Source organism: Acidobacteriota bacterium, from assembly GCA_018268895.1.
In the GTDB taxonomy this organism is placed as follows: domain Bacteria; phylum Acidobacteriota; class Terriglobia; order Terriglobales; family Acidobacteriaceae; genus Edaphobacter.
The window spans coordinates 57,672-173,014 of the sequence record JAFDVP010000012.1; the positions used below are offsets into that span (position 1 = coordinate 57,672).

The following is a 115,343-nucleotide window of genomic DNA, read 5'->3' on the forward strand; positions in this document are numbered from 1 at the left end:
ATCTCCTCGGCGGTCACCTTCGCGCTTCCTACCGAGTTCATCTTCTGGCCAACGTAAAAGTCTTCGAAGTAAAGCTCCTGCGGCATGATCTCTCCTGATCAGCTAGTGTACCTGCGGTTCGATGATGCTGGCGCTATGAGTAGGTGTAGAAGCCGCGGCCCGACTTGCGCCCCAGCCATCCGGCGTCGACCATGCGGACGAGCAGCGGGCAGGGCCGGTACTTCGGGTCGCCGGTTCCCTCCTCGAGCACGCGCAGGATGTCGAGGCACACATCGAGGCCGATGAAGTCGGCCAGCGTCAGCGGGCCCATGGGATGCGCCATGCCGAGCTGAAACACCTTGTCGACGGCCTCGGCTGTGGCGACCCCCTCCATCACGGCGAAGATGGCCTCGTTGATCATGGGCAGCAGCACGCGGTTGGAGACGAAGCCCGCCGCGTCGTTGACCTCGACCGGCGTCTTGCCCAGCGCGATCGCGAGCGCGTGCACGGCATCGAAGGCCGGCTGCGAGGTCTGGAGCCCGCGGATCACCTCCACAAGCTGCATCACCGGGACAGGGTTGAAGAAGTGCATCCCGATCACCTGCGCCGGACGCTTCGTCTGTGCAGCGAGTTTCGTGATCGAGATCGAGCTGGTGTTCGAGGCGATGAGCGCCTCAGGGCGAAGGATGCAATCCAGCTCGCGGAAGAGCGTCGATTTGATCTCGAACCTCTCGGTCGCCGCCTCAACGACAATATCGGCGTCCCGGAGCGTCTCAAGGCTGAGCGTCGGCGCTATGCGCGCACGCGCCTCCTCCGCCTGCGCGACGGTGAGCTTCTGCTTGGCGACCTCGCGCGAGAGGTTCTTCTCGATCGTCGCCAGGCCGCGGTCGAGAGATGCCTGCTGGTGATCGCAGAGCATCACACGGAAACCCGAGCGCGCGGCCACGTGGGCGATTCCGTTGCCCATGGTTCCGGCGCCGAGCACTGCAATGGTTTGGATGGTCTGTGTCGTCATCTTTTCAAGACCCCGAGATAGCGGTTGCGATGCGTTGGAGGCCCAGGGGAGATACGCCTGTTCTTCAGACGGCATGGACTGAGATCAGCAGGACCGTGATGTTATCTCCGCCGCCATTCTCGTTGGCGGCGTCGACCAACGCCTTGCAGGCGGTGTGCAGGTCGGATTTCTTTGGGCTTTGCGGAATGTCGCTCAGTATCCCGGCAATCGCCTCGTCGGTCAGCTCACGGTTGAGTCCATCGGAGGCCAGCAGGTAGAGATCGCCGGCGTGAGGGCGATGGCCGTGGATCTCAGGCTCGACCGTGGTCTGCGAACCGACGGCGCGGGTGATCAGGTTGCGCATGGGGGACTCTGCCGCCTGCTGCGCCGTGATCTGTCCGGCGCGAAGCTGCTCCTCCACCAGCGAGTGGTCGCGCGTGAGCAGCTTGAGGTTGCCGCGCCGTTTCAAATAGCAACGGCTGTCTCCCACATGCACCAGCCACAACGTTGGCGGGTCGGTGGCACGCGCATTGGTATGGTTGCGCGCGCTGCGCTTCGGGCCTGTCTCTTCGCCCCGGGCGACGATGGGCGCATGAAGCAGGCCGACAAGCGTCGTTCCCATGCCGGTAAGCTGCGGGGTCTGACGCGCCTGTTGATAGATGGCCTGGTTGGCTGCCTGTACGGCGGCGTCGATGCGCGACTGCACGCGCGTATGCGGCGTTCCGTTGGGGGCCAGATGAGCAAGAAAGGTCTCGACCGCGAGATGGCTTGCCACCTCGCCTCCGGCTGCGCCTCCCATGCCGTCGCAGACGACATACGCATCGGACGAGGGCGATGCCGCGCACGCATCCTCATTGGCGCGGCGGACCCGGCCTTTGTCGGAGAGCATGGCGTAGATGAGCTTGTTGGCTGCCAATCGAAAAAATCTGTCCGCAGAAAACAATACACGGATAGTCTGCGGCGTCAAAGGCTGCGTTAGTGTTATTGAGAAGACGAAAGGAATGGGATGGACCAGGGTGGGAACCGGATCCTTCCAGGCGACAACCTGAAGGCTCTGAAGAAGATGGAGAGCGGATCGGTGAATCTGATCTATGTCGACCCTCCGTTCAATACGGGAAGACAGCAGAAGCGCCCGCAGATCAAGACCGTGCGCGATGAAAACGGCGACCGCGTGGGCTTTGGAGGCCACCGCTACCGTACCGAGCTGGTCACCGGAAGCCGGGCCGGGGCGGGCTATCGCGACTGCTTCGACGACTTTACCGGTTTCCTGCGGCCGCGCATGGAGGAGGCTCACCGCATCCTGTCCGCAACCGGCTCGCTGTTTTTCCACATCGACTACCGCGAGGTGCACTACTGCAAGGTGATGCTCGACGAGATCTTCGGCCGCGAGTGCTTTCAGAACGAGATCATCTGGGCCTACGACTACGGCGCTCGCGCAAAGAAGAAATGGCCCGCCAAGCACGACAACATTCTTTGGTACACGAAAGATCCGGAGCGCTACACCTTCAACCTCGACGAGTGTGACCGCATCCCCTACATGGCCCCCGGCCTGGTGGGGGAGGAGAAGGCCGCCCGCGGCAAGACGCCGACCGACGTCTGGTGGCACACCATCGTCTCGCCGACCGGCAAGGAGAAGACCGGCTACGCCACGCAGAAGCCGCTGGGAATACTTGAGCGGATCGTGAAGGTGCACACCAATCCCGGCGAGACGGTGCTCGACTTCTTCGCCGGCAGCGGGACGACAGGCGAGGCGGCGGCAAAGTGCGATCGCCAGTTCGTGCTGGTCGACGAGAGCAAGGAAGCGATCAAAGTGATGCGCCGCAGGCTGAAGAAATATCTGTGATGCTGATTACGTTCCGACTGCCTTGAACCCATAGGTCTCGTAGTGCGTCGTCATCCTGCCGTTGGCGACGTTCACCACAGTGAAGCCCTCGGGCGTGCCCATGCGGGCGCCCTTCCACCAGTTGCCGCAGATCGCTCCGCTGGTGACGTAGTTGATCCCCTTGTACTCCACGTTCTCGTTGATATGCGTGTGTCCCTGGAGGACGCCAATGACGTTGCGACCTGCGAAGAGATCAACCGCCTCGTTGGCGTTGGCCACCGTCAGCGTATGGCGGGACGAAGGTTTGAGCGGCTCGGGAATGTACGAAGCGAAGGCCGACACCAGCGGCATGTGCACCGAGACGATGATCGGCGTCCCCTGCGGTAACGCGGCGAGATCGGCCTTCAGCCATGCGAGCTGTTCCGCATCGATACGTCCCTCGTAGGCGTGGTCGTCGGTGATGCCGATCGAGTCGAGCACGATGATGTGGTGCCCCTTGTGGTCGAAACTGTAATACCGCTTGCCGAAGCGGTCCTCAAAGAGCTTCTTGCCGTAGAGCGGATCGGTCGGAGCGATCCCACTCGCCGGATAGATACCGAGCACATCGTGATTGCCCACCGTGTGATAGACCTTGAGCCCCAGGTCCTGCTCCGTCTTCGCATACAGGTCGAACAACTGCAACGCGCGCTGCTTCGGCACGCCGAGCGCGTCGAAGACGTGGTCGCCGCCGTTGATGGCGAAGTCCGCCTTGAAGGTTCGCGCCTTCTTCATCGCCATGTCGGTGCCGACGACGCCGTTCAGCTCCGGCTGAAGGTGCGCGTCGGTGATGAAGACAAACGAAAATGGTTCGACCTTCGCCGGTGCTGCGAAGAGATGCGTCGGAGCCGCAGCTGCTGCGCCGGCGGCTCCCAGGAGTGCGAGGAACTCTCTGCGGGTCGTATTCACGCGCCTATTTTAGCTCTCCCATGTGACGGGATGAAAAACCTGCCGCCTGAAAACCCGCCCGCGCATCGTAGAATCGAGCGATGAAGTATCTCGTGGCTCTTCTGGCCTTTGCAGGTATTGTCGTCGCCTCGATGGCGCTGCATGTGCACTACATGGATCCTTCCCAGGCTCCGCCCTGCGCCGTCACCGAGAAGTTCGATTGCGGCGCGGTCAATCACAGCCGGTTTGCCGTCTTCCCTCCGCGCACCTTCGACGAAGCTCCCACCGGCGGCCATCACATTCCGGTCGCGACGCTGGGCATCGTAGGCTATGCGCTGATCGCGATCCTCGCGCTTGCCGGATACTGGCGGCTCACCTTTCTTGCGTCGCTCGCCGGGTTCATGTGCGCGGGATTTCTCAGCTATCTTGAGGCCTACGTTCTTGAGAAGTGGTGCATCTACTGCCTGTGGTCGCAGGGCATCGTCACCGCAATCTTTCTTGTGACCTCGGCCGTGCTCGCCATGCAGTGGATACAGTCGCGCCGCTTGAACACAACGGAAAGGTAGACGAAGAGACGCATGTGGCCCAAGGTCCTGATGCAATTGTTTGAGCTTTTACCGCACGTCACCCGCCTTGTGCCGGTCGCGGACCGCTACTTCTCGGCCAAGGCCGCCAGCGAGAGCGCCAACGAGGCCGCCTTCGCGGCGATGGCCGATGGCGTCCGCGGCGATCTCGGCCAGGTCGCGGCCGCCCATGCGGGCCTCTACCGCAAGCTGCAGGAGCAGGGCAGCCAGATCGCCGTCCTCTCCGAAGATGTGCGTATCGCCCGGGCTTCGGCGGAGCAGAGCGAGCGGCGTGTGCAATCGCTGACGGCAAAGGTCGACTCGCTCGGTCTCTGGCTGAAGCTCAGCACCGGCCTCGTCGTCGTCCTTCTGGCGCTGGTCGTCGTTCTGTTGGTGCGCAGCCACTAAGCGTAGCCGCTTCCGGCGTAAAATAGGTTCATGGGTATCAGCCGCGAACAGGCGCTCGACTGCTTCAGAAGCGATGACTTGATTGGGATCGGCATGGAGGCCGACGCGGTGCGCCGCCGCCTGCATCCCGAGGGCGTGGTCAGCTACATCATCGACCGCAATATCAACTACACGAACTTCTGCACCGAGTACTGCACGTTTTGTGCTTTTTATCGTCCGCTGAACGGAAAGATGGCCGCCGAAGGCTACATCCTCGATTTCGAGACGATCTACGACAAGATCCGCGAGACCGAGGAGATGGGCGGCACCGGCGTGCTGATGCAGGGTGGCCTGCATCCCGACCTGAAGATCGACTGGTTCGAGCGCCTCTTTCGCGGAATCCGCGAGCGTTTCCCCAGCATCTGGCTGCACTGCCTCTCGGCGAGCGAGATCCTTGCCATCGCCGAGTACTCCGAGCTGAGCCTGCGCGACACCATCATGCGCCTGCGCGATGCCGGATTGCAGTCGATCCCCGGCGGCGGAGCGGAGATCCTCGACGACGAGGTGCGTCACCGCATCGCACGGCTGAAATGCAAGACGCAGGATTGGGTGGACGTCCACCGCACCGCCCACGAGCTTGGTATGCGCACCACCGCGACGATGATGTTTGGCGTCGGCGAGACCTTCGAGCAGCGCATGAACCACTTCGAGGTCGTGCGCCGCCTGCAGGAAGAGACCGGCGGCTTCACCGCCTTCATCCCCTGGAGCTTCCAGCCGCACAACACCGCGCTCGGCGGCCGCGGATGGGACGAGGCCACCTCGGTCGAGTACCTCAAGACGCTGGCCATCTCGCGCATGGTCCTCGACAACATCGAGAACGTGCAGGCAAGTTGGGTGACGCAGGGCCTCAAGGTGCTCCAGATGGGACTGCGCTTCGGCGGCAACGACGTCGGCTCGGTGATGCTCGAGGAAAACGTAGTCAAGGCCGCCGGAACCTCCAACTGCACCACCGAGGAGGAGCTGCGGCGGATTATCCGCGATGCGGGATTCAAACCCGTGCAGCGCGACACGCTGTACCGGACGATGTTCCTGAACTAGCTTCTAATCATTCATTTAGATAAGAGTCTCTAACCCCCTCCCGCAATCTATCTGATATTCTGATATTCAGAGGTTCTGCCATGGAGACGGTCAAAATGGGCAAGCGGGGGACGCTGGTTCTCCCGGCAAAGCTTCGCAAGCAGTTCGGGCTTGAAGATGGTTCTCTGCTGGTTACGGAAGTAAAAGAGGGCGAGATCCGGCTCCGTCCAGCCGTTGCGTATGAGGTGGAGATTTACACGCCAGAGCGCAAGGCCGAGCTTCTGCTGAACAGCGCCATGACGAAGGAAGAGTGGGACGAGATTGCCCTTGATATACGGTCGTGGGGCCTTGATCCGATGAATATTCCCGGAGTGGATCGAGACCAGCGAGAGAAGCTGCGTACAGACAAGGAATGGTCTGAACGGGTGCGTCAGGCAAAAGCCGACTCTGCAAAGGCCAGACGTAGTGTCTGAGTTCGCTCACCTTAACGCATATCTCGACGCGAATGTCTTATTTTCAGCCTCGCACTCGCCCGCGAGCCGTCTTTTGCAGCTATGGCAGTTGATGAATCTGTCACTGACTACCTCAGCGTACGCAATCGACGAGGTGAGAAAGAACATTCTCAACGGTCATCACCAACGCTTCACCGCTCTCTTGACGAAGACACAACTCGTCAGCGATGCCAATCTGCAATTTATCCCGGCTGACGTTGTGTTGGCAGAGAAAGACCGACCTATATTGGCAGCAGCAATCGCAGCGAGCGTCGATTTCCTTGTGACCGGCGACAAGAACCACTTCGGGCATCTGTACAACTCCCGAATTGCGGGCGTCGCTATTGTCGCGCCGGCAGATTTTCTGAACCAGAACGCCCACCGCCTGATTCTGTAAGCGTCACGTACAATTCGTTGAAGGGTTAGTGTTGCACTCTGGAGCTCCGTTCCTGTCCTACATCTTCCAATCGGTTTCCAATCATGCTATGGCGATGTCGCTCATGGCCCCGCACGGGCTCAGCCATTACTGGAAGACGCACTATCTCGACCAGACCTTCAAGGGGCTCTATCGCTGGAACGGCTTCGACATCTGCCTGCTGATTCCGTATTTCATCGTGATGGTGATCCTCGCCTTCTACGGAATCCACCGCTATCAGCTTGTATGGCTGTACTACAAGAACCGCAAGAACGCCGCGAAGTGGGACCAGCCTCCTGCGCGCTTCGCTGAGGGCGAGCTTCCCTTCGTCACCATCCAGCTCCCGATCTTTAACGAACAGTTCGTTATCGACCGGCTGATCGACGCCTGCTGCCGGCTTGACTATCCCCGCGACCGGTTCGAGATCCAGGTGCTCGACGACTCCACCGATGAGACGACGATGGTCGCGCAGCAGATCGTCGAACGCTACGCGCGCGGCTTCGCCGGCATGGAGCCGCAGCCGATCGTCTACATCCATCGCACCAACCGCCACGGCTTCAAGGCTGGTGCGCTCGACGCGGGGCTAAAGGTTGCCAGGGGCGAGTTCGTCGCCATCTTCGACGCCGACTTCGTCCCTCCGAGCCAGTGGGTGATGCAGGTGATACACCACTTCGCCGAGCCCGGCATCGGCATGGTGCAGACACGCTGGACGCACCTGAATCGCGACTACAGCTTCCTGACGCAGGTCGAGGCCATCCTGCTCGACGGGCACTTTGTGCTCGAGCACGGCGGACGCTCGCGCGCGGGGGTCTTTTTCAACTTCAACGGCACCGCCGGAATGTGGCGTCGCGAGACCATCGGCGACGCCGGTGGCTGGCAGCACGACACGCTCACCGAGGACACCGACCTCAGCTATCGCGCGCAGATGAACGGCTGGCACTTCAAGTATCTGCAGGATGTCGAGTGCCCCGCCGAGCTTCCCATCGAGATGACCGCCTTCAAGACGCAGCAGGCACGCTGGGCCAAGGGACTCATCCAGACGGGCAAGAAGATTCTGCCGCGCGTGATGAAGAGCGACCAGCCGTGGCACACCAAGCTCGAGGCCTGGTACCACCTGACGGCGAATATCAGCTACCCATTGATGATTATCCTCTCCGTGCTGCTGATGCCCGCGATGATTATCCGTAGCTGGCAGGGCTTGCTCCAGATGCTGCTGATCGACCTGCCTCTCTTCATGGCGAGCACCATGTCTATCTCGAGCTTTTATCTCGTAAGCCAGAAAGAACTTTTCCCAAAGAAGTGGGGCAGGACCTTCCTCTATCTCCCCTTCCTCATGGCGTTAGGCGTCGGCCTTACGATCACCAACACCAAGGCCGTGATGGAAGCGCTCTTCGGCGTGCAGTCTGCCTTCGCGCGCACGCCGAAGTATCGCGTCGCCAAGAAGGGCGAGAAGAGCCAGGCGAAGAAGTATCGCAAGCGCCTCGGCATCATTCCATGGATCGAGCTGGCCATCGGCTGTTACTTCGCAGCTACCGTCTGGTACGCGATCACGACAGAGAACTTCTTCACCGTCCCCTTCCTCGTGCTCTTCGTCTTCGGCTACTGGTACACGGGGCTGCTGAGCCTGTTGCAGGGCCGCTTTGAGCGCTTCGGCACTGCGGGGCAGGAGTTGCACGAGAAGCCGTACCCTATGGGAATCTAGTCTTCGTGGAGGGCGCGTGAAAACGGTCTTACACACGGTAGCAATCATTCTTGTCGTCGCGAGCAGCACATGCTTCGCTCTCGACTCCGTTCCCAAACCTGAGTACCGGCAACGCCGCGTGGCGCTCGCCGAAAAACTCCACGGCGGCGTCGCCATCCTCTTCGCCGCCGAAGAGCCTGTACTCGACTTCATGCCCTACCGCCAGGACGAGGATTTCTACTACCTCTCCGGCTGGAACGAACCAGGGGCTGCCATCGTTCTGATCCCTGCCGTTGAAGCAGTCGCGGAGACTCCCGGTACTGCTCTCGGCGGCCGCGCAGCGCAAGCCTATCGCGAGATTCTCTTCCTGCCCTCGCGTAATCTTCGCACTGAGAAGTACACAGGCCCAAAGATGGATGCTGCCACTCCGGGCGCACCAGCAGCAACCGGCTTTGACGAAGTGCTTCCCATGACAGAGATGCCGGAGGTTCTCAACAAATTGATCTCCGGCGACCGTGCGCGGCTACGGAATGTCTGGACGGAGAAAGGTTCTGCACAAGCAGCAGCAACACTTGGATTTCTCGGGGCTACGCTAGGCACAAGCGCAATCGAGTCCTCTGGCGACGTTGCACAGCTCCTCATCCCCATGCGAGCAATCAAATCTCCTGCCGAAATTGAGTTGCTCCGCAAAGCCTCTGACGCTTCGATTGCAGCGCAACTCGCCGGGATGCGCGCCATCAGGCCTGGCGTCCGTGAGCGCACCATTGCAGGCATCGAGGTCGCGAAGATGATGGAGGATGGTTGCGAGCGTGTAAGCTACGCGCCGATCGTCGGCTCTGGTCCCAACTCCACCATGCTGCACTACAGCGACAACTCGCGCGTCATGCAGTCCGGCGACACCGTCGTGATCGACGCCGCCGGCGAGTACAGCATGTACGCAAGCGACATCACCCGCACTATGCCGGTCAACGGGCACTTTACCCCGCGTCAGCGGGAGATTTACAACATCGTACTTGGAGCGCAGCGTGCAGCTGCGGCCGCGTTTGTCGCAGGCAAATCGAAGATCAACGACCCGCAGCGCAAGCAGGCAGACTCGCTCGACCAGGTTGCCTTCGCCTACGTCAACGCGCACGGCAAGGACCTCCACGGCCAGCCGCTCGGCCAGTACATGGTCCACGGCCTGGGCCACCTCGTCGGCATCAATGTGCATGACCCCTGGGACTACACCAAGCCGCTCGATAAAGGCATGGTCTTCACCATCGAACCGGGTATCTACATCCCCGAGGAAAATATCGGCATCCGCATCGAGGACGTCTTCTACGTCGACGGGGACGGCAAGCTCGTGGACCTGATTGCGAAGCTCCCACACGAGGCATCCGAGGTCGAAGCGGTAATGCGGCAGTAGATTTTTCTCTACGCCTGCATCTCCATCCGCTATCCTGAATCCTTATTATTCCTCGCTCACCATGCTCACAGCGGCGCTGATCGTCGTCTCGCTTGTCCTCGGATATGTCGTTACCGTGGCGCTTTCGATGGTTTCGACGTTCGCGATCGTCCACTTCAGGCGCGGCCTCGTCGTGCAGGACCGCCGTCTGCGCACGCGTTACAAGTTGCTTCAGGACCTTCTCTGGATCGTGTATTCGGCTGTTGGAGGATATCTTGCATTGTTGGCGGCAAACCATGCGCCTCTCCCGCTGACAGCCATGCTGCTCGCCGCGATCCTCATCCTCGTGCTCTGGAAGAACTCCCAGGAAACCAGGCAGGTCGGGCTGCTGTATATGCTGCTTACGAGTGCGTGCATCATCGCCGGCATCGCGGCTGCCTACATGCTAAGAATCTGGCAAACTCATTGAACGAGCTTTTGCAGGACATACCGCCATGGTTGCACCGCGTCATTAAAACCGCGCGAATGGGGCACCGTCCGGGTGAATAAAGCGCCCGGCACGCAGCCGGGCGCTTTATTGGTTCAAGAATCCAGAACCTACCAGCGGATACCAACCGTGACCGGCATGTATCCCGTACGCTTGTTGCTTTCTGGGTAAAGCCCACCCACCGAATTTTGACTTGGCTGATTGTTCACCCATACGTAGCGCGCCTCCGCATAGAGGTTCTCCGATGCGAACCGCGACAGCCGGTAGGTAAAACCGATGCCGCCGTTGAGGCCACCCGCGTTGTTCGAGTAGTGGTCGAAGACCTGGTTCTGGGTGAAGCTGTAGCAGAAGCCGTAGAAATCGCAGTAGACGCCCTGCTGGGGCAGCGTCCAGTTTGCCACCTTGCGATAGAAGCCGCCGCCGCCGATCACGTATGCGCCCATCGCATCGCCCTGATAGAAGGTGTATCGCGGATTCAACGTGAGGGACCAGACGTGCGTGCTTCCGTCGAGTCCCGTGAAGTCGACGGGCGTGCCATCCTGATTCACGAGTCCCAGAGCGTTATAACGAGCAAACTGGCGATTGATGTTGCTCAGCGAGTCGTTGAACTTGTCGTAGTTGTACTCGACCTGAACGCCAAATTTTTTGTTCAGATTGTATGAACCTGCGACCTGAAAGTGCCAGTTGACCGTAAGGTCCTTCGCCGTGGAACCAGTGGGAGCGTCGAAGCCGCCGCCGACGGCAAAGGAGTACTTCTTCGAACCGTCGGGATTGTGCATGCGGTCGCTGTAGTTTGTCCGTCCGTAGCGACGGCGGGGCGGAGGCTGCATCTCGCCGGCGCGAAAGTCGAAGTTCGTCGCGGATGCCATCTCTTCCGTTCCGGCGCTCGAACTGTAGTTGAGATCGGCGGGGCGGGAGAGGTCCAGCGGAGCCATCAGGCTCGCCTTTAGATCAACAGGCTTCACCTGAGGAGCGGCAGCAGTCTGCGCAGAGAGACCGGCAGCAGCGCTAAAAAAAGCGATCGCGGCAGTACGAACGATCAGCGTCGAGAAAGTTTGAGTTTTCAAGTGCATCCTTTTCACTCCCATTTGCTCTGATGCGGCAGCGACAACTTCTGGATGTAGTAACCCCAATTTATTGTGCTTGTTGTGTAGGACGCCGCAGATTCCGTTTTGGATGACAGACCTGGGTCGATTTGTGATGACAAACAGATGGGGCACCATGCACTCCGCAAGGTGCCCATCCTTATTCTGCGACGTCAAAGTTAGTGGATATCGAACTGCTCCGGGTGAAGGCTTGGATCGGATTTGACGAGGATCGTCTTGCCTACGATCTCCTCCATCTCCTGCAGCCATTTGGTCGACGACTTCAACTGCTTGACGACATCCGGATGCACGCGCAGCATCACATCGCCGCGATCAAGATGCTTCGCCATCTTGCGCATCTCGATGTAGATGTCGTTGCACACCGTCACCGGCGACTTCACCATGCCCGTTCCCGCGCACACGCCGCAGGTGGTCGAGAGCGTTCTCTCAAGCGACTGCTTCACGCGCTTGCGCGTAATGGCCACTAGACCAAAATCGTTAAACTGGAGGATCTTCGACGGCGCGCGGTCGCTCTTCAACTCTTCTTCGAGCGCGGCCATCACGCGGTTGCGGTTCTTGCGCTCATCCATGTCTATGAAGTCGATGATGATGATGCCGCCAAGGTCGCGCAGGCGAATCTGGCGAACGATCTCAGGGATCGCATCGAGGTTCGTCTTCACGATGGTGTCTTCGAGGCGCGCCGTCTTGCCGACGTACTTGCCGGTGTTGATGTCGATCGCGACGAGCGCTTCAGTCTGGTTGATGACGATCGAGCCACCGGACTTCAGCCACACCTTCGAGCGCAGCGCCTTGTTGATCTCGTCCGTGATGCCGAACTGCTCGAACAGCGGCGTCTCCTTGGTGTAGAGCTTCACGCGGCGGATCAGCGACGGCTGGAAGCGCTGCAGGAAGCGCAGAATGCGCTCGTAGTTTTCTTCGCTGTCGACCCAGATCGCCGAAAAGTTGTCCGTCACCTGGTCGCGCAGAATGCGCTCGACGAGGTTCAGATCGTGATAGATCAGCGCGGGCGACTTCGACGACTCCGAACGCTGCTTGATGTCGGCCCACAGATTCAACAGGAAGCGCAGGTCGGAGCGAAGCTCTTCTTCACTTGCGCCTGAAGCCGCTGTGCGAACGATGAAGCCGCCTGCGGCGTCACCCTTCTCGCTCAGCAGAATCTCCTTGAGGCGGCGTCGCTCGCCGTCGGACTCGATCTTGCGAGAGACACCCGTGTGGTTCACCGTTGGCATGAATACGAGGAACCGTCCCGGCAGGGCGATGTGCGATGTGATGCGCGCGCCCTTCTTGGCAATAGGCTCCTTGGCGATCTGCACCAGGATCTCCTGCCCCGGCTTCAGCAGCTCGCTGATCGCTGGAAGGTTCGTGGCCTGCATCGAGGTGCGGCCGCGTCCTCCACTGCGCTCGCGATCGCCGCCGCCGCCTGCATGACGCGCACGATCGCGCCCGCCACGGCGCCCATCGCGACGGCCGCGACGACGCTCCGAGTCACGCGTACGCTCCCGGGCCGGGGCTGCGCCATCGGCTACGGCAGGCTCGCCTTCCTCAGCGTATTCCGCCTCATCGTCCAAAGCCGCTTCTTCTGTATCCAGAGCGTCCTCTTCCATGACTTCGGCATTGCCGTCGTATACGGCGTGCTCTTCCTCAAAGTCTTCCTCTTCGCCTTCGTCTTCGCCGGGACGAGTGATCTCATCGATCGACATCTCACGGAGCATGGCTCCCAGATCGGCGGCGCCCTCAAGCGTCTCCTCTTCGTCGAGGTCGTCAAGCTCCTCCACGGAAGATGCCTGTAGCGTGGTCGTATCGTAGTCCTCGTCGTCGATCGCATCCTCTTCGGCTTCTTCAATCGACGCCGCGCCCTCTTCGAGCGCCTGGTGCTGTGCCTCCTGTTCCACGGGAGCAAATACCGGGGCGGTGGACTCCATCCAGCCGCTGGCGTGGATCGCTGTCACATCGTGGGCGGCTTCTGCTTCCTGCGCCTTGACGGTCTGCTCGTGAATTGCGGCAGCTTCCTCGATGGGAGCCGGAGAGACTTCAAGCTGCTCAATCTCCGCGTGAGGAAGCTCGGTGTGCTGCTCTACAACCTCCTCAATCTCTTCCACCGGAGCGCTCTGGCGAAACTCGCTCGGCGCAACTGGATCGACACGATAGGATGCCGAAGCTTCCACCGGCTCATATTCAGTCGGCTCAGCCTGTGCTTTGCTTGCAGCAGGGACAGTAGTTGTCTCGCTCTGCACCGCGGCCTCTTCGAGAGGAGCTACGTGCTCAACGGGAGCAGGCACAGCCTCCTGCTTCTCCGGTGCGCGGCGTCGCGAGAGCGATTCGCCCGGCAGCACAAAACCTCCGTCCCATCCGGATGGAATCTCGTAGCCGGGGGCGGAAGGTGCCGCAACTGTGGGCTGCGGGGCTTTGACCTCGACGGACGCAGGCTCTTCACCGCCTGCACGATACTTCGACAGCGATTCGCCCGGAAGAATAATTGGCTCGAGCTGCGACGGATCCTGGGCTGCGGCCGCATCGTCGGCTCCATAAGAAGACGTCTTCGGTTCAAACCCTCGCGGCGATCTGCGGCCGCCACGGTCGCGGTCGCGTCCGCCGCGACCACGATCATTGCGCCCACTGCGCTGCTCATTACGCTGGTCGTTACGTTGTTCGTTCTGGAAATCGGGGCGCCGTGAGCCGCGCACGAAATCCTGCTCCGAGTCGCCGTTCTCCTGCGCCGCGCCCTCCAACTCAATGCTCTCGGCAGCGATGCCGGGCTGCTCCTCCGCCCCATCAATCTCAAAGGAAGACTCGTAAGGATCCGCAGCTGCTGCATCGGACGCATCTGCCTGCGGTTCGGTGCCCTGGGCCTGCTCACGAGCCTCACCACGCTGCCCGCGCCCGCGACGACGGCCCCTGCGGCCGCGCCAGCGACGGCTTCCATCCGCACCCGGAGCGCCTTCGCCGATCGGCTGGTTCTCCTCGGAGGCCTCTCCTGCGCTGAGGCTCTCGTCCGTGGCCGCCTCGGAGGCCTCAGGCGCGGCATACTCACCGTCACCCTGCCCGCGCCTGCCGTCGCGATCGCGGCGATTGCGATTGCGGTCCCTGCCACGGTCGCGATCCCGGTCTCCACGCTCGCCCGAACGCGACGAACTCTCGCCCGCCTGGCCTTCCAGTGTCTGCGGCTCGCGGCCTCCACGGCGCTGACCGCCGCCGCGCTGCGACCCCTCGCCCTCGAAGTCGGCCGTGTCTCCGGCCTCCTCCATGAAGTCGGTGATGTAGAGGAAGGCGTCGCGCTCCAGGCCAATATCCACAAAGCTGGACTGCATGCCCGGAAGCACGCGCGTCACGCGGCCGTTGTAGATCGACCCCGCGAGGGTGTACTCGTTCTCGCGCTCGTAATAAATCTCAGCGAGCGCGTCGTTTTCAACGATGGCAAGCCGCGTCTCGTGCGGCGTGCTCGATATATAAATTTCCTTCGCCATGTTGCTCTGCTCTTTCTGCCCGCTCTTTACGGGCGGCAGACGAGGCAGAGAGCGATCACGTGTCCAGACCTTAGCGCGATGGCTAGGTGTGGCTCACCGAAGTGCGGACAGGAGTGTAGAGAGGACGAAACTCGAATTGGCGGCAGCCGGATGTCCGTTCAGATGAGATATACGCAGACCTGTCCACCCGGGCTCGCTCAACATCGGAGTGCGTGGGAGGGTAGAGATCGGATATACCAAAGGAACCTTCGAGCAACTGCCGGCATGCGGAATCGGTGACCATAACTGCCTCAATATCACTTATTTGAGGTGTGGCCGTTTGCCATCCGGATGCAATCATCTTCTCTGAATCCTGTCCGGCCAACGGATGGATATCTCTCGCCTGGCCGGCCTTTTTCTTCAAATCTTGTTGCCGCTCTCCGGGAATATTCGCCTGGGGGGAGCGGGATGCGCCGTGACGCGGGCATCTACAGCCTGTCACACGCTCTTCATAGTATTGCACTAAAGCCGCAACAGCCGCCAGTCCAAAGCAAGCGCCATCTGCTTCTGGAATCAGTTTACAAACCGTCTCATGCGGATATTCATCACAATGCCCAGCGACAGAAAGGTAAACAGGATCGACGACCCCCCGTAACTCATAAGAGGCAAAGGGATTCCCGTCACCGGCATCAGACCCACCACCATCCCGATATTGACCGCGATCTGAAAGACGATCACCGCCACAATGCCCATGATGATGTAGGCTCCCGGCAGATCGGCGGCCGTCTGGGCGTTCTGAATCAACCGCATCAGGATCAGGAAGTAGATCAGCAGCACGCCCAGCGCACCCACAAAGCCGTGCTCCTCGCAGAAGGCTGCGAAGATAAAGTCCGTGTACGGAATGGGGAGGAAGTCGCCCTGCGTCTGTGTTCCCTTGTTCGCCCCCTTGCCCCATATGCCGCCCGAGCCTACGGCGATCAGCGACTGACGAATCTGGTAGCCCTTGCCCTTGGGATCCTCGTCGGGGTCGATAAACGCCGTTAGCCGGGCTTTCTGATAAGGCTTCAGCAGCTTGCCACTCTTCCACGCACCGCCGATCAACACCGTGAAGATCAGCACCAGGATCGCCGCCTGCTTCAGCCGGATGCCTCCCAGGAACAGGCCGCACAGCAGCACCGGGAAGTAGGTGAGCGAAGTCCCCATGTCCGGCTGCATCAGCACCAGCATCATCGGAATGCAGACCAGCGCAAACGCTTTGCCAATATCGCGCCAGCTCAACTCGCGGCCGCCCAGGTTCCAGAAGTACCGCGCCACAGCGACGATCAGCACCAGCTTCACCCACTCCGACGGCTGGAAGTGAATGCCACCGCCCAGGTTGATCCAGCGGCGGGCACCCAGCACCTTCTGCCCCACCAGCTTCACCGCCAGCAGCGAAAGAATGCTGATTCCGTAGGCCCACGGCACAATGTCGAGCAGCCGATGATAGTCGATCATGGAGATGACGAACATCAGGAACAGACCCGCGGCCAGAAAGCCGATCTGCTTCTGGTCGAAGCCATGGAACTTCGTATGCAGCGTGGCCGACTTGATCTCGAGCACACTGATGACCGACAGCAGCATCACAAAGCCGAGCAGAACCCAGTCGAAGTCGCGGTAGGAGGAGAGGCGGAACATAGCCTTAGTTCGTGACCTCCGCCGTCTTTGGCTTGAGCGCGGCAGGAGCGACCTGTGCCGACGGCTGCTGCGCAGGCGCCGGGGTCGCGGGCATCGGGGCCGCTGCGATCCTGATGTTGTTGTCGCGCTTCCGCTGCTTGGTCACAAACGCATCGATGATCTGCGCGCCCAGCTTGGCCGAGTTGTTGCCCCAGTTGCCGTTCTCCCACAGGACCGCGACCACGATATCGGGGTTGCGGCGCGGAGCCATGCCCACAAACCACGCATTCGGAACGGTCTTATGCCCGCCTCCGCTGCGCGCCAGGGCATCGTGGCTCATGACCTGCGCCGTTCCCGTCTTGCCCGCGAAGTCGATGCCCTCGAGGTGAGACGAGGCCGCGGTACCCGAGATCGTCGTCTCGGCCATGGCGTCGGTGATGATCTGCCAGTTGTCGGTGGAGAGCGGAACCGTCTTCTCGCCCGATCCCGGGAAGGTCTCGTGGACCGCCTCAAGCTGGTCCGGCGGAACCTCGTCGGGGAAGACCAGGTGCGGCCGGTGCAGCACGCCGCCCGACGCTATGCCGCCGATCGCCCGTGCCAACTGAACCGGCGTTGCGGTCACAGCGCCTTGCCCGATGCCCACCGAGATCACTTCGCCGGCAAACCACTTCTCATGGAAGGTCTTCAGCTTCCACTGCGTCGAGGGCATCGTGCCCATCATCTCGTCGGGCAGGTCGATGCCGGTACGCTGCGAAAAGCCAAGTTCCGTGGCATATTTCGCGATCATGTCGATCCCCAGGTCGTTAGCCAGCGTGTAATAGAAGGTGTCGCACGACTGCGGGATCGCGCGATGGATGTCCACCGCACCGTGCCGGGCGTCGCAGGCGTAGAAGTGACCGTAGAACGTCGCCCCGCCGTTGCACATCACGTGCAGCGACTGCGCCCTCCCCTCCTGCAACCCCGCGTACGACATGATGATCTTGAAGGTCGACCCCGGAGCGAGCTGCGCCTGGATCGCCTTGTTCATCAGCGGATGGTCCGGGTTGTTGAGAATCTCGTTCCAGTAGCTCCTGGTCAACCGCACGGCGAACTGGTTGGGGTCGAAGGTCGGCCGCGAGACCAGCGCCAGGATCTCGCCCGTGTGCGGGTCCATCGCAATCACCGCGCCGGTCTTGCCCTCCATCGCCCGCTCGGCGGCCATTTGAATATCGAGGTCGATGGTCAGCTTCAGGTCTTTGCCCGGCTGCGCGAGCGTCTGGCCGAGGTGGCCGATCTCCTTGCCGTGCGAGTTCACGATCACGTCGCGGCTGCCGTCGACGCCGCGCAGCAGCGCGTCGTAGGTCGCCTCGATGCCGGACTTCCCCACTACGTCGCCCGGCTGGTAGAAGGCGTACTTCTCCTTGTTCAGGTCGTCTTCGGAGATCTCGCCAACGTAGCCGATCAGATGCGCCGCGAAGCCGTCCCTGGGATAGAGCCGCCGCTGCTCCTCGAGCGTCTCGAGCTCTGGCAGCTCGTTGCGATGGGCCTCGATGAACGCCTGCTCATCCGGCGTGATGTCCTGCTTCAGCGGGATCGGCTGGTACTTCGGGGCCGACTCATAGCGCTTGAGCGTCGCGCGTATCTGGTCGGGCGTCATGTGCAACCCCGCCGAGATCAGCGCCATGTCCGCCTCCAGGTCCTTCACCTGCTCGCGCAGAATGAAGCAGGAGACCGACGGGTAGTTGTCCACCAGCAGCCGTCCCTCGCGGTCGAACAGACGGCCGCGCGGGGCGAGCACCGGAACCTTGCGGATGCGGTTGGCCTCGGCCAGCGCGCGGAAGTTGTCCGCGCCGACCACCTCGAGCCTCCACAGACCCACTGCCAGCACCACGAGGATCGCCGCAATCACATACTGCACGGCGGTCAGCTTGGCTACCGGCAGTTTTTCCGCCTTGCCAAGCGTCAGTTCGGATTGCGGGGTCAGTTCCATGGCTGTCTCAGGGTCTATTCGTTAGACGTTCATCACTCAGGACGTTTGGTCAGGTCGAGCAGGTAGAAGATCGGGATCGCCATCACAGTATTCGCCAGCGCCCGCATCAGCTCCTGCGCCCATTGCAGGTGGACCTCCGCCTGCCCCAGCAGCCTCCGGTTGATCAGGAACAGGATGGCGCTGTTGAGGATCGAGAAAGCGAAGTTCATCAACACGCGCGTCGTCAGTGTGTCCACGTCGACCTGTACACCGATGCTGGCCGCGATGTATCCGATCACCGACTTGGCCATGCCGTTGACGCCGATGGGCCGCCCGGTGAGCGCATCCTGTACCAGGCCGATCAGCGCGCCCGTCACCGTGCCCGCCGCCGGGCTGCGGCGGGAGACCGAGAAGAAGATCGCCACAATCAGCGGAAGATCGAGATACGAAAACCTCCAGTACAGCTTCGACAGCAGCACCTGGACGATGATCGCCGCAACCGGCACAAGCAGAGTGACAGCCGGCGAAAAGCTGTGCTGTTCGATCTCCTGTCGCGATGTATAGCTGAGACTTGGCATGATTAGTTCGGGCTCGCGGCCTCGGGCCTGGGCTGATCTTCCGTGGCGGAGGGCTTGGCTGTCGAGCGCGATGCCGGCGCGGGAGCGGCTACAGCCCCCTCGGGATGCTCGGCCCCCGGGGTCAGTGACGACGCAGGCGGCGTCGTCCCGGGCGTGTAACGATCGGGATGCACCGTCGGCAATGGCCTGGGGACAACGCCCGCCGGGTTTGCCACCGTCGGTTTGCTCACGGCGGCGGCCGGAGAGTTCGGGTCCGTCACGCTCTCCGCCTCGCGGATGCTGGGCAGCCGGTCGGCGACGACCTGCGCCGCCGATTGCGCGGCGGCCTCGGCGGCGGCTTCATCCGCCGCAGCCTTGGCGGCAGCCTTCGCAGCAGCAAGTTGCTGTGCCGTCGTTGCTCCCTGGGCAAGGTCCTTCTGCGCCAGATCGGTCAGGTTTGTCTGCGTGCCGGTGATGACCAGCACCTCCTCCAGTTGAAAGAGGTTCGCCGCGGGCTTGACCTGGATCAGGGTGTAGGGCTGGTGGTCGGGGTCGGGAGCGATGGATTCAATGGTTCCCACCGGGAGACCGCGCGGGTAGATCTGATCGCCGCCCGAGGTCAGCACCTGTTCGCCCGGCTTGATGCGCTCGTCCGGCGTGAGGTTGTTGATGACGATGTGTCCCGTCGCGCTGCCATGCAGGATCGCCCGCGTCCGCGTCGACGCCAGCAGCACGCCCGCCCCGGAGGTCTGGTCGTTGATGACCAGAACCTGTGAGGTGCTGGAGAGAACCTCGCGCAGCTTTCCGACGATGCCGTCCGGGGTAATCACCGCCTGGTCGACCTTCAGGCCGTCGTTCGCGCCCTTGTCGATATACAGCACATGCGACTGGTCGGTACCGCTGGTGCCGATCACCTGCGCCGCTACGGTCGAGGCGACGTAGTGCTGCTGGAACTTCAGCATCTCCTGTAGCCGGCGACCCTGCATGGCGTCTTCGGCGAACTCGGCCTGCTCCAGACGAAGCCGCGCAACCTCATTCTGCAGATCGCGGTTCTGCTGGCGGGTATTTCTAAGGTCGATGTAGTTCGACCATCCATAGCGGACATTGTGTCCGATCGCATGGAAGAATCGCTCGAATGGCGTCACCGCCCCGACAACCCATGAGCGCAGGAGGGTGACCTGCGGGCTGTCGGGAGCCCCCGATTCCACAGGTCGACGCACCTGGATGGCAAGGCCGATCGTCTGCGCCAGCAGTACGACCACCAGCACCAGCACGTTCTTAAATCGGATGAAGAAGGATTCCATGCGCTTCTATCACTATTATCCCGCGATTCGGTGCGCCGCGCCGATTGGCGGTATTGGTGCATCTTCCGCAAAGTCGCTTCGTGACGGGTATACCCCCTTCGGGTCAGCATCCCGCTGGCCGCGAACGAATTGTCAGGGTCATGCGCTATTTGAAAATGAGGGAGGCGAAGCGAACCAATCCCTCTCGCCAGACGATATAACTGTGTGTTCCGTCGGGGATTTCGAGCGACACGCCGGCGCCTTTGTCCTGCAACCACTTTGCCATCTGCCGGTTGCTGTCGAGCAATTCATCGTCTTTGCCGCAGACCATCCAGATCGTCCGGCGATGCGGATCGTCTGCTCGAAAGCTGCTCAGCAGGGTGGTGAAGTCGAGGTTCTGGAGCGCGGAGCTTTCGCCGCCAACCCACGCGAAAAGATCGCCGCGATTCAGGCCGACGGCCAGGCTTTCAAGGCCTCCCATCGATGCACCGAGGATTGCCCGGCCCGCAGCATCGCGGCGGACGTTGTAACTGCGCTCGACCTGCGGCATCACCTCTCCGACCAACGCCCGCTCAAACAGCTTCAAATTACGCTCGACCGCCGCCGGGTCGTTCCATACGCCATAGTCTTTCGAGAAGCTCATCTCGCCATAGCCGAGAGGCATCACGACGACCATTGGAGCGGCCTTATGGCTCGCAATCAGGTTGTCGAGGATGATGTTGGCCTGCCCGTAGCCATTCCAGCTATCGGGCTGGTCGCCCCAGCAATGCAGAAGATAGAGCACAGGATAAGGCTTCGCTTTGGAGTTGTAACCGGGTGGAGTGTAGACGACGAAGCTGCTCCGATTGCCGGGAAGGCCCGTGACGATCCTGGTCGTGTAGGCATGGCTGATCGCTCTGCCCTTCGGCACGCCCTGCTCCTCCCATGGCCCGGGAGGCGTTCCGGGGACAAGCAGCAGATCGTTGGCGTAGCGGCGCTGCATGTTCTGCGGGTCGTGGGCTGTCCGTCCGCCTCCGCCGATAGCGAACCGGTAGCCGTAGATCTCGGGCGTCAATGGCGGAGTCGTCACGCTCCAGATACCGTCGCCGCCGTTGCGCATCGGCAGCTTCGCGACACGGTTCTCAAGCACAAGGTCGACCCGCGACGCGGTGCGGTCAAAGAAGCGAAAGGTTACGCTGCGATCGGGATGGACCTCCGTCGAACGAAACCCAAAGGGCTGCTGCGCCGACGCAAGCGCACAGCAGAACAGCGTCGCACACCACGCGATGCTGCGCAGCGCCTGCAAGCTACTTGTCCGTAAAGAGCAGCGGCGTGAAGTTGATCAGGTTGTCGCGCCACACCGACCACGTATGCCGCCCCGGCGTCTCGATTGGCGTTACAGGCATGTTCCGGCTCTTCAGCCATGCGATGAACTCGCGGTTCGGGGCCATCAACTGGTCATCGACGCCGCATGCGATCCACAGCAGCTTGAGGTCCGCCGTCTTTGGATTCAGCGAAGGAAACTGCTTGTCGCCATCGACGGCATGAAGCGCGGAACTGAAGCCGCCGACGTAGGCGAACATGTCGGTGTGCGAGAGCCCGGTCGTCAGCGACTCCAGACCTCCCATGGAAAGGCCGGCGATTGCGCGCCCCTCCCGTTTACGCGAGACGTTGTACGCCGCCTCCACCTGGGGCAGCACCTCGGTCAGCAGGGCCTTCTGAAACAGCAGGACGTTGTGCTCGACCGTCGATGGGTGACCCCACACGCCACGGTCGCGCACAAACGACATGTCGCCATAGCCGAGCGGCATCACCACAACCATCGGCTTGATCTTGCCCTGGGCCAGCAGGTTGTCGAGGATCATGTGCGTCTGTCCCACAGCAGTCCAGCCTGAGGCGTCGTCGCTCCAGCCGTGCAGAAGATACAGCACCGGATAGGGCTTCTTCGCCTTGGCATCGTAGTTCGGCGGCGTGTAAACGTAGTAGTCGCTCTGGTTGTTCTCGAGTCCAAGCACCGTAGCCGTGTTGTAGGTGTGATGATGCACCACGCCGTGCGGGACGTTCATCGCGTCCCACGGCTGCGGTTGATCGCCGGGCACTTCAATAAGGTTGGAGATGCCGCGCAGATTCGGCGTAAAGCGTGGATTCGCCGTGTCGAGGAGCGAGACTCCATCGACGGTGAAGTGGTAGGCGTAGATCTCGGGAGCCATTGGCTCGGTCGTCACAGACCACACGCCTGCGTCGTCTTTCGTCATCGGCGTTGGCTTGCCGACGACATCGATTCCCACGGTCACACTCGTCGCCAGCGGATCGCGATAGCGGAACGTGATCGTGCGGTCGGAGTTCACCTCCACAGAGCGAACCGGAGCAGGAGGAGGAGTTTGTGCCGCAACCCACTGGGTTGTGCCAAGTAAAGACAGGGCAATCGATAGCTGCGCGAGCGCGTTTTTCATACGCGAGCAGTTTAGCGTAGAACCTCTGCCGCCGATGGGCTGTCATCCACAAAACTGCGCTGATCGCTTTGGCAGCGCATAATAAAGACAATGGCTCTTCGCTCCGGTTTCGTCTCTATCATTGGCCGCCCCAACGCGGGTAAGTCCACGCTGCTTAACGCCCTGCTCGGCCAAAAACTTGCCATCGTCACCCACAAACCGCAGACGACGCGCACGCGCATCCACGGTGTGCTCGAGGTTCCGCCGCGCAAGAAGACGAAGACCGACCCCGGCCGCTCCGCCGCACAGGTCGTGCTGGTGGACACGCCCGGCGTGCACAAACCCACGTCGCAGCTCGACCGCCGCATGATGCAGGAGGTGCATGACGCCCTTGAATCGCGCGACCTCGTGCTCTTCATCGTCGACGCCACGCATCGGCTGGCGCGCGAGGGGGACGCCGAAAATAAATCTCCCGCCGCGGCAAAGCGCAAGCTCTCCGCTGGCGAAGACGACTTCGCGCTGTCGCTGGTGAAGAAGCTCAACTGCCCGGTCATCCTCGTGCTCAACAAAATTGACGCCGTCCCAAAGGCCGACCTTTTGCCGCTGATCGCGCACTGGAGCAGCCTGCACAGCTTCGCCGAGGTCATTCCCATCTCTGCTCGTAAAAAGCAAGGGCTTGAGCTGCTGCTCGATAAGGTTGTCGGACAGTTGAAGGAGGGCCAGCGCTACTTTCCCAAACATCAGCTCACCGATCAACCGGAGCGCTTTCTCGTCGCAGAGATTATCCGCGAGAAGATCCTTCTGCTCACCGGCGAAGAGGTACCCTACGCCACCGCCGTCGTCATCGAAAAATATGAAGAGCCTGCATCGTTGAAGAAGACTCGCGACGGCAAGCTGCCCGTGACGAAGATCGCCGCCGCGATCTACTGCGAACGCGCCGGACAGAAGGCCATCCTGATCGGCAAGAGCGGCGAGATGCTCAAGCGCATCGGCACGGCCGCGCGCAAGGAGATCGAATCTCTGCTCGGCACGCGCGTCTTTCTCGAGCTCTTCGTCAAGGTGCACGAAGACTGGCGAAGCTCACACAGCTTTGTCGAAGATCTGGACTGGCGGCGACAGCTTGAAGAGATCGCGTCCAGACAGTCGGACGAATAACCGGTTATTGGCACCCGTTTTCTTCGTCATGCTTTAATGGCTTGCAATTGCAAATCGCCATTTTTTCGAAACAAATCATGGGAGCGACCGCATTGAATACCAACCATCTGACACAGACCAGCCGCCGTACCTTTCTCCGCACCTCGGCGATGGCTGCCGGGGCCCTTGCATTGGATTCATCCAGTTATGCCGAGCCCACCGCGACCGCGGCAAAGCACAAGCCAATGGCGATGGGTCTGCTGATCAAGCCATCACCTTCGCCTGAAGCGGCGATTGCCGTCGTCAAGAAGCTCGGCATTCCGACCTGCTTCCTCTCGCTCGATGCCTACATCGGCAAGTACACCCCGGCGCTCGCGAAACAGATGCGCGATGCACTCGACAAGTACCAGATCGTCGCGACGACGGCAGAAGTCGTTCGTCCCGAGCCGCTCAAATGGAACTTCGTCGAAGGTCCGTCGACGATCGGCATTGTTCCACGCGCCTATCGTGCCGCCCGCATGGATGCGCTGAAGCAGACCTCGGACTTCGCCAAGCTGCTCGGCATCGGCCAGATACAGACGCACTGTGGCTTCATTCCCGAAGACCCCAAAGACGCGCTCTACGAAGAGACGGTACTTGCCATACGCCAGCTCGCCGAGCACTGCGCCGGCAACGGCCAGAGCTTCCTGATGGAGACGGGTCAGGAGACGCCGACGACCATGCTGCGCGTTATCAAGGACGTCGACCAGCCGTCGCTGGGCGTGGGCCTCGACACCGCCAACCTGATTCTTTACGGCAAGGCAAACCCCGTCGACGCCATCAAAATTCTTGGCCCTTATGTTCGCGCCATGCACGCGAAGGACGGCATGTGGCCGACGAATCCCTATGAGCTTGGCAAAGAGGTTCTGATCGGCAAGGGCGAGGTCGATTTCGCAAAGGTGCTTAGCGGCCTGCACGCCGTGGGATATAAGGGAGCCGTCACCATCGAGCGCGAGACCTCAGGTCCGCAACAGATCGAAGATGTCCGCCAGGAGAAGGTCTATCTCGAAAACATTCTGGCGAAGATCGTCACCGCCTAACGCCTTATGCAACCTATTTAGCAAGGGAGAAGCATCATGGATCGTCGCAGTTTTGTGCAGGGAGCCGCCGGGGCGGTTGGGCTCATGTTCGTCAAGCCAGAGACAGCCTTTGGGTATGCCGCGAACTCTCGCGTGCGCTGGGGGCTGCTGGGCTGCGGCCGTCGCGGCAGCGCTGTCGCTACATCGTTTGCAAAGAACGCCGGGGTGGAGATCACCGCGCTCGCCGACATCTTCCCCGACCAGCTTGCCAAGGGCAAGAAACGCTTCGATGCGATCAACGCTTCGCTCGGGCTCTCTCCCATCGACGCGACGCGCATGTTCCACGGGCCCGATGCTTATAAAGCGATCGCCGCATGTGCCGAGGTCGACGCGGTGCAGATCTCGACGCCTCCCTTCTTCCACGTGGAGCATCTCGACGGTATTGTCTCCGCCAGGAAACACGCTTATTGCGAAAAACCTGTTGGCGTCGATATTCCGCAGACGCGACGCGCGCTTGAGATTGGAAAGAAACATGACGGCAAGGTGAGCATGGCCGTTGGCTTCCAGATCCGTTCCGCGCCGCCGTTCGTCGAGCTTGTGCGCCGTATTCACGAAGGGCAGATCGGCCAGATGGCGCAAATCGCCGCCTACTACAACGCTCCTCCCGCAGCATCGTACAACGGGCCAGTCAAATCGCAGGACGAGTTCCGCCTGCGCAACTGGCTGCATTACCGCAACCTCTCCGGCGACATCCTGCTCGAACAGAACATCCACGTCATCGATGTCTGCAACTGGGTGATGCAGACGCACCCGGTAAGCGCATACGCGAAGGCCAGCCGCAAGGTGATGAAGGTCGACGGCGACATCAACGACAACTATGAGGTCATCTTCACCTATCCCGGCGATGTCCAGATGAGCTTCACCTCGACGCAGTTCAACAAGAACAACTTCTTCGATGTCTCCGAGCACTTCTTCGGCAGCGAGGGTCTGGCCGAAGCTCCTTACAGTGGCGCGCTGCGCATCGTCGGCGACAAGCCCTGGACATGGGCAGGCAGCGACACCGCCACCAAGGGTCAGTTCGCGGCCAACGGCGACTTCAACGACAATCTCGCGCAGGCCGATCCGATGAAGGACAAGGGCTTTATCGAGAGCATCACCAGTGGAAGGTTCCACAACCAGATCGAGGCCGGCGTCCAGACCGCGCGGAGCTGCATCATGGGACGCAAGTCTGCCGAACTCGGCCGCACCGTAACCTGGCAGGAGATCGAAGCCGACAACGAAGAGTACAAACTGGGCATGAACCTCGCGCAGTTTGCCTGATCTTGCGCGAACAAAGAAAACAGCCGGCAGATTACTCTGCCGGCTGTTCCTGTTAACGAAGCGATTTAGTAGCCGAGGTGGTGCAGGTAGAACACAACCGCCGAGGCGAGCAGACAATAGACGCCGAACAGGTACCAGCGGCCCTGCTCAAGCCACGCGCTGAGCCACCGCAGCGCAATCAGACCTGCCAGGAAGGCGAACACTGCGCCCAGCACACTGACCGCTACACTGCCGACCAGATCGATCGGAGCGCCCGCAGCCGCGGCTTCGTGCGAAGCCTTGAGCAGCCGCAGCGCCTCGCGCGCGACGACAGGCGGCGTCAGGATCACCGCCAGCGCAAAGCTGAATCGCTCCGCCCTGTCCTTGCTCGCGCCCGTCAGAATACCGGTGGAGATGGTCGCGCCTGAACGCGAGAATCCGCGGAACGGCAGGCACAGGCCCTGGATCGCGCCGATCCAGCCGGCCTGCCGCATAGTGACGCTGTTGCCGTAAGCCTGTGGCTGTTCCGAGCTGCTCTTTTCACGCAGCCCGGCAATGACAATCAGGATGCCTGCCGCGAGCAGCGCCGGGGCAATCAGGTCGAGGCGCCCGAAGAGGTCTTCAATCTCGGCCTTGGGCAGGCCGTGAAACATCGTCTTCTCGATGATCTCTTTGATGATGACGCCGATCACGCCCGTCAGCAGCGTTGCCCAGATCGCGCGAACGGCGAAGCGCTTGAAGGCGTCGGCGCTCGAAAAGAATGTCCTCTTCCACTGCTTCCAGAAGTAGGCGATTACGGCGAACATCGTGCCGGTGTGCAGCATTACCAGCAAAAGCGTCATGCGCGGATCGGAGGGGTCGAGGCCGCCATAGTGTTTTTGCAGAATTTTTTCCGCGACGATAACGTGGGCCGAGCTCGAAACTGGCAGCAGCTCCGCGAGACCCTGCACGATGGCAAGCAAAATGACCTGAAAGATCGGCATAGTTTCCATGCTACATGCTGATTCCTGAAGGTAACGTGAAGATCAGTAGAGTGTCTTTTCAAATACCGCCGAGGTCTTGATCTGCGTATATCCCTCGCGCAAGTAGAAGCGGTGCGCACGCTCGCGTGTCATGCGCGAGGTGACTCGAATCACATCGGCTCCCTGACGCCTGCTCCACGCCTCCACCTCCGCGCACAGACGGGCACCGACCCCAAGCGACCGCACCCCGTCCTTCACGACAAACCCGGTAATCAGCGCATGAGGAGGCGTTTGCAGATGGTATGCCACCTCTGCTTCGATCCATCCCACCACTTCGCCATTGAGACATGCCACCAGCGCCGCATGTCCCGTGCGCAGCGGAAGTACCTGCCGCAGCCTCTGCTCCATCTCGACGGCAGATGTCTCGTACCCCAGTTGCCCGCTGAGCCCGGCTACAACCGCAGCATCGGCAACAGTTATCTCGCGCACAGTAAGCGCGCCCTTCTCAGTCGCGGTCGTTGCCATAGATTGCAATCCCCTGCTGAACTTTATACGCAATGCTTGCCGCACGCGCCGTGTAGTCCGACTGTGGATACTTCGCCTTCATCTGCTCGGCCAGCGCCTGCGTTTTGGCAGCTGCTGCCTCTGCCTTCTTGCGGCTGTCTTCCACCGTGTACATCGTCACCGTCACACCGGTTCGGTACGTCGCGTTGTAGAGCGCCTGCGGTGCGCGCGGGCTGTCGGGATACTGCGCCGCATATTTCTCGTAGTAGCCGGCCTCCTGCTCCGGGCACTTGGGAAGCCCCTGCCAGTCGCCGCAGAGTTTGACGTCGATCAGGTCGTAAGCAGCCATGGCCGCGTACTTTGTGCCTGGGAAGTTCTTGATCACCTTCTTCATCTCACCATCGAAGATGCGCGGCCGCAGCACAGGGTCCTGCTCCTTCGCCGAAGGCAGCGAGCTGATATCGGCCTTCGCGAGTTGCCAGCGAATGTCAGCCGAGCGCCATGCAGCCTCGGGCGCAAGCGAAGACTGCGGGAAGTACTCTGCCACGCGCCGGTAGAGCAGGTGCGCCGCCATGGCAGCGCCCTTCGGCGCGTTGGGACGCGAGGCCGCATCCTCAAGGTTCGCCGCTGCGCCGTACAGTATTTGATCGCCGCCGGGAGTCGCCGCCGTGACCACACCCTTGTCGCGTATCCACCCCGACGCCGGTTGCGGGGCCGACTCGTCGCCAAACTCCGGCTTATCTTCCTGGTCGTCTTCAACGTCGGTGTTAGCGAAGACCTTCAGCCACGGCGCGCTACGCTCCACAATTACAACCTCGTGCCCCGGCGTCACCAGCGATACCTTCTGCGACTCCGGGTCCGCGCCGACGTAGACAACCGCTTCGTGCAGCACCGTCGCCCGTGCTGCGCGGTCGTAGCCTGCATTGTTCTTTGCCTTCTGCGCCCAGGCGACCGTACACGACATCACCAGGACCGCACAACCAAACCTTCGCAACCGATCGATTCGCATAGACGAGATATTAGACGTGCCGGGCCGATACAGCGAGAGCAGCGGGTTCAGGCAGGCTGTTCCGCTGCCAGTTCCGCCTCAAGACGCTCACGCAGAGCAGGCTCCAGATTGCCGCCGCTCAGAATAACCGCGACTTTGCTGGCCCTGGGTAGCTCATAAGCATGGAACAGCGCCGCCGCCAGCGTCACCGCGCCGCTAGGCTCGGCCACCAGCTTCGTCGCCGCCAGAACCATGCGCAACGCGGCCAGTATCTCGTCCTCCGCCACCGTCACAATGCCGTCGACGTACTTCAGCACATGCGCGAAGTTCAGCCCTCCCATGCTCTGCGTACGCAGGCCGTCGCCGATGGTGCGCGTCGTCTTCTCCGCCGGCCATTCCACCAGCGCCTTCGCATAGAAACTCTCCTTCGCGTCTGCCGCCAGCTCCGGCTCGACGCCCCACACCTGAACGCTGGGCTTCGCCAGGCCATGGTCAACCGCCAGCTTTACCCCCGTGGCAACTCCGCTCAACAGGCCTCCGCCGCTCACTGGCGACAGGATGAGATCGACGTCGGGAAGCTGCTCGACAATCTCCAGCCCGCAGGTGGCCTGCCCAGCGACAATCTCTCGCGCATCGTAGGGCGGAATCATGGCATAGCCATGCTTTGCTACAAGCTCTTCAGCCTTGAGCCTGCGCTCTGACGATGCAGGGCCCACCTCGACGATCTCCGCACCCAGTGCGCGCGTCGCGGCCTTCTTCACCTCGGGCGCATTCGACGGCATCACGATCACCGCCTTCGCTCCGAGAGCGCGAGCCGCATAGGCCACGCCTTGCGCATGGTTGCCGCTGGAGTACGTAATCACTCCGCGCTTCAACGCATCCGGAGAAAGCTGCGAGACCATGTTGTAGGCCCCGCGCAGCTTGAAGCTGCCGATCGGCTGCTCGTTCTCGGCCTTGATGTACAGGTCGAACGCAGGCTCGGCAATCTTCGCGATGCGAAGCCTTGCGCGCTCCACGCGATAGAGCGGTGTGCGCACAGCCACGTCTGCAATGCGTTGTTGTGCGGCCTTGATTTCGTCAAAGTTTACGAATTCGCTCATGGGCTCCCCGCAACTCCATCATAAATGCGGCGCGGAAGACATCTCAGAAGACCCTTCCCAACCCGAAGAACCACTTGCGGTGGTCGCTGTCGCCGATGCTGATGCCGCCATAAACTGGCCCGATCCACGTCTTGATAACGCCGAATGCGGCCACGTCGTTTGGCCGCTTTGGCGTTTGCGCATTGCCGCCGTACATCTTTCCAGTCTCGTACATGCCGCCAACATAGATCGCATCGGCGAACACGGGATTCAACTGCGCCAGCCTCTGCAAGTAGCCGGCCTGGCCGAGATAGTAGTCCGTGCCCAGGAGTTCGTTGCGTCCGTAGGCCGCCAGCCGTAACGGCCCACCCAGCGCCAGACCCGCCAGGCCGAGGTTGGTTGCTCCAAAGCTGGTGCCGCCCTGCGCCGTGCCGAATAGAATCCCTCGCTCGCCGATCGGGAAGAAGTGCTCCAGACGACCGCTCATCTGCGAATAGCCGCCAACACCCGCAGGCTGCGATGTGTAGTAGTTGTAAGTCGCCGATGCGAGGCTTCCGCTCGATGGGACCAGCATGTCATTCTGGCCCAAGTATTGAAATCTCACCTTCGTGACGAAGGGCACGATGCTGAACTCGTTCCCAAGGGCAGTGCCGATCGTCCGGTGCTCGCTGAACCACTGAACGTCTTCGCCCAATCGGAGCTCGGTCTTCGCGTTGAACATATAACCCAGGTCGACGCCGAGCCCGTTACGGCGCTCCTTGTACTGGTCCAACTGCTCGCTGCCCTGATAGTACGGGTTGATCTGGTGCGTGATGTAGGCGTGCGGCGCGACAAAGGCCTTCGACCCCGGCTTGACCGGCTTGAACAATTCTCCGCTCAGCCCGGCCGGCTGTCCCAGGGCGCCATCCACGCGCAGCTCCGAGCCGGGCCCCAGAACATTGAAGAATGTTGCGCGTACCCCGGCGCCAAGTTGAACGTCGTTGGAATCGTTCGCGAGGATCGTCAACCCGGCGTTCATGAACGGCGGACCGTAGTCCTTCGTGAGCGCCCGCACCAGCAGCCCCTTCTTTCCGTTTCGCTCGACGATGTTGTAGTTGATCGTTGAGTAGAGACCCGTCCCCTGAAGATCGGCGATGCTCTGTTCGATCTTCTCCGGATCTACCGGATGGCCGACATACTTCTCGAAACGCGCATCGACCTCCTTCTGCTGCACCCCGGTAAGGCCGAGGATCTCGATGAACTGCGGTTGCGGCACCATGGTTCGCCGCCGCGCCTGCCGCTCGGCAACGTAAGCCGCCCAATCGGCGTCGTTCAACGCATACTTTTCGAGAGCGGCGGCCTCAAGCTCCGCAGCCTGCTCTCCCTTCGGGATGATCTCATTGCTCTTGGCAAATTCAAGCGCGCCGAACTTGCTCACATCCGACGAGATCACGATGTCCGAGTTCTTCAGGCTGTTGATCTCGTTCGCCGCCACCATGATCGAAACGTTGCGGCCGGCAACGCCGACGAGCGAATTGAGAGAGCCCGGAGCAGGCGGCCCCACGTTCAGATACGACGAGATAATCACCTCGCCGCCCATCGACCGTGCAACATCGACCGGAAGGTTGTCCACGGCCGCGCCATCGGAGTACAGATCGTTGCCCACGCGAACCGGCGCAAACACTCCCGGGATCGACATCGTCGAGCGCAGCGCGCGCGGCAGTGAGCCGTCCTCGAAGACGTGCGCCTGCCCCGTGTTCAATTCTGTGGCAACGCAGCGAAACGGGATCGGAAGGTCGTCGAAACTCTTCAGGTCCCAGTACGGCAGCATCGTGCGGTCGAACAGAAGATTCACCGCGGCGCCGGAGTTGAGGCCACTTGGCAGGCTGAACCCTTTCTTCAGCCCAAACTCGATGCGGTTGGGAAACACCAGCTTGTCTTCCTTGCGGCGATAGCTCAGCGCCTGAAAAGGCACCTGGCCGCTCAGCACAGTGGCCCAGTCAATGTTCCGCACAAATTCATCGATCTCGTCCGGACTCAGGCCCGAAGCATACAAACCGCCAACCAGCCCTCCCATGCTTGTTCCCGAGATGTAATCGACAGGAATATGGTGCTGCTCCATCCACCGGATCACGCCGATATGCGCCAGCCCCAGCGCGCCGCCGCCCTCAAACACCAGCCCAATCTTCTTCCGGTCCCCGGCAACCCGGGGCGGAGGAACCGCATGCGGGGATACAGCAGTCGCTATCGACTGAGTCTGCTGCACGGATCGAGACGGCTGCGCGACGGCGTTGGCACCCAGCATAGGGAATGCGATTGCCAAACCCAAAACCACCTTTTGCCGAAGAAGGAAACCTGACATACGCTCAATACTCATCCGTCTGGGAATAGGGGTTTCTTTCGGGGTTTACCCCATACTTATCGGGTTTTCTCTGGTTTCAATCTTACCTCTCCACGAATCATTTAAGTGATCCGTACCCACAACGACACCCGTTTCACTTTCTCCCGTTTGTTCCGGCACCAACGCATATCAGCCTGCTCCTAAAAATCGACATTCGTTTGACGTCGCACTGACAACCGCAAGGGATGAGAAGGCCTAGTGTGTCGTCACCGGACCAACATGCCCGGTTCAAAGCTGTGACAAAAAGGAGAAGTGGAATGATGCGATTCGAATCATTGATCAGGAAATCCGCGAATCGGCGCTCGTTTTTGAAGACCGGAATCGCGGCAGGAGCAGCGTCAGTAGGAGCCGGCTTGTTGAGCGGTGGAACATCCGCATTTGGCCAGGACGAAGATGGAAGACGCGACGATCTCACACGAGGAGACATCGCGATTCTCCGGTTCCTGAACGCTCTGGAGCAGATCGAGGCCGATCTGTGGATCCAATACTCGGAACTCGGAGGAACCCAGGACAACGAAGTCTCCGGAGTGGGCGGAGGAAACCCGCTCTACCAGGGCGCACTTCAAATCCTCGATGGCGACATGTCCCAGTACATCCACGACAATACCGATGACGAAATCAGTCATGCCGCATTCCTCAAGGCCTATCTCGAATCGAAGGGTTCCGAGGCAGTCGATCTCACCCCCTTTGCCAACATCCCAGGCAGTACGGCAACAGGATCAACCGGCAAGACACGCCTCACTAATCTCATGAAGCTCACCGTCGACACCAGTTTCTGGTCTCGCTATCGCAGCATTACCAACCCCGACTTCGACCCGGGCTCTCCATTCGCCCAGGCCGTCCCCAGCTTGAACGTAGGCCAGCACACCGCAATTCCAAGAACCGACGCCGACACCGCCGGCAGCTCCCTCAGCAGCGACAACACAAAGAGCATCACCACCCATCTCCAGGCAATCGCCTTCACAGCCGGATTCCACTTTGCTTTCATCGAGCAGGGCGGCACCAGCCTCTATCCAACGCTGGCCCAGAAGGTCACCAATCCCGAAGTTCTCCGCATCCTGCTCAGCATCGGTCCAAGCGAAACCATGCACTTCCAGACCTGGCAGGACAAGGCAGGCAATGCCCTCCCCCTCACCGACGTCGACAACGGCCCCGGCGGAACCGGCGCCACCGTTACATTCACAACTCTCGCAAACGCCCAGGGAGAGACGAACCCCGAATCTCTCAACGGTGACACGTTGCAAGCCAACCTGATCATGCCCGAGCCAACCCACTTCCTCAACAAGAAGTTCCCACCCGTTGCGATCATTCGTCCAACCACGGTAAAAAACTCAGGAGCTATGGCTGCGGTTCAGGCGTTTGTCGATGACGGGCTCTTCATTGGTCAGAAGAATCCACAGTTTCTGCGGTTGATGCGCCAATTGGCCGAAGAAGCGGATGAGGCACGACGCCGCTGATAAGCGGCTCCCCCCATTTAACTCACCAAAACAAAAGCGCCTCATCCGCTGAGGCGCTTTGCTCGTAGTGAACCCGTCGTCCGATCAGATCTCAAGCACCACCGGCATAATCAGCGGACGCCGGCTCGTACTCTTCTGGATGAACCGCTTCAGGTCGGTGCGAATCTTCTCCTTGATGACGCCGTAATCCGCACGCTCTTCCGCGGACGAGCCATCGAGCGTGCGCTGAACGATCTGCCGCGCCTCTGCGATCATCCCCTCCTCAGCGATGGCCATGCCTCGCATCACGATCTCCGGCGCATTCTCCAGCCTTCCCGTCATCTTGTTGATCGCGATGATGGGAAGCACGATGCCGTCTTCGCTCAGGTGTCTGCGATCGCGGATCACAAGGTCTTCCACGACGTCGGCCGCCGATCCGCCCGAGTCGATGCAGACGCGGCCCACCGTTACCTGGCCGGTCTTCGTCGCCGAGTCGCGATCCAGCTCCAGCACATCGCCGTCCTCCAGCAACACTGCCTTCTCGATAGCCCCCAGTGACGAAGCCAGCTCCGCGTGGCGCTTCAGGTGGCGATAGTCGCCGTGCACCGGGATGAAAAACTTCGGCCGGACCAGGTTAATCATCAACCGCAGCTCCTCCTGGCTGCCGTGACCGCTCACATGGATCAGCCCCGAGGCACCATCGTCGTAGATCACCTTCGCGTCGCGGCGCTCCAGGTGGTCGATCACCCGATAGATGGACTTCTCGTTGCCCGGAATCACGCGCGAGCTCATCAACACCGTGTCGCCCGCATCGATCTTCGCGTGCTTGTGGTTGTTCACCGCGGCGCGACTCAACGCACTCATCGGCTCGCCCTGCGTGCCCGTAATCATGATGCACAGCTTGTCCGAGGCGAAGTCGCGTATCTGGCCCGGATTGATGATCAACCCCGGCGCAGGCTCGATATACCCAAGGTCCTGCGCAATCTCCGTCGAATTGTCCAGCGACCGCCCGATGATCGCCACCTTACGCCCATGCTCCGCCGCAAGCTCCATCGCCAGCCGTATGCGATGGATCGACGACGAGAAGCAGCTGAAGAACAGCTTCTTCTGCGTCTGCTGGAAGATCTCGTCGAGCCGCGGCCTTACCGCCTTCTCGCTCGGCGTGTAGCCGCGACGGTCCACGTTGGTCGAGTCCTGAAGCAGGCAGAGAACACCCTGCTTGCCCAACTCAGCAAAGGCGTGCAGGTCGAACGGCTTGCCGTCCGGCGGCGAAAGATCCACCTTGAAATCGCCTGTATGCAGCACTACGCCCACCGGCGTGTGGATTGCCAGTGCTACGCAGTCAACCAGCGAGTGCGTGACGCGAATGGGCATGATCGAGAACGGCCCAAGCGTGACGCGATGCCCGGGGATGATCTCCTGCAGATCGGCATCGTCCAACAGGTTGTGCTCTTCGAGCTTGCCCTCGACGTAGGCCAGCGTGAACTCCGTGCCATACACCGGAACATTCAGTTCCGACAGGATCCACGGCAGCCCGCCGATGTGGTCCTCATGGCCGTGCGTCAGCACGATGCCGCGCACTTTGTCGCGGTTCTCGGTCAGGTAACTGATGTCGGGAACAACGATGTCGACGCCCAGCAGCTCTTCTTCAGGAAACATCAGCCCGGCGTCGATGACGATGATGTCATCCTGCCAGCGGAGAACCATGCAGTTCATTCCGAACTCGCCCAGTCCACCCAGAGGAATCAGCTTCAACTTATCTTGTGCCATGAAACTTTAATCTTAGCAGGCCGACGTGTTTCTCCAGGCCTGCCGAGCACAACGACTCGTCATTCTGAGCCAAAGGCGAAGAATCCCAGTAGTTCCTCTTTCAGCCACGAAACCGGGTGCCCCATCCTTCGCGGTCTCATCGCGAAGGGTGGGAACGTAACTGCTCGCACCGCCACGTCGTCGCTTGAGCAGTTTCCTACCGCAGCACATCCTCCAGCACCAGCGACAGCTCCGTCTTCTCGTCGCGATACTTCACGATCACCGGGGCCGCCACGCTCAGCCCCCACTCCGCGCCCTTGCCCTTCGTCACCGCGCGCGAACCTGGCACCACCACCGCGCCCTCGGGAATCACCAGCGGAGATTCAGCGCTCGCCTTGTACACCTCGCCCTTGACGAGATCGTAGACTGGCGTGCCGCGGGTCAACACTGTCCCCGCCGCGATCACGGCGCGCCTGCGCACGATCGTCCCTTCGTAGACGCCGGTATTGCCGCCCACCAGCGCATCGTCCTCAATGATCACCGGGCTCGCGTTCACCGGCTCCAGCACGCCGCCAATCTGCGCCGCCGCGCTCAGGTGCACGCGCCTGCCGATCTGCGCACAGCTTCCCACCAGCGCGTGCGAGTCCACCATCGTGCCCTCGTCCACATACGCGCCGACGTTCACATACGCCGGCGGCATCACGACGACGCCCTTCGCAAGGTACGCCCCGCTGCGCACGCTCGAGCCGCCCGGCACCACGCGCACGCCGTCGGCGGCCTTGAACCGCCGCGCCGGATACGTCGCCTTGTCCACAAAGCGGAAGCCGTCTGCACACCCCATCTCCACCATCTGCCCCAGCCGGAAGCCAAGCAGAATGCCGCGCTTCACCCACGCATTCACGCGCCAGCTCAGCGCCTCAGACGCATCGGGCTCCGCCGAACGCAGCGTCCCCGCCTCCAGCGCATCGCGCAGCGCAAAGAAGGCCGCCTCCGCGTCCTTGTTTCCAACCGCCTCGGCACCCTGGGCAAACCAGTGCTCAATCTTCTCCTGCAACGAACCGTTCAAATTCACAAAACCACCTTGTCTTCTCTGATCAAACCCTTGTTTTGAAGGGGGCCGCTTCACCAAATAAAGTCGTCCTTTATGGAGTCGTCATTCTGAGCCGAAGGCGAAGAATCCCCGTATTTGTCTTGCTGTTGCTTGTTCTTTCCCTGTTAGCCTCAGGACGCCTTCAACTCTTCGCGCGCCGCTGGCATCAACCCCAACTCGCTGACCAGCGCCTCAAGCCTCTTCCGCGTCGCATCGGTCACCGGAACCATCGGTAGGCGTAACAGCTCCTCGCCGCGCCCAATCATCTTCATCACAGCCTTCACCGGCGCCGGACTCGGCTCCCAGAAGTGCGCCTGCATCAGCCGGAAGTAGCGCTTGTTGACGCTGCGCGCTGTCGCCCAATCGCCGTCTGCCGCGGCACGAATCATTACCGACATCTCCGCAGGAATAACGTTCGAGGCCACCGACACCACGCCAGCCCCGCCCAGCGCCAGTACCGGCAGCGCCATCGAGTCGTCGCCGGCCAGCACCTTGAACCCAGCCGGGACCGTCGTCACGAGCTCCGTGATCTGCGCAATGTTTCCGCTCGACTCCTTCACACCCACGATGTTCGCAATCTCCGCCAGCCGCAGCACCGTCGCCGGCTCAAGGTTCACCGCCGTGCGGCCGGGGATGTTGTAGAGCAGCACCGGCAGGTCCATCGACTCCGCGATCGCGCGGAAGTGCTGATACTGGCCCTCCTGCCCCGGCTTGTTGTAGTAGGGGTTCGCCGTCAGGATGCCCGTCAGCCCCTTCACCCGCGCCAGCTTCTTCGCCTTCGCGACCGCGTCGTGCGTCGCATTGCTCGTGCATCCGCCAAAGACCGGAACGCGGCCCGCAGCCACCTCCGCCGTGACCTCAACCACGCGCAGCCACTCCTGCTCGCTCAGCGTCGCGGCCTCGCCCGTCGTCCCGCACGGAATCAGAAACCCAATGCCGCTCGCGATCTGCCACTCCACCAGCGATCGCAGCGCGCTCTCGTCGACGCTCAGATCGCTCCGGAAAGGAGTCACCAGCGCCGTTCCACAGCCCATCAATTCCATAGTGATTGAAGTTTACCGCGTCCAGCCGCGTCTTTTGATGCGATCCACACATCGAGACAAACAAAAGAACGGCCCAGGCAATGAACCTGGGCCTTTTTACCTATCTCTGTGCCGCCAACGCAGCGCGACCGTTCGCTAAACCCACGCACCCTTGCGCATCAACGGCTCCGCGGTTCCATCCGCTGCAATGCCGTCCACGTCCATCTCCGCCGAACCGATCATCCAGTCCACGTGGATCAGGCTCTCGTTCGCGCCCAGCTTCGCCAACTCCTCCGAGGTCATCTTCTCGCCTCCGATCAGGCACGTCGAATACGCCTGCCCCAGCGCAATGTGGCTCGCCGCGTTCTCGTCGAACAGCGTGTTCCAGAACAATATCCCGCTCTCGGCGATCGGTGAGTTGTGCGGCACCAGTGCCACCTCGCCCAGCCGCCGCGCGCCGTCGTCGGTCGAGATCAGCCGATTCAGCACGTCCTCGCCCGCCGTCGCCCTCGCTTCGACGATCCTGCCGCCCTCAAACCGCACGGCGATGTTCTCAATCAAGGTGCCCTGGTGCGAGAGCGGCTTCGACGCCTTCACCACGCCGTCCACGCGGTCCTTGTGCGGAGTCGTAAAGCACTCCTCCGTCGGAATGTTCGGCTGGCAGTACACACCGTTGCCCGCAGTCGTTCCGCCGCCCGCCCACAGATGATTGTCCGCAAGCCCCACCTTCAGGTCCGTGCCGCCATCGGCCGACTTGAAGTGCAGCGCCGCATACCGCTTCGCATTCAAAAACTCGACGCGTTTCTTCAACCGTTCGCCATGCTGCTTCCACTCCGCGACCGGGTCGTCGACGTTCACACGCGAGGCCGCGAAGATCGCCTCCCACAGCTTCACCACCGCAATGTCTTCACGATCGTCCGGAAACACCAGCGTCGCCCACTCCGGCGTCGCCGCCGCGACGATCGTCCAGTTGATCTCGTGGCGCGTAATCAGTTCCATCGCCGGCTTGCCCGCCTTCGATGCCGCGACGTTCGCGCGCGAGACCTTCTTCGGGTCCTGCTTCGACAGCAGCGCCGGGTTCGCGCCCGCGATCGCCAGCCGCGCCGCGCCGCTACGGAAGCCATTCGCAACGCCCTCCTGCAACCACGCAGGAGCATAATCGAAGCTCGCATCCTGCGCATGCTCATAGCGTGCCAGCGTGCTCGGATCGTCGGCATAGAGCGTCGTCACCAGCAGCGCGCCTGCCTTGTAAGCCTGCTCTGTGATCTTGCGCGCCAGCGGCAGGGCCTCCATCGGGGCCGACATAATCAGCTCCTGCCCCGGCTTCAGTCCAAGACCGACCTTCACAGCGACCTCAGCCAGACGGTCCAGCTTCTCATCCAGCGAAAGGGCGGCAAACTTCTTCGCGACAACTACCTCAGCTACGCTCATCGTTTTCTTTACCTCTACTTCTTGGACGCACAAGGCTTTCCAGTCGTCATTCTGAGCCGTAGGCAAAGAACCTCAGTAGTGCGCCTTTGCTGTGCCTTTGGCTTATACGCTTTAGAGCGGTTCAGACCTGCGTGTAGATGTCCTGAAAGTCATAGCAGCCCCGCCGCGTCGACAGCCACTCCGCTGCCCGCACCGCACCCTCGGCAAAGCCGCGCCTTGAGCTTGCGTCATGCGTCAAAATCAGCTTGTCGACGGCGCTTTTCGCTTCAAGCACATGCAGACCCGCGGCGTCGCCCACGCGATGCGCCCGGATCGGAACATCGGCCACGCCCGTCGCCGACCTCACCACCTGCGCCAGCGAGAGTGCCGTACCCGAAGGCGAATCGAGCTTCGTCACATGGTGCGTCTCTTCGATCTCGAAGGTGTAGCCCGAGGTCTTCAGCAGCTCGCCCATCTTCCTCGCCATCTGAAACATCACCTGCACGCCGATGGAGAAGTTCGTGCCGTAGACCAGGCCCGCCTGCTTGCGCTCGACCAGATCGCGCGCCTTGTCCAGCGCGTCGTACCAGCCCGTCGTTCCCACCACCATCCTCGCGCCCGTCGCCAGCACCGCGCGCATGTTTTGCACCACGGCCTCAGGGGTCGTGAAGTCGATCACCACGTCGAAGCCCGCGACAAACGGAGGCGTCAGCGCAGCGGCGTTCGCGTTCTCCTTCGCGTCCAGCACATGCACGCCGTGGCCGCGCTCGGCGGCCACCTCGGCGACAAGCCTGCCCGTCTTCCCCTGCCCCAGCACGAGTACCCGCATCGCAAGTTCCCTTCTTAAGCCTTACTCTCTGCCGGAACGCGAGCCGTTACATCGAAGATCGCCGCATCCGGATCGGCGAAGAAGTGCCTGTGCAGGCTGCGCACCGCCTCCTCCACGTCCTCTTCATCGATCATGAAGCTCATGTTGATCTCGCTCGCGCCCTGCGAGATCATCCGCAGGTTCACATGGCTCACCGCGGTAAACACCTGGCCGGCGATGCCGTTGTGGCCGCGAATGTCCTCGCCCACCATGCAGATCAGGGCCTTCGAGCCCTCCATCTTCACATCGGCGATCTTCGACAGCTCCTCGCAGATCTCCGGCAGCCGCTCGTTCGAGTCCACGCTCAGCGAGATGCTCACCTCGCTCGTCGAAACCATATCGATCGCGCACTTGAAGCGGTCGAAGACATCGAAGACAGCCTTCAGATAGCCGTGCGTCATCAGCATACGACTGGCGACGATGTCGATGATCGTCAGCTTCTTCTTCGCCGCGATGCTCTTGAACGGACTCTTGCACGGCGGAGCGACGGCCGTGATCTTCGTACCCTCGTTCTCCGCGTTGCGCGAGTTCAGCACCCACACCGGGATGCTCTTCTGCACCGCGGGCAGAATCGTAGCCGGATGCAGCACCTTCGCGCCAAAGTACGCAAGCTCCGCCGCCTCTTCAAAGCTGATCGTCTTCACGCGCAGCGCATCAGGCACAATACGCGGGTCGGTCGTCATGATGCCGTTGACGTCCGTCCATATCTCGATCGCGCCCGCGTGCAACCCGCCGCCAACCAGCGCGGCCGTGTAGTCGCTGCCGCCGCGTCCCAGCGTCGTCGTGATGCCCTCGGCGTTCGATCCGATAAAGCCGCCCATCACCGGCGTCTTGCCCGCCTTGATCAGCGGCAGCACCAGCTCCATCAGCTTCGCCTCAATCGGCGCCTCGAGCGGCGCGGCCTTGCCGTAGTTCGAATCCGTAATGATGCAGGTCCGCGCGTCCACATGCGTGCCGTCGAGCCCGCGCTGATCGAACGCAGCGGCCACCATGCGACTCGAAAGCCGCTCGCCGAAGCTCACCACCAGATCGCCCGTCCGCGGAGTCAGCTCACCTACGGCGGCAATGCCGCGCAGCAGATCGTCCAGCGCGTCGAACTCCTGATGCACCGCCACCTGCAACGCCTGAAACCGCTGCTCGTCGAGCAGATCGCCCGCCGTGTCGATGTGCCGGTGACGCAGCCGCGAGCTGATCGCCAGCGCGCCCGCCTTGTCTCCACGCCCCGCCGCGGCCGCTGCCGCCAGAAGCTGGTCCGTCACCTTCGCCATCGCCGAGACCACGACGACCGCCTCGAGGCCCTTCTTCCTGCGTCCCGCAACGATCGCCGCCGTGCGGTTCATCGCCGTGGCATCTTCCACCGATGTGCCGCCAAACTTCATCACCACCAACTGCTCACGCGCTACGCTCAAGCCAGCACCGCCTGACTCTCTCCCGTCGGCACACCCAGCTTGGCCAGCCGTCCCGTCCGCGCCAGGATCTCGGCGTTCAGCACCGCCGCGCCCGCCGCGCCGCGAATGGTGTTATGCGACAGCACAACAAACTTCCAGTCCAGCAGCGAGCACTCGCGCAGACGGCCCACCGTCGCCGCCATGCCGTTGCCGCGCATGCGGTCCAGCCTCGGCTGCGGACGGTCCACCGCCGCGTCGAACTCCACCGGCTGCTCCGGCGCCGTCGGCAGGTTTTGCCCGCGCAGCGGATTGAACTCCGCCCACGCCGCCAGGATCTCCTCGCGCGTCGCCTTCTTCTTGAACTTGATGCTCACGCACTCCGTGTGGCCGTCTTCAACAGGAACGCGGTTGCAGTGCGCGCTCACCTTCGCGTCCAGCATCTCCACATGGTCGCCGCGGCTCTTGCCCAGCAGCTTGCCGACCTCCTCCTGCATCTTCTCCTCTTCGTTCTTAATGAAGGGGACGACGTTGCCAAGGATGTCGAGCGAAGGCACACCCGGATAGCCCGCGCCCGAGATCGCCTGCATCGTCGAGACAAACAGGCTCTCGATGCCGAAGCGCTCCTCCAGCGGCTTCAGCGCCAGCACCAGGCCGATTGCCGAACAGTTCGGGTTTGTCACAATGAAGCCGCCGCTCTCGCGACGCCACGACTGCGTCTCCAGCAGCTCCAGATGCCCGGCATTCACCTCGGGCACCACCAGCGGAACATCCTTCACCATGCGGAAGGCGCTCGAGTTCGAGATCACCGCGCAGCCCGCCGCCGCAAACTTCGGCTCCAGCTCGCGAGCAATGTCCGCGTCCAGCGCAGCAAAGATGATCTTCGGCAGCTCGCCTTCGCACAGCTCCGGCACATTCGGCTGCACCTTCATCGCCGCAATCTTCGCCGGCAGCGGCGTATCGAGCTTCCATTTGCACGCCTCGCCATACGTCTTGCCCGCACTGCGGTCGCTGGCAGCAAGCCACGCAATCTCAAACCAGGGGTGATTGTGCAGAAGTTGAATGAATCGCTGACCGACCATGCCGGTCGCGCCAAGAATGCCTACCCGTCGCCGTTCCATAGTTTTTTAAGAATAACGCGGACGCCGCGCGCCGCGCCATTCCCGTCCGAAAACCGGCACGACGAAGATGGCATCGTGTCGGGCCCGTTCTGGCCGCCGAACCCGCGACTACCTGCCGCCCCCTTGCTTCCACACCCGCCTGCGCCGGTAGGTGTTCCCTCCGCCTGCCCACACCAGCAGCGCAACCGCCAGGTGAAACACGAACCAAAGCCCCACCCCCCGATCCAGATAGATCAGGTACAACACCAGCGCGCGAGGCACGACAACGGCAAACAGCAAGGGAACCGGCCCCGTCAGATGAAACGGCGCCAGGATCCCATCAAGCCACGCCACCGCGAGCGACACCCTCGGCAAAAACAGCGCGAAGACCATGAACCAGGACGGCAGCCGGTGTGGAACAAACGCCAGGCCTGAACTGTCCTCTATCTGCTGCCACAGCATCGCCGCCAATTCCATTCAGCCCGGCCCCCCGTTCACTTCATCGAGTACGTCAACTCCGCAGCTGCCTGTCCACGGGGAACGAGCGTCACCTTCACCGTCTGCTCGCCCAGCTTTTCATGGACGGCAGCCAGTGTATACGTACCCGGCGGCAGACCGGAGATATCAAATCGCCCATCCGCATCCGTCACCGCAAAAAACGGCGTCGCCGACACATGGATGAACGCATGCATCCAGGGATGGCGCTTGCAATGCACCGGCATCATGATCTCCGGCGTATCGAACTTCCGCTGCTCGGGCGCGCCCTTGGCCCCCTGCGATACATCCACCGCCGGGTTGCCGTGCGGCATGGTATGGATGTTGTGCATTGTCCCGTCGGAGTTGCGAAACTCCACCGTGCCGCCCTTCATCACCGCCACCACATGCGGAACATACCTGCAGCCCACCTCGTCCAGCACAATCGGGGCCTGCGCAGCGGGCGCGGCAGCATTCATCACCTCCGGAGGCCCGTCTTTCACGTAGACATAGACGTTCGCCAGACCGCCGTTATGAATCACATACTGCTCGTCCAGGTTAATGCCGCCCACAATCGAGCACACCTGATCGTGGCTCATGTCGATCTTCGACCGCACCGGGGCCTTGCCCTTGAAATGAACGACGCCCAGCACCGAACCCGTCGCCGGCCCGGCAACTTTCGGTTGCGCGGGCTCCTGCGCCTTCGTCCCTTTGCCAATCAGCGCGCCGCTGCGCACCGCACTATCGGGTTTGCACCCCGCAAGCCCAACGGCCACGGCAGACACAAGCGCCAACGCCATCCCAGCGGCGAACCCCGCGCGCGCCGATCGTTCGTTCCGTTTCGCCAAAGCTACTTCGCCGCCGCCGGAGACTCCATCGCCGCCAGCACCGCATCCGCGAACGCCTTCGTTCCACCCGTCCCGCCCACATCGCGCGTCAGCACCTTGCCCTCGCGATACACCTGCTCGATCGCCCCCTGCACGAGCTCGGCGGCCTCCGCCTCGTTCAGGTGATGCAGCATCAACACCGCCGATTGCAGCAGCGCCGTCGGATTCGCCTTGTCCTGACCGGCAATGTCGGGGGCCGACCCATGCACCGCCTCGAAGATCGCGCACTCCGCGCCAAGGTTCGCGCCCGGCACAAGCCCCAGGCCACCGACAAACGCGCTGCAAAGATCGCTCAGAATGTCGCCGTACAGGTTCTCCGTCAGCAGAATGTCGTACTGGTACGGGTTCAGCACAAGCTGCATGCACGTGTTGTCGACGATGTGCTCCTTGTACTCCACCGCCGGGAACCCCGCCGCCACCTTGCGGCAGCAGTTCAGGAACAGGCCGTCCGACAGCTTCATGATGTTCGCTTTGTGGATCGCGTGGACCTTCTTCCGCGAATGTTTCTTCGCGTAATCGAAGGCGAACTGCGCAATGCGCGTCGAACCCTTGTCGGTGATGATCTTCAAGGACTGCACCACGCCCGGCACAATTACATGCTCGAGCCCCGCGTACAGGTCCTCCGTGTTCTCGCGCACAATGATCAGGTCGATGTCCGGGTACTTCGTCTTCAAACCCGGCAGGCTCTTCACCGGACGGAAGTTCGCATACAGCTCGAACTTCTGCCGCAGCGTCACGTTGATCGAAGCAAACCCGCCGCCCACCGGTGTCGTCACCGGCCCCTTCAGGGCCACGCGGTTCTGTTCGATCGACTCATACAGCGCCTTCGGGATGTACTCGCCCGTCTGCGCGAAGGCGTCGGCGCCCGCCGCGAACTCGTGCCACTCGAACCCCACGCCCGTGGCCGCTCCCGCCGCCTCCAGAATCTTCACCGCCGCGCCAGAAACCTCCGGGCCAATACCATCGCCCGGAATCAATGTAATTTTGTGTGTCTTCTTGCTCGCCATACTCTCCTGTTTCAACAAAACTAAATGATTGAAGTGTCATCCTGAGCGAAGCGACCAGCGGGAGCGCAGCCGAAGGATCTGCATTTTATTGAGCGATAAAGATGCGTCCCTTAGCGCCTCTTCTTCTCTTTGCCGTTCAACAACTCCTCAAGCTCCTGCTTGAACTCACTCACGTCCTTGAAGTCCCGATAGACGCTGGCGAACCGGATATACGCCACCGTGTCAATTTCCTTGAGCCGCGTCATGATCAGCTCACCGACCTCCGAGGTCGACCGCTCGCGCTCCGGCGAATCGACGACATACGCCTCCGTCTCGTCCACAATCTGACCCAGCTTGCCCGCCGGCACCGGACGCTTCTCGCACGCATGCAGAAGCCCGCTCAGCACCTTCTGGCGGTCGAACTTCTCTCTCCGGCCGTCCTTCTTGACGACCATGTAAGGGATCTCATCGATGCGTTCGTACGTCGTAAACCGTTTGTTGCAGCCTTCGCACTCGCGACGCCGGCGGATGGAGTCCGCCTCCTTGCTCTCGCGCGAATCCACCACACGGTCCTGAATAAAGCCACAATAGGGACACTTCATCGCAATGCCTTGATTCTAGCAGCGATTGCCGGCAGCCCACGAAACCGGCGCCCCATCTTCGCGACGGTTTTATCGTCGCTAAGGTGGACATTCGCCCGGGTGCCCCATCCTTCGCGAAGCGAAGGGTGGGATGAACCAATCGCGCGCCCCATCGACACAACCGGATGCCCCATCGCGCCAAAGGTGCGACCCCTACTCTCCCACCGCCTCGATCTCTTTACCCGCCTCTTCGCTCTCTTCGGCGATCTTCTTCAAACTCACATGATCCATCCGCGCACAAAGCAGTCCAGCCGGAATGATGCAAAGGAACGTCACGGCCAACAGCATCGCTCCGCACGCCGTCGCCGCCTCAATCGGCGCTCCATAGAACGCGTGCATCGCCGCGGCGGTTACCGCAATCTGCGTGAACCACCCCACGATCGGCAACTGTAGCAGGCTGCCGCCAATCGACGCCGCCATCAATAACATCGCGCGCGAGAACGTCAGGTTCGCCAGCTCCGGCGTGTTCACAAATGCGTGCGCCGTCTGCACATAAGCCGAAGCAATCATCCCCCACATCAGCAGCGAGATCGCCGAAACCACCGCAAGCTCGCGACCGCTTTTCAATCCCTTCAGACCATCGCGAAAACCCACAATCTTGTCTGCGATGCTGTCGCCAATCGACTTCGACACTGGCCTCAGTATCCCCCGCGCAAACCCGGCCACCGCGCCGCCCGCCACGCGAATGACGCCCGCAAAGATGGCTATAGCAACCGTCACCAGCAAGCTCATGCGCCCTACCTTCATAAACAGCGCATAGTCCGGCGTGTCCTTCGGAGCGAACGCCAGCGCGGAAGAAAAGATCAGCGCCGCCGCCCCAAGGTCGAACATCCGCTCCAGCGTGTAGACCGCCATCTGCGAGCTCAGCGTCAACCCCAGCTTGCGCGCCACCAGGTAAGGCCGCGAAAGATCGGCCAGCCGCCCAAACAGCGCCACCGCCGTAAACCCCGTGAACTGCGGCCCCACCAGCGGCCCCACACCGACATCCTTCATCGGCTTGACGAAGACGCTCCACCGTATCGCGCGCAGCCAGTACGTCGAGTAAATCAGCAGGATTCCCGCCATCGCATGGCCTCGATGCACATGGTGCAACTGCTGCCAGAACATCGCCCAGTCGAAGTGGATGCGGTCGCGGTACAAAAACGTCACCACCGCGGTCCCCGCCACGAGGACCGCCCACACTACCGTGCCGCGGCTCTTCATCACGCTCACCTGGACTCGGCCACCTGCGCCCCGGCCCGCGCCATCTTCTTCCGCCGATTGAACTCCCGGATCACCCGCGCCACATACACCTGCGTCTCGCGATAAGGAGGCACGCCGCGATACCTGTCCACCGCCGCCGGCCCCGCGTTGTAGGCCGCCAGCGCCAGCGCGACGTTGTCGTGATACCGCGTCAGCAACTGGTCCAGATACGCCGAACCGCCGGCGACATTCTCCTCCGGCTTGAACGAGTCCGTCACGCCAAGCTCGGTCGCCGTCTTCGGCATCAGCTGCATCAACCCCTGCGCTCCCACGCGCGAAACCGCCCGCACCTGCCCGCCGCTCTCCGCCCGCACCACGCTCGCCAGAAGGTCTTCGTCAATGTTGTGCGCATCGCCCGCATGAGACAGCATCGTATGCATCTCTGCCTTCGACAAAGAGCTATCGCTTATCGAAAACTTGCCCTTTGGAAGGAGCGTGGCTTTAGCCGCGCCATCAACGGCGTTGAACGAAAGGGGCTTTAGCCCCTGAGGTACAGGAGGATCGGGGATTCCCTCAACCCTGGCCACAGCATCCGAAGCCACTTCCAGATAATTCCCCTCACCGGTGGCAGACGTCTGCGCAAGATACAGCCTTACCTTGTCGCCCACAATCTCGCGGCGAGAGCAATCCATCTCGAACCCGTTCTTCAGAACGACATGCTCCATCGCTCGCGCAAGAGGGCAAACCGTAGCCACAACCGCCAGCACGGCCCATCCGCGACATATCCATCTCTTTGAAGAACGCAGCATTGACACACTAAAAAGCCTACCACCGCAGGACCGGCGGAAGCCTTCACCTGCCACTAACGTGCCATAGGCACCGCCAACTCGCCATCCAACGCCGCCTCCAACGCCACAGCGACGCCATCCTCGTCGTGCCGTTTGCCCAAGGCCCACCCACGCGCAGCCGCAACCTCTTTCAAATCATCGGGAGCGTTCCCCATCAGCACCGCGCCGTTCGCCGCCTCCAGCATCGAGACGTCGTTCCAGTTGTCCCCGATCGCCAGTATCTCCTCGCGCTCCACGCCGCGCATCCGGGCCAGGTTCATTACCGCATTGCCCTTGCTGCAACCGCCGGGCAGTATGTCCACGATGCACAGGTCGCGCTCCGGATACTCCGTCCGGTGCAGCGCCGCCTCCGCATATGACACAGCACCTTCGCTCAGCTTCGGTTGCTCTCTACCAATCTCACTTCGTCTCAGCCCCGAGCCCATGCCACACACCTTCGGATCGGACAGCAGCCTCTCTGCGGCCTCGCGCATCCGCTCGATCGTTCCGCACAGCATCATCTGGATCAGCCCTTCGCGCCCAAAAGCGTCTTCCATCGGCACCACACGCTCGATGAACGGCTCATTGGCAGCCATCCACTTGCCGATGCTGCCGTTCAGCTCCTCCATCTCTTCCACCACCAGCGTGCCGCGAGTGTCCTCGCCATTTGCCAGCACGCGATCGAAGGTTGCCAGCAGCGAACTCCGGAACTCTCCCATATGCCCGCATAGCCACTCCGCTGTGCTGCGCCCGAGCAGCGTCCGCTCCAGCAGCCGCGCCCCAACCGTCCTCACCACCGCGCCGTTCGAGCTGATCAGACCGTTCTCGTCCTTCAGCCCCAGTCCGCGCAACACCTTCATCGCATAGTTGTGACGCCGCCCGGTGGCAATGACGACCTCCACCCCTGCCCGCTCAGCGGCCTTCAGCGCCGCCAGGTTCCGCACACTCACCTGGCCGTCGCCACCCAGCAGCGTGCCATCCATATCCACCGCCACCATACGAATCCGTCGGCTGCTCATCGTCCTATTCTCTCATCGCACAACAAGTCGGGAACGAGCTTCGCCTCTATAAGAAGCAACGAATCCGGGTGCCCCATCTTCGCCGCGGCTTTTATCGCGGCTAAGGTGGGACAATCGCGCGCTAGCGCGATCCGCCTCGAGTACCATCAATCCATGCCGCGCATCACATCGCTCGAGTGCTCCCGCTGCCATCACCACGTCTCCGCCGACACCCCGCAGACCGTCTGCCCTAAATGCGCAGGCTCCCTCTACGTCCGCTACGACATGGACGATCTCAAGCGCACCGCGCGCCGCGAAGACATCACGGCAAAGGCCGACGCCAGCACAACCTCATTAGGCATGTGGCGCTACTCCTCCGTCCTGCCTGACGTCACTCCCGTCACTCTCGGCGAAGGCTGGACACCGATGCTGCACTCAAAGCGCTACCCCGGCCTCTACATCAAAGAAGAGGGAGCCAACCCTACCGGCGCCTTCAAGGCCCGCGGCCTCTCGCTCGCCGTCACCATGGCGAGACACTACGGCCTGCAACACCTCGCCGTGCCCTCCGCTGGCAACGCCGCAGGAGCGCTTGCCGCCTACGCCGCAGCCGCAGGAATAGCCGCACACATCTTCATGCCGCAGGACGTCCCCTTCGCCAACTACGTCGAAGGCATGGTCTACGGAGCCGACGTCAACCTCATCGACGGCCTCATCTCCGACTGCGCCCGCATCGTTGGCGAGCGCATCAAGCAGCAGAAGGAATCCAACACCCCCGCCAGCGAAACCTGGTTCGACGTCTCCACCCTTAAAGAGCCCTTCCGCGTCGAAGGCAAAAAAACCATGGGCTACGAGCTCGTCGAGCAGCTAGGCTGGACCTACCCCGACGCCGTCTTCTATCCCACCGGCGGGGGCGTCGGCCTCATCGGCATGTGGAAGGCCTTCGAAGAGATGGAGCAACTCGGCTGGGTCGATCTATCGAAAACCGGGGGAAAACGCCCAAAGATGTACGCCCTCCAGGCCGCAGGCTGCGCCCCCATCGTTACCGCCTTCGACCAGCACAAACCCGCCAGCGAGTTCTTCCCCAACGCCGACACCTTCGCCGCCGGCCTCCGCGTCCCCAAGCCCTACGGCGACACCATCATCCTCGACATCCTCCAGCAGTCCGGCGGCAAGGCCATCGCCTCCGACGACAAGGCCATCCTCAAGAGCATCCTCGACTACGGCCGCAACGAAGGCATCTTCCTCTCGCCCGAAGGCGCAGCCGCCACCGCCGCCTACGACCAGCTACTTAGGACTGGAGAACTAAAACCCACCGACAAGGTCGTCCTCTTCAACACCGGAGCCGGCCTCAAGTACACCGACATGACCGCCGAGGCCATGCACCTTCGCCGCCCCGGCACCCTGCCCACCAGCCTTCCCGTAGGGGGCATCATCACCCCGCAGTAAGGAAGAATGAATGCCAATATCGCCTCATTTCGCTTGTGCCGAACCCGAGCCAGAAACGGTGATCTGCCGGTTCTTAAGCTTTTCTAAATTTTGGGATCTTTTTGCGAATGAAGAACTTTACTTTTGCCGAACGGACCTACTAAAAGAGGCAGACCCTCAAGAAGGTCTACCTCCTGAAGAATATGCAAGGTCGATGCTCGGTTTAACTCGGTATGACCTTAACGATGAATTGTCGCTAAACCACCATTTGGCGTCTGATCGGCAATTCAGCGAGTCATATTACATCAATTGCTGGCAGTTATATGAGGCAGAAACCCTCCATATGTGGAAGACCTATGGAGCAGGTGTTTTGGTCTTTTCGCGCTTCGGTCTGTTACGAAAATCAATTGACTCATTCCTCGACGTTGTCCATGTCGGTAAAGTCAGGTACGGCGAAAAGGACCTGCGGGGTTACAACCTATTGGACCTCTTATTTACAAAACGTCAGCACTTTGAAAATGAGCAAGAGCTTCGCATTGTGATCGAGTGTTTTGATCCAGTCGCAGGAATTAATCGACATTTCGATTTGGACAATTTTCCTCATCGAGAACCGCTTGATGCAATCAACCCCATCCATGAATGGGTGCATACATACAAAAGGCGTCGAATCGACCTTCGATCTATCGTTACCGAACTCCGGGTATCTCCTTGGGCGACTGACGAGCAATTTGACGAGGTTCGCTTATGGTCACGAGCAAAGAATCTCTCCAGTCCCGTCAAACGCTCCGAGCTTTGGAGTTCTTTTACTCCCACCTCTAATGAATTGCAGCTATAAACCTTCTCGCGCCGGCTGCCCTATATCTGTCGGCCGTATCGCCAGATGTGGACTCATTCGAGCGAAGCTCGAACTGCGATACATTGAGTGCGAATGAACATTCCCCGTCATCTCTTCGCATTCCTTCTGCTCATCGGCCCAACGCTATCCGCCCAGGACAATCCCCCGCAGTCACCCCCAAAGGCCGCCGCGCAAAACCCTTCGCCGATGGCAGAGTCCTCTCGCGCCCACACCCGTCTGACGAAGATTGAAGTACCAGGCAAACGTACCGACCTCTCCAGCGGCACGCTCCTAATCCCAAATACGGCGCACCCCCGTCCCACCATGCCGCTCTACATCCACTTCCACGGCGCTCCCTGGGTCGCCGAGCAGAGCATCCACGCCGTCAATCCCCACGCCGCCATCATCACCTTCAACATCGGTGCAGGCTCCGGAGTCTACTCCCGCGCCTTCCACGACCCGGCCCGCTTCGAGCAACTCCTCCAAGAAGCCGCCAAAGCCATCGACCCCACCCATCCACCCGAGTTCAAACCCATCACCCTCTCCTCCTTCAGCGCAGGCTACGGCGCCATCCGCGAGATCCTCCGCAACCACGAAAACTGGAAGTCCGTCGACCGCGTCGTCCTCGTCGACAGCCTCCACACCGGCTACATCCCCGACGGCGCCCCCGGCCCGCTAGACCCCGCACCGCTCCAACCCTTCCTCGACTTCGCCCGCGAAGCCGTTGCCGGACACAAAACACTCGTGTACACGCATTCCGAAATCTTTCCCGGCACCTTCGCCAGCACTACCGAGACCGCCGACTACCTCATCACCACGCTCGCGCTCCACCAGCATCCCATCCTCAAGTGGGGGCCCGGCGGCATGCAGCAGCTAAGCGATATCCACGTCAAAGGCCTTCACATCCTCGGCTTCGCCGGAAACACTGCCCCCGACCACGTCGACCAGTTTCACGCCCTCGAGCATTGGTTACGCATGGCAAAGTAATCCCCGCAGTCCAGTAACTCTCGATACAACGTCGTCATTCCGAGCGAAAGACTTCGGTAGAACCTCGTCATTCTGAGCGAAGCAAAGAATCCCCGTATCTTGCTCGTGGCCGCATGGTTCTTGTTTCGGGAAATATCGCATCTGGACGAAAAATGGCCAAAGAACCGGATACAGCGAAAACCCGCATAAACACTGCACAATTTTGCATGTTCAATGTATCCACCTCAACACTTTGCATGCCCACAGACACGTAATCAGATGAAGGAGACCAGCACATAAAAACAGAAACGTAAAGGCACTACAAACGATGAAAATCGCTCTTCTCCTGGTAGCCGCGTGTCTCACCCCGGCAGTCTGTGTCGCAGACACACTTCCCTTCGGTCAGGCCAGCGCCTACAACGTCGTCGCGCTCGGCACCGTCGATAGCAACGGAAATACCGTCATCGCCGGAACCATCGCCACCAACGCCGACATCGGCGGACGCATCGCCGCCGCCGACCAGGTCTTGATCGGCACCACCATCGGCAGCGGCCTCAACGCCGATCCCTGGGGAGCGGCGGCAACCTACGGCATGGTCTCGACCAACGGCCTCGCCGCCGGACAGATCTTCAACATCAACGGCGGCGGCAACGTCTACGCTCCGGGAAGCAACGCCACCATCAACTTCAACGACGGCGGCATCCGCGTCACCAGTGGCTCCTCCGGCCTCGATTTCTCCACGCTTCGTTCGACGCTCCAGCTTCAGAGCGCAACGCTTGCCCTGCTCGCGCCCAACGGCGTCGTCGGCGCACCAACACCTCCCGGCGCAAATCCGTCGTGGCTCATCCTCGAAGGCACCAGCGCCACCCTCAACGTCTTCAACATCACGGCCGCCCAGTTCGCCGACGCCAACCACAACATCGACATCGTCGCCCCCGCGGGCTCGACGATCATCGTCAACGTCTCCGGCACAAATATCACGCTCGGAGCCGGCATCTACTACAACGGGGTCCAGGTCGCGGGCGACAACGCCGCCAACCAGAACATCCTCTTCAACTTCTCCGAGGCCCAGACCCTCGCCATCGACGCTCAGTTCAGCGCCTCCGCGCTGGCCCCCTACGCCCTCCTCACCGGGAACGGCCAGATGAGCGGCAACTTCATCGCCGCGCAGATCGGCCAGACCGGCGAGGTTCACAACGTCGAGTTCCGAGGCACCCTCCCCGACCCGCCCAGCGATCCACCCACCGTCCCAGAACCCGGAACCCTAGCCCTCGTAGGAACAGGAGCCCTCACACTCGCAATGCGCCTGCGCACCCGAACGAAAAAGTAAGCTGTGACAAGCCGAGGCGCCTCGACACACCCTCACACGAAGCGTTATTCCGAGCGCAGCGAGTCGAGGAATCCCTGCATTTCGCTCGTACCGCCACAACTGCTGGCACACCCACCGGCGCAATCCGGCAGAGACGACCAGCGCCGAAGGCGCGATCAATACCAGCCCAGGGCGAAGCCCTGGGTATTCGACCAAAAGATCCCTCAAGGGCCGAAGGCCCGGCCTATCTAACCGCCCAAAACGTTATCCACAACAAAACCTGTCAAGCCCCATCGCAACCTATCCATCACAAATCAATAGACTTACAAAGTGCCGATCCACCCCGCCCCGCGCGCTATAATAAAAACAGGCAAACAGATAAAGCCCCGGGACCTCTCGGGGCTTTTGTCGTTACCGGACGTCCTGTTCCGCATCCGTACCGCCAGCTAGGGCTATTTCACGATTGCTGTGATTCGCAAAATGTCGTCGTTCTGAGCCGTAGGCGAAGAATCCCCAATACGCAAGCTACCACTAAGTATTTTCTTTTGAATATTTTACAAATAAACCTTTTGTTTTGAAGATTTTGCGCAAATAAATACGGGGGGAGGGGGTACCGGCATGTCAATCCGTCAGCAGATCAGGCCCGTCCTCACCCTCGCTCTCCCACTCATCGCCGCCGAGCTTGGCTGGATGTCGATGGGCATCGTCGACACCGTCATGATCGGCCACATGGACCACGCGGCCATCAACATCGCCTCCGCCGCTCTCGGACAGGTGCTCTACAACACACTCGCCTTCGGCATCGCCGGTGTTCTGCTCTCGCTCGATACCTTCCTCTCGCAGTCGCACGGTGCGGGCCGTTACGACGAGGCCAACCGCTGGCTCTACCACGGCCTCCTGCTCGCCGCCGTTCTCGCCGCCGCGCTCTTCGGACTCATCGAGCTTGCGCCCGTCGTCATGCGAAAGATGCCCATCGACCCGCACGTCATGGACGGCGCCACCCGCTTCCTCCACGCCCTCAACTGGGGAACGCCGGCGCTCTTTCTCTACTTCACCCTGCGCCGCTACCTTCAGGCCTTCAACCACGTCCGCCCCATCGCCTTCGCGCTGGTCACGGCCAACCTCTGCAACGTCTTGTTCAACTGGATCCTTATCTACGGCCACTCCTGGGGACCGATTCATATCCCGGCCCTCGGCATCGTCGGCTCGGGACTTGCCACCTCCATCTCACGCGCCTACCTCGCCGTCTTCATCGCGACCGCGATCTGGCAGGTCGAGCGCAGACACAACTACGGCCTGCGCAGCACGCTGCGCCACATCGAAAGCTCGCGCCTCAGGCGCCTCACCATTCTCGGCGCGCCCGCAGGAGGACAGATCTTCGTCGAGATCTCCATCTTCGGTACCGTCACCTTTCTGATCGGGACCATGGGCGCGCTCCCACTCTCCGGCCACGAGATCGCGCTCAACTGCGCGAGCTTCACCTTCATGGTTCCCTTCGCCATCTCGGCCGCCGCCGCCGTGCGCGTCGGTCAGGCCATCGGACGCAACGCCCCGCGCGAAGCCGCCGCCGCCGGTTGGGCCGCAATCCTGTTCGGAGCGGGCTGCATGGCCGCGTTCTCCATTGTTCTCTCGGTCTTCGCGCATCCCATCGCGCGGGCCTTTACGCCCGACCGCAGCGTGATCGCCGCTGCCATTCCGCTGCTCTTCGTGGCCGCCGCCTTCCAGTTCTTCGACGGTCTACAGATCACTGCCACCGGAGCGCTGCGCGGAGCCGGAAACACGCACGCCGGAATGATCGTCCAGATCGTCGGCTACTGGATCATCGGTCTGCCCGTCGGCTACTGGCTCGGCTTCCGCAAGCACTACGGCGCCGTCGGACTATGGCTCGGCCTCTGCGCCGGTCTCATCGTCGCGGGCCTCTCGCTGACCGCAGTCTGGCGCCGGACAACAAGAAGGCTGAAATCCGTCACTCCTTCGACAGCCGGTACATGAACAACGCCATCCGTTTCGCCTGTCTCGGAATCGAATCGAGCTGCACCGTCTCGCCCTCTGCATGAGCACCGCCGCCAATCGCACCCGTGCCAACAAGCCCTGGAATGTACGGGGCAACGAACGCGATGTCGCCTGCCCCACGCAGCACCGGATCCATCTCCTCCATCGCGGGAAGCCCCAGCGACGCATTGACCTCGTTCAACTGCCGGACCAGCGCATGACCGGCCTCCGTCGGAGCCATGGCTGGATACCCTTCGCCAAACGTGATGACCGCGCCGGTGCGGGGAAGATGGTCCGCAACGATCGCGCGCATCTTCGCCTGCACGCGAGATGTCTGCTCGTTGTCCAGCGTCCGCATGTCGCCGGTCGCGATAGCAATTGGCGGGACCACGTTATTCTTCCCGGACGCCTCGCCGCCTGTGCCGTCGGCATTCGTCTTCGCCGTCGATCCGCCGAGAACCAGGCCCACGTTGTACGTCAGCCCCGGCTCCTTCAGTTCTTTGCGGAACGCATCAAGAATCCTCGCCATCTCATAGATCGCGCCGTCGCCGAGACGGTCTCCAAAAACCGCCGATGAGTGACCGCTCTTCCCTGCCGTCTCGATCCTCCAACTCCCGACGCTCCTTCGGCTGATGCTCTGCACGTCCTTGCCATCGATCCTTCCGCCCGACTCAAACTCAAGCGCGACGTCGCTCTTCTTCGCCGCCTCAATCATGTCCCTGCGCGAGACACTCAACGGAGAGCCGTGATGCTCCTCGTCGCCGCTCAGTACAATCCTGATCTCGGCGTTGTCCAGCGCGCCCGCGGCCTTCATCGCCCTGAGCGCGGTCAGCATCACGACCAGCCCGCCCTTCATGTCGTTTACGCCCGGCCCCATGGCCACGTTGCCATCTGTGCCCGGAACGATCGTGTACTTCTGAAAGCTGCTCGAGGGCTCGAAGACCGTGTCGAGATGTCCGATCAGCAGAATTCGCTTTCCGCACTTCGCTGCACCCGCTGGACAAGGGTGTTCAGCGACGAGATCGCCCGCGCGGCCAATCTGCGTCATCGACTCCCAGCGCGTCTTGAAGCCGAGTTCCTCGATCTGCGGCATCACAACGTCCCTCACGGCGACGACACCGGCGAGGTTCATCGTCCCACTGTTGATGTCGACCAGCTTCTCGAGCAGCGCAACCGCCGCCGGAGTCTCGGCGTCCACTGCCTTCACCATCGCGCTCTCCACCGCATTCGGCGCGGTCGTCTGCGCCGAAGCCGCCACGGACAACAACGCCGCTGCCAATAATGCACCGCGAAACATGTTCTTCATGATGGCGGGAGCATACCACGATCAGTTCGCAAGCTGATGCTCAGGGACATGGGCCTTCGAGCGCGTCGTCAGCGTGATCGCCGCCGCGAGAATCAGGCAGCCGCCGGCCCACGCCGTGGGGCCGAGATGTTCGCCCAGCACAAAGACGCCGAGCAGGCTGCCCATCAGCGGCTCCATGTTCAACAGCACTCCGGCCTGCGAGGCCGGGACCTGCGTCATCCCCCAGTTCCACAGCAGCGTCGTGGTCGCCGTGCACAGAACGCCGCTCGCGGCCAGCGCAAGCCACGCCTTCACGGAGACGTGCGCCACCGGCGGCAATCCATAGCGCGCAGGCACCCACACCAGCAGCATCGCCGTCCCAAGCAGAAGACCATAGGCGGTAACGACAATCGGCGAGTGGCGGTCCATCAGCTTCTTGTTCAGCAGGATCCAGAACAGGGCAATCGCAAGCGACAGCACGACCAGCAGGTCGCCCGCCAGCGACGGATCGCCCGCACCCGTCCCATGCCTGCCGAGAGCGATCAGCGCCGCACCCGTCGTCGATGCCGCCAGCGCCAGCCAGCCCGTCACGTCGAGCCGCTCGTGCGCAAAGAACGTCGCTCCCACAGCGAGGATTACCGGCATGGTGCCGACCATCAGCGCGGCATGAGACACGGTTGTCAGCGAAAGCCCGTAGAACTGGATCAGGAACTGCACCGGCACACCGAGGAACGCGGCGATCGCCAGCGTGCGCCACTCCTTCGCACTGAACCCCGGACGATGTGTTGCAATCAGTGGCACGAGCGCGGCCATCGCAAACAGGAAGCGGTAGAGGACCATGTGCGCGAAGCCCATCTCCGCCAGCGCAATCTTGCCGAAGAAGAAACCGCAGCCCCAGAAGGCGCTGGCAAGCGCACAGGCGAAGAAGCCCGCGGCGCGATGTTTGGAGGGAATCGGCATATCTTCACTGTCGCACATAAGAGAGCGGGCGCAGCCGAGTCCAAGGCTGCGCCCGCATACTACCTGTCCCGCGTGTCGACTACCAGACGCGGCAACTGTTGACCGGAACCATCGGCGCGCCCTTCTTGCAACTGAAGGCCGCGGCGAACCCGGGCTGATTGACGATCGCTCCGTTGGCACGGAAGTGATCGGGTGAGTGCGGATCGGTGAGCACCTGCTGGCGAATCACCTCGGGACGCGAATTCTCGCACCAGTTCTGCGCATAGGCGATATAGAAGCGCTGGTGCGCGTCGTAGCCGTCCACCTTGGCGCTGAGGTCGACCTTGTTGATCTTCGCGCGCTCAAGATAAGCAAGATACGCAAGCACCAGACCGCCGTTGTCGGCCGTATTTTCGCCGAGCGTCAGCTTGCCGTTCACCTTGACATCATCAACCGCGGTGAACGAACCGTACTCATTCACCAGGCAATCGGTACGCTGCTCAAACTTCTTCGCGTCCTCAGGCGTCCACCAGTCGCTCATGTTGCCCTTGGCGTCGAACTTGCGGCCTTCGTCGTCGAAGCCGTGGGTCAGTTCGTGACCAATGACGGCGCCGATGTGGCCGTAGTTCACAGCATCATCCTGCTTCGGATCGTAGAACGCAGGCTGAAGAATGCCCGCAGGGAAGTTGATGTCGTTCATGCTGGGATCGTAGTAGGCGTTCACAGTGGGCGGCGTCATACCCCACTCGCTGTGATCCACCGGCTGCCCAATCTTCGCAAGCTGGCGGTCGTTCTCAAATGCCGTTCCACGAAATTTGTTGCCGAGAGCGTCGTCGGCCTTCACTTCGAGCTTCGTATAGTCGCGCCACTTATCGGGATAGCCGATCTTGTTGGCGACGCCGTGCAGCTTCTCCTTCGCGCGCGCCTTGGTCGTAGCGGACATCCACTCGAGCTGATCGATGTCACGCCCCATAGCGCTCTCAATATCGTGGACCATCTCCAGCATCTTGGTCTTGCTGTCTCCGGCGAAGTATTGCGAGACGTAAACCTGGCCGAGCGCTTCTCCAAGCGCGCCGTTGACCGCATTCGAGCAGCGCTTCCAGCGCGCGCTCTGGTCCGGCTGTCCCGTAAGCTTACGGCCGTAGAAGTCGAAGTTCTCATCGTCGAAACGCTTCGGCAGACGGTTGGCCGAACCGGTCAACAGGTGATAACGCATGTACGCCTTCAGCGTCTCGATGTCAGTGTCATTGATCGCCCTCATCATCGCAGTGATGAACTCGGGGTTCGCATTGTTGATCTCCGAGATCTCGGGCGAGCTGATGGCCTTGCGAAACTGATTGAACGCGGGTGCAGGGATGCTCTGGTGGAAGGTCGCGATGGTTTGCAGGTGATACACCTTCTCAGGGTCGCGGCGGTCGGTCACCGGCATGGATGCCTTTGCCAGCGTCGTCTCAAAGGCCATAATGGCTGCCGCATCCTTCTGCGCCTGCTCTGCTGGAGTGCCCGCGAGCGTCAGCATCTTTGCGACATGGTCGACATACTGCTTGCGGATCGTCTCATCCTTCGCTCCCGTCCGCAGGTAGTAGTCGCGCTCGGGCAAACCGAGTCCAGCCTGGTCGACAAACGCGATCTGCTTGCTGGCGTCCTTGAAGTCCTGCTGCTCGCCGTAACCGAAGAAGACGTCGATGCCGTTGCGTTGCAGCTTGCCGACGAGCGTGGGCAGGTCGCGCGTCGAGCGGACGGCGTCGATCTCGTCGAACCAGGGCTTGAGGGGCGCAAGCCCCTTGGCCTCGATGGCGTCTGTATCCATGCAGCTCTTGTAGTAGTCGCCGATCTTCTGCTCGTTTGCGGTGCGGTCCGCGCCGCCCGCAGCCGCTTTGGCGAGGATCCCGTTCAATGACTGCGTATTGACGTTGTAGAGCGCGTAAAACTGATCGACCTCGGGCTGGTCGCCGGGGATAGGGTGGTTCGCGGCGAACTTGCCGCAGGCAAACTTGTAGAAGTCGTTGCAAGGATCGACCGAGGTGTCGATCGACGAGAGGTCGAAGCCGGGAATCGGCTTGTAGGTTTCAACCGGCTTCGCCGTACCCTGCGCGAAGGCCGCCCCACTCGCAAAAACCAAGGCCGTTCCAAGGCTGATGGCAGCCATGCGTCTCTGCGTCCGGCCATCCAATAACATTCGATTCTTCATTGAGTTCCTCGTCTTTTTCTTCGTGGATTGCGTCTACAGCGTACCGGGTTTCGTCCCGCACGGCTCTCCATTGGCGAGTGTTGAACGTCTGTGAAACAGTAGAACTCAACGCCAAGAGGGGAGTACGAACGGCCAATCATGCCGGTTCCAAGCATCATCCACGCTTATGCCCCGGTTCGCAAGCTGACCGGCGCGACGGCGCTTGGGCTTTCGCTGCTTTTTGTGACGAACTCCGCAGTGGCGAAGGGACCTGGCTCAACAACGAGCATTCCCCTGGAGCCGCTCGGCTTTCAGTTGCCGCAGACGCAGTTTCTGCTCGCCGGAAGCACCATGATGACGCTGGACTTCGTCGACGACCAGCACCTCCTGCTGACCTACAGCGCGAAGCGGCTTCTGAAGCGTCTGCCCGACTGTCCGCCCTCCGACCAGGACCGCGTGATCGACGCCGTGCTGATCGCGCTGCCTGAGGGAAAGGCCGTCGCTCACACATCGTGGCGCGTTCACGATCGCGGTCAATACCTGTGGAACCTGGGCCGCGGGAGGTTCATGCTGCGCAATCGCGACACGCTCACCACCATCGCCCCTGCAATGAACAATGCGAAGGGCAATGCCTTCCGGGAGAGCCCGTTCATCGAGACGAAGCGGCGGATTGACGGTGTTGTTCTCTCTCCCGACGCCGACCTGTTGGTCCTGGAGACGCTTGAACCGCTACCCCCCACCTCGGGACTGGAAGAAGCCGCCTCAGCTTCTCCCGCAACATCCTCCGGCTCCGATCCATCCCACGCCGACAAGCCTGTCCAGATCAACTTCTTCAAACTGCGACCCGCCAATAGCGACGAGGTCCAGATCACTCCCGGAGCAGCGGCGCGAGCGCGCACGCCCGGGCGAATTCCTGCGAATGCTGCCGGATATCTCTCTATCCTCGATCAGGGGCAGCAGCACTGGGCCTTTGACTTCAACGGCTACGACGGCACAAAAAAGGAGCTGGCCCCCTTCGACTCGACGTGCCGCCCCGTGCCGATGCTTGTCAGCCGCGGCGAGTTCATCGCCTTTGGCTGCCACCTCAGCCATACACCGCAGGTCATCGCCGGCTTCAACATGCGCGGCGAAGAGATGTGGGAGCAGAATATGACTGAGACCTATATCTCCCCCACCTTTGCCTTTGCGCCGGAGGCAGGCCGCTTCGCCTTCAGCCGCGTGATCACACACACATCGCTGGTGACCGATGAGACGATCATGCCGGAGCTTGTCGACTCGCAAAGCATCATCGTCTACCAGACCGAGAGCGGGCGGCAGATCCTTCAGGTCAAGGCGACCCCAGTAGCCCGTGCCGGTCAAAACTTCGCTCTCGCTCCAGATGGAATGAGCCTCGCCGTCATTCGGACCGATGCCATCGAGGTCTACACGTTGCCACCGCCTACCGGCAAGGAACGCGAGGCCATGAAGCTGGCCGAGGCTGCGACGCCAAAGGCTAAGGATGACGCTCCTATATCGTCGGCGATGTTTGTCGCCTCCCCAGCAGCGGCAACTGAATCCACGAACAGTATCGCCCCGGCAGAACCGAAGCCGCCTGCTGCGGTCGACTCTGCTGCGGGGTCATCGGCATCTCCTGCACCGACCTCTCCAGCAGAACCGGCGTCTACACCGGCCGTGAACTCTCAGGCGACTGCTACGCGCCCATCAGGAGAAACCGCGAAGTCCGACGACGACACATCCGATAAAGAGCAGAAGCCGCGCAAGCCACCAACCCTCTACAACGAGCCTGGTGAGCACGGCGCTACAGGCTCCTCCAAGCCAGCATCGCCACAGTAAAGCCACCAAAAACAGAAAAGCCAGCCTCGCGAAGGAAGCTGGCTTTCGGATGGTTCGCGCGCAATCGCGCTGGATTCTTAGGCGGCCTTCTTGGTGACAGCGGCCTTCACACGGGCGTTCAGGCGGCTCTTGTAGCGGCTGGCGGTGTTCTTGTGGAGGACGCCCTTCTGGACGCTCTTGTCGAGCACCGAGACGGTAGCGCTGTAGGCAGCGCCGAGGGTCTTGGCATCGCCCTTGGCGATCGCCTCGCGCAGGGAGCGCAGGGTTCCACGGAGCTTGCTCTTGTTGGCGCGATTGACCGCGGTCTTGGCCTCGGTCTGACGGGCGCGCTTCAGGGACGAAACATGATTTGCCATCTCAAAATCTCTCTTGTAACCCGGTTGTAGTCGGGGAATTTTCGGATGCAGACCTCAGGCTGGCCGGAAACACAGCCTGAACCATCCTCTGCAATCTCTAAGTCTACGGAAAACCGGGACTAAGGTCAATCAATGGGTAGAAATGGGGCTCTGCTGCCGCCACTCCAACCCATTACCCCTTTAGATTCATCTCGGGTGACAGAAGCCCTTGACTCGTTTCTTGTGCAGGTCTACTCTGTGCCCATCTTCGGCAAACGATTGGCAACTCTCGCCATCCCGGTCGGAACTCCCACAAACCTGAACCCTTCCCTGTGCCATGCCTTCACATGGCCGCAACCCAATCCCAGTACGGTGTGTCCAATACAACAGGAACCAACCCTGCTTTGCCTGACGGAGGTCAGACCCCAACTTGATTAGACAAGCCATCGAAATCACCCCCGGCATCGAACCTCTCTACGGAACCCACGACGAAAATCTACGCCTGCTTGAAAACGGGCTGCACGTCACGATCGATCTCCGGTCGGACGCGATCCACGTGACCGGAAACGCCGACAGCGTTGCCCGGGTGGAGCGCATCTTCGCGGACTTCGAGGCACTGCGTAAGGCGGGAGTGAACCTGCACAATGGGGAGCTCCACGGGATGCTGAAGATGGTGGTCGCCGATCCCTCGATGACCCTGCGGTCGCTTGTCGACTCAGGCAAGCAGCGATCGGCCGGTACAAAACGGATGGTGAACCCGCGCTCGCCCAACCAGCGCAAATATGTCGAGGCCATCGAGCAGAACGACATGACCTTCGGTATCGGCCCTGCCGGTACCGGCAAGACGTATCTCGCCGTAGCCATGGCAGTATCGGCTCTTCTGGCCAAAAAGGTCAGCAGGATTATTCTCGTTCGACCCGCCGTTGAAGCGGGCGAAAAACTTGGCTTCCTTCCCGGCTCGCTGCAGGAGAAGGTCGACCCCTACCTGCGCCCGTTGTACGACGCTCTGTACGATCTCGTCGACCCAATCAAGATCGACAAGATGCTGGAGACCAACGTCATCGAGGTCGCGCCGCTGGCCTTCATGCGCGGCCGCACCCTCAACGACGCCTTCATCATCATGGACGAGGCGCAGAACACGACGACCGAGCAGATGAAGATGTTCGTCACCCGTCTCGGCAACAATTCGAAGGCCGTGATCACCGGCGACCTGACGCAGACCGACCTTCCCAACCCGAAGAAGTCGGGCCTGCTGGAGGCCTTGCAGGTGCTCGACGGCGTCGAGGGCATTCGCTTCTGTCAATTTGAGGACGTCGATGTGGTGCGCCATCACCTGGTCCAGCGCATCGTTCGCGCCTACGACAGCTACGGACGCGCGCAGCAGGAGCTACCGCTCTCGATGGGCGATGCCATGCCCGAGCCGGTGATGACAAACGGCAAGAGCAATCCTGTCGGTAAACCTCAGTAACGACTGCGATACTATCGTCAGCAGGGGGCGTGAAACAGATGCGCTCCCGGCTGACGCCGGTACGATGATCACCATCGATCCTCCATCTGCTCTACCGAGCGAATCGTCGCTCACCAAATCGGGGCTGACGCGATTCTTCAACCGCGCCCGTGCCTCCGTTGGCCTTGCGGGCGAGATCGACGTGCTGCTCACAACAGATGCAGAGATCAAAAGGCTGAATCGCACCTTCCGTCACAAGGACAAGCCGACAGACGTTCTGAGCTTTCCCGCACCTGACGAAATCCTTAAGGAACACGCTGGCGATCTCGCCATCTCGCTCGAAACTGCGGCGAAACAGGCTGCCAGCTTCGGCCATTCGCTCGGCGAAGAGGTCCGCGTGCTGATGCTTCACGGCCTGTTGCATCTCTCGGGCATGGACCACGAGACAGACCGCGGCGAGATGGCCGCGCGTGAAGCCGAGCTGCGCATGGAGCTCAAGCTCCCGGCAACGCTGATCGAACGCGTCTCGCGCCCTGACGCGAAGACAGCGAGAGGACGCCGCGCTTGAGCCTCGCCTACTTCATCACGCTTACAGCACTGCTGATCATTCTGGCGCTGGCAGCTTACGTCGACCGCGTGTACTCGGAGATGGGCAAGTTCCTGGCGCGCGAGTACCAGGACAATATCGACTCCTGGGAGAAGTTCGTTGAGCCGCGGCTGAGACTGGGCCGCGAGTCCATCGTCCTCTCGGCCTCCGTTCTGCGCCAGCTGACCCTTGCAGCGATGGCGCTGCTCTGGGGGCTGCATCTTTACAAACCCACCAGCGCGCTCGTTGAGACCCCCAGCGCTCCCGCCATTGCACGCGCGGCCGCCGAGCTGATCCTGCTCATCCTCATCTTCGACCGGCTGATTCCGCAGATTCTCTTCGCGCGGACAGGCGGACTGTGGCTGCGAAAGATGGTTTTTGTGCTTCAGGTGCTCTTCTACCTGATCCTCCCGGTCACCATCGTCCTTCAATTACTGCTCTCGATCGCCGCTCTCGCCGAACCCGAAGACACAACCGAAGAGGAGCGCCCGTCCGTGGCAATGGAGGCATTGCTTGAGGCTGGCGAAGAAGAGGGCATCCTCGAAGAGTCCGACCGCGAGCTGGTGCGCTCTGTCGTCGAGTTTGGTGACAAGGTGGTGCGCGAGGTGATGACGCCGCGGCCGGAGGTCTTCGCCGTTCCCGGAACACTGACGTTGCGCGAGTTCACCGCCGAGATCAACGAGCACGCCTTCTCGCGCGTTCCTGTCTACGCCGGATCGCTCGATCACGTCACTGGAATCGCCTTCTCGCACGATCTGCTGAAGATTCTGGATATTGAAGCCGGAATACGCACCGTGGCCCAGATTCAGCGCCCCGCCGCCTTTGTGCCGGAGACCAAAAAGGTCGCCGAGCTGCTGCGCGAGATGCAGCGCGAGAAGCAGCACATGCGTATCGTGATCGACGAATACGGCGGGATCGCGGGTCTGGTGACGATCGAAGACCTGCTGGAAGCCATCGTTGGCGACATCGCCGACGAGCACGACGAGCCGAAGCCGGAGGAATCTGCCGTGCCCGGCCCCGACGGCTCTTTTACCGTTCCAGGCAGCTTTGAGGTCTCGCGGCTCAGGGAGCTCTTTGCCGATCAGCTCGATCATGCCGAGGGCCGGCCTGCTGAAGACGGCGAGACGGCGGAAGAGACCGATGCCCACGAAGAGGAGTCCGATCCGCTGCGGTTGCCGCAGGGGTATGAGTCGACGACTCTGGGCGGCCTGGTGTCTGAGATTGCCGGACACATTCCTGCCCCCGGCGAAGTCGTTGAACAGAACGGCCTGCGGATGGAGGTGCTTGCCTCGACGGACCGCAGAATCGACCGCGTGCGCGTCAGCCTGGCTGGGCACTCGGCTTAAGCCACAAAAACGAAAAGCCCTGGGGACGCCAGGGCTTTTCGCTCTTCAAGCCTACAAATCGTCAATTTGTGGTGAGGTTGACCGATACGCTATGCGAGAGCGTGCCGGAGGTCGCAGTAATGGTGACCTGCGAAGTGGCAGGCGTGGGTGTTGGAGAGGGTTGTGTCGCCTTCGTGGTTCCGCTGCTGCAACCGGACAGCGTGCCAAAGGCCAGCACGCAGGCAATAGCCAGCACCGATCCGCGAAGCAGGGCCGACCGTCTGCACAGACCGGCGAAGCCGAGCAGGCCAAGCGGAAGGAATCCAGCCAGCACGACACCACGATGTTTCGCCAGCGAAGCCGTGTAACCCGTTGGAGGCGGAGGAGCGGGGGTTCCGACCGCTGTAGTGATTGCCAGACCAACCATTACCGGAGTGGTTCCGCCGACGCGGACCGATGCAGGATTGAAGCCGCAACTGTCTCCCGAAGGAAGCCCGGAGCAGGACAGAGTGACAGTCCCGCTAAAGCCGTTGACCGCCGAAAGATTGAGAGAGAGATTGCCAACCTGCCCTCCTGTAACAGTGACTGTAGGCGCAGATGATGCGATGGTGAAGTCAGCGGTCCCCGCAGGCGCTGCCGGTACGATGGAGCCGAATAGACCGCCCTGCTCATTGTTGATTCCAGCGGCGAAGTAGAGGGTATTGGGATCGCCCGCGCTGGCGTTTGTCCCTCCGGTGGTGGTTCCGGCACCGAAGACGATCTCCCACAGACCGGAGTTGGCCAGCGGCGTTCCGTTGGAGCCGGTCACTTGTCCCACCAGCGAGAAGTTCGTCGGGTCGTACGCGTTGATGACGCCGTCGCCGAAGTTGCCGACGAGCAGCGTTCCTCCAAGCGATCCGAACCCCTGCGGCGCAAGCGCCATGCCCCACGGAGCGTTGAGGTTGCCCTGGCTGATCGCGCGCTTCACGAAGTTGCCGTTGAGGTCGAACTGATCTACATAGCCGAGTCCGGCTCCCACGGCCTCGCGGCCCTGGTCGTTCTGCTGGGCGTAGGTGACATAGATGTTGTTGCCGATGGTATGAATGCCGAAGGGGTGGAATCCGGCGGGAAGGGCGGAGCCCGTGAGGCTGCCGGCAAGGTGCGAGGCAGCGAACGTGCTGTCGAAGACATCAACGCCGCCGTTGAAGTTGGCGGCAAGCAGGAAGGTGCCGGCATTGTTCTTCACCACGGCAATGTCGGTGTAGACAGCATGGCTGGAAGAGTTATTCGCAACAGTGACAGCGTTGGGAGTGCCGGTATTCCACGCGGCGATGGTTCCGTCGAGCGTACCGAAGAGAAACGTAGCCGAGCCGTGGTTAGGGATATTGAAGACGCTGGAGTCCGGGTTGTACACAGTGCCCGCAGGGGAGCCGTGGCCCGACGTGGAGGATGCAGGTGGAATGGTGACCGAGAAGAATTCATTGCCGGCTGCACCTTCGACAAGCGAAATGCCCGTGCCCGCTGTGTCGATCCAGAACTGCGGTCCGATGGAGACACCCCATGGATTGATGAGCGTAGGGTCCTTCATCTGCGCGGGAACGGAACCATCGGAGATGATGTTGGTCTGCGTGTAGTTGGTGGATTGAGCCAATCCCGCGACTGGAAGAAGCACGGCTGCTGCGAGCAATAGTGACGCACAACGGTGTGTTGATCTCGCAACTTTTCGTAACGGGACAAACTGTGACAAACGACGAAAGCTTCCCGGGGAGAAGCGATGACTCTCGAGAATCGGCATGAAAGCTCCAAGTGTCGCGGCCACATTTGAGGTCATGCACTGCTGCGATGCCCTCGACCGCGATCTGAGACGAGCCTATGGAACCGGGACTCGAGAGTTGTCAGCCTGCATTCACAAGTACGTCATTCGTTCCTGTCTCGTTTGTCCGGCGTTTGTCTGCGTGTTATCACGAACGGAAAAAACCCGGCGGTGCCGGGTCTTTCCCATTGCTTGAAGATGTCAGGAAGATCAGTCGATCGAGATCTTGCGCAGCAGCTTGAAGTCCGAGAGCATCTTGCCGGTTCCGAGAACGACCGAAGCCAGCGGATCATCTGCGATGGAGACAGGCAGGCCAGTCTCTTCGCGAATGCGCTTGTCGAGGTTCTTGATGAGCGCGCCTCCACCGGTAAGCACGATGCCGCGGTCGGAGATGTCGGCCGAGAGCTCGGGCGGTGTGCGCTCGAGGGCCACGCGAATGGCGTTGATGATCGTCGAGATGCACTCCGAGAGCGCCTCGCGGATCTCGGAGTCGTCGATGGTGATGGTCTTCGGCACGCCTTCGATCAGGTTGCGTCCCTTCACCTCCATCGACAGCGGCTTGTCCAGCGGATAAGCGGAGCCAAGCTGCATCTTGATCTGCTCGCCCGTGCGCTCGCCGATCAGCAGGTTGTACTTGCGTTTGAGGTAGGTGATGACCGCCTCGTCCATCTGGTTTCCGGCCATGCGCACCGAACGCGAGTAGACGATGCCCGCCAGCGAGATCACGGCGATGTCCGTGGTTCCACCACCGATGTCGACAACCATGTTGCCGCCGGCCTCGGTGATGGGAAGTCCCGCTCCAATAGCTGCCACCATGGCCTGCTCGACGAGGTGCACCTCAGACGCCTTCGCGCGGTACGCCGAGTCCATGACCGCGCGCTTCTCCACCTGCGTGATCTCGGAAGGCACGCCGATGACGATGCGCGGATGCACCATCATCTTGCGGTTGTGCGCCTTCTGGATGAAGTAGTTCAGCATCTTTTCGGTGTGGCGGAAGTCGGCGATGACTCCGTCCTTCATCGGCTTGATGGCGACGATGTTGCCAGGGGTGCGGCCCAGCATCTCCTTGGCCTCTTTGCCGACCGCCTCGACCTCGTTGGTCACCTTGTTGACGGCGATGATGGAGGGCTCGTTGACGATGATTCCCTTGCCATGCGCGTAGACCAGCGTGTTTGCGGTCCCGAGATCGATGGCGAGGTCGCTCGAAAACAGGCTGAAAAGCGACCGCATGTTGTGGATGCGCGAGTAGCGGGTCTGAAAGGCGTTCGAGGACATTCGGCGGCTGTGTTCCTGATAGGAAGTTGTAAGGCTATTGTACGGCCAATTGAACGGCGCTGCGTCCCCTGTGCCCGCGTCCACCAAGGCGCGCGGCGTAGCACACAGGATTCTCGTGCTGGTCCTTCAAGCACGATCATCCTCACGAAAGCCGGAAAGCGCCAGCCAAATCTTCGACTTTGAAGCGGCAGGAACCTTCCGCGTCAGTAGCCCCGCAGCAGAATGGATACAATCGAATACGGAGCAGAAGACACCATGATTATTGGCGTACCCAGGGAAGTAAAAGACCACGAGAGCCGCGTTGGCGTAACCCCGGCGGGCGTAAAAGCTCTGGTAGAGGCGGGCCACAAGGTGCTGGTCGAACAGAAGGCCGGCGCACTTTCAGCCATGCCCGACGACGAGTATCAGCACGCCGGGGCCGAGATCGTAGGCTCCGCCCACGACGTCTGGCGGCTGGCCGACATGGTCGTCAAGGTCAAGGAGCCCGTCGAGAGCGAGTACAGGCACTTCCGCGAGGGACTGGTGCTGTTTACCTACCTGCACCTGGCTCCTCTTGAGGCACTTACCAACGCCCTGCTGGAGAAGAAGGTCACGGGCATCGCCTACGAGACGGTCCGCGACCGCGCCGGAGCGCTGCCGCTGCTGACGCCGATGAGCGAGGTCGCAGGCCGCCTCAGCGTCCAGGTGGGCGCCGAGTACCTGACCAAGGAGCACGGCGGGCGCGGCCTGCTGCTGGGCGGCGTCCCGGGAGTTCCTCCCGGCAACGTCTGCATCATCGGCGGCGGAGTCGTCGGCACCAACGCCGCGAAGATCGCCCTCGGCATGGGGGCCAAGGTCACGCTTGTTGACCTGAACCTGAACCGCCTGCGCGAGCTGGACGATATCTTCAACGGCCGCGTCTTCACCATGGCCTCCAACAGCTACAACATCGAGCGCGCCGTGACCGAAGCAGACCTGTTGATCGGCGGCGTGCTGATTCCCGGAGCCGCCGCACCCAAGATCGTCACCACGGCGATGGTCCACAAGATGAAGAAGGGCGCCGTCGTCGTCGACGTGGCGATCGACCAGGGCGGATGCATCGAGACCGCTCACCCAACGACGCACAGCAATCCCTCCTACGACATCAACGGCGTGGTGCACTACTGCGTCACCAATATGCCCGCAGCCGTTCCCAATACCTCCACCCTTGCGCTGACCAATGCCACCTTCCCCTACGTGTTGAAGCTGGCAAAGGTTGGAGCAAAGGCGGCGATCAAGGAAGACAAGGGGATCGCCGAGGGCGTAAACACCTACGACGGCATACTCACCTATGCTGCCGTCGCTTCGGCGCAAAACCGCGATTGGAAGAGCGTGTTCGAACTGGTATAGAGGGCTGGCTTCGGGAGAACGGCGCGAGGAGACAGCGATGGCAACCGAGAAAAATCGGCGGAAGGTCGTAATCATCGTGCTGGGCGCCTGCCTGCTTGTGTTGTTGACGACGCTCATCGGCCTGAACGCCTTCAAGGTCAGCTTTCTGAACCCGTCGACGACGGAGCAGACCTTCGTCTTTACGGGACTCTCAGCTCTCGCGTTTCTCCTGTTTGTCGCCATCCTGGTCCTGCTGGTTCGCAATGTGCTCAAGCTCTATGCCGACCAGCGCAGCCGCGTACTAGGGTCGCGCCTTCGCACCCGCATGCTTACCGGCGCAGTCTTGGTCTCCCTGGTGCCGATCGCGTTCATGTTTTTTTTCAGCTACGGCCTGATGAACCGGTCCGTCGACCGCTGGTTCTCCCAGCCAGTGACCGAGATGCGCGACGACAGCAACCGTATTGCGCTGGAGCTGTCGCATTACACCGCTGCAAACGCGCGGGCCGAAGCCACGGCAATCGCCGCCACCCTACCCGAGATGCGCGACATGCTCGAAGGTGACACCGGAGCGGTCACCGATCGCGAACGCGAAGAGATCGCCCGGGTCCTCCGCCAGCACGAGATCACACTGCAAAACGGCTTTGTGATTGTTTACCGTAACCGGCAGGTTGTGGCGTCGTTCCAAATGCCGCAGCGCGAGGGCGCAACGGCCGAGGTGAAGCCCTGGCTTCCTGAAAAGAGTGTGGATGAGGAGACCGGCAGCCGCAACGATCCGCCCGAAAAACCGGCACTCAGTGACCCAACGGACGCCGCAATTCTGGCCGCGGCACAACGCAACGATGAGCCGATCTTTTCGCTGAACAAAAACGACTATGCCCTGGGGACGGCCACACTGAAACAGGGCACCGTCGTCGTCGGCCTGCCCATGCCCTATGGAATGTCCTCCACGATGGCCGACCTTCGCCTACGCGCTGAAAACTACTGGAAACTGTTCCGTCAGCGCAGGCAGATTCGAAATCTTTACATGATGCTCTTGCTGATGATGACTGGCCTTGCGCTATTCGCATCGACGTGGCTTGCGCTTCATCTTTCCAAGCAGGTCACCAAGCCGGTCGAGGCGCTGGCAGATGCCATGGAGGCCATCGCGGCAGGCGACTATGGACACCGCGTAAAAGAGAGCGCCACCGAAGAGCTGGGCGAGCTGGTGCGCAGCTTCAATCACATGGCCGCCGATCTTGAAGGCAGCCGCCGCGCAGTGGAAGAGTCGACCGGGCAATTAAGCGTAGCCAACGCCGCGCTGGAAGCGCGCCGCGGCGAGCTCGAGACCATGCTCGAGACGATCCCCAACGGCGTCGCCACGCTCGACGCGCAGGGCAGGATCGTCCTCGCCAATCGCGCGTTGATCGAGATGATGGATCCCGGCGGGCAAAGCCCCTTCCTCGGACGCGCAATTCACACAGTCTTCCCACCGGAGGTTGTCGAGGTGCTGGACCGGCTCATCAAACGCAGCCATCGCATGGGTTCGGCGTCGAGTGAGTTGGAGATCGATGCTCCTGGCGGCCACTTTGGTGGAACGCTCAACCTGCTGGCAACGGTCGCGCTTCTGGAGACCCCAGTAGGCAACGACCGCGCGCGTCGCGAGCATCGCGGCTATGTGATCGTTCTCGAAAACGCGACGGAACTGCTCCGCGCGCAGAAGCAATCGGCGTGGAAAGAAGTTGCGCGTCGCGTGGCGCATGAGATCAAGAACCCGCTGACGCCGATCGGCCTCAGCGCGGAGCAGATCCGACGGCACATCGACCGCCTCGCGGGAACGCTGGAGGCTGCGGGCGTGGAGTCGACCTCGCCCGGCGTCATTCGCCGCTCCAGCGAAGTCATCTCAAGCTCCGTCGAGAGTATGCGCTCGCTGGTGGATCAGTTCTCCGCGCTTGCCGAGTTCCCCACGGCGCAGCCGCGCCCGGCGGACCTGAACACCATCATCGAAAACTCGCTGGCGATGTTTGCCGGCCGGATGCAGTCGATCAAGGTCGTCCGGCGCATGGGTGAAAAGCTGCCGCTGGTGATGGCGGACCCCGAGGCCCTGAAGCGCGCGCTTGGCAACCTGGTCGACAACGCCGCCGAAGCGATGCAGTCGAGCCTGCTCCGTGAGCTACGCATCTCAACCTGTCTGCTCGAAAACGGCATGGTGGAGCTGACGATCGCCGACACTGGCTCGGGCCTCACAGACGAGATGCGCGAGCGGCTCTTCCTGCCCTACTTCTCCACCAAACAGCGCGGCACGGGCCTCGGGCTTGCGATCGCAGGCAAGATCATCCAGGAGCACCAGGGCACAATTCGCGCTGAAAAGAATGTTCCTGCGGGAGCAAAATTCATCATCGAGCTGCGCCCAGCCGTCGAAGGCGAATCCGACACCATCGCAGCCGATACAAGTACCGGGAGAGTGACCGCGTGAACCACATTTTGATCGTCGACGACGAAGCCGAGATACGCGAGACGCTCGAAGGCATCCTGCGCGAAGAGGGCTACCTCGTCACCACCAGCGCCACCGCCACCGAAGCCTTGGAACTGGTGCGCGACGCCGACTACGACGTCGTGCTGCTCGACATCTGGCTGCCGGACAGGGACGGCCTCGAGACGCTCGGCGAAATGCGCCGCCTTGAAAGCGCCAACGTTCCCGAGGTCGTCATCATCAGCGGCCACGGAACGATAGAATCGGCCGTGCGTGCGACCAAGCTCGGCGCCTACGACTTTCTCGAAAAGCCCCTCTCGCTCGACCGCACGTTGATCGTCGTGAAGAACGCCATGCAAGCCCGGCGCATGCGCGAGGACAACGCCGAGTTCGCGCGCCAGCTGGCGGCAAGGAACAACGTCACCGGCCAGAGCGTCGCGATGAAGGCCCTGCGCCAGCAGATCAAGCTGATGGCGCCAACCAACGGCCGCGTGCTGATCTTTGGCGAGAGCGGCACGGGCAAGGAGCTGATCGGCCGCGCCATGCACGCCGCCAGTCTCCGCAAGGACCGCCCCTTCGTCGAGCTGAACTGCGCCGCCATCCCCGAGGACTACATCGAGAGCGAGCTCTTCGGTTACCGGCACGGCGCCGTGGCCGGAGGCCCGCCCGAGAAACGCGGGACCTTCGAGCGCGCCGACGGCGGAACACTCTTCCTCGACGAGGTCGGTGACATGAGCCTGAAGACGCAGGCCAAGGTGCTGCGCACGCTCGACGAGCAGCGCTTTCTGCCCGTGGGAGCTTCGCATCCGGTGCACGTCGACGTGCGCGTCATCGCGGCCACAAACAAGGATCTCGAGGACGAGATCGCGCGCGGCAACTTCCGCGAAGACCTCTTCTACCGGCTCAACGTCATTCCGTTCTTCGTGCCGCCGCTGAGGGACCGCAAGGAAGATATTCCGCTCCTCGTAAAAGAGTTTCTCGAAGAGTTCGGCCAGCAGTACGGCCGCCCCCACGTCGAGATGACGGAGGATGCCTTGAACTCGCTGCGCCAGTATCATTGGCCAGGCAACGTCCGCGAATTGCGCAACCTCGTCGAGCGCCTGCTCATCCTGAACCCGAAGGTGCACCGCATCGAGAAGAAGCATCTTCCGATGCTCGTCTATCGCGGCCCCAAGCTCACCGAGTCGGGAAGGATCAGCACGAAGACCGAAGAGTTCTCGAGCCTCGTCGAGGCGCGCGAGGCCTACGAGCGCGACTTCATCCTGAAGAAACTGGACGAGTTCCACGGCAACGTCAGCCGCGCCGCCGAAGGGCTTGGCCTCGAGCGCAGCCATCTCTACCGCAAGATGAAGGCGCTCGGCGTCACGATCAAAGAGTAGCGGCCCGGTTACGGCAGGGTCCGCCGGCTGTCAGCGATTCTCCTTTGCCGGCGGCAAGCAGAAGAAATCGCGAAAATCCCGCGCCCCTGCCAACCGGATACTAAGGGCCGCTGGAGTTTGCGCTCCAGCGGGAAGTTACAGGAATAGATGCCGGATTCCGCCATGGGTTTGTATCCAGATACCCGCCGCCGAGATTTTCGTTTTTACTTCGCGGGCCTGCGTGTGGGACTGGGATAATCGTAGGTGCTCTGGTGGTTCACAGCCTCGGTGGCGATCGCTCCAGCCGGCCGGCACAAAGGCTCGGCTCCGCTGCGAGAGAGAGGCTGCGCGCACCCCCGATGAAGACACTACGACTCGTCTCTACGCCAACCCGCAATCGAAGACTGAACGAGATTATCGGGCTCACCGTGCTGGTCAGCGCGGGACTTCTGCTGCTCGCGCTGGTCAGCTACACGCCCACCGATCGCTCCTTCAACACCGTGGGCGGCTACGTTGCGGGGCGGCCTGCGCATAACTGGACGGGAATCGCCGGCGCCTATCTCTCCGACGCCATGCTGCAGATCATCGGCATCGCAGCGTTCTTCCTTCCTCTCGTCGTCGGGCGGCTCGGCGTCTGCTGGATGATGTCGCGCCCCGCTGGCTCCCCGCTGGCGAAGACTGTTGGCCTGTCGATGTGGGTCGTCTTCGGCCCCGCAGCGATCGCGCTGCTGCCCGGTCACCTGCTGTGGCGTGGCGCGCTGCCAGTCGAGGGCGTCAGCGGACGCCTGCTCGCCGACCTGCTCGTCTCCTTCCTCAACCTTCCCGGCGCCTCCATTGTGCTCGCCCTGATGGTCGCGCTCTCGCTCTACCTTGCGACGACGTTCACCTTCAACACCGCGCGCGAATGGGCGACCATGCGCTTCGGCTTCGCCCAAACGATGTGGGAGCGCTGGACCGCATGGCGCGAACGTCGCCGCGGCGCAGACCTACCCGCCGAAGAGTACGGCACCAAACGCGAGCGTGCGGAGATGCGCGCGCAGCGCGAACACGAGATCGCCGACCGCAAAATGCGCGAGGCCGAGGCTAAACTCCGCGAGCCGAACACAACCCTGCTGGGCAGCCTCTTCGGCTGGCTGAGCCGCAGGAAGCGCGCAGAGGCACAGGCGCAGCCGGAAGAGTCGATGCGTCCTGCCGCGGAGTCTTCCATCTTCCAGGCCATGCCGCGCACCATGGTCGACGCTCCTCCCGTCACTCCGCTGAGCACTGCAACCGCTGCGGCTGCGCCCTTCGCCGAAGCATTGGCAAAGGCGGCAGCGCCCACGCGGGCCATCGACGATGCAGCAAACTTCAGCGACAGCTTCCGCGAGCCGGCGCCTGCACGCGAAACCGCCCCGCCGCCCGCGAGGCGCAACGTGCAGGAGATCCGCCCCGCCGCCGCTCCCGTCACAGCGCAGGCTGAGGATGGCATCTCCTTCGGCAAGCGCGCCGACGCCGACCTCAAGGCCGTCGTCATCACGCCGAAGAGCGTGCGCGGCTACAAGCTGCCTCCGTCTTCCCTGCTCTATCGCAGCGAAGAACACACGACCGTCCGCGAGGATGCCCTGCGCGAAGAGGCGCGCATCCTGGTCGAGAAGTGCGCCGAGTTCGACGTCGACGGACAGGTCACGCACATCAACCCCGGCCCCGTCGTCACCACCTTTGAGTTCAAGCCCGACGCCGGTGTGAAGTATGCCCGCGTCACCGGCCTCGCCGACGACCTCTGCCTCGCCATGGCCGCCGAGAGCATTCTGATCGAGCGCATGGCAGGCAAATCGACCGTTGGCATCCAGGTTCCGAACGCCGAGCGCGAGACCATCTGGCTGCGCGATGTCGTCGAGTGCGAGAACTTCGCGCAGTCGAAGTCGCGCCTGGCCATCGCCCTCGGCAAGGACATCAACGGCCGCATCGTCACCGCCGACCTCGCCTCCATGCCGCACGTCTTGATCGCAGGCTCAACCGGCTCGGGTAAATCGGTTGCGATCAACGCGATGATCATGAGCGTGCTCTTCAAGTCCACGCCGGAGCAGGTGCGCATGATCCTCGTAGACCCCAAGCGCGTCGAGCTCGGCATGTACGAGGGCATCCCGCACCTCTTCACGCCGATCATCACCGAGGCCAAGCTCGCGGCCAACGCATTGCGCAACGCAGTGCGCGAGATGGAACGCCGCCTCAAACTGCTCGCCGCAAACCACGTCCGCAACATCGACCAGTTCAACAAGCTCTTCGACAATGGCAGCGGACATCTCTTCGAGGACGTCAACCAGGAGCCGCTGCCCTACATCATGATCATCATCGACGAGCTGGCCGACCTGATGATGCTCGACCGCGCCAACGTCGAAGAGGCGATCACGCGCCTCGCGCAGATGGCGCGCGCCGTCGGCATCCATCTCGTGCTCGCCACGCAGCGGCCGTCAGTCGACGTCATCACCGGACTCATCAAGGCCAACGTTCCCACGCGCATGAGCTTCCGCCTCGCCACCAAAGTCGACTCGCGCACCATCATCGACTCCAACGGCGCCGAAAGCCTGCTGGGCCGCGGCGATATGCTCTACCTGCCGCCGGGAACAAGCCGCGTCCAGCGCGTGCACGCTCCATTCGTCACCGAGAAGGAGATCGCCGCAGTCACCGACTTCTGGAAGGCACAGGGCGAGGCCGAATACGTTCACGGCTTCCTCGAAGGCCCCAAGGACGAGGCCGGACGCGACACCGAAGGCGGCTCAGGTGGCGACGACAACGATCCGATGTACGACGACGCCGTTCGCCTCGTCTTCGAGTTCGGCAAGGCGTCCACCTCGCTGCTGCAGCGTCGCCTGCGCATTGGCTACGGCCGCGCCGCCCACCTGATCGACCTGATGTATAACGACGGTCTGGTCGGCCCCGCCGACGGCTCAAAGCCGCGCGAACTGCTGAAGCCTGCCAGCTGGCTGAAAGAGGTCGACACCGTCTCGCAATAAGTTCAGCGCGGAATGTGTCGCGTCGAACGAAGCGCAATAATCGCGAGCACGCAGATTACGGCAAGAAAGACGATCCAGACCAGCTCCGGGTGTCTCTCTGTAGCCGCTCTTGTATCGGGCCGCGATGTGTAAACAGGGTTCTGCTGTTCTGCTCCAACTCTCGCAACTTGAATCTTCCCATTGAGCGAGAGCGTGCGAGCGAAATCATACTGTGGTGCTGTGAGAGCTGGATCGCCATAGAAGAGCGTCAGCGGAGCTGTAGAAGCCGCGTCGAAGCAAAGCCTGCGCTCGCGCATCTCCAGGCGGACAGACTTGATAGGAAGCGGCCGGTCGTCGCCATTGTCGACCGTTACCTCCACCTCGGCTGCGCTTTGCAGGTTCGACCCAAGCGTTGCCGGCACGCTGAGCCTCTGCTGCCGGATTGCGCGACCGGCCTGCGTCATCTGCACGCGCATAATGTTTCCATCCATCGTCTCGCCGCTTGACGGAGCAGTGCCCACCGCATGGTCGTTCACCGTGACATTGCGGCTGAAGTTGGAGCTGAAGCCAGCCGGAAGAACAAACGTGACTCGTTCAACGGGTACGCGCTGCGGCAATGAAAATGTTGCGACACTCTGTCGTCCTCGTTGAGTAATCGTGCTGGTCTCTACCGCCAGCGTGTAGATCGACTGCGCCTCGCGGCTTGGTGGAACGCGGGCGCCAAGTACCATCTGCGGCATATATCGCACCGGCACAGATCGCGGAGCAGACGAGACCTTCAGCTCAATATGCAGATACGGAAAGCTGGACTCCTCCAGCGCCAGCGATGTGCTGCGCGAGAGATGCTGCGACGCCAGATCGAACAGCGTAAACTGCCCCAGCCGCGTCCCCGTCTCTCCCGGCGAGTTCACACCCGTTACCGTTGCCGTCGCAATAAAGTCTCTTCCCGCCAGATCCAGAGCAACATTGGTATAAGGCCGGTCGGGCATCGCCAGATCGAAGACGATCGCGCCGTTCCGCATTCCAAGATTCAGAACGCCTGCCGGCTGCGTGTCCGGCTGCTCCGGCTCACTGAGCGTAATTGCATACGGTACATCCCGCGCTCCAGCCGTCTGCGGATACAGCCTCAGGTCCTTCAGCGACGCAGCCGCGTGCGCGAACGTCACCGCATCGATCACAGCACAGTTCAATCCAGGCCCTGCGGCAACGATCGACCGCTGATAGCGGAAATACTGCGGCACAGGCTCGACCACCGAAGCTGGACGAGCGCCTGTCTGCCATAGAAGAAACGCTGCAAAGAACAAAAGTCTCACTGACCGCGCTCTCCTTTGGAAGGATTGGCTGAAGCGGCAGAGGTCTCATCCTTCAGCGTGTCTCGCAGCGAGAGCCAGTCCTTCTGGTAGGCAAAACTGATCGTCATCAACAACGCTCCCAGCGCAAGAAAACTCGCAAAGCGATAGCCCTGGCTGAGGTTGCGCATGTCGTACAAAAAAGTCTTGCCAATGCTGAAGACCAGCAGCGCCAGCGCCTGCCAGCGGACAAACGCCGAGCGCCGCCAGAACCCTACGGCCAGCAACGCCGCTCCATACAACATCAGAAATCCCGATACCGCAAGCGCACGGCGAAGCTCCATATCGGGATCAGTCGTTGAAACCTGCCATAGCGTCGCAACCTCTCGCACACCGGCCAGCACTGCAATCAGGTTAATCGCAATCACCGACCCGCCAGAGAGCTGTGCCCACACCAGCGCCGCCACATCCACCACAGCGATACGAAGCGCTGCCCATGCGACACCGCCAAGAACTGCAAGGCCAACCAGGGCCATGCCAAAGTCGGCATTGGCAAAGGACACATGCTGCGCAGAACCGTAGCGAGAAGTAGAGATCTCGCGCAGCGCCAAAAGCACCGCAAGAGCATCCACCGCCAACAATGCAGCAAAGGAGAACCGCGACCAGACTGCCTTCAACTCTCCTCCGCCAGCGCGCGCATGCAGGGCCATCCACGCCGCTCCGGCAAATGCGGCGACGCCGATGAGCGCTGTCGCCAGGTTGCGGTTCAGCAAAGGCGCAGTCAATCCACCGTCGAACCAGAACGGTACCGCAATCACTCCGCCCAACCCCAGAACAAGCGACCCGGCGGAGAGCCATCGCAATACGTCGCTGGCATTCGAGTGTGGCGCGTCCCTGCCCACCCGGCCTGCGCCAACCCGTAGCGCCACCCACAAGAGCGCCACGCCCTCCACCAGCCACGCAACCGTTATCCAGTGCCCGCTGGCCTTCAGAGGAACGGCAATCGTCAAAAAAACCACTGCCAGCGAAAGATGCACCGCTGCGGCAACTGCTCCCTGGGGCAGCCGCGTAATCAACAGATACGTCGCTGCCAAAATGAGCATGAGCCATGGCAGGAACCAGTGACGATCGGAGTCCTGCATCACGGAGTAAAGAGCCAGCGAGATAAACGCCGCATTCGCAAGCGGCAGCAGAATGTCTCGAACATGCAAACCGCCGCGCCGCGCTGGCTTCTCCGCTTCCTTCTCCCGCGGGACTGCCCCTCCAAGCGAAGCGCTTGCAAAGACCACAAAGAAAAGCCCGACAAACGCCGTCGTTACCGCAAAGGCAGGCTCATGGTAAAACTCCCAATACCATCCGATGAAGTAAGCGGCCGTTGCCGGAAACGCGCCGAACAACAGTCTCGCCCAGGGCTTTACCCGAACCAGCAGCACCGTCGCAACATCGATTGCCAGCAAGTAGGTGAAGAGAAATACCTCGTGATCGCCCCCGGTCGAAAGCAGCAACGGCGTCGCCAGTCCACCGATCAGAGCATAGGCCGCCAGCAGTTCGGCATCCTGCGACCATGCCATGTAGGCATTCCACGCTGTCACCAGGATCATCCCCACAAGCGCAGCCGATGACGGCAACAGATGATAGAGCTGGAACGCCGCCCAAAGCGATAGATACAGCACGCCCGTTCCAACTGCCTTCAACGAGTACGAAAATGCCGAGAAGCCTTTGCGGCGAAAACGCTCCGACCACACCACAACGCCGGTCCCTGCAATCAGACCGATCAGGATACGGCCCACTGGCCCGATCCATTGGTTGTCGATCGCCAGCTTCAGGCCAAGCGTTGCTGCAAACAGCAGGGCGACTATACCGATCCGGTTAAAAACCTGCGCCCCCAGCCGGCTCTCAAGCGAACCCTTGCCGCTGGCAGAAACAACGCTGTCGGCAATCGCTGCCTCCTCCACTTCGCTGTGTTGAATAACAGGCAGCGCAGCGGGTGGAGGCGGTGGAGGAGGTAAAGGCGCAGGAAACCGCCCGCCTGCCCGCATAGCAGCCAGCTCGCGCTCAAGCTGACTGACGCGCGCGGCAAGCTGCTTCAACTCTGCTGCCACTCCGGCTTCGTCGGTATGGCTTTGCGGCTGGCTGAAACTCTCCTCCGACCCCATGGCAACTAATGTACCGCCTGCGCTACGCCTGTGGCAGCGAAAACGATTCGCCACTTCCTCTGGTACTCTTTGCGCACATGCTGCCGTTGAATATCCTTGTTGTCGACGACGACGCGCTCAGCCGCGAACTGATCGTTTTGCTGCTCACTCACGCAGCCCATACCGTCGAAGCTGTTGACTCCGGCGAAGCTGCCATCGCGCATCTCGTCACCACATCAAGCCCGCTCGACCTTATCCTCGCCGACTTGCAGATGCCCGGAATCTCCGGCGTCGCCCTCGCCCACAAACTGCGCCAGACCGGATACGGCCGCACTCTACTCGCTATGAGCGGGAGCCAGCCTGACGACCATGCGCTGGATGGCTTCGATGGGTTTCTACTCAAGCCCTTCGACATGGATACGCTCGACGCCGCGTTCGAGGGCACCTCACGAAGACAGAAGCATGAACCTCCCCCGGACACGAACGTACTCGACCCGGAAACTCATCGCAAACTCGCTGCAACCATGAAGCCCGAAAAACTGGCGCAGCTCTATCAGCTCTGCCTCGGGGACGTAAGAAAACGCGTCGCAACCATGCGTCGGGCCGCAGCCATGGGAGACGACGCAACCTGCCGGCGCGAGGCCCACGCCATCAAGGGAGGTTGCGGCCTGATAGGCGCTATCGAGTTGCAAACTATTGCAGCGTCAGTAGAAAGCCATGGTATCGCTACTAATCATGTAGCTACGCTCGACGAAATCCTGGTGGCCTGCGAACGTCTGGAGCGTATGCTGGTCGCAAATCAACAAATCAATGCAGTTTAAGCAAGACCTTGTAAGGAGTCGCGCATGAAGGAAGCCGTGAAGAAGTCTGCAGACACCGCTAACACTCTCTCCCCGATTCGTGTCGTTGTCGCAGACGATCACCCCGTGGTTCGCTTTGGCGTCAAGAACATGCTCGAAAGCGAGCCCGGCTTCGAGGTTGTCGGCGAGGCCGAAGATGGCGATGTCGCTATTACCGAAACGCTGGAGCGCGAGCCCGACATCCTTCTGCTCGACGTCATGATGCCCCGCCTGCCGGGGCTGGAAGCTCTCCGCGCCATCATGGAAAAATCGCCGCGGGTAAAGATCATTCTGCTCACCAGCACCATCACCACGCAGCAGATCATCGAAGCGCTTCAGATCGGCGCGCGCGGCATCGTCCTCAAAGACGCCGCGGCATCCGACCTCTCCAAGTCCATGCGAGCCGTGCTCTCTGGCGACTACTGGATCGGCGGCGAGCGCGTCGTCAACCTGGTCACCGCGCTCAACGAGCTGATGAAGCAGGCCGCTGCTACCCCCGAGAAGAAGACCTACGGCCTTACCCCGCGCGAGCTTGAGGTCGTCACCTGCATCGTCGAGGGATGCAGCAACAAGGACGTCGCCAAGCAGTTCGCCATCAGCGAAGAGACCGTGAAGCGTCATCTCTCGAACATCTTCGACAAAACCGGCGTCTCGACGCGGCTTGAGCTTGCTCTCTTCGCCATCGCGCACAAGCTGGTCACGCTCGACAACTAACCTTTCTCTCTCGCTCATTCAGTAAGATGAAAAGATGAGCGAGAGAGAAACTGCCGAACAAGCAACAGCGGACCTGCTGGTCATCGGCGCCGGGCCAACCGGGATGGCCTGCGCCATCGAAGCGCAGCGCGCGGGCTTCAGCGCTCGCCTGGTCGACAAGGGCTGTCTCTGCAACTCGCTCTTTCACTACCCGTCGAACATGACCTTCTTCACCACTCCGGAGCTTCTGGAGATCGGCGACATCCCTTTCTCCAGCCCAAACCAGAAGCCGAATCGCGACGAAGCGCTCGAATACTATCGCAAGGTCGCCGAGCACTACCGTCTCGATGTGCGCCAGTACGAAACTGTGGAGCGCGTCGCCGGTTCCGATGGCAACTTCACCGTCCATACAAAGGACCGCTTCGGCCGCCCGCTTGAGCATCGCGCCCGCAAACTCGTCATCGCAACTGGCTACTACGACCTGCCCAACTACCTCAACATCCCCGGCGAAGGCCTGAACAAGGTCTTCCACTACTACGAAGACCCGCACCCTTACTACGATCTGGATATCCTGGTCATCGGAGGAAAGAACTCAGCGGCCATCGCCGCGCTCGACCTGTGGCGTCATGGCGCGCGCGTTACGCTGGTGCACCGCGGCGCCGAAATGCATCGTCATGTGAAGTACTGGATTCTTCCCGACATCAACAACCGCATCAAGAACAGCGAGATTGCTGCGTTCTTTTCGAGCAACGTCACCGGAATCACAGAGGATCAAGCGATCCTCTCAACGCCACAGGGCGAAGTGACTCTCGCCAACCAGTTCGTCTTTGCTCTCACCGGCTATCGCCCCGACTTCGAGTTTCTCGAAGCCCTCGGTGTGCGGCTGGATGAAAAGAACGATCGCTGCCCCGTATGCAATCCCACAACGCTTGAGAGCAACGTGGCCGGCATCTACCTCGCAGGCGTCGTCATCGCCGGTGAACGCACCAACGAGATCTTCATCGAGAACGGACGCTTCCATGGGAAGCAGATCGCCGATGATCTTCAGACGAAGCTCGCGCACGCCTGCGGCTCATACCCGTTTCGTAAAAGTTATTGATCAAAAAGCCCGGCCAATGCCTGCATAACTACCTCCCAAGGCATGGCTCAACCTTCAGGGCCAACGGCCCGCTATATTTCAGCCTGGGACGAAGCCCCAGGTAAACGCTCCCAATGTATCGAGCGCTGAAGGCGCGACACAAAATGTCGCACAACACCTGAACCGGACCGGCTCACCCGATCACACGTCGCTTGAATCCACGAATACCGAACGCCGTAAGCAATGCGAGAAACACCACCAGCATGCCAAGGATCAGCGCCGGATTCATATGCGGCAGCGCCGGGGTCAGGGCCGACCGCAAACCTTCGCTCATATAAACGATCGGGTTGACCAGCACGCCAATCTGCAGCCATTTGATCTTGTCGAGCGCCGCCCACGGATAGTACACGCATCCCAGGAAGGTGATCGGCATCACCACAACGCCAAAGATCAGGCCTATCTGCTGCGGCTTCACACTCGTGCCGATCGTCAGCCCCAGCGCCCCCGACGTAAGGCTCGCCAGCACCATCACGACGATCAGGTAGGGCCAACTCCACACATGCGCCACAACCGGCGTCGACGGAATGTAATACGCCAGCGGAAAGACGACGACCGCGGCAATCATGCTCTGCACCGCCGAAAAGCACATCTTTTCAAGCGCAATGGCCGCCACAGGCAGAGGACACATCACGCGATCGTCGATCTCGCGCGTGATGCCGAACTCCTGCGCCAGCGGCAGCGCAACCGCGGCAATGCCGCTGAACATGATCGCCACCGCCATAAGCCCCGAGAGCAGGACCGTGCTGAAGTTGCCGCCCGCCATCGCCGCCGTGGGGTTCATCGCCGCGCCGCCGCTCATGTGCGGCATGATGAACGTAAACACAAACAGGAACAGCAGAGGATTCATACACACGCGAATCGCAAACGGGAAAAGTTCGCGGCGAAGCACATGCAGGTCGCGCAGGAAGAGCCCCGCAAACGCACGAACATACTGCATCGTCTTTGAGCTGCCCGCGGAGACGGGCGCCGGGACCTCAACCTCAACTGTCGCAAGTTCCGTCATTCTCTACTCTCGAAGATCGCGTCCCGTGAGACGAATGAACACCGTCTCCAGGCTAGTTTCAGTGACCGTCAGATCGCGCAGACCATATGGGTTCGCCGCGTGGACGACCTCAGGCAGCAAGCCCTCTGTGCCCTCCGCGAAGATGCGCACTCCTTTAGATGTTGCTTCCACGCTCGCGACACCGGGTTTTCGCTCCAGCTCATCCACCAATAGCGGGATCCCCTGATGGCTCCGCAAATCGAGCTCGTAAACGCGCGCCGCTCCCACCGAACCCTTGAGCGCCGCAGGCGTATCCTCCACCAGAATCTTTCCGTGGTCGATGATCGCAACCCGATCGCACAACTCGTCGGCCTCTTCCATGTAGTGCGTCGTCAGCACCACGGTGATGCCTTCCTCGCGGAGATTCCGCACAGCCTCCCACATCGCGATGCGGCTTTGCGGGTCCAGCCCGGCGCTCGGCTCATCCAGAAACAACACCTTCGGACGATGCGCGATCGCGCGGCCAATCTGCACGCGTTGCGCAAGGCCGCCTGAGAGTTGCGCAGGATACGCCGACGCGCGCTCCGTCAAGTGAAACTGCTCCAGCAGCCTGTTCGTTCTCTCCCTCGCCTCGGCACGCGAAAAACCAAAGTACAGGCAGTGGAAGAAGATGTTTTCGTACACCGTGCACGCACGGTCGAGCGTGTTGTACTGCGGCACAACCCCGATCTGCCTTCGTGCCTGTGCCGGAGTTTTCACGACATCGATTCCCGCGATCCGTACCCTACCCTCGGTCGGCAACGCCCGCGTCGTGCAGATGCTGATTGTCGTCGTCTTTCCCGCGCCATTCGGGCCCAGCAGGCCGTACAGCTCACCAAGACGCACACTGAGATCGATCCCATCGACGGCAACCACACGCTGCTTGCCGTCGTATATCTTCTTCAGGCCTTCGATCTCAACGATCATCCCTGGTCCTCTCCGTGCGTAACGTCTCAGGTTACACGAAAACAGACCCGTTACTGAAACTGCGGTTCGACCTTTGCGCCCTCAACCACGGCGTCACCGGGACTCAACACAATAGCATCGCCCACCTTCAGGCCCCCAACCACCTCCGTCACTGTTCCCAGGTCGCGCCCCAGCACAATCGAACGGAAGTGCACCACATTGTTTGCGTCGATCACCACCGCCTGCGGCCCCGCCGTGCGGATCACCAGACCATTGGCCGGCAACAGCACCGGAGCAGCCCCCCCCGCAGGAACATCGAAGACCGTCGTGGCATACATGCCCGGCAGAATCCGGCCGTCGTTCTTCAGATCGACCTCCACCAGCAGCGTCCGCGTGCTCGGATCAATGCTCTGGCTCGTGCGGGCGATCGTTCCTGAATAGACCTTGCCGGGGAGCTCGCGGAGCGTAACCCGCGCCGCATGTCCGTTCGCCAGCCCAACAGCGCTGGCCTGCGGAACATTCGTGAAGACGCGCACCTTGTCCGACTGCCCGATGGAAAACATCTCCGTCACGCTGTTCTGGCTTCCCGAGCTGATCAGCGATCCACGATCAATGCTTCGCGCCAGGATCACCCCATCGAACGGCGCCGTCACCCGCGCAAACGTAGCCTGCTCCGCCAGCGAACGAACGTTGGCCTCTCCAGCCGCTATATTCGCCTTCGCCGCATTCACGTTCGCAATATCGACATTGGCCTGCGCCAGTCTCTGGTCCGCGTCCTGCTGCGAGACAACACCCTGTTTCACCAGCCCCTGCCAGCGCTCGTTGGTCACCTTTGAGAGCGCCGCATTCGCCTCCATCTGCTGCAACTGCGCCTTCTGCTGCAACACCGTCGCCTTTGCCTGCATCAACGCCTGCGCCGTCTGTGGGTCGTCGATCTCCGCCAGCAGTTGCCCGCGACGTACGCGGTCGCCGATATCGACGTACCGCGCCTTCACGTACCCTGAAGTACGCGCGTAGACCGGCGTCTGATCGAAGGCCTGCACCGTGGCTGGCAGCTCGATGTGTCCGGTGGGATCTCCCTGTACCACCCGCGTGACAAGCACCGTCGGCGGTCCCGCGGCAACCTTCGCCTCTGCCTCCAGCGCGTCGCGATGACGCAGCTTCGGCAGCAGAAACAGAACGCCAACCACGATCAGCAGGAGAAAGAACGCCGTCATCCCCACATAGGGAGCGCGGCTGTTGCGGTTCGTATCGGCCTCAGTATGTTGCGTCATCGTCCTCTCACCATCGTGCCGGTTACTCCGGCACCTCTTCCATGTGCATCTTCACCGGCTGACGGCTGCGCAGGCGGCTGTAGATCAACGGCACAATCAACAATGTCGTCACGGTCGCCACAATCAGGCCGCCAATCACGGCGCGGCCCAGCGGGGCATTCTGCTCTCCGCCCTCGCCCAGCCCCAGCGACATCGGCAGCATCCCGATGATCATCGCGAACGCCGTCATCAACACCGGCCGCAGTCGCGTCGCACCTGCCGAGGACGCCGCCTCAAGCGCCGTCATGCCAGCCGCCCGTTGATCGTTGGCAAACGTTACCATCAGGATCGAGTTCGCCGTCGCCACGCCCACCGTCATAATCGCTCCCATCAGCGAAGGCACGCTGAAGGTCGTTCCCGTAACAAACAGCATCCACAGAATGCCGCACGCCGCTCCCGGCAGCGCCGTCAGAATGATGAACGGATCGAGCCAGCTCTGAAAATTGATCACCATCAGCAGGTAAACCAGAAGCACCGCAAAGATCATTCCCAGCCCCAGCCCGGTAAACGACTGGCGCATGCTCAGCACCTGTCCCCGCACCGTGATCTGCGTGCCCGGAGGCACCAGCTTCCTGTACTTGTCGACGATCCCGTCGATATCGCTGCCCACGCCTCCCAGGTCGCGCCCATGTACGCCCGCAAAGATGTCGAAGACCGGCTGCACGTTGTAGTGGTTCGTCACCGCGGGGCTGAACCCGCGATCAATCCGCGCAAGGTTGTTCAATAACTGCGGCCCAGGCGCAGCGGAGGAGGAAGAATCAGTCGTACTGCTGCGCGAAGTCCCTCCCGCCGTAATGGGAATGCTCGTCAGCGCCGCAACGGAGTCCATCTTGTACTGCGGCGTCTGTACCACTACTTGGTAGTTCACCCCATTCTGCGGGTTGAGCCAGAAGTTTGGCGACGCCTGGCCGCTGCCGGCAAGCGCAAACAACATACTGTTGGCAACATTGCCTTCCGTCAGCCCAATCGACTGCGCGCGGCTGCGGTCGACATTCACGCGAAGCTCAGGAGCATAGACCACCTGATTGATGTGCACATCCGTCGCTCCCGGAATCGCGGCAACCTCCTGACGTATCTTCTTCGCCCACTCATAGTTCGGATAAAACGCCCTGCCGCTCACCTGAATGTCCACCGGCGCCGGCAGTCCAAAGTTCAGAATCTGGTTCACGATATCCGACGCCTGAAAGTAGAAGGTGACGCTGGGAAACCGCTTGTGCAGCACCTCGCGCAGCTTCCGTCTGTACTCCGCCGTCGGCCGATGGCCCTCGTGCAGCGAGACCAGCACCTCGCCATCCTGCACATCCATCAGGCTGCCGTCGCCAAATGCCAGGTTGAAGCTGCCATTCGGGATGCCGATGTGGTCCAGGATCAATCCCAGCTCGCCCTCCGGAATCACCTCCCGGATCGTCGCATCCACCTGCTTGAAGATCCCCTCCACCTCTTCAATGCGTGTGCCGGGAGGAGTGCGTACATGCAGGCGAAACGTCCCGGCATCGACGTCGGGAAAGAAGTCCTGCCCGATAAACGGGAGCAGGCAGGCCGAGAGCGCGATCAACAGGGCAAAGCATCCAAAAGAGAACGCCGCATGGCCCAGCACCCAGTCCAGCGCCCCGCGATAGCGGGCGCGGAACCGCTCAAACAGCGCATTGAAGCGGAAGTGAATGCGCCATATCCAGCTCGCATTCGCAGGCGCCGAGCCATGGCCTTCTTCCGACTCATGGTCCTGGTACATATCTACTTCACTGGCCAGAAGAAACTTCACCATCGTGGGGACCAGCGTTCGCGAAAGCAGGTACGACGCCATCATCGCAAAGACCACCGCCATACCCAGCGGCGTAAACAGACTCTTCGCCGCGCCCGACAAAAACACCACCGGCACGAAGACGATGCAGATGGCCAGCGTCGATACAAACGCCGGCACCGCAATCTGCGCCGCTCCATCCAGAATGGCTGGCTCAATCTCCTTGCCCTGCCCCAGATTGCGATGGATGTTCTCGATCTCGACGGTCGCATCGTCCACCAGGATGCCCACCGCCAGCCCCAATCCTCCCAGCGTCATCGTATTCAGCGTCTGGCCCAGGAACTTCATCACAATGATCGAAGTGAGAATCGAAAGCGGGATCGAGATCGCAACAATCACCGTGCTACGCCAGCTTCCCAGAAACAGCAGGATCATCAGCGCTGTCAGGCCCGCTGCAATCGCCGCCTCGCGCACCACCCCCTGAAGGGCCGCGCGCACAAACAGCGACTGGTCGAACTGGAGGTCGATCTTCAGGTCCTTCGACAGCCCCGCCTGAATCACCGGCAGCCGCTCCTTCACCCGCTTGACGATGTCCAGCGTCGAAGCCGAGGACGCCTTCAGGATTGTCAGCAGCACCGCGCGTTTGCCATTGACGCGGACGATGTTCTGCTGGATCGCCGACCCCTCATGCACGTGGCCGATATCGCGCATGTACACCATCGCGCCGTTCAAACTGCGGATCGGAATATCGTTGAGCTGTTCCAGCACCTGCGGACTCGCATTCGTCCGCACAATATAGTCCGTCGTCCCCACCTTGGCCGTGCCCGCCGGAAGAATCAGATTCTGCGCCGTCAGCGCACCCACCACATCGGTCGGCGACAGACCCTTGGCATAAAGCTGCCCCATGTCGAGGTCGACCATGATCTGCCGAGCCTTGCCGCCATAAGGCGCCGGCACTTGCGCCCCCTGCACCGTCGCCAGTTGCGTTCGCACAAACTGAAGCCCAAGATCGTACAGGTCCGACTCCGACAGCTTGTCGCTCGACATCAGGGCCTGAAGAATCGGAACATTCGACGCGCTGAACTGAAGGATGAACGGCGGAGTCGTCCCCGGCGGCAGAATGCGCAGGATCGTCTGGTTGACCGCCGTCACCTCGGCAACCGCCGCCTCAATCTTCGTTCCCGGCTGGAAGAATATCTTGATGACTGAGATGCCGCTCACCGACTGCGACTCGATATGCTCGATGTCGTTCACCGTCGTCGTCGCGGCGCGCTCGCTCACCGTCGTGAAGCGCTTCTCCATCTCGTCCGGGCTGGTTCCCGGATACGTCCAGACCACGGTCACTACGGGAATGTCGATTACAGGGAAGATGTCCGTGCTCATCGTCTCGATGCTCACGATCCCCAGAACCAGTATCAGCACCGCCATGACGACGAAGGTGTACGGTCGCCGGAGTGCCAGTCGAACAATCCACATAGCAAAAAAGTCCTTCTCTTCTATTGGCGGGCTGAGTTGTTATCTGTTTGAGACGATGGCGGCTAATCCATTGTTTCACGTAAGCTCATGACGCTGCACGAATAGCAGATCACCCACAGGCTCTTGTCTATCGACGCAAGCGGGGGCAACGGCATTTATCAGCATTTTTGATAGACGCGCCACAACCCCTTTCAGCGCAAACCAGTGAAGGCCTCGCTGGCTGTAGTAGGCCGAAGGCCCGGGTCCACGAGAGCGCAATAAGCGGCGTCGCTCTGTAGTCGCCCGCCGTCCAGGGGCCGAAGCCCCGTTCCATATCAGCCCAGGCCGAAGGCCTGGGTTCCGGCAAGGCGCGATCCGAGGGCTGAAAGCCCGCCACAATGGCGGTATCCAAACCCAGAAGAAAGCCTACATCTCGCCGATTTGTCACACTCACGGCGTAAAATGGATACATGTCGCGTGGATGGGAGAGTAAATCCGTGGAAGAACAACAGGCACAGGCATCGGCTCCAAAACCCGACGTCAAGGAAAACTCCGCCGAGACCGCCGAGCGCAAACGCAAACTCCAGGCGCTTGAACTGCAACGCGAGCGCATCCTCTCGGAGAGAACCTCAAGCCCCCACCGCCGTTCCGCCCTCGCCTACGCGCTGGCCGACATCGAGGAAAAGCTCGCCGAGCTGGGCTGGACTGTCCACATGTAGCCATCCCAAAAACGAAGAAGGCCGCCGGAGCGGCCTCCTCCTCTATGACGAAATGCTTCTATTGCGGCGGATTCGACGTCCCCGTCGCATTCGGTTGCGCCGGAGCCGCTGGCGGCGCCGCGGCATCCGGCCCCTGCTGCTGGACCCCGATGGCATCGCCCGACACCACCAGTTGCACACGACGGTTCAGCGCCCGCCCCTTCGCGGTGCTGTTATCGGCCACCGGCTTGGCCATGCCATACCCCGTCGCGACGATGTTGTCCGGCTTCACGCCCTGCGTCACCAGAAAATCCCTCACCGCCCCCGCGCGATTCTCCGACAGCTTCTGGTTGAACTGTTCGCTGCCCACGTTGTCGGTATACCCCTCCACCTGAAGCTTCAGCCCCGGATACGCCTGTAGAATCCCTGAAACCTTGGCCAGGCTGATCTGCGTTGCGGGCTTCAGATTGTACTTGCCCGTCTCGAAGAGCACGTCCGACATATTCACAATCAGGCCCCGGGCCGATTCGCTCGTAGCCAGTACGCTGTTCAGTTGTGACAGCAGACGCTCCCTGGCTTCCTTTGCACTGTCCGCGCTCTTGGCTGCCGCAGCCGCCTGGGCCTGCGCCTGTGCGGCCTGTGCCTGCGCAAGAGCAGCAGCTGCCTCCGCGCGCGCGCGCTGCGCATCCGCCTGCGCCTGTGCCGCCTTCGCTCGCTCGGCATCAAGAGCAGACTGCTGCGCCTGCGTCTCAGCCTGCTGCTGGGCCAGTTCCGCATTCCGCTGACGTTCCGCCGCCTGCTTCCGCAGCGTCACCAGCCGGGCATCCTCGGCCCTCTGCACCGCCTGACGAGCGTAAGTGATCCCCATCTTCTGATCGGGCTTCTTTCCGGTAAGAATATCGGTGGCGTTCTTCAGATCGCGCATCGACTCGCGATAGATGTCCTGCGCATACTTCTCCGCCCCTGCATCCTGCGCGATGCGGATCGCATTGTTGGCCTCATACAGCTCAAGAGGATACTTCTCATTCCGCGTAATCGGGTCCAGTACCGACTTCGACCCAGCCGTCTCCGCATACGTCCCGCGCGGCAGCAGCATATAGTGCGCGTTCACCTTCTCCAGCACGCCCGTCGTCTTGTCCTGAATAATCTGGTTTTCCAGAACCACCACATCGCTCGGCTGCGTCACCGAAAAGTACGGCTCGGCCGTCACTACCAGCCCGAACGACTGCAACGCCGTGGTCACCGTAATGTTGTTCTTCGTCCCTGAAGGCAAGACCTCGCCCAGGTTGTTTGGCCTGCCATCGGGGGTAATCGCCCAAAGCACATAGGTCAGATACTCGCGGCCAAAGCCGTTGGCCGGCGTCAGTCCCTGAAACCTGGCGTCGATCACGATACCGCCGCGTTCGCTCGTCACCTTGGCCTCGCCCTTGGCCATCGGCAGCAGAGCCGTCCCCTTGAACGCGATCTTCGTCGACCCGCTGCGGTGCAGATAGTTCACCGCATCCAGGTCGCGCTGCACGACCTTCACCTTATAGAGGTAAACCCCCTCCGACTCCTTCGTAATCTTGTTGTCGTCACCGGGCGCCTGCTGCGCCATCGGGTTCGGCTCCTGCGCCGCAAGCAAAACAGAAGAACCCGCCGCCATTCCAACAACGATCAAAACCGCAAAGACCAGTCGGCCTGCAACGTTCATCATGCACTTTCTCCTTGAGCAATCGGCGAACCTCGCCGGCCACGCCGCCATTCTGAGCTACGCCCCTTCGCGTCGTCATTCTGACCCTCGAGCGAAGCGAAGGGGAAGATCCCGTATTTCTCTTCTGCTTCCACTCCAACACAGCCCGGCGAAATCTCCAAAGACTGCCATTAACTGCTAAAACTGCTAAGGCGAGGCTTTTCATCTCTTTTGAGAGAAAAGCCTCGCCTTAGCAAGTCTCACGCAGACTACGCGTGCTGATGCGTATTCGACCGATGCACAAAGTGATACGGCGGCCAGGGACCAGAGAGCTGCATCTGGCACTCTTTCATCTGTTGCAGCGCCGACGTGTACTTGTTCTGATACCGCTCGATCGTCTTGTTATCGATCAGGTGGGCGATATCGAGAAGCATCTTGCCCGACTCCATCCGCTTGCAGGTAATCTCCTCTGCCAGCGGCAGGAACATCCGGTGCATCTGCACCGAGAGGGCACGCGCCTTCGACTGGCGCTCCCTCTGACGGCTCGCGCTCTCGCGCAGACTCGTCAGGTACTGCTGACCCACCGTCATATCCCGGAAGGCCGTTCCCGGGCAGATGTCGTCGACCAGCACCTTCAGGTGCATCTCCGCCTTGCCCCGCAGCCGCTCGACATTCGCTAAAAAATGCCGCTGGTTCGACCGGACAGAGCGGCGAAGCGAGTCGTCATCCTGAAATGTCGTTCCAAACCGGAATGGCAGAACCGTAGAGTGTTTGAAGCAGTCCGCAATGACCCGGGCGTGGTCTTTTTGCGATTGTTGATCCATACGGGCGCTGTCTTCTGCGCTGTGCTCGGAGACAATGACCGCCAGGTCACTGGCGGGAAAAAGAAATGTTTGATTGCCAAACAGGCCCGTGACTCCGGTAAGTGGCATCGGCCGGCGATGACGGCTCAGCTCCGGAAAGGCCAGTCTCTCTGCGATGCAATAGGCATACCAAGCCATTTGTCCTACCTTTCTTTGAGACGCTCCAAGGGCGCAACCGCCCATGCGAGCAGCTTGTTTGTAACTCACACTGATACGAAAGGTGTCAGCAAGCGATTCATCTGCAATATGTTCTGCATTCTGGCGCGTGCGCGATAAGCGAACTGAACCGAATCCGAAAGGATAGTATTCCTATCGAAAGACGGTTGGCAACACTCCAGCATGGAAAATGCACCGAAAACCCTCCTGCTGCATCGCTGATCTGCGGATAGATCGCCCCTTACAGGTAAAATCGTTGAGTCCTGCCCCTATGGACGCAACCCTGATCCCCGAAAACCCTATCTAAAATCCGTGAGTTACAACAATCTTTAGAACTGGCCTGGAACGACTGATGACACCTTCCAAGAAAAAACTTTTGCCTCTCTGCGTTCGCGGGCTGGCCTCCCTTACCCTGGGCCTGATCTCCTTTCTCTCCGCAAGTCCCACCCCCGTTCTCGCCCAGAGCCCGTCCACCAAGCCCGCTCCCCCGCCCCCCGACGTCGTCGTCTTCAAGAACGGCGACCAGTTGACCGGCAAGCTCGAGCGCAGCGTCGGCACCAGTCTCGTCTTCAAGAGCGATGCCGTCGGCGAAGTGACCATCCCCCTCGACAAGGTCAAAGAGATGCGCTCGGCCAGCAACTTCGTGGTCCTGAAGAAAGACGAGAAGATCACCCGGCAGCCCAGGCAGGCCACCGCCATCACCATGGTCGACGACTCCGTCAGGGAAACCGCCTCGGGCGAGACCATTCCCTCGAAAAACATCGCCTATATCGTCGACGGTGCAACCTATAACAAGGAGCTCAACGGCAACCCAGGCCCCTTCAAGGGATGGAACGGATCCATCACCGGAGGAGCAACCGTCCTACAATCAACTTCTTACGGGCAGACGTTTACCCTGGGAACTTCGCTCGTCCGCACTATCCCCGAGGCCGCTTACCTTCCCCTGCGCACCCGCAGCACCTTCAACCTGCTGGAGACCTACGGCAAACTGACGCAGCCCGTCATTCCCAACCCAACCAACCTGCCCGACTCCGTCGCAAAGACCAACATCTTCCACACCGACTTCGAGCACGATAAGTACTTCACCTCGCGCTTCTACATGCTCGGCGGCGTCTCCTACGACCACAACTTCTCCCAGGGCCTCGCCCTCCAGCAGATCTACGGGGCTGGCGCCGGCTACACCATCCTTCTGGACTCCGTGCAGCAGCTCGACGCCAAGGCCGACGTTCACTACGAGCGCCAGCACTTCACCCAGTACCCACTACCCGCCGTCTCAAGCCCCGACCAGAATCTGATCGGCTCCACCTTCGGCGAAGCCTACAAACGCACACTCCCGGGCAAGATTCTCTTTACGCAGAGCGGGACCTACATCCAGTCGTGGAACAACACCAACGCCTGGTCCACGATCGGCGCCTTTGGCCTCGCGCTGCCTGTCTACCACCGCTTCAGCCTGAGCGTGAACTTCCTCGACAACTACCTCAACAATCCGGCCATCGGATTCAAGAAGAACTCCATGCAGTTCATCACCGGAGTCACGTATACCCTCCGCTAGAAACGGCACGGCTACAAACATCGATGGCCCCGAATTTATCCGGGGCCATCGACTTTTAATTAATAGGGTCTTCCGTTATCCCTGAACATCCGGGGAACTCTACTGTCCTTCCAGAATCTGCTTCACCGGGTCAGGCATCTCCTTGTCCGCATTCTTCAGCAGCAGACTCACCTGCCACATCTCGGTCTCTGAGAGTGTGCCCTTATACGACGGCATACCGGTAAGCCGGATACCATTAGCAACCCGCCAATAGGTCTCGCCGGGCTCGTCATCACTTACGCCCACCACTTCGGACTTCTCATGCTTCTTCCAAAGCTGGGGTGCCGATGGATACATCTTCGCCGCAAAAACTACGTCGTGGCCGGGAGTTCCGTGGCAGCTCGCACACTGTGCTTTATAGATATGCGCACCCGCCTCAAAGACATCTTCGCTTACCCCAAACGGAGGGTCTTTCTTCTCGCGATCGATGCGGCTGTGCAGCGGCAGGCGAACCAGCTCCTTTTCAAACGGAAATGCCTTATCTGCTACCGCAACCGGCAATGCTGAAAAACGCAGATAGAGAAATCCGCCAACTGCTACAGCCGTCACTCCCAGCAGAAAACCCCAAAACAGCTTCGCCATCGGTTTCGCTCCTAATCGTGCCTATTTGCCTTCCAGAATGTTTATCACCGGATCGGGCAGTTCTGTACCGGCATTTTTCAGCAGAAGCGTAACCTGCCATATCTGCGTGTCGGGAAGCGTTGTGGCGAACGGAGCCATCCCGGCCTTATGCCGTCCGTGAGCGATCTGCGTGTATATGTCGCCGGGATCTTTTGCGCTCACACCGATAGCCCCTCCCTTCCCTTTCTTCCACAACTGGGGTGACGCAGGCAGTGAGTGACCGCCCAGCGTCGCATCGTGTCCGGGCGTCCCATGGCAGCTCGCACACCGGGCGCGATAGACGTGCGCCCCACCCTCGAAGACATCCTCGCTGGTCCCAAACGGCGGGGTCTTCTTCGCCGACTCAACCGCAGTCTTCGACGGATCGCCCGAATGATCGGGGCCAGAAGACTCCCCGGTCAGCCCCGCGGGCATCGACGGCAGCTTGCCTCGCAGAGCAGACGGGTTCTCTCCATAGTGCAGCCAGGCATACCCCGCCCCTGCCGCCCCTGCCACACCAAGCAGGAACCCCATGAAGACCTTCCCCGCGCCGCTGCCCTTGCCGCTCTTTCTTGCCATGAAAAATATCTACCCCTTTGCGGCGCGATTCCGGCCCGCGCGCACTCACAGGACCGCCGTCAATGTTCTAATAAGAACTGGCCCGCGGTTTGAGTCTCTCCGGCGGCGCGGCCCCCGGTTCCACCATAGCAAGAGCCCAGCCAGTGCAGGAGTATTCGTTGATGTTCGGTTTCAGGTTCAGTGTGAGGTCTGTCGCAACCCTCTTGATCGCCACCGCCGTTGCAAGCACAGCCACTTCGCTTGAGGCGCAGTCGGCCCATCGCACCCGTCGCGAGTCCAACGCCAACCGCAAGGCGCGTATCGAACGCACCATCCAGGAGACCTACTCCCACCAGTGGGAGGTCGGCGGCGGCGGCGGCTATCTCCGTTTCCGCTCCGGCGAGTTCCTGCAGAAGAACAACGAGGTCACCTTCTGGGTCTCCGGAACCCGCTACTTCAATCCGAAGTTCGGCATCCTGGGTGAAGTGCAGGGCTCCTACGGCAACGCCAAAGTCGGCAACACGATCTATAACATCGAAAACCCGCAGATCTCGCAGTACACCTTCAAGTTTGGCCCCGCCTATCGCGTCTACGTGAAAGAGAAGTACGCGGCCACGGTCTTCGGCGCCGCCGGTGCAGGCATCGGCAAGTTCGACTCAGGTTCGAAGGGCATTCCCGCCACCGCCCTCGGCCTGTGGCCCTCGGAGACGCGCGCCGTCTTCTCGGCTGGCGTCAACCTCGACTACAACTTCTACCCCAACCTCGCCTTTCGCGTGACCCCCCAGTACCTGGGCTCCACCTGGGGCGGGAAGCTGCAGAACAACGTCGGGGTGAACGTCGGCATCGTCTATCGCTTCGGGCACATCAAGTAGCTTGATATCAAGATAACGGCCGAACTCCGACGCTAAGTAATTTTGGCATGGGGTTCGGTCATATTCTTTGGGTCGAGAATCTCGGCGATCTGCTCCTCGCTCAACAGCTTCTTCTCGCGCGCGATTTCCACAATCGACCGCCCCGACGCGACCGACTCCTTCACCAGCTCCGCCGCCTTGCGGTAACCGATGTATGGGTTGAGCGCAGTCGCCAGCGCAATGGTGCTGGAGGCGTAGAAGGCGTTGCGCTCCTTGTTGGCCGTAATCCCCTGAATACAATGCACATCCAGCTCACGCAGCGTGTTGGTAAGAATAGTGATCGACTGAAGCGTGTTGTGAGCCATCGCGGGCATCATCACGTTCAGCTCAAGCTGCCCCGCCTGCACCGCCATCGCGGTCGCCGTGTCATTGCCGACGACCTGAAAGCAGACCATCGCGGTCAGCTCCGGAAGAACGGGGTTGACCTTGCCCGGCATGATGCTCGAGCCGGGTTGCAGGCTGGGCAGATGAATCTCGTTGAGGCCGGTGTTCGGCCCCGAAGACAGCAGCCGTAAGTCATTGGAGATGCGGATCATCTCCAGCGCCAGCGTGCGCAGCGCTCCCGAGACCTCGGCCATCGGCGCGCAGGACTGCATGGCATACCGCAGGTCGTAGGCGGAGTGCAGCTCCAGCTTCGCGATCTTCGCCAGCTTCGCCACGGCCCGGGCGCGGTAGTCGGGATGGGTGTTGATCCCCGTCCCAACCGCCGAGCCTCCGAGGCCGAGCGAGTGCAGCGTAACGGCGTTGCGTCGGATCGCAACAGACGCCTCTTTGACTGCGACAGCGTAGGCTTTGAACTCCTGCCCGAGGGTGATAGGCACGGCGTCCTGCATGTGGGTGCGGCCAGCCTTGAGGATGTCTTTGAACTCGTCGGCCTTTTTGGAAAAGCTTGACGTCAAGCTATCCAGAACCAGATACAGATCTTCGAGCGCCAGCAGCGCCGAGAGCCGCATAGCCGTGGCGAAGACGTCGTTGGTCGACTGGCCATAGTTGACGTGGTCGTTGGGGTGGACCTTCTTGTAGGTGCCCAACGGCTCGCCCAGAATCTGCCCGGCGCGGTTGGCGAGCACCTCGTTGGTGTTCATGTGCAGGCTCACGCCCGCCCCCGCCTGGAAGACGTCGACGACGAAGTGCTCATGGTGCTTGCCGTCGAGCACCTCCTGCGCCGCCTGCGCGATGGCCCTTCCCTGCTCCGGCGTGATGAGGCCAAGCTCGGCGTTGGCCTCCGCTGCCGCGAGCTTGATCATCGCCAGCGCGCGGATGAGGAACGGGCTCGGCCTCAGGCCGCTGATGGGAAAGTTGGCTACAGCTCGTGTGGTCTGCGCTCCGTAGAGGGCAGAGGCGGGGACTTCAACTACACCTAACGAGTCGGTCTCACTACGCTTTTTCGACATCGCTTTTATCTCCTGCAGATTGGATGTCGTAGAACATCGCAAACTTAGGTATTAAACCTAAGAAATGCGGTAGGGCCTACCTCGTCATCGATTTTCTTAAGTTCCGCGACAAAATTGTCCACCGCCGCAGCCTCAATAGGTGCATGTAGAGTTACCGTTTGGTTTGCTCCATTTCGAGTACCAGTTAGTACGGTGAGCGTAACTGCCATATGACCTGCAAGATCGATTTTGTGCAAACGAACTGAGGCTCCGCCACACCCGGCACCATCAAGATCGCCTAGTATGAACTCCCGTACATCGCTTGGCCTTTGCGGAAACCCGTCAAAGACATGAGCCATCTCGGGGAGGACTCCATAGGAGAGATAGATATCGGCTGTCCCACCAAATTCTCCGTTCCACGATGACAGTCGTGCCTCAACCATATCGTTGTCTTTCCAGATCAACTTTAGTAATAAACCTCGGTCCATTAGACCCTTTCGATAACCGCGCATCTGAAATGACAACCACGACAACGATACTTCAGAAACCCTAGAATGATGGTGCCATGGCCACCATCAAGCAAGCCGATTTCGTCCAGTCCGTCGCCGACGCGTTGCAGTACATCAGCTACTACCATCCTGAGGACTTCATCACCAACCTGACGCGCGCCTATGAGCTGGAGCAGTCGCCTGCGGCGAAGGACGCGATGGCGCAGATCCTCATCAACTCGCGCATGTGCGCCGAGGGGCATCGGCCCGTCTGCCAGGACACCGGCATTGTGACCGCCTTTGTGAAGGTAGGCATGGAGGCTCGCTGGGACAACGACGGGAAGCCGCTGATGACCGTGCAGCAGATGGTCGACGAGGGCGTTCGCCGCGCCTACCTGCTGCCGGACAACAAGCTGCGGGCTAGCATCCTGGCCGACCCGGCGTTTTCGCGTAAGAACACGGGCGACAACACGCCTTCTGTCGTCTCGGTGGAGATGGTCACGGGCGGCGACGTGGATGTGACGGTCGCGGCCAAGGGCGGCGGGTCCGAGGCGAAGTCGAAGTTCGCCATGCTGAATCCCTCGGACTCGATTGTGGACTGGGTGCTCAAGACGGTGCCGACGATGGGCGCGGGGTGGTGCCCGCCGGGGATGCTGGGCATCGGCATCGGCGGCACGGCGGAGAAGGCGATGGTGATGGCGAAGGAGTCGCTGATGGACCCGATCGACATGCAGGAGCTGATCGCGCGCGAAGCAGCCGGCGAGCCTGTCAGCAAAATAGAAGCCCTTCGCATCGAGCTTTACCGCAAGATCAACCAGCTCGGCATCGGAGCGCAGGGGTTGGGCGGGCTCACAACGGTTCTGGACATCAAGATTCTGGACTACCCGACGCATGCGGCGAACCTGCCGATTGCGATGATCCCCAACTGTGCGGCGACGCGGCACGCACACTTCCACCTCGACGGCTCGGGGCCGGTGGCGCTGGAGCCGCCGTCGCTCGAGAGCTGGCCGGAGCTGACCTACGACACATCCAAGGCTCGGCGCGTGAACCTCGACACCGTCACCCGCGAAGAGGTGAAGACGTGGAAGCCGGGCGAGGTGCTGCTGCTGAACGGCAAGCTGCTAACCGGCCGCGACGCCGCGCACAAGCGCATGACCGACATGCTGAACAAGGGCGAGAAGCTGCCGGTGGACTTCACGAACCGATTCATCTACTACGTCGGCCCGGTGGACGCCGTGCGCGAAGAGGCCGTCGGCCCCGCAGGCCCCACGACCGCCACGCGCATGGACAAGTTCACGCGGCAGATGCTCGAGCAGACGGGTCTGCTGGGTATGGTGGGCAAGGCCGAGCGCGGTCAGGCTGCAATCGACGCCATCGAGGAGTTTGGCGCGGTGTACCTGATGGCCGTGGGTGGCGCGGCGTACCTCGTCTCGAAGGCGATTCGAAGCAGCAAGCTGCTGGGCTTCGGCGACCTGGGCATGGAGGCGATCTACGAGTTCGACGTGGTCGACATGCCGGTGACGGTGGCAGTGGACTCGAAGGGCACGAGCGTGCACCAGACAGGGCCGGCAGAGTGGCAGGCGAGGATCGCAGGTGCGCTGGGCGGGGTGCCGATTCTGCAGTAACCCCCTCCCCCTGTTTTGGGGCAAAGTATTCATAAATCATGCTTTAGCCTTGGACTTCGGTCTTTGCTTCGCCGGTAAAGTGTTGAAAACCCTGAGATGCGAGATGCGTAAAGCGGTAAAGTCTTGAATCGATTGGGTTAAAGAGAAAGCCCCTTGAGAGATGATCTCAAGGGGCTTTTGTTTCTTCTTCAATTGTATCTGTTCGGGGCAACTGATCGGTAGATTTATGTTGTTTATATTCAGTAATTTATACCCGATAGGGTTTGACAGGTTTTTGGCATGAACCCTGGCGACGTAACGAGTCACCGCGAGATAGTGAATGGCCTGAGACCATTCGAGCGGTTTTCAACTCCGTCCTGCAGTGTGTTATCGCAGCCCACTGGAAATTGTCTTTCAACTGAAGCTGACTAGATGATAGGGTGGCCAAGACCCTATGAATCTTGTATCACTTGTATCAATCGCCCCGACACGGGCCTGCCGGTCGCTTTGCCCTGCCCACGCAACACTGGACGGCGTCAGATCTCTGCTGCTCGTTGCCATGTCCGTCGCGATTCTTCTTTTGACGGGAACGCGGGCTCTCCGTGCGCAGAGTACGATACATGTTCCAGCAGACCAACCCACCATACAGGCTGCCATCGATGCGGCTCAGAATGGCGACACTGTCCTGGTTGCGCCTGGCACGTACTACGAAAATCTCCTGGTTCAGAACAAATCGATTACTGTCCGAAGCGACAAAGGAGCAGCGCTGACGATCCTGGACGGCGGCAAAAAGAATGTGGTCGCTAGTATTTACGCCAGTGTTGGGTTCAACATTACCCTCGACGGCTTCACCATCCAGAACGGAGCCACTTCGCTTTCACCCTCTAATGGCGGAATCGTTGCATACGGCTTTGCCACCATTCAGAACAACATCATCCGCTCAAACTGGGGTTATGGCATCACTGTTCAAGGCGGAAGCGTAAACATCCTCAATAACCATGTCATCACAACCGCTCCAAGTGCCAGCCAAGGTTACTGCTATGTGTACGCGCTGAACGGCATCAATCTGGTCAGCAACATGCTCGCTGGTCAGATTACGCAGGTGCAGACTCGCATCAGCGGCAACCTCATCGAAGGCGATGGCACCTTCTGTTCTGGCCCGGGCATAGGCGTGACCGCTACCAGTCCCGTTCTCATCGAGAACAACATAGTACGCGGAACTACCAGAGGAATTGGTGTAAGCGATGGCCAGCGCGCCGATGACGATGTGCACGTCATTGTTCGTCAGAACCTGATCTATAACAACCGCTACGGCGGTTTGTATTTTGATTATTTTCCCTTCTTTGGTTCTACCCCTTATGGCGTAGCGCCGGTTACCATGGTCGCCACCAACAACACCCTCTACAACAACGTCACTTCCGGTACGTATTACGACAACACAGGTGGCGGCCCACTCGCCGAGGTTGTTCTCGGCGATTTTTACTCGCGGATGGCCTTGTTCAACAACCTAATCATTGGCAATTCCTCCGTCTCCCCTGTCATCAATTGCTCTTCCACAGGAGGAGTATCCAGCGTCAATCGAACTCCGCCCATCTTCGACCACAATGACATTTACAACGCGCAACCTTCCTCTGCTGCGCTCTTTCTGAACGATTGCGGATACGCCGCATCCTTTATCGGACTCAACGGCAACATCTCCGCAAATCCGCTCTTTGCCTCTTCCACGGACCTGCATTTGAGCCGTTCATCGCCGTCAGTCGACGCTGCGAATAATTCGGCCTTCGGCATTGCCGACACTGATCCCGATGGAAACCCACGCGTGCAGGATGCAAAAGGCATCGGCTATCCCGTAATCGACATGGGTGCTTACGAAGCCTCAGGCTCCCAGGCTCCGGCCATTTCCACCCTTACACTTACCCCCTCTACCTACTATCAGCTCAGGCCGGAGCCAATTACCCTGACCGCGATTCTGCGCTCGCCCAGCGGCCCCGTCTCTGCTCCCATCACCTTTCTTCAGGATGATGTTCCTCTCCCTCCCGTCAATGCTGACGCAACCGGCACCGCGACGATCAGTCTCCCCAAACTCCCGGCAGGCATCTACCGGTTCACCGCAAGCTACGCCGGCTCTACGTCTCTTTCTCCTGCAACAAGCACCGTCGTTTATGTGCGTGTTCCGGCGCCGCAGTCAACCCTTGTTCTCACCCCGTCCCCCAATCCCGCGGCTTACAAGCAATCGGTTACTTTTACGGCCACCGTCACCAGCACCGCGTCTCCTACCTCGCCACCCTCCGGCATCGTGGCATTCACTGAAAGTGCTTCTATCCTCTCCAACCAAGCCCTGGTGCCGGGCACGGGCAACACAGCCGTAGCTACGTATTCCACCAGTACCCTTACTCCAGGCGTTCACAACATCACCGCCACCTTTTCTCCCACACCGAGATTCGATGGGGACAGCCAGACTGTGCAGGTAAGCATCACCGGCAACTCGACATGTGGCACTCTGGTCTCCTCCGCCAATCCAGGGACCCTTGGCCAGTCCATCACCTTTACCTCCTCGGTCGTCAACACTTGCGGCGGCCTAGCTCCTCCTACCGGATTGGTGTACTTGAGCGACGGTACAAAACTAATTGGAGCAGTGTCATTGACCGCAATAAGCGGTACAGCATCAGCCGCGTCTTTTTCTACCAGCAGCCTGACCTTTGGTACGCATACGCTTACTGCCGCATTTCGGCTTGACCAAGGGCCACAAACCATCACAGCGGCCCTGTTACAGGTCGTCAACCTCCCAACCAGTACAGGCATCACGGCCTCGCCCAACCCGGCAGCTCCCGGCAGCAGCGTCGCCATCACCGCCACGGTGAAAAGTCCCTCAAGTATCCCTACTGGAACTGTCACCATCCTCGACGGTGCTGCACCGATTGCCTCACTCCCTCTCGATGCCCAAGGGAATGCAACACTGAACACATCCGCTCTCGCCATCGGCGTGCACTCGCTCAGTGCCACCTACTCTGGCGATGCGACGCACACCGGAAGCACATCAGCCCCATTGCTCGAGACCATACAGCTTCCCCCAGACTTTACGCTCGCTCTCTCGAACCCACAGTTGACGATCCAGACCCAGCACCACGCAACCACTTCAGTGACGCTCTCCAGCCTCAATGGCTTCGCTGACAGTGTCTCGCTCGCCTGCGGCACGCTCCCCCAGTACGTCAGCTGCAGCTTTACCCCGTCCACATCCGCACTCGCCTCGGGAGGATCAGCTTCTGTTGTCTTGTCCGTGGACACCGATTCTGTTCCTGGCTACGCCATGCGTTTAGATCCCACTCGCCGTTCAGTGGCAACCCTGGCGGTTCTGCTCTGCCCGGTCGGATTGCTCTCTTTCGTAGGACTTCGCTCCCGCGTGCGATCAAGAGTACGCCTCTGCGGCCTCTTCCTAGCGTTCGCCTGTATCGCCGGGATACTTAACGGCTGCGGAGGCAAAGGCGCTTCAGGCAGCGTTCCACCCGTCAGGATTCCGCCATCGGCGACGCCGGGCACATATACGATACCGGTTACAGCGACCGGCACGACCGCCGGAATTACTCGAACCGTGCAGCTGACCTTAACCGTAACACCGTAGCCTTCCCTCTCTTCCGACTCCTGCGCGTTCTATGACTGTTTTTCGGCTGCGTAGGACCCAGGAGGTTCGCGGAACGGCTCTACAGCGATGCGCTCGTAGCGCACTTCCAGTACCGTCAGGTTTTCTTTGCCGCCTGGAGCATCGAGGACGACGCTGTCTCCCTCAGCCGACCTCATGAGCGCGCGCCCCAGAGGGGACATCCAACTGACATGGTTGCGGTCGAGATCGACCTCGTCTGTGCCTACGATGCTCACCGATCGCTCCGCCCCCGCTGCATTGGCATAGAGCACCGTCGCGCCGAAGAATGCTTTCGTCTGGCGCAGGCCCGATCTCGGAGCTTCCGGATCCACCACCTCTGCGGCTTCAATTCGCTTTGAGAGAAAGCGAATGCGTCCATCGATCTGCCGCAGCCGCCGCTTGGCGTACTGATAGTCGGCGTTTTCACTGCGGTCGCCGTTGCCGGCAGCCCACCCCACCACCGCCGCCACGGCGGGGCGGTCTTTGTAGAGAAGAAACTGGTGCTCCTCTTTGAGGCGCTGCAGGCCGCCAGGTGTTATGTAGTTTCTGACTTGCGTTGCCGGCTGGTCCGGTTGTGGGTGCCGGGTAAATCCTTTTCTCATATTGTTAGTTCTACCAGTACGAGGTCAGTGGGTACTTATTTGTTGAACATCCGATAACGGCGTTTACTATTACTCATCATTGAGAGGAGTTGGATGAGGAACGTCGGTCCAAAACTTGCCGCATTCCTGGTTCTGCTATGTGCTGGAGCTTATGCACAACATTCGAACTGGACTCCTGATATGGCTCAGAAAACCCATCAGCAAGGTTACTGGATCGATGCTTCGACCGGCCTCATGTGGGTAGCCCAAGACAGCGATAAGCGCATGGGCTGGCACAAAGCAGCCAAGTATTGCGAAAAGCTGAGGACTCAAGGCTACTCAAACTGGAGACTACCGAGCATTGAGGAACTGGTGAGCCTTGTGAACCTACAGGCATACGCCACCGAACACGTGGGCAGTAGCGACATCATGCGCTGGAACGGCGACCTGCATGTGAATGGAGGTCTTCTACTCAATGGCGATCGACATTGGAGCAGCACGAAGCTCTCACCGAACAAATACTCGGCATTCGACTATCGCGTGGGGAAGACGATGGCCGGATTTGAGGATTGGGCCGAAGGCGACACTATGTATGCACTTTGCGTAAGAACAGTTCAAAAAAATCAACCACCTAATAACCCTTGATCGAAAACTGCTTGATGAACGGATTTGATCACTCCTCATAAGTCGTCTAAAGTCGCTCACTTGAAAGATTGTTGCGGCTTAGGACGAAGCTGCGGCGTTTGCGCTTGCTCTCGGAGGCGTGGTCGATCTTCTTCCAGAAGCCTACGAAGTAATCGACCGCCGAGATGATGGAGACGATGGTCATCCAGTAGATCGCCGTCAGCGCGATGCTGGGCGTGGTGGCGATTTTGCAATAGGGTATCCTTCTTGGAAGGAGCGGCGTTATGAGCAAGTTGGAACGGATTACGCAACAGCCTGAGGTGATGGGCGGTAAGGCGTGTGTTCGTGGAACGCGTGTGACGGTTGGCATGATTGTTGGCCAGATCGGCGGCGGACTTTCCATTGACCAGCTTCTCGAGGACTATCCCTATCTAACCCGCGAAGACATTCTGGAAGCCTTGCAGTATGCGGCCTGGCGTTCTGAAGAACGCGAGGTTCTCTTGGCCACGGCATGAAGTTGCTGGTTGATATGAATCTGTCCCCTCGATGGGTTGAGTTTCTTGCGAGTCAAGAGTTTGAGGCAGTGCACTGGTCAGCGGTTGGACGGGCAGACGCTGCGGATACAGAACTGATGTCATACGCCGCGGCGAACGATCTGATTGTGCTGACACATGATCTCGACTTCAGCACAATTCTCGCTGCAACTCATGGTGAGAAGCCTAGCGTCGTTCAGATTCGAGCCAATGATCTGCGACCCGAAACTATTGGAGCATCCGTTGCCGGAGCGCTACATCAAATGGCGGCTGAGCTCGCGGATGGAGCTCTTCTAACAATTGATCCACAGCGTACAAGGGTGAGGCTACTCCCCTTGAAGTGAACCTGGATCGCCGTTTCCTAGCCGATGCGGGAGGGGTGTTCCGGTGAGGGCTGGGTGGGCTTGGCCTTGCGGCTTAGGACAAAGCTGCGGCGTTTGCGCTTGCTCTCGGAGGCGTGGTCGATCTTCTTCCAGAAGCCTACGAAGTAGTCGACAGCCGAGATGATGGAGACGATGGTCATCCAGTAGATCGCCGTCAGCGCGATAAAGCGCACGGCGATGACGAATCCGCCGTGGAAGTTCGGGAACCAGAGCCAGTAGTCCCAGCGGTGGGCCAGGATGGCGGCGACGACGGAGACGATCTGGATGACGGTCTTCAGCTTGCCGATCTCCGAGGCCTCGATGGTGAAGCCCTCGGTGGCGGCAATGGAGCGCAGGCCGGAGACGAGGAACTCGCGGCCGATGACGAGGACGGCGATCCACGGGGGCACGATGCGCGGGTTGTAGGCCACCAACACAATGTAGGCGGCGGACACCATGAGCTTGTCGGCCAGCGGGTCGAGGAGCATGCCCATGGTGGTGATCTGGCCGCGTTTGCGGGCGAGGTAACCGTCGACTCCATCGGTGATGGCGGCGAGGATGAAGACGAGCGAGGCGATGATCTCCTGCTCGCCGCCGCGCAGGCCGACCTGGCCGTGCCCCTGGAGCGGGAAGGCGGGCGAGAGTATCCAGATGAGCAGCGGGATCGCTGCGATCCGGCTCATCGTGATGGAGTTGGGCAGATTCATCCGTAGTGGTTTGACGCTCCGGGAACCGGAGAGGTGCACCGGAGCGGATACCTGTCATTCTGCCACATTGCAGCAATGGCTCGCCCGCAGATTAACCCTGTGTTACTAAGGCTTTGTCTGGGCTGCCTTTTCGGCTGCGGCGACGGCCTTTCGGAACTCATCGACGGCGGGAACGGAGTGGGGGCGAAGCGCTCCGGGGGCCATGTATCGCCATGCCGGTGGAGCTTCGAGGGGGTGGGCGAGAGTTCCGTTGTAGACGGCGAAGCTGTCTTCCTGCGGGCCGATCTCGGTCTGCATGGAGGGCGTGGCTCCCTGCTGTGTTGCGCCTACAGGATCGGTGTTCACGGGCTGGCCGTGCTTGCCGCCGAGTTGGACACCGTCGTCAGAAGGATTGATGACTCCGGCGCGGTCGTTCTGACGGGGGTCGGGCATGGTTTCGTTGACGAGATGCTTTTGCCCGCGGCGCACGACGATGATGAGGTCGGCGGGCTGACCGGTGAGCATGGGCTCGAACCGCCCCCAGTTCGCCAATGCCTTTTCGACGTCTTTGCGGGCGGTCTGGTTGGCGAGGGGGTCTTCGGGCGAGATGCCGGAGGCAGGGTCGATGACTACGGAGACGGTTTTTGCCGTAAGGACGTAGGGCGGCAGGACTTCCTTCTTGCCTCGCGCGAGGACAGATGGACCTGCCAATAAAGCCGCAACAAGAACTGCCGTGGTTTGAATACGCATCTCCGTCTCCTGCCTGCTGCGAGGGATTTTACTCCGGCGGCTGTTCTTCGGTTGCGATATGCCGATAAAGAGATCGTCTGCCGAATGAGCCTATGCCGATCTTTCGATTCACGATGACGATGCTTGTCCTGCTGACGGCGGTGCGCGTGGGGGGCGGACAGGTTGTGTCGGCGCCTGTGCTTGAGCCGCCGCCTTCGGCCCCGGTTGTGGGGGGGCAGAGCGTCGCGCAGGTGCCGAGCACGGTGTCGCTGCAGATTACGACGCCGCTGACGGTGTTTTACGGCGAGGCTGTGGATGGGCTGGCACAGGTGACGGCGAATGATGGCTCCGCGGTGACGGGAACAGTCACCTTCTACGATGGCCCGACAAGTTTTTGTACGCTGACGCTGGCGGACGGCGCAAGTTGTCCGCCAAGCGTCGCCACGGGGTTTGGCGCGGGGACGCATGTCTTTACGGCGGCGTATTCCGGCGACGCAACGCATGCGCCGGCTACCTCAAACGCCGTGACGGTTGTGGTGAAGCAGGACGCGACGGCGACCACGATGGCAAGCTCTGTGAATCCGATAGCTGCCGGCGGCAACGTGCTCTACACCGCGCAGGTGCAGGGAGAACATGGGCCGGTTGCAGGCAAGGTAGGGTTCTTCGATGGCGCAGTGTCCATGGGATCTGTGGCGGTGGATGGCAGTGGGCGGGCTGCGTTGCCGGTGCTGATGGTCGCTCCAGGAACACATGCGATTACGGCTGTCTATGCGGGAGATGCGAATTCGGTAAGCTCGACAAGCGCGGAGTTGGATGAAGACGTAACGGCAGCCCTGTCGGCGTCGATGACGATGCTGAACGCGAGTACAGACCCGGTGGCTGCGAATGAGAGTATTACCTTCACCGCACATGTGACCGGGGGAACAAACGCTCCTACGGGAATGGTCGCGTTCGTTGAGGGAGGAACGGTGCTTGGCTCCTCGATGCTGAACGCGTCGGGCGTGGCGGCGTGGAGCACATCGTCGCTCAGCGTGGGCGGACACAGTATTGTGGCTCGATACGCGGGCGATGCGTCGACGGCTCCAAGCGTCTCTGGTGTGCTGGCCATGACTGTTACCGCCGTGGCCCAGCCCTCCGACGGCTTCACGCTCAGCGAGAGCGTGGTGACGGTAACCGCAGGGGGTACTGCGGTCGTTCCGGTAAAGGTCGCGGCGGGGTCAATCTTTGCCAAAGCGATGAGCGTGAGTTGCAGCGGGCTGCCGGACGAGGCATCGTGCCTTCTGACAGCGGGCGCTTTGAAGATCAGGACTGTGGCTCCGCGCGACTGTGCGACTCCAGCGCCTTACGGTGCGGCAGGAGTTCCGCTTATCGGGCCGATACTGGCGGGACTGTTTGCGTTTCTTGTGCCGCAGCGGAGGCGCGCTTTGCAGAGTTTGCTGATTGCGCTTTGTGCCGTGCTGGCGATGGGCGCGATGACGGGATGTGGGACGGGGAACTGCACCGATCTTGGCTCGCGGCCGGGAACGTATACCGTAACCGTGACGGGGAGCGCGGGCGGGTTTTCGGTTTCGCAGAAAGTGACGCTGGTGGTGAAACCTTAGAGCACTCGGGTATCGAGGTAGGACGGTCAGAATGCAGGTTCCTCGACTGCGTGCTTCGCACTTTTTGGGGGATCAAGAAACCCCACATCTCAGAATCGAGATGTGGGGTGCCCGATTTCCGTGACAGCGTCAGGCGTAGATGCCGCGCTGGCGCGTGGTGTAGGCCACGCGATCGATAGCGAGCATGTAGGCTGCGATGCGATTGTTGACGTTGTGGTTCTGCGTATAGGCGATCACGTCGTGGAAGCTCTCGGCCATGATGTGGTCGAGCCGCTGGTTGACCTCGACCTCGGTCCAGAAGTAGCCCATGCGGTCCTGCACCCACTCGAAGTAGCTGGTCGTTACGCCGCCAGCGTTGGCGAGGATGTCGGGGATGATGAAGACCTTCTTGTCGGCGAGAATCTCATCGGCGATAGGTGTTGTGGGACCGTTGGCTCCCTCGCAGAGAATCTTGCAGCGAATTTTATCTGCGTTCTTGCTGGTGATGACGTTCTCTGTCGCAGCAGGAACGAGGATGTCGCACTTGTAGGTGAGCAGCTCGTGCGGATCCACGGCCTCGGCGCCGGAGAAGCCGGTGACGGTGCCCGCGTTCCTGCGATGTTCGAGCAGCGCGTGGATATCGATGCCGTTGGAGTTGTAGAGCCCACCGTCGTACTCGGCGATCCCGATGACCGTGTAGCCCTTTTCAGCGAGGAGCCGGGCGGCGTTGGAGCCGACATTGCCGAAGCCCTGCACGATGACGCGGCAGCCTTCGACCGGCATGTTGAGCACCTTCAATGCCTCGTCGCAGACGACCGCCAGGCCGCGGCCGGTAGCCTCGCGGCGGCCGCGCGAGCCGCCGAGGTTGACCGGCTTGCCGGTGACGACGGCGTTGACCGTCTGCCGCATGTGCATGGAGTAGGTGTCCATGATCCATGCCATCGTTTGCTCGTTGGTGTTCATGTCGGGGGCGGGAACGTCCTTTTCCGGGCCGATGAACTCGATCAGTTCAGCGGTGTAGCGGCGCGTCATGCGCTCGAGCTCACCCTGCGACATCTTTTTGGGATCGCAGATGACTCCGCCCTTGGCCCCGCCGAAGGGGATGTTGACGACGGCACACTTCCACGTCATCCAGCTTGCGAGGGCGCGGACCTCGTCGAGCGAGACGTCGGGGCCGTAGCGGATGCCTCCCTTGGCCGGGCCGCGTGCGACGGAGTGCTGCACACGATAGCCGGTGAAGACCTCGATCGAGCCGTCGTCCATGCCGACGGGGATGTGAACGATGATCTCGCGCGAGGGCTGGCGAAGGACCTTCCAGAGTCCGTTGTCGAGGTTGAGTTTTTTAGCGGCGAAGTCGAATCGAGCAGCCTGGGCCTCCCAGGGATTGGTCTCCTGCTCGAGGGTGAGCGTTTGCATCGTTATTTCCCTTTGCTCCGTTGCTGGTATCAGCGATTCTCCGGCCATCGTTTTGCTCCCTGATAAATAGACGAAGCAAGCATACGCTTTTGACCAGACCGGTCTGTGGCCAAAACCTCCCGGAGTATAGGACGTTGAAAGCGGGCTTCGCAAACGAATCAAAGGGGGTTACGTACCACTTCCGAGCAATGGATGGCAAGCCGCCTGGTGACGCGCATATCGGCTTCGTCGCGCCTCCCGCCAGATGGCGCAAATCATCTTTGCTTACGGCGCCATACGGCGATGCAGGCAGGCCCGGTTATGATGAAGAAAGCCATGCCTGCGACGACCAATTCCCTGCCCCAGGAACCAGATTTCCAGAAGCTGAGCCGCAATCACACGCTGGTTCCCGTCTACCGCACGGTTGCCGCCGACCTGGAGACGCCGGTCTCGGCCTTTCTGCGGATCGCGGCTGAGGAACCGGAGGCGTTCCTGCTGGAGTCGGTCGAGGGCGGCGAACATGTGGGGCGCTACACTTTTATCGGCATCGAGCCCTACAAGAAGATGATCGCCCGTGGCAATGCGATCACGGTTCGTGAAGGGCGAAAGGAAATAAAGTTTACTGGCGACATCTTCAAGGAGTTGAAGCAGTCGCTGAGTGGACACAAACCTGCAAAACTGGCGGGACTTCCTCCCTTCACTGCCGGCGCAGTGGGGTTCTTTGCGTATGACGTGGTGCGGCAGATCGAGAAACTGCCCGCGACCGCCAAGGACGAACTTGGAGTGCCCGATGCCTGCCTGATGTTCTTCGACCAGGTGCTGGCCTTCGATCATGTAAAGAAAGAGATTCACCTGATTGTGACGGTCGACCTTGCGCGCGAGAAGCGCGAAGGCGCTTATGCTCGCGCTGTAAAGCGGCTTAATCGTTTGGAGAAAAGACTCTCAAGCGCGTTGCCCGCGATGAAGAAGCGCAAGCCGCAGGGCAAGCTGAAGCTGGTTCCGCGCACGGCGAAGGCGAAGTTCCTGCAAGGCGTCGAGAAGACGAAGGAGTACATCGCTGCGGGCGACGTGTTCCAGTGCGTGCTGTCGCAGCGGTTTGACTGCGAGCCCGGCGTCGATGCCTTCGAGGTCTACCGCGCGCTGCGTATCGTGAACCCTTCGCCGTACATGTACTTTCTCCGCTTCGGACTGGATGAAACCCACGTCTCAAAAGCAAGACGTGGTGCGCCCACTTCTTCGAAGAAGAAGCCTGTGGCGCACCACATTGTTGGGTCGTCGCCGGAGCTGCTGGTGCGCGTGCACGGCCGCGACGTGGAGTACAGGCCGATCGCCGGAACGCGGCACCGCTCCGCCGACGAGGTGGAAGACCGCCGCATCGAGGCAGAGCTTCGCTCCGACGAGAAGGAACGCGCCGAGCACATCATGCTGGTCGACCTGGGCCGCAACGACGTGGGCCGCGTCAGCGAGTTCGGTAGCGTGAAGGTGAAGGACCTGATGTTCGTGGAGCGCTACAGCCATGTGATGCACCTGGTGAGCGCGCTTGAAGGAAAGCTGAAGGCCGGGCTGGCCCCGATCGATGCCTTCCGCGCCTGCTTCCCCGCGGGGACGCTGAGCGGCGCGCCGAAGGTTCGCGCGATGGAGATCATTGAGGAACTCGAGCCTGCGCGGCGCGGTGTGTATGGCGGAAGCGTGTTGTATGCAGACTTCAGCGGCAACCTCGACTCCTGCATCGCCATCCGCACGCTCTACATGAACGGCCCACACGGACACATTCAGGCGGGTGCGGGAATTGTGGCCGACTCGGTGCCGGAGAAGGAGTTCGAGGAGTGCCGGAACAAGGCGCAGGCCGTGGTGCGGGCCATCGAGCGGGCGCGCGGCTAGCGGATCGTGCATCCGCTCGATGTCCCACTCGTGCCTGCGCCTTGAATGGGGCAGCCGGCGTGATGGGATGAAGTTCCGCCATCGCTACCGGCGTCAGGCTAGCCGGCGTGGCGAGTCGCTGAGCTTCGAGGGAGTCTTTGCGGCGGCACCTTCCCTGCTCGAGTGAAGCACCCAGAGAATGCCGCCAACGACCTGCACCGCCGAGATCGCCCGCGTGAGGTTGGGGTGGTCTTCGAGGGACTGCATCAGGTTCTTCCACGGCTCGGGGCCGTAGTGCCACGCCTTGGCGTCACGACGCGGATTGATCATCCCCATGACACCGTCTCCGATGAGGGCCATGGCGGTGAAGTGCTTCCAGCGGCTTAGATCGAGCTGCATGTGTTTCTCCCCAATCACATAAGACGCCCGAGAGCCCAGTTCGTTGCCTACAGCGTAGAATCGAAGACAGCCATGGTCTTCGTTCTGGACAATTACGACTCGTTTACCTACAACCTGGTGCAGTACATGGGCGAGCTTGGCGCCGAGATGGTGGTCAAGCGCAACGACGAACTGACGCCGGAGGAGGTCGCCGCTCTGAACCCGGAGCGCATCCTGATCTCGCCGGGACCTTGCACGCCACAGGACGCAGGCATCAGCATGGGGCTGATCCGGCAGTTTGCGAAGAGCGAGCGCAGGGTGCCGATTCTCGGTGTGTGCCTCGGGCACCAGGCCATCGGCGCGGCGTTCGGCGGCGATGTCATCCGCGCCCCCAAGCTGATGCACGGCAAGACGAGCGAGGTAGAGCACGACGGCCGCACGATCTTCGCGGGAATCTCGACGCCGATGACGTGCACACGATATCACTCGCTGATCGTGAGCCCGAAGGGTTTGCCGGCAGAGCTTGAGGTTTCGGCGCGGACGATCGATCCCGTCACCGGCGAAGAGACGATCATGGGCCTCAGGCATCGCGAGCTTCCGATTGAGGGCGTGCAGTTTCACCCCGAGAGCGTACTGACCTCGCACGGCAAAGAGATTATTGCGAACTTCCTGAAGATGTAAGTTCTACAGGGGTCATGGGTGCTTGCAATCGACACCCAGACAACCGGTCCAGCGCCCCTCCGACTCAACTTCGCGAAACCGTGGATCGGGCGAGTCCCCAAGCTGGGCCCGGCGGATGGAGACAAACCCGGCATCGGCCAGTTCTACTTCAATGCTCTTGTAGTCCCACATCCACAGGTGTTTGGAGCGGCCGAAGAGCGCAGTGGGAATTGCGCGGAGACCTCGCGGGCTGCTCTTCTCGCCCAGATAGCTTTCCTGCATAAATCGATTTGCCGCATCTTGACTGTCGCTTTTCACGTAGGCCTGAATAAGCTGCTCCAGGTCAGGCAGAACCATGCGGAAGGTACCGCCGGGACGCAGGTAGCTATAGACATTGCGCAGCGTGGTGCGAAATTCCTCCAGCGACAGATGCTCCAGGACGTGGGAGCTGTAGACAGCCTCCAGGGACTGCGGCCGAACGGGCAGTCCTTTGATGACATCCCCATACGAAATGTTACTGGGGTAGATAGGAAATCCCCTCTTCGCCAAAAGCGCCTTGAGGAATGGAAATCTGCTTTGTATCCAGAAAGCAGGGCCGGCATCAAAATTCAGCCAGCCGTCTGGGGCCGTCGTCCCACAGCCGAATTGCATGTAACCCTTTTCCATCAATGCGCTCCTGCTTCGCCAAATCTATGCACATCTTAGCATTCAGATTTTTGACAGGAAGGGCCATTGCAAGAGTGAACAGATGCAGGAATTGCGTGCGGAGCAGTAAGCTGGTTCTATTCGCTACTGAGCATGATGATGAATCGAGACTGCTTCAACTTCCGGCTGCTGCGCCTGTTTCTGCTTGGGACGCTGCTGTCTTCGACGAGCGGAGCCCAGCAGACGATCGGCACAGTCCAACTGCAGGATGCGACGGTGCAGGGAGCGCTTCGCGTTGCAAACGGCCACGCCATTCTTGAAGGTGCTTCAACGGTCATTGCAAAAGGTCTCCCGGTTACGGTGAGCCTGCGGCAAGGCGGCACGGTGCGCATATGCTCGACGAGCGGTCTGCATTTAAATGCCGGAAGGACAACGGCCGGCGAGACGCCATTGTTGCTGGCCCTCGACCGCGGCGCGGTGGAGATTGCGACTCGCGCCACGACGAACGACGTGGTGATGACGCCGGACCTGCGCTTCACGCTGAAGACGTCTGGAGTGCTCGACCTGCGGATGCGCGTCGCCCGCAACGGCGACACCTGCGTCGACAATCGCGGAGCGGCCGCGCCAACGCTGAATGTCGCCGACCAGTTTGGCGAGTCGAGCTACGAGCTGCACGCCGGACAACATGTTCTCTTCGAGCACGGCAGCCTGAAAGAAGTTGTCGACAACGAGAGCGAGCCGTGCGGATGCCCGCCTGAACCGGTCGTCTCGGTCGCAGATGCGGGTGTCAGTGGTGGGACTCCTGCAACTCCAGGAGCAGCGGTTGCCGAGAAGACTGCGGCGGAGCGGCATCCGTTTCCCGCAGCGGTGAGCGCGGGCCTCTCCCCCGCAAGCGCCCTGCCGCCATCGCCGCAGGGCCAGGTGCACGCACAGGTTTCGACGACGATGAGCTACGGCGCGACGGCGAACGGCGCCGCGACAGGTAACGATGGCGCGCCACCGGCCGTAGCTTCAAACACGGACGCTGCAACGGCCGCGACGGCGCAAGCCGCTCCTGCGGTGGCTGGCCGCAGCGAAGCTGACGCGAGTGGCGGGCGTGCGCAGGCACCTCCTCCGCCACCTGCACCTCCTCCGGGCAATGTTCTTCATTCCATCGGCCGGTTCTTCAAGAGGCTGTTCAGCGGCCACTGACGCGGCCCCTCACGGCCTCGCTGCGTTACAATGGAGAGAGGTTCGGATGATCGGCAGCCATGCTGGCGTGCCGCCGGACACACTCTCAAAACAGGCTGAAATTCAGCACAGTTCAATAAGATCAGGGGTTTTTTATGTCGATTCCCGCCACACAGATGCGCCCGGGCATGGTTATCAAGTTCAAGGACGATCTCCACCTCGTCTTTTCGGTGGAGCACCGCACGCCGGGCAATCTCCGCGCCTTCATCCAGGCCAAGCTGCGCAACATCCGCACCGGCGCCATGTTCGTCGAGCGCTTCCGCTCGCCCGACCCGATCGACCGCGTGGTGGTCGATGAAGTAAAGATGGAGTACCTGTACAACGACGGCGACGACTACTACTTCATGGACATGGAGACCTTCGAGCAGACGCACCTGAAGCGCGAGACGCTGGGCGACGCGGTCGACTACCTGCTGCCAAACCTGACCATCGCCGTCAGCTTCCACGACGGCAAGGCCGTCGGTATCGAGCTGCCGAACGTGGTCGAGATGACCGTCGTTGAGACGGAGCCTGGCATCAAGTCGGCCACTGCCTCTTCGGTCACCAAGCCTGCCAAGCTCGAGACGGGCCTCGTGGTGCAGGTCCCCCCGTTCATCAACGAGGGCGAGAAGATTCGCGTGGATACGGCTGAAGGCGCTTATATGAGCCGTGCGTAAGATTGTGACCACAACTAATATTCAGATTGATACTTCAGACGGCTTCGTCAATCTCAGAATACCTGTCCTCAATGCACAGCTATTCGGGAAAGGCGAAGCCTCTCTTCTCGCCTCAGGTTCGCTTCTCGGTCAAAGTGCAGCGATCGAGATTCATATCGAGCCGGGACTTAAGCCTAATAATGATCTCTTCAATGAGAAGATCCCTATTAACGCAGGGTTTGACGGTATTCAATTCCTCTTTCAAGGGAACCAGGGCCATCACTTCGCAGAAGGTTTCTTCGACCTTTATCAAATTTCAAGACGAGAACTTTCACTGCCTATCAAAATGTCTTTTACAGCCGTCGCGCTGTATGGTGAACCTGCCAATATCGCCACTGAATTCGTAAAGTTCAAACTCTTTCACGACGAAGGAAGCACCGATGAAGAAGAGGGGCCTGACTACTTCGAGATGTTTCTAAACATTGACCTTCCCAGTGGCTACATTGAACTTAATGAAAAAGACACCGAGTTTCGATCTGGTGTGCTGTTCTCATTAGCCTCTCAATTCATGTAATTTGGCGTACCCTTGCACGCTGGCTCTTTGCTCTGCGAAACTGAAGCTCAATGGTTCGTTATTTCCTCGTCAAAGGCCGTGTACAGGGCGTCGGGTTTCGCTGGTTCGTTCATCGCGAGGCCGCGGAGCTTGGTCTGCGTGGCTGGGTGCGCAACACCGATGCGGGGCACGTTGAGGTTGTGGCTTCGGGCAAGCCGGAGCTGCTGGCCGAGTTGAAGGATGCCTTGAAGAAGGGCTCGCGCGGAAGCCGCGTCGACGCCGTCGTTGAAGAAGAGTTGGCCGAATGCGAAGATGTGAAGCTCGGACCGTTTGTGATTGAAGGAGCCTGGTAAGAGAAGATGCCGAATGCGAATCTGATTAATTGCGAGCCTTTGAAGGAACTGGTACGGACCGTTCCCGACTTCCCCAAGCCGGGGATTCTCTTCTACGACATTACGACCCTGCTGAAGGACAAGACCGGCTTCGCGCAGTTGATCGACGCCTTCG

The 115,343-nt window shown here is 61.0% G+C and carries 99 protein-coding genes and 2 pseudogenes (2 of these 101 cut by a window edge); 45 read left to right on the top strand and 56 right to left on the bottom strand.

Going from position 1 to position 115,343, the window contains the following annotated elements; genetic code table 11:
• The 3 genes from JSS95_13820 to JSS95_13830 form a co-directional block, all read right to left on the bottom strand.
• Positions 1–86, bottom strand: partial view of a MaoC family dehydratase gene (locus JSS95_13820; GenBank protein ID MBS1800888.1) — the beginning only. It extends 376 nt beyond the left edge of the window; only the first 86 of its 462 coding nucleotides appear in the window; the start codon lies at positions 84–86; the stop codon falls past the left edge of the window.
• Positions 87–133: 47 nt separating this feature from the next.
• Positions 134–994: a 3-hydroxybutyryl-CoA dehydrogenase gene (locus JSS95_13825; protein ID MBS1800889.1), complete on the bottom strand. Its 861-nt coding sequence runs from the start codon at positions 992–994 to the stop codon at positions 134–136.
• 64 nt (positions 995–1,058) lie between these two features.
• On the bottom strand, positions 1,059–1,889 hold the full coding sequence (locus JSS95_13830; protein MBS1800890.1) for a serine/threonine-protein phosphatase: 831 nt from the start codon (positions 1,887–1,889) through the stop codon (positions 1,059–1,061).
• A gap of 90 nt (positions 1,890–1,979) precedes the next feature.
• Here JSS95_13830 and JSS95_13835 point away from each other — a divergent pair, with 90 nt between their 5' ends.
• Complete coding sequence (locus tag JSS95_13835) at positions 1,980–2,816, top strand: site-specific DNA-methyltransferase (GenBank protein MBS1800891.1); 837 nt, start codon at positions 1,980–1,982, stop codon at positions 2,814–2,816.
• Between the two features lie 6 nt (positions 2,817–2,822).
• Here the strand turns inward: JSS95_13835 and JSS95_13840 are convergent, their stop codons facing one another.
• Positions 2,823–3,740 (bottom strand): metallophosphoesterase, encoded by a 918-nt coding sequence (locus tag JSS95_13840; protein ID MBS1800892.1) that lies wholly within the window; start codon positions 3,738–3,740, stop codon positions 2,823–2,825.
• Between the two features lie 80 nt (positions 3,741–3,820).
• Here JSS95_13840 and JSS95_13845 point away from each other — a divergent pair, with 80 nt between their 5' ends.
• The 8 genes from JSS95_13845 (at position 3,821) to JSS95_13880 (ending at position 10,186) form a co-directional block, all read left to right on the top strand.
• Positions 3,821–4,285, top strand: coding sequence for a vitamin K epoxide reductase family protein (locus JSS95_13845; protein MBS1800893.1), 465 nt, complete (start codon positions 3,821–3,823; stop codon positions 4,283–4,285).
• Between the two features lie 12 nt (positions 4,286–4,297).
• A complete protein-coding gene (locus tag JSS95_13850) occupies positions 4,298–4,690 on the top strand; it encodes a hypothetical protein (GenBank protein MBS1800894.1) in 393 nt (130 codons plus the stop codon).
• 30 nt (positions 4,691–4,720) lie between these two features.
• On the top strand, positions 4,721–5,767 hold the full coding sequence (gene mqnC, locus JSS95_13855; GenBank protein MBS1800895.1) for a dehypoxanthine futalosine cyclase: 1,047 nt from the start codon (positions 4,721–4,723) through the stop codon (positions 5,765–5,767).
• Positions 5,768–5,847: 80 nt separating this feature from the next.
• Positions 5,848–6,219 carry an AbrB/MazE/SpoVT family DNA-binding domain-containing protein gene (locus JSS95_13860; GenBank protein ID MBS1800896.1) on the top strand — a complete coding sequence of 124 codons (372 nt, stop codon included), beginning with the start codon at positions 5,848–5,850 and terminating at the stop codon, positions 6,217–6,219.
• Positions 6,212–6,634 carry a PIN domain-containing protein gene (locus tag JSS95_13865; GenBank protein ID MBS1800897.1) on the top strand — a complete coding sequence of 141 codons (423 nt, stop codon included), beginning with the start codon at positions 6,212–6,214 and terminating at the stop codon, positions 6,632–6,634. Before JSS95_13860 ends, JSS95_13865 begins: the two co-directional genes overlap by 8 nt.
• Positions 6,635–6,722: 88 nt before the next feature.
• On the top strand, positions 6,723–8,354 hold the full coding sequence (locus JSS95_13870) for a glycosyltransferase family 2 protein (GenBank protein ID MBS1800898.1): 1,632 nt from the start codon (positions 6,723–6,725) through the stop codon (positions 8,352–8,354).
• 43 nt (positions 8,355–8,397) lie between these two features.
• Positions 8,398–9,738, top strand: a complete 1,341-nt coding sequence (locus JSS95_13875) for an aminopeptidase P N-terminal domain-containing protein (protein MBS1800899.1) — start codon at positions 8,398–8,400, stop codon at positions 9,736–9,738.
• A 61-nt stretch (positions 9,739–9,799) separates the two neighbouring features.
• Positions 9,800–10,186, top strand: a complete 387-nt coding sequence (locus JSS95_13880; GenBank protein MBS1800900.1) for a hypothetical protein — start codon at positions 9,800–9,802, stop codon at positions 10,184–10,186.
• 128 nt (positions 10,187–10,314) lie between these two features.
• Here the strand turns inward: JSS95_13880 and JSS95_13885 are convergent, their stop codons facing one another.
• From JSS95_13885 to JSS95_13920, 8 genes are all read right to left on the bottom strand, one after another.
• The gene (locus JSS95_13885; protein MBS1800901.1) at positions 10,315–11,271 is read right to left on the bottom strand and encodes an outer membrane beta-barrel protein; all 957 of its coding nucleotides are present in this window, start codon (positions 11,269–11,271) and stop codon (positions 10,315–10,317) included.
• Positions 11,272–11,468: 197 nt separating this feature from the next.
• Complete coding sequence (locus JSS95_13890) at positions 11,469–14,774, bottom strand: Rne/Rng family ribonuclease (GenBank protein MBS1800902.1); 3,306 nt, start codon at positions 14,772–14,774, stop codon at positions 11,469–11,471.
• Positions 14,775–15,326: 552 nt separating this feature from the next.
• The gene (gene rodA / locus JSS95_13895) at positions 15,327–16,427 is read right to left on the bottom strand and encodes a rod shape-determining protein RodA (GenBank protein ID MBS1800903.1); all 1,101 of its coding nucleotides are present in this window, start codon (positions 16,425–16,427) and stop codon (positions 15,327–15,329) included.
• Positions 16,428–16,431: 4 nt separating this feature from the next.
• Complete coding sequence (gene mrdA / locus JSS95_13900) at positions 16,432–18,375, bottom strand: penicillin-binding protein 2 (GenBank protein ID MBS1800904.1); 1,944 nt, start codon at positions 18,373–18,375, stop codon at positions 16,432–16,434.
• Positions 18,376–18,407: 32 nt separating this feature from the next.
• A complete protein-coding gene (mreD, locus tag JSS95_13905; GenBank protein ID MBS1800905.1) occupies positions 18,408–18,932 on the bottom strand; it encodes a rod shape-determining protein MreD in 525 nt (174 codons plus the stop codon).
• A 2-nt stretch (positions 18,933–18,934) separates the two neighbouring features.
• Positions 18,935–20,215, bottom strand: coding sequence for a rod shape-determining protein MreC (gene mreC / locus JSS95_13910; protein ID MBS1800906.1), 1,281 nt, complete (start codon positions 20,213–20,215; stop codon positions 18,935–18,937).
• A gap of 145 nt (positions 20,216–20,360) precedes the next feature.
• The gene (locus JSS95_13915) at positions 20,361–21,479 is read right to left on the bottom strand and encodes an esterase (GenBank protein MBS1800907.1); all 1,119 of its coding nucleotides are present in this window, start codon (positions 21,477–21,479) and stop codon (positions 20,361–20,363) included.
• Position 21,480: 1 nt separating this feature from the next.
• A complete protein-coding gene (locus tag JSS95_13920; GenBank protein MBS1800908.1) occupies positions 21,481–22,626 on the bottom strand; it encodes an esterase in 1,146 nt (381 codons plus the stop codon).
• Between the two features lie 90 nt (positions 22,627–22,716).
• On the opposite strand from JSS95_13920, the gene era reads away from it, so the two are divergent.
• The 3 genes from era to JSS95_13935 all read left to right on the top strand — a co-directional run bounded on the left by era (position 22,717) and on the right by JSS95_13935 (position 26,117).
• The gene (gene era, locus JSS95_13925; protein ID MBS1800909.1) at positions 22,717–23,760 is read left to right on the top strand and encodes a GTPase Era; all 1,044 of its coding nucleotides are present in this window, start codon (positions 22,717–22,719) and stop codon (positions 23,758–23,760) included.
• A gap of 77 nt (positions 23,761–23,837) precedes the next feature.
• A complete protein-coding gene (locus JSS95_13930; GenBank protein MBS1800910.1) occupies positions 23,838–24,818 on the top strand; it encodes a sugar phosphate isomerase/epimerase in 981 nt (326 codons plus the stop codon).
• A 36-nt stretch (positions 24,819–24,854) separates the two neighbouring features.
• A complete protein-coding gene (locus JSS95_13935; protein ID MBS1800911.1) occupies positions 24,855–26,117 on the top strand; it encodes a Gfo/Idh/MocA family oxidoreductase in 1,263 nt (420 codons plus the stop codon).
• A gap of 65 nt (positions 26,118–26,182) precedes the next feature.
• On the opposite strand, the gene JSS95_13940 is transcribed toward JSS95_13935, so the two are convergent.
• From JSS95_13940 to JSS95_13960, 5 genes are read right to left on the bottom strand one after another with little or no spacing between them, the layout of a single operon-like run.
• Positions 26,183–27,079, bottom strand: coding sequence for an undecaprenyl-diphosphate phosphatase (locus JSS95_13940; protein MBS1800912.1), 897 nt, complete (start codon positions 27,077–27,079; stop codon positions 26,183–26,185).
• 42 nt (positions 27,080–27,121) lie between these two features.
• Positions 27,122–27,583, bottom strand: coding sequence for a GNAT family N-acetyltransferase (locus tag JSS95_13945; protein ID MBS1800913.1), 462 nt, complete (start codon positions 27,581–27,583; stop codon positions 27,122–27,124).
• Positions 27,564–28,571: a hypothetical protein gene (locus tag JSS95_13950; GenBank protein ID MBS1800914.1), complete on the bottom strand. Its 1,008-nt coding sequence runs from the start codon at positions 28,569–28,571 to the stop codon at positions 27,564–27,566. The genes JSS95_13945 and JSS95_13950 overlap by 20 nt, the downstream gene beginning before the upstream one ends.
• A gap of 47 nt (positions 28,572–28,618) precedes the next feature.
• Positions 28,619–29,650 (bottom strand): threonine/serine dehydratase, encoded by a 1,032-nt coding sequence (locus tag JSS95_13955; GenBank protein MBS1800915.1) that lies wholly within the window; start codon positions 29,648–29,650, stop codon positions 28,619–28,621.
• Between the two features lie 43 nt (positions 29,651–29,693).
• Positions 29,694–31,931 carry a patatin-like phospholipase family protein gene (locus JSS95_13960; protein ID MBS1800916.1) on the bottom strand — a complete coding sequence of 746 codons (2,238 nt, stop codon included), beginning with the start codon at positions 31,929–31,931 and terminating at the stop codon, positions 29,694–29,696.
• Between the two features lie 335 nt (positions 31,932–32,266).
• Here JSS95_13960 and JSS95_13965 point away from each other — a divergent pair, with 335 nt between their 5' ends.
• Complete coding sequence (locus tag JSS95_13965; protein ID MBS1800917.1) at positions 32,267–33,466, top strand: ferritin-like domain-containing protein; 1,200 nt, start codon at positions 32,267–32,269, stop codon at positions 33,464–33,466.
• 84 nt (positions 33,467–33,550) lie between these two features.
• Here JSS95_13965 and JSS95_13970 read toward each other — a convergent pair whose 3' ends face one another.
• The 14 genes from JSS95_13970 to JSS95_14035 all read right to left on the bottom strand — a co-directional run bounded on the left by JSS95_13970 (position 33,551) and on the right by JSS95_14035 (position 48,085).
• Positions 33,551–35,215 carry a ribonuclease J gene (locus tag JSS95_13970; protein ID MBS1800918.1) on the bottom strand — a complete coding sequence of 555 codons (1,665 nt, stop codon included), beginning with the start codon at positions 35,213–35,215 and terminating at the stop codon, positions 33,551–33,553.
• Positions 35,216–35,411: 196 nt separating this feature from the next.
• Positions 35,412–36,266: a 2,3,4,5-tetrahydropyridine-2,6-dicarboxylate N-succinyltransferase gene (locus JSS95_13975; GenBank protein MBS1800919.1), complete on the bottom strand. Its 855-nt coding sequence runs from the start codon at positions 36,264–36,266 to the stop codon at positions 35,412–35,414.
• A gap of 149 nt (positions 36,267–36,415) precedes the next feature.
• Positions 36,416–37,327, bottom strand: a complete 912-nt coding sequence (locus JSS95_13980; GenBank protein MBS1800920.1) for a 4-hydroxy-tetrahydrodipicolinate synthase — start codon at positions 37,325–37,327, stop codon at positions 36,416–36,418.
• A gap of 135 nt (positions 37,328–37,462) precedes the next feature.
• Complete coding sequence (locus JSS95_13985) at positions 37,463–38,737, bottom strand: aminopeptidase (protein MBS1800921.1); 1,275 nt, start codon at positions 38,735–38,737, stop codon at positions 37,463–37,465.
• A gap of 121 nt (positions 38,738–38,858) precedes the next feature.
• Positions 38,859–39,545 carry a 4-hydroxy-tetrahydrodipicolinate reductase gene (locus JSS95_13990; GenBank protein ID MBS1800922.1) on the bottom strand — a complete coding sequence of 229 codons (687 nt, stop codon included), beginning with the start codon at positions 39,543–39,545 and terminating at the stop codon, positions 38,859–38,861.
• A gap of 14 nt (positions 39,546–39,559) precedes the next feature.
• A complete protein-coding gene (lysC, locus tag JSS95_13995; protein ID MBS1800923.1) occupies positions 39,560–40,963 on the bottom strand; it encodes a lysine-sensitive aspartokinase 3 in 1,404 nt (467 codons plus the stop codon).
• A gap of 26 nt (positions 40,964–40,989) precedes the next feature.
• Positions 40,990–42,090 (bottom strand): aspartate-semialdehyde dehydrogenase, encoded by a 1,101-nt coding sequence (asd, locus tag JSS95_14000; GenBank protein MBS1800924.1) that lies wholly within the window; start codon positions 42,088–42,090, stop codon positions 40,990–40,992.
• Positions 42,091–42,198: 108 nt separating this feature from the next.
• Positions 42,199–42,531, bottom strand: coding sequence for a hypothetical protein (locus JSS95_14005; protein ID MBS1800925.1), 333 nt, complete (start codon positions 42,529–42,531; stop codon positions 42,199–42,201).
• 32 nt (positions 42,532–42,563) lie between these two features.
• On the bottom strand, positions 42,564–43,343 hold the full coding sequence (locus tag JSS95_14010; protein ID MBS1800926.1) for a hypothetical protein: 780 nt from the start codon (positions 43,341–43,343) through the stop codon (positions 42,564–42,566).
• A 50-nt stretch (positions 43,344–43,393) separates the two neighbouring features.
• Positions 43,394–44,437, bottom strand: coding sequence for an isocitrate/isopropylmalate dehydrogenase family protein (locus tag JSS95_14015; GenBank protein ID MBS1800927.1), 1,044 nt, complete (start codon positions 44,435–44,437; stop codon positions 43,394–43,396).
• 110 nt (positions 44,438–44,547) lie between these two features.
• Positions 44,548–45,018 carry a transcriptional repressor NrdR gene (nrdR, locus tag JSS95_14020; protein ID MBS1800928.1) on the bottom strand — a complete coding sequence of 157 codons (471 nt, stop codon included), beginning with the start codon at positions 45,016–45,018 and terminating at the stop codon, positions 44,548–44,550.
• A 192-nt stretch (positions 45,019–45,210) separates the two neighbouring features.
• Positions 45,211–46,260: a flippase-like domain-containing protein gene (locus tag JSS95_14025; GenBank protein ID MBS1800929.1), complete on the bottom strand. Its 1,050-nt coding sequence runs from the start codon at positions 46,258–46,260 to the stop codon at positions 45,211–45,213.
• Between the two features lie 5 nt (positions 46,261–46,265).
• Entirely contained in the window at positions 46,266–47,048 is a 783-nt protein-coding gene (locus tag JSS95_14030; protein ID MBS1800930.1) for a lytic transglycosylase domain-containing protein, read from the bottom strand.
• A 53-nt stretch (positions 47,049–47,101) separates the two neighbouring features.
• A complete protein-coding gene (locus JSS95_14035) occupies positions 47,102–48,085 on the bottom strand; it encodes an HAD-IIB family hydrolase (GenBank protein ID MBS1800931.1) in 984 nt (327 codons plus the stop codon).
• Between the two features lie 153 nt (positions 48,086–48,238).
• Here JSS95_14035 and JSS95_14040 point away from each other — a divergent pair, with 153 nt between their 5' ends.
• The 5 genes from JSS95_14040 (at position 48,239) to JSS95_14060 (ending at position 54,591) form a co-directional block, all read left to right on the top strand.
• Entirely contained in the window at positions 48,239–49,510 is a 1,272-nt protein-coding gene (locus tag JSS95_14040) for a threonine synthase (protein ID MBS1800932.1), read from the top strand.
• A 10-nt stretch (positions 49,511–49,520) separates the two neighbouring features.
• Positions 49,521–50,324, top strand: coding sequence for a hypothetical protein (locus tag JSS95_14045; protein MBS1800933.1), 804 nt, complete (start codon positions 49,521–49,523; stop codon positions 50,322–50,324).
• Between the two features lie 93 nt (positions 50,325–50,417).
• Entirely contained in the window at positions 50,418–51,311 is an 894-nt protein-coding gene (locus tag JSS95_14050) for a hypothetical protein (protein MBS1800934.1), read from the top strand.
• A 307-nt stretch (positions 51,312–51,618) separates the two neighbouring features.
• Complete coding sequence (locus tag JSS95_14055) at positions 51,619–52,620, top strand: choice-of-anchor A family protein (protein ID MBS1800935.1); 1,002 nt, start codon at positions 51,619–51,621, stop codon at positions 52,618–52,620.
• Between the two features lie 597 nt (positions 52,621–53,217).
• Positions 53,218–54,591: an MATE family efflux transporter gene (locus JSS95_14060; GenBank protein MBS1800936.1), complete on the top strand. Its 1,374-nt coding sequence runs from the start codon at positions 53,218–53,220 to the stop codon at positions 54,589–54,591.
• Here JSS95_14060 and JSS95_14065 read toward each other — a convergent pair.
• The 3 genes from JSS95_14065 to JSS95_14075 form a co-directional block, all read right to left on the bottom strand.
• Positions 54,566–55,888, bottom strand: a complete 1,323-nt coding sequence (locus JSS95_14065; protein ID MBS1800937.1) for a M20/M25/M40 family metallo-hydrolase — start codon at positions 55,886–55,888, stop codon at positions 54,566–54,568. The two genes, JSS95_14060 and JSS95_14065, sit on opposite strands and share 26 nt — an antisense overlap.
• 30 nt (positions 55,889–55,918) lie before the next feature.
• Positions 55,919–56,836 carry an EamA family transporter gene (locus tag JSS95_14070; protein MBS1800938.1) on the bottom strand — a complete coding sequence of 306 codons (918 nt, stop codon included), beginning with the start codon at positions 56,834–56,836 and terminating at the stop codon, positions 55,919–55,921.
• A gap of 79 nt (positions 56,837–56,915) precedes the next feature.
• Entirely contained in the window at positions 56,916–58,964 is a 2,049-nt protein-coding gene (locus tag JSS95_14075) for a M13 family metallopeptidase (protein ID MBS1800939.1), read from the bottom strand.
• 180 nt (positions 58,965–59,144) lie between these two features.
• On the opposite strand from JSS95_14075, the gene JSS95_14080 reads away from it, so the two are divergent.
• Complete coding sequence (locus JSS95_14080) at positions 59,145–60,818, top strand: hypothetical protein (protein ID MBS1800940.1); 1,674 nt, start codon at positions 59,145–59,147, stop codon at positions 60,816–60,818.
• Positions 60,819–60,895: 77 nt separating this feature from the next.
• Here the strand turns inward: JSS95_14080 and rpsT are convergent, their stop codons facing one another.
• A complete protein-coding gene (gene rpsT, locus JSS95_14085) occupies positions 60,896–61,174 on the bottom strand; it encodes a 30S ribosomal protein S20 (GenBank protein ID MBS1800941.1) in 279 nt (92 codons plus the stop codon).
• A gap of 409 nt (positions 61,175–61,583) precedes the next feature.
• On the opposite strand from rpsT, the gene JSS95_14090 reads away from it, so the two are divergent.
• From JSS95_14090 to JSS95_14100, 3 genes and pseudogenes are all read left to right on the top strand, one after another.
• Positions 61,584–62,621 carry a PhoH family protein gene (locus JSS95_14090; GenBank protein ID MBS1800942.1) on the top strand — a complete coding sequence of 346 codons (1,038 nt, stop codon included), beginning with the start codon at positions 61,584–61,586 and terminating at the stop codon, positions 62,619–62,621.
• A 64-nt stretch (positions 62,622–62,685) separates the two neighbouring features.
• Complete coding sequence (gene ybeY / locus JSS95_14095; protein ID MBS1800943.1) at positions 62,686–63,168, top strand: rRNA maturation RNase YbeY; 483 nt, start codon at positions 62,686–62,688, stop codon at positions 63,166–63,168.
• 29 nt (positions 63,169–63,197) lie between these two features.
• Positions 63,198–64,532: pseudogene (locus tag JSS95_14100) on the top strand (HlyC/CorC family transporter).
• 61 nt (positions 64,533–64,593) lie between these two features.
• Here JSS95_14100 and JSS95_14105 read toward each other — a convergent pair.
• Positions 64,594–66,285, bottom strand: coding sequence for a TIGR03118 family protein (locus JSS95_14105; protein ID MBS1800944.1), 1,692 nt, complete (start codon positions 66,283–66,285; stop codon positions 64,594–64,596).
• Positions 66,286–66,513: 228 nt separating this feature from the next.
• Complete coding sequence (locus tag JSS95_14110) at positions 66,514–67,533, bottom strand: rod shape-determining protein (protein ID MBS1800945.1); 1,020 nt, start codon at positions 67,531–67,533, stop codon at positions 66,514–66,516.
• 300 nt (positions 67,534–67,833) lie between these two features.
• On the opposite strand from JSS95_14110, the gene ald reads away from it, so the two are divergent.
• The 4 genes from ald (at position 67,834) to JSS95_14130 (ending at position 75,725) form a co-directional block, all read left to right on the top strand.
• Complete coding sequence (gene ald / locus JSS95_14115) at positions 67,834–68,946, top strand: alanine dehydrogenase (protein ID MBS1800946.1); 1,113 nt, start codon at positions 67,834–67,836, stop codon at positions 68,944–68,946.
• A 37-nt stretch (positions 68,947–68,983) separates the two neighbouring features.
• Positions 68,984–71,377, top strand: a complete 2,394-nt coding sequence (locus JSS95_14120; protein ID MBS1800947.1) for a HAMP domain-containing protein — start codon at positions 68,984–68,986, stop codon at positions 71,375–71,377.
• Positions 71,374–72,753 (top strand): sigma-54-dependent Fis family transcriptional regulator, encoded by a 1,380-nt coding sequence (locus JSS95_14125; GenBank protein MBS1800948.1) that lies wholly within the window; start codon positions 71,374–71,376, stop codon positions 72,751–72,753. Before JSS95_14120 ends, JSS95_14125 begins: the two co-directional genes overlap by 4 nt.
• 338 nt (positions 72,754–73,091) lie before the next feature.
• Complete coding sequence (locus tag JSS95_14130) at positions 73,092–75,725, top strand: DNA translocase FtsK (GenBank protein ID MBS1800949.1); 2,634 nt, start codon at positions 73,092–73,094, stop codon at positions 75,723–75,725.
• Positions 75,726–75,727: 2 nt separating this feature from the next.
• Here JSS95_14130 and JSS95_14135 read toward each other — a convergent pair whose 3' ends face one another.
• Both JSS95_14135 and JSS95_14140 read right to left on the bottom strand, forming a co-directional pair.
• Positions 75,728–77,017 (bottom strand): hypothetical protein, encoded by a 1,290-nt coding sequence (locus JSS95_14135; GenBank protein ID MBS1800950.1) that lies wholly within the window; start codon positions 77,015–77,017, stop codon positions 75,728–75,730.
• Entirely contained in the window at positions 77,014–79,203 is a 2,190-nt protein-coding gene (locus JSS95_14140; protein ID MBS1800951.1) for a DUF2339 domain-containing protein, read from the bottom strand. Before JSS95_14140 ends, JSS95_14135 begins: the two co-directional genes overlap by 4 nt.
• Before the next feature lie 32 nt (positions 79,204–79,235).
• Between JSS95_14140 and JSS95_14145 the strand changes: the two genes are divergently transcribed.
• The 3 genes from JSS95_14145 to JSS95_14155 are packed head-to-tail and all read left to right on the top strand — an operon-like array spanning position 79,236 to position 81,759.
• Positions 79,236–79,949 carry a response regulator gene (locus tag JSS95_14145; protein ID MBS1800952.1) on the top strand — a complete coding sequence of 238 codons (714 nt, stop codon included), beginning with the start codon at positions 79,236–79,238 and terminating at the stop codon, positions 79,947–79,949.
• 24 nt (positions 79,950–79,973) lie between these two features.
• Positions 79,974–80,681, top strand: coding sequence for a response regulator transcription factor (locus JSS95_14150; GenBank protein ID MBS1800953.1), 708 nt, complete (start codon positions 79,974–79,976; stop codon positions 80,679–80,681).
• A gap of 34 nt (positions 80,682–80,715) precedes the next feature.
• Positions 80,716–81,759 (top strand): YpdA family putative bacillithiol disulfide reductase, encoded by a 1,044-nt coding sequence (locus tag JSS95_14155; GenBank protein ID MBS1800954.1) that lies wholly within the window; start codon positions 80,716–80,718, stop codon positions 81,757–81,759.
• A 172-nt stretch (positions 81,760–81,931) separates the two neighbouring features.
• Here JSS95_14155 and JSS95_14160 read toward each other — a convergent pair whose 3' ends face one another.
• From JSS95_14160 to JSS95_14175, 4 genes are read right to left on the bottom strand one after another with little or no spacing between them, the layout of a single operon-like run.
• On the bottom strand, positions 81,932–82,801 hold the full coding sequence (locus tag JSS95_14160) for an ABC transporter permease (GenBank protein ID MBS1800955.1): 870 nt from the start codon (positions 82,799–82,801) through the stop codon (positions 81,932–81,934).
• Between the two features lie 3 nt (positions 82,802–82,804).
• Positions 82,805–83,746, bottom strand: a complete 942-nt coding sequence (locus JSS95_14165) for an ATP-binding cassette domain-containing protein (protein ID MBS1800956.1) — start codon at positions 83,744–83,746, stop codon at positions 82,805–82,807.
• Positions 83,747–83,796: 50 nt separating this feature from the next.
• Positions 83,797–84,999, bottom strand: coding sequence for an efflux RND transporter periplasmic adaptor subunit (locus tag JSS95_14170; protein MBS1800957.1), 1,203 nt, complete (start codon positions 84,997–84,999; stop codon positions 83,797–83,799).
• A 22-nt stretch (positions 85,000–85,021) separates the two neighbouring features.
• Positions 85,022–88,255 (bottom strand): efflux RND transporter permease subunit, encoded by a 3,234-nt coding sequence (locus tag JSS95_14175; protein ID MBS1800958.1) that lies wholly within the window; start codon positions 88,253–88,255, stop codon positions 85,022–85,024.
• 476 nt (positions 88,256–88,731) lie between these two features.
• Here JSS95_14175 and JSS95_14180 point away from each other — a divergent pair, with 476 nt between their 5' ends.
• Complete coding sequence (locus JSS95_14180) at positions 88,732–88,953, top strand: hypothetical protein (GenBank protein ID MBS1800959.1); 222 nt, start codon at positions 88,732–88,734, stop codon at positions 88,951–88,953.
• Positions 88,954–89,011: 58 nt separating this feature from the next.
• Here JSS95_14180 and JSS95_14185 read toward each other — a convergent pair whose 3' ends face one another.
• Both JSS95_14185 and JSS95_14190 read right to left on the bottom strand, forming a co-directional pair.
• A complete protein-coding gene (locus tag JSS95_14185; protein MBS1800960.1) occupies positions 89,012–90,529 on the bottom strand; it encodes an OmpA family protein in 1,518 nt (505 codons plus the stop codon).
• A 344-nt stretch (positions 90,530–90,873) separates the two neighbouring features.
• The gene (locus JSS95_14190) at positions 90,874–91,605 is read right to left on the bottom strand and encodes a GvpL/GvpF family gas vesicle protein (GenBank protein ID MBS1800961.1); all 732 of its coding nucleotides are present in this window, start codon (positions 91,603–91,605) and stop codon (positions 90,874–90,876) included.
• 370 nt (positions 91,606–91,975) lie between these two features.
• Between JSS95_14190 and JSS95_14195 the strand changes: the two genes are divergently transcribed.
• Positions 91,976–93,175: a DUF481 domain-containing protein gene (locus tag JSS95_14195; protein MBS1800962.1), complete on the top strand. Its 1,200-nt coding sequence runs from the start codon at positions 91,976–91,978 to the stop codon at positions 93,173–93,175.
• Between the two features lie 99 nt (positions 93,176–93,274).
• Here JSS95_14195 and JSS95_14200 read toward each other — a convergent pair whose 3' ends face one another.
• Positions 93,275–93,796, bottom strand: a complete 522-nt coding sequence (locus JSS95_14200) for a cytochrome c (GenBank protein MBS1800963.1) — start codon at positions 93,794–93,796, stop codon at positions 93,275–93,277.
• Positions 93,797–93,817: 21 nt separating this feature from the next.
• Positions 93,818–94,393 (bottom strand): cytochrome c, encoded by a 576-nt coding sequence (locus JSS95_14205; GenBank protein MBS1800964.1) that lies wholly within the window; start codon positions 94,391–94,393, stop codon positions 93,818–93,820.
• A 161-nt stretch (positions 94,394–94,554) separates the two neighbouring features.
• Between JSS95_14205 and JSS95_14210 the strand changes: the two genes are divergently transcribed.
• Complete coding sequence (locus JSS95_14210; GenBank protein ID MBS1800965.1) at positions 94,555–95,244, top strand: hypothetical protein; 690 nt, start codon at positions 94,555–94,557, stop codon at positions 95,242–95,244.
• Positions 95,245–95,276: 32 nt separating this feature from the next.
• Here the strand turns inward: JSS95_14210 and JSS95_14215 are convergent, their stop codons facing one another.
• Together JSS95_14215 and JSS95_14220 are read right to left on the bottom strand one after the other, a co-directional pair.
• Positions 95,277–96,677 carry an aspartate ammonia-lyase gene (locus tag JSS95_14215; protein ID MBS1800966.1) on the bottom strand — a complete coding sequence of 467 codons (1,401 nt, stop codon included), beginning with the start codon at positions 96,675–96,677 and terminating at the stop codon, positions 95,277–95,279.
• 44 nt (positions 96,678–96,721) lie between these two features.
• A complete protein-coding gene (locus tag JSS95_14220) occupies positions 96,722–97,144 on the bottom strand; it encodes a hypothetical protein (GenBank protein ID MBS1800967.1) in 423 nt (140 codons plus the stop codon).
• Between the two features lie 77 nt (positions 97,145–97,221).
• Between JSS95_14220 and JSS95_14225 the strand changes: the two genes are divergently transcribed.
• Both JSS95_14225 and JSS95_14230 read left to right on the top strand, forming a co-directional pair.
• The gene (locus JSS95_14225) at positions 97,222–98,769 is read left to right on the top strand and encodes a fumarate hydratase (protein ID MBS1800968.1); all 1,548 of its coding nucleotides are present in this window, start codon (positions 97,222–97,224) and stop codon (positions 98,767–98,769) included.
• A gap of 433 nt (positions 98,770–99,202) precedes the next feature.
• Positions 99,203–102,367 carry an Ig-like domain repeat protein gene (locus tag JSS95_14230; protein MBS1800969.1) on the top strand — a complete coding sequence of 1,055 codons (3,165 nt, stop codon included), beginning with the start codon at positions 99,203–99,205 and terminating at the stop codon, positions 102,365–102,367.
• Positions 102,368–102,396: 29 nt separating this feature from the next.
• Here JSS95_14230 and greB read toward each other — a convergent pair whose 3' ends face one another.
• Entirely contained in the window at positions 102,397–102,987 is a 591-nt protein-coding gene (gene greB / locus JSS95_14235) for a transcription elongation factor GreB (GenBank protein MBS1800970.1), read from the bottom strand.
• Positions 102,988–103,080: 93 nt separating this feature from the next.
• Between greB and JSS95_14240 the strand changes: the two genes are divergently transcribed.
• Complete coding sequence (locus JSS95_14240; GenBank protein MBS1800971.1) at positions 103,081–103,611, top strand: DUF1566 domain-containing protein; 531 nt, start codon at positions 103,081–103,083, stop codon at positions 103,609–103,611.
• A gap of 46 nt (positions 103,612–103,657) precedes the next feature.
• Here JSS95_14240 and JSS95_14245 read toward each other — a convergent pair.
• Positions 103,658–103,819 (bottom strand): annotated as a pseudogene (locus JSS95_14245) (CDP-diacylglycerol--glycerol-3-phosphate 3-phosphatidyltransferase).
• Between the two features lie 55 nt (positions 103,820–103,874).
• Here JSS95_14245 and JSS95_14250 point away from each other — a divergent pair.
• Together JSS95_14250 and JSS95_14255 are read left to right on the top strand one after the other, a co-directional pair.
• On the top strand, positions 103,875–104,105 hold the full coding sequence (locus tag JSS95_14250; GenBank protein MBS1800972.1) for a DUF433 domain-containing protein: 231 nt from the start codon (positions 103,875–103,877) through the stop codon (positions 104,103–104,105).
• Entirely contained in the window at positions 104,102–104,467 is a 366-nt protein-coding gene (locus JSS95_14255; protein ID MBS1800973.1) for a DUF5615 family PIN-like protein, read from the top strand. The genes JSS95_14250 and JSS95_14255 overlap by 4 nt, the downstream gene beginning before the upstream one ends.
• Positions 104,468–104,484: 17 nt before the next feature.
• Here the strand turns inward: JSS95_14255 and pgsA are convergent, their stop codons facing one another.
• Complete coding sequence (gene pgsA, locus JSS95_14260) at positions 104,485–105,192, bottom strand: CDP-diacylglycerol--glycerol-3-phosphate 3-phosphatidyltransferase (GenBank protein ID MBS1800974.1); 708 nt, start codon at positions 105,190–105,192, stop codon at positions 104,485–104,487.
• 105 nt (positions 105,193–105,297) lie between these two features.
• Positions 105,298–105,921: a hypothetical protein gene (locus tag JSS95_14265; protein ID MBS1800975.1), complete on the bottom strand. Its 624-nt coding sequence runs from the start codon at positions 105,919–105,921 to the stop codon at positions 105,298–105,300.
• 92 nt (positions 105,922–106,013) lie between these two features.
• On the opposite strand from JSS95_14265, the gene JSS95_14270 reads away from it, so the two are divergent.
• Positions 106,014–107,501, top strand: a complete 1,488-nt coding sequence (locus tag JSS95_14270) for an Ig-like domain repeat protein (GenBank protein MBS1800976.1) — start codon at positions 106,014–106,016, stop codon at positions 107,499–107,501.
• A gap of 129 nt (positions 107,502–107,630) precedes the next feature.
• Here JSS95_14270 and JSS95_14275 read toward each other — a convergent pair whose 3' ends face one another.
• A complete protein-coding gene (locus JSS95_14275) occupies positions 107,631–108,944 on the bottom strand; it encodes a Glu/Leu/Phe/Val dehydrogenase (protein MBS1800977.1) in 1,314 nt (437 codons plus the stop codon).
• A gap of 267 nt (positions 108,945–109,211) precedes the next feature.
• On the opposite strand from JSS95_14275, the gene trpE reads away from it, so the two are divergent.
• Entirely contained in the window at positions 109,212–110,756 is a 1,545-nt protein-coding gene (trpE, locus tag JSS95_14280) for an anthranilate synthase component I (GenBank protein ID MBS1800978.1), read from the top strand.
• A gap of 93 nt (positions 110,757–110,849) precedes the next feature.
• Here trpE and JSS95_14285 read toward each other — a convergent pair whose 3' ends face one another.
• On the bottom strand, positions 110,850–111,134 hold the full coding sequence (locus JSS95_14285) for a hypothetical protein (protein MBS1800979.1): 285 nt from the start codon (positions 111,132–111,134) through the stop codon (positions 110,850–110,852).
• Between the two features lie 72 nt (positions 111,135–111,206).
• Between JSS95_14285 and JSS95_14290 the strand changes: the two genes are divergently transcribed.
• The gene (locus JSS95_14290; GenBank protein MBS1800980.1) at positions 111,207–111,794 is read left to right on the top strand and encodes an aminodeoxychorismate/anthranilate synthase component II; all 588 of its coding nucleotides are present in this window, start codon (positions 111,207–111,209) and stop codon (positions 111,792–111,794) included.
• Between the two features lie 12 nt (positions 111,795–111,806).
• On the opposite strand, the gene JSS95_14295 is transcribed toward JSS95_14290, so the two are convergent.
• Positions 111,807–112,439, bottom strand: coding sequence for a methyltransferase domain-containing protein (locus JSS95_14295; GenBank protein MBS1800981.1), 633 nt, complete (start codon positions 112,437–112,439; stop codon positions 111,807–111,809).
• Positions 112,440–112,577: 138 nt separating this feature from the next.
• Here JSS95_14295 and JSS95_14300 point away from each other — a divergent pair, with 138 nt between their 5' ends.
• The 5 genes from JSS95_14300 to JSS95_14320 all read left to right on the top strand — a co-directional run.
• On the top strand, positions 112,578–113,609 hold the full coding sequence (locus JSS95_14300; protein MBS1800982.1) for a nuclease: 1,032 nt from the start codon (positions 112,578–112,580) through the stop codon (positions 113,607–113,609).
• A 134-nt stretch (positions 113,610–113,743) separates the two neighbouring features.
• Positions 113,744–114,304: an elongation factor P gene (efp, locus tag JSS95_14305; protein ID MBS1800983.1), complete on the top strand. Its 561-nt coding sequence runs from the start codon at positions 113,744–113,746 to the stop codon at positions 114,302–114,304.
• On the top strand, positions 114,297–114,857 hold the full coding sequence (locus tag JSS95_14310; GenBank protein MBS1800984.1) for a hypothetical protein: 561 nt from the start codon (positions 114,297–114,299) through the stop codon (positions 114,855–114,857). The genes efp and JSS95_14310 overlap by 8 nt, the downstream gene beginning before the upstream one ends.
• 50 nt (positions 114,858–114,907) lie before the next feature.
• The gene (locus tag JSS95_14315; GenBank protein MBS1800985.1) at positions 114,908–115,189 is read left to right on the top strand and encodes an acylphosphatase; all 282 of its coding nucleotides are present in this window, start codon (positions 114,908–114,910) and stop codon (positions 115,187–115,189) included.
• Between the two features lie 6 nt (positions 115,190–115,195).
• Positions 115,196–115,343, top strand: partial view of an adenine phosphoribosyltransferase gene (locus tag JSS95_14320; GenBank protein MBS1800986.1) — the 5' portion only. The gene runs 398 nt beyond the window's last position; the window shows 148 of its 546 coding nt (coding positions 1–148); the start codon lies at positions 115,196–115,198; its stop codon lies off the right edge, out of view.

Excerpts from the sequence above, each read along its gene's own strand:
- JSS95_14270 (MBS1800976.1), top strand. The coding sequence starts at position 106,014 with ATGCCGATCTTTCGATTCACGATGACGATGCTTGTCCTGCTGACGGCG.
- rodA (MBS1800903.1), bottom strand. The coding sequence starts at position 16,427 with ATGTTCCGCCTCTCCTCCTACCGCGACTTCGACTGGGTTCTGCTCGGC.
- JSS95_14130 (MBS1800949.1), top strand. The coding sequence starts at position 73,092 with ATGAAGACACTACGACTCGTCTCTACGCCAACCCGCAATCGAAGACTG.
- JSS95_13890 (MBS1800902.1), bottom strand. The coding sequence starts at position 14,774 with ATGGCGAAGGAAATTTATATATCGAGCACGCCGCACGAGACGCGGCTT.
- JSS95_14225 (MBS1800968.1), top strand. The coding sequence starts at position 97,222 with ATGGCCACCATCAAGCAAGCCGATTTCGTCCAGTCCGTCGCCGACGCG.
- pgsA (MBS1800974.1), bottom strand. The coding sequence starts at position 105,192 with ATGAATCTGCCCAACTCCATCACGATGAGCCGGATCGCAGCGATCCCG.
- mreD (MBS1800905.1), bottom strand. The coding sequence starts at position 18,932 with ATGCCAAGTCTCAGCTATACATCGCGACAGGAGATCGAACAGCACAGC.
- JSS95_14240 (MBS1800971.1), top strand. The coding sequence starts at position 103,081 with ATGAGGAACGTCGGTCCAAAACTTGCCGCATTCCTGGTTCTGCTATGT.
- JSS95_14195 (MBS1800962.1), top strand. The coding sequence starts at position 91,976 with ATGACACCTTCCAAGAAAAAACTTTTGCCTCTCTGCGTTCGCGGGCTG.
- mqnC (MBS1800895.1), top strand. The coding sequence starts at position 4,721 with ATGGGTATCAGCCGCGAACAGGCGCTCGACTGCTTCAGAAGCGATGAC.
- JSS95_13920 (MBS1800908.1), bottom strand. The coding sequence starts at position 22,626 with ATGAAAAACGCGCTCGCGCAGCTATCGATTGCCCTGTCTTTACTTGGC.
- JSS95_14265 (MBS1800975.1), bottom strand. The coding sequence starts at position 105,921 with ATGCGTATTCAAACCACGGCAGTTCTTGTTGCGGCTTTATTGGCAGGT.
- JSS95_13825 (MBS1800889.1), bottom strand. The coding sequence starts at position 994 with ATGACGACACAGACCATCCAAACCATTGCAGTGCTCGGCGCCGGAACC.
- lysC (MBS1800923.1), bottom strand. The coding sequence starts at position 40,963 with ATGAAGTTTGGCGGCACATCGGTGGAAGATGCCACGGCGATGAACCGC.
- greB (MBS1800970.1), bottom strand. The coding sequence starts at position 102,987 with ATGAGAAAAGGATTTACCCGGCACCCACAACCGGACCAGCCGGCAACG.
- JSS95_14165 (MBS1800956.1), bottom strand. The coding sequence starts at position 83,746 with ATGATCGTTGAGATCGAAGGCCTGAAGAAGATATACGACGGCAAGCAG.
- JSS95_14285 (MBS1800979.1), bottom strand. The coding sequence starts at position 111,134 with ATGCAGCTCGATCTAAGCCGCTGGAAGCACTTCACCGCCATGGCCCTC.
- JSS95_13850 (MBS1800894.1), top strand. The coding sequence starts at position 4,298 with ATGTGGCCCAAGGTCCTGATGCAATTGTTTGAGCTTTTACCGCACGTC.
- nrdR (MBS1800928.1), bottom strand. The coding sequence starts at position 45,018 with ATGAAGTGTCCCTATTGTGGCTTTATTCAGGACCGTGTGGTGGATTCG.
- JSS95_14220 (MBS1800967.1), bottom strand. The coding sequence starts at position 97,144 with ATGGACCGAGGTTTATTACTAAAGTTGATCTGGAAAGACAACGATATG.
- JSS95_14040 (MBS1800932.1), top strand. The coding sequence starts at position 48,239 with ATGCCGCGCATCACATCGCTCGAGTGCTCCCGCTGCCATCACCACGTC.
- ald (MBS1800946.1), top strand. The coding sequence starts at position 67,834 with ATGATTATTGGCGTACCCAGGGAAGTAAAAGACCACGAGAGCCGCGTT.
- JSS95_13965 (MBS1800917.1), top strand. The coding sequence starts at position 32,267 with ATGATGCGATTCGAATCATTGATCAGGAAATCCGCGAATCGGCGCTCG.
- JSS95_14175 (MBS1800958.1), bottom strand. The coding sequence starts at position 88,255 with ATGTGGATTGTTCGACTGGCACTCCGGCGACCGTACACCTTCGTCGTC.
- JSS95_13870 (MBS1800898.1), top strand. The coding sequence starts at position 6,723 with ATGGCGATGTCGCTCATGGCCCCGCACGGGCTCAGCCATTACTGGAAG.
- JSS95_14025 (MBS1800929.1), bottom strand. The coding sequence starts at position 46,260 with ATGAAGAGCCGCGGCACGGTAGTGTGGGCGGTCCTCGTGGCGGGGACC.
- era (MBS1800909.1), top strand. The coding sequence starts at position 22,717 with ATGGCTCTTCGCTCCGGTTTCGTCTCTATCATTGGCCGCCCCAACGCG.
- mreC (MBS1800906.1), bottom strand. The coding sequence starts at position 20,215 with ATGGAATCCTTCTTCATCCGATTTAAGAACGTGCTGGTGCTGGTGGTC.
- JSS95_13880 (MBS1800900.1), top strand. The coding sequence starts at position 9,800 with ATGCTCACAGCGGCGCTGATCGTCGTCTCGCTTGTCCTCGGATATGTC.
- JSS95_14005 (MBS1800925.1), bottom strand. The coding sequence starts at position 42,531 with ATGCTGTGGCAGCAGATAGAGGACAGTTCAGGCCTGGCGTTTGTTCCA.
- JSS95_14300 (MBS1800982.1), top strand. The coding sequence starts at position 112,578 with ATGAATCGAGACTGCTTCAACTTCCGGCTGCTGCGCCTGTTTCTGCTT.
- JSS95_14015 (MBS1800927.1), bottom strand. The coding sequence starts at position 44,437 with ATGGCGAGCAAGAAGACACACAAAATTACATTGATTCCGGGCGATGGT.
- trpE (MBS1800978.1), top strand. The coding sequence starts at position 109,212 with ATGCCTGCGACGACCAATTCCCTGCCCCAGGAACCAGATTTCCAGAAG.
- JSS95_14080 (MBS1800940.1), top strand. The coding sequence starts at position 59,145 with ATGCCGGTTCCAAGCATCATCCACGCTTATGCCCCGGTTCGCAAGCTG.
- JSS95_14050 (MBS1800934.1), top strand. The coding sequence starts at position 50,418 with ATGAACATTCCCCGTCATCTCTTCGCATTCCTTCTGCTCATCGGCCCA.
- JSS95_14200 (MBS1800963.1), bottom strand. The coding sequence starts at position 93,796 with ATGGCGAAGCTGTTTTGGGGTTTTCTGCTGGGAGTGACGGCTGTAGCA.
- JSS95_14230 (MBS1800969.1), top strand. The coding sequence starts at position 99,203 with ATGAATCTTGTATCACTTGTATCAATCGCCCCGACACGGGCCTGCCGG.
- JSS95_13950 (MBS1800914.1), bottom strand. The coding sequence starts at position 28,571 with ATGCGAATCGATCGGTTGCGAAGGTTTGGTTGTGCGGTCCTGGTGATG.
- JSS95_14170 (MBS1800957.1), bottom strand. The coding sequence starts at position 84,999 with ATGACGCAACATACTGAGGCCGATACGAACCGCAACAGCCGCGCTCCC.
- JSS95_14055 (MBS1800935.1), top strand. The coding sequence starts at position 51,619 with ATGAAAATCGCTCTTCTCCTGGTAGCCGCGTGTCTCACCCCGGCAGTC.
- JSS95_13860 (MBS1800896.1), top strand. The coding sequence starts at position 5,848 with ATGGAGACGGTCAAAATGGGCAAGCGGGGGACGCTGGTTCTCCCGGCA.
- JSS95_13940 (MBS1800912.1), bottom strand. The coding sequence starts at position 27,079 with ATGCCGATCTTTCAGGTCATTTTGCTTGCCATCGTGCAGGGTCTCGCG.
- JSS95_14250 (MBS1800972.1), top strand. The coding sequence starts at position 103,875 with ATGAGCAAGTTGGAACGGATTACGCAACAGCCTGAGGTGATGGGCGGT.
- JSS95_14045 (MBS1800933.1), top strand. The coding sequence starts at position 49,521 with ATGCCAATATCGCCTCATTTCGCTTGTGCCGAACCCGAGCCAGAAACG.
- JSS95_14030 (MBS1800930.1), bottom strand. The coding sequence starts at position 47,048 with ATGCTGCGTTCTTCAAAGAGATGGATATGTCGCGGATGGGCCGTGCTG.
- asd (MBS1800924.1), bottom strand. The coding sequence starts at position 42,090 with ATGGAACGGCGACGGGTAGGCATTCTTGGCGCGACCGGCATGGTCGGT.
- JSS95_14255 (MBS1800973.1), top strand. The coding sequence starts at position 104,102 with ATGAAGTTGCTGGTTGATATGAATCTGTCCCCTCGATGGGTTGAGTTT.
- JSS95_14315 (MBS1800985.1), top strand. The coding sequence starts at position 114,908 with ATGGTTCGTTATTTCCTCGTCAAAGGCCGTGTACAGGGCGTCGGGTTT.
- mrdA (MBS1800904.1), bottom strand. The coding sequence starts at position 18,375 with ATGGAACTGACCCCGCAATCCGAACTGACGCTTGGCAAGGCGGAAAAA.
- JSS95_13990 (MBS1800922.1), bottom strand. The coding sequence starts at position 39,545 with ATGCGGGTACTCGTGCTGGGGCAGGGGAAGACGGGCAGGCTTGTCGCC.
- JSS95_14215 (MBS1800966.1), bottom strand. The coding sequence starts at position 96,677 with ATGTCGAAAAAGCGTAGTGAGACCGACTCGTTAGGTGTAGTTGAAGTC.
- JSS95_14290 (MBS1800980.1), top strand. The coding sequence starts at position 111,207 with ATGGTCTTCGTTCTGGACAATTACGACTCGTTTACCTACAACCTGGTG.
- JSS95_13835 (MBS1800891.1), top strand. The coding sequence starts at position 1,980 with ATGGACCAGGGTGGGAACCGGATCCTTCCAGGCGACAACCTGAAGGCT.
- JSS95_13980 (MBS1800920.1), bottom strand. The coding sequence starts at position 37,327 with ATGGAATTGATGGGCTGTGGAACGGCGCTGGTGACTCCTTTCCGGAGC.
- JSS95_14060 (MBS1800936.1), top strand. The coding sequence starts at position 53,218 with ATGTCAATCCGTCAGCAGATCAGGCCCGTCCTCACCCTCGCTCTCCCA.
- JSS95_14205 (MBS1800964.1), bottom strand. The coding sequence starts at position 94,393 with ATGGCAAGAAAGAGCGGCAAGGGCAGCGGCGCGGGGAAGGTCTTCATG.
- JSS95_14010 (MBS1800926.1), bottom strand. The coding sequence starts at position 43,343 with ATGGCGTTGGCGCTTGTGTCTGCCGTGGCCGTTGGGCTTGCGGGGTGC.
- JSS95_13935 (MBS1800911.1), top strand. The coding sequence starts at position 24,855 with ATGGATCGTCGCAGTTTTGTGCAGGGAGCCGCCGGGGCGGTTGGGCTC.
- rpsT (MBS1800941.1), bottom strand. The coding sequence starts at position 61,174 with ATGGCAAATCATGTTTCGTCCCTGAAGCGCGCCCGTCAGACCGAGGCC.
- JSS95_14150 (MBS1800953.1), top strand. The coding sequence starts at position 79,974 with ATGAAGGAAGCCGTGAAGAAGTCTGCAGACACCGCTAACACTCTCTCC.
- JSS95_14120 (MBS1800947.1), top strand. The coding sequence starts at position 68,984 with ATGGCAACCGAGAAAAATCGGCGGAAGGTCGTAATCATCGTGCTGGGC.
- JSS95_14295 (MBS1800981.1), bottom strand. The coding sequence starts at position 112,439 with ATGGAAAAGGGTTACATGCAATTCGGCTGTGGGACGACGGCCCCAGAC.
- JSS95_14035 (MBS1800931.1), bottom strand. The coding sequence starts at position 48,085 with ATGAGCAGCCGACGGATTCGTATGGTGGCGGTGGATATGGATGGCACG.
- JSS95_14155 (MBS1800954.1), top strand. The coding sequence starts at position 80,716 with ATGAGCGAGAGAGAAACTGCCGAACAAGCAACAGCGGACCTGCTGGTC.
- JSS95_13845 (MBS1800893.1), top strand. The coding sequence starts at position 3,821 with ATGAAGTATCTCGTGGCTCTTCTGGCCTTTGCAGGTATTGTCGTCGCC.
- JSS95_14185 (MBS1800960.1), bottom strand. The coding sequence starts at position 90,529 with ATGGCGCAGCAGGCGCCCGGTGACGACAACAAGATTACGAAGGAGTCG.
- JSS95_13985 (MBS1800921.1), bottom strand. The coding sequence starts at position 38,737 with ATGAGCGTAGCTGAGGTAGTTGTCGCGAAGAAGTTTGCCGCCCTTTCG.
- efp (MBS1800983.1), top strand. The coding sequence starts at position 113,744 with ATGTCGATTCCCGCCACACAGATGCGCCCGGGCATGGTTATCAAGTTC.
- JSS95_14275 (MBS1800977.1), bottom strand. The coding sequence starts at position 108,944 with ATGGCCGGAGAATCGCTGATACCAGCAACGGAGCAAAGGGAAATAACG.
- JSS95_14075 (MBS1800939.1), bottom strand. The coding sequence starts at position 58,964 with ATGGCTGCCATCAGCCTTGGAACGGCCTTGGTTTTTGCGAGTGGGGCG.
- JSS95_14065 (MBS1800937.1), bottom strand. The coding sequence starts at position 55,888 with ATGTTTCGCGGTGCATTATTGGCAGCGGCGTTGTTGTCCGTGGCGGCT.
- JSS95_14160 (MBS1800955.1), bottom strand. The coding sequence starts at position 82,801 with ATGACGGAACTTGCGACAGTTGAGGTTGAGGTCCCGGCGCCCGTCTCC.
- JSS95_14070 (MBS1800938.1), bottom strand. The coding sequence starts at position 56,836 with ATGCCGATTCCCTCCAAACATCGCGCCGCGGGCTTCTTCGCCTGTGCG.
- ybeY (MBS1800943.1), top strand. The coding sequence starts at position 62,686 with ATGATCACCATCGATCCTCCATCTGCTCTACCGAGCGAATCGTCGCTC.
- JSS95_13970 (MBS1800918.1), bottom strand. The coding sequence starts at position 35,215 with ATGGCACAAGATAAGTTGAAGCTGATTCCTCTGGGTGGACTGGGCGAG.
- JSS95_13930 (MBS1800910.1), top strand. The coding sequence starts at position 23,838 with ATGGGAGCGACCGCATTGAATACCAACCATCTGACACAGACCAGCCGC.
- JSS95_13945 (MBS1800913.1), bottom strand. The coding sequence starts at position 27,583 with ATGGCAACGACCGCGACTGAGAAGGGCGCGCTTACTGTGCGCGAGATA.
- JSS95_14190 (MBS1800961.1), bottom strand. The coding sequence starts at position 91,605 with ATGGCTTGGTATGCCTATTGCATCGCAGAGAGACTGGCCTTTCCGGAG.
- JSS95_14110 (MBS1800945.1), bottom strand. The coding sequence starts at position 67,533 with ATGCGGTCGCTTTTCAGCCTGTTTTCGAGCGACCTCGCCATCGATCTC.
- JSS95_13955 (MBS1800915.1), bottom strand. The coding sequence starts at position 29,650 with ATGAGCGAATTCGTAAACTTTGACGAAATCAAGGCCGCACAACAACGC.
- JSS95_14105 (MBS1800944.1), bottom strand. The coding sequence starts at position 66,285 with ATGCCGATTCTCGAGAGTCATCGCTTCTCCCCGGGAAGCTTTCGTCGT.
- JSS95_14210 (MBS1800965.1), top strand. The coding sequence starts at position 94,555 with ATGTTCGGTTTCAGGTTCAGTGTGAGGTCTGTCGCAACCCTCTTGATC.